We start from the raw sequence: 114,077 nt of genomic DNA, 5'->3' as shown, positions 1-114,077 counted from the left end.
CGACGGTTGCCCGTTGTTGAGGCCACGCTCGGGCACGAGCGCGACCAGATCGTCGGTATAGAGATAGACGGGATCGGCATCGGGCGTCGAAACATAGTTATGGAGCCACCGCCGCACCAGCCACGGCCCGGGGCCCAGAAAATCCTCGCGGGGAATGACCGCAAACGCCTGCGTGACGCGCGCATCCGCCACGTTGGCAGCGGCAAGGACCTGCTTGGCGTAGGCCGCACGGATGATACGGAGCTCGGCTTGCGCGTCCATTTTGCTCTCCATCTCGGGCTATGCTATATTCGATGTGTGATTTGACACACTAACCTGTGTGTTAAATAGCATAATAGTCGTGGGGAGGCCAGATTGAAGAAGCGGCTCTATCCGGCAGTGCTGGAGCGTGGTCGGCGCGGGGCGCTCGGCGCGTGGTTCCCCGATTTTCCGGGCTGCGTGGCTGGCGGGCGATCGCAGGAGGAGGCGATAGAGCGAGCGGAGGATGCGCTGGCGCGAGCGCTGGACGGAATCGCAGAGCAGGGCATGCCGCTGCCGGAGCCGACGCCGATCGAGCAGATCGCGCTGCCCAAGGGCGCCGACGTCGTCGCCTATTTCATTGTCGGGGTCGATCCACCCGATCCGTCCGAACGGGTGAACGTCTATTTGCCGAAGAGCCTGATCGCGAGGATCGACAAGCGCGCCGCGGAGTTCGGCATGAGCCGCTCCAGCTTCTTCGGCTTCGCCGCCACGATTGCGCTGGATTGGAGCCCAGGTTTCCCGCATGCCGGCGCGGATCCTCGCTCGAAGGTCCACAAGACCGGCGCGGTGCGAGCCGAAAGGAGGTCGGACAAGAAGCGGCCGTGAAAGGGCATTTTCGTGCGGCGGATTGACGAAGCGTGATCTGCGGTCCACGCGTGCGGGTGTGTTGCGCTGGTCTGGCTTTCGGTCCAAGAACTTTCGGTCCAAGAAGCATTTCCCGCGACAGGTGCTTGCGCCCCTCGCATGGCGTACGCCCGTTTGCGCCGGTTGATCGCGTCCCCTGGCATCTTCATAGTGCCCCGCAATGAATCAATGAGGCTCCCTGCCCGGGGCCCGCCGGGCGGGAATGCCGATGCTGGATGCGACAGCCACCGTAGAGCTAACCGATGACGCCCGTGCGCGTGGCAATGTGCTGCGGCTCGCCGCGGCGCAGGCGCTGACCGGCGACAATTCGGCTGTCATTTTCGCCACCGGCTCGATCGTCGGCGCGACGCTGGCGCCGAACATCTCGCTCGCCACCGTGCCGCTCTCGATGTATGTGCTCGGGCTTGCCGCCGGCACGCTGCCGACAGGGGCGATCTCGCGCGCCTATGGCCGCCGCGCGGCTTTCATCATCGGTACGTTCTGCGGCGTGCTGACCGGCGCGCTCGCCGCCATCGCCGTCCTGTACGCCTCGTTCTGGCTGTTCTGCGGCGCGACGTTTCTCGGCGGTCTCTACGGCGCGGTGGCGCAGTCCTATCGTTTTGCCGCCGCCGACGGCGCCAGCACAGCATTCCGGCCGAAGGCCGTGTCGTGGGTGATGGCGGGCGGCGTGTTCGCCGGCGTGCTCGGCCCGCAGCTCGTGCAGTGGACGATGGATATCTGGCCGCCTTATTTGTTTTCGTTCAGCTTCGTGGTGCAGGCCTTCGTCGCGCTGGTGGCGATGGCGGTGCTGTGGGGCGTCGATGCGCCAAAGCCCGCACCATCGGATCTGCATGGCGGCCGGCCGCTGTGGACGGTCGCGCGGCAGCCGCGCTTCATCGCCGCCGCGCTGTGCGGGGTGATTGCGTACCCCATGATGAACCTTGTGATGACCTCCGCGCCGCTCGCCATGAAAATGTGCGGGCTGACCGTCAGCGATTCCAATTTCGGCATTCAGTGGCACATCGTGGCGATGTACGGGCCGAGCTTCTTCACGGGATCGCTGATCGCGCGCTTCGGCGCGCCCAGGATCGTGGCGCTCGGCCTGCTGCTGGAGGCCGCGGCGGCGGGGATCGGCCTTTCCGGCATCACCGCGATTCACTTTTGGGCGACGCTGATTGTGCTCGGGGTGGGGTGGAACTTTGCCTTTATCGGCGCGTCCGCGCTGGTGCTGGAGACGCACCGGCCGCAGGAACGAAACAAGGTGCAGGCCTTCAACGATTTCCTGGTGTTCGGGATGATGGCGCTCGGCTCGTTCTCGTCGGGCCAGCTGCTGGCGCATTACGGCTGGTCGATGGTAAATATGGTGGTGTTTCCGCCGGTGCTGCTCGGTCTTGCGGTGCTGTCGTTTGCGTCGTTCGCAAAACGCCGGGCGAAGCTGCAGGCGGTCGACGAGATTCCCGACCCGAGTATCTGATCTTCAATCTGTTTTCCTGGAGGCTCCATGCCGACGCGCGCCCGTCTCGATGAGTTCATTGCTGCCGTCGTCTCCGGCGACCATGCCGGAGCGATCGAGCGTTTCTATACCGAGGACGCCAGCATGCAGGAGAACGCGGCTGCGCCACGGGTCGGCCGCGACGTCCTGGTGGCGCATGAGCGCGCGGTGCTGGAACGCGTGAAGAGCGTGACGTCGACCTGCGTCGCCTCGGTCGTCGAGGGTGATCGCGTCGCGATCAACTGGGTGTTTGAGTTCGTCTACAAATCCGGCAAGACCGACCGGTTCGACGAAGTCGCGCTGCAGGAATGGCGCGGCGACAGGGTGTTTCGCGAGCGGTTCTTTTACGACCCGTCGAAACCGGCTGACTAGAGCTCGGCTCTGATTGAATCAGAGCCGCGCTCTAGCTTCATGTTTGACGCGTTTTCTTTACGCGAACCGGGATCCACTTCGCTCGAAAACGCGATAGCTGCCATCTGCTGACAGTTCGACCCGCGTCGAATTGATGACACTTGTAGCTTTGTTCGCTGTTACCGACATGTGCCGGGCAAGTTCGGCAACGACAACACAGTGACAAAGAGATATCTCTTGGACGCTCTCAACTATACCCCTCTGGACGAAGCTTCGATCCGCTACGACGGCTGGCGCATCGTGGCCGTCTGTTTCCTGCTGGCGACCTTCGGTTGGGCGTTCGGCTTCTATGGCCAGAGCGTCTATGTCGCCGAGTTGCAGCGGTTGCACGGCTGGCCGGCGTCGCTGATCTCTTCGGGCACGACGTTCTTCTACTTGTCGGGCGCGGCGCTGGTCGCCTTTGTCAGCGAGGCGATCAAGGGGTTCGGGCCCCGGAACTGCATGATCGCGGGCGTCTGCACGATGGCTTTGGCCGCGATCTCGATTGGGCAGGTCCGCGAGCCCTGGCAGCTCTATCTCGCCAATGCGATGCTCGCCTTCGGCTGGGCTGGCACCAGTCTCGGCATGATCACCAACACGCTTGGCCTCTGGTTCGACAAAAAGCGCGGCATGGCGATCAGCCTGGCGCTGAACGGCGCGAGCTTTGGCGGCATCGCCGGTGTGCCCTTGATGGTCATGGCGATCGGCTATTTCGGCTTCTCCGGCGCGATGATCGCCTCAGCCGTGGTAATGGTCGCAGTGATGGTTCCGGTGATTCTCCTGTCGGTCGGACGGCCGCCGGTTCATTCGAGCGGAGGCGCCGTCGAAGCCGCGGACGCGCCGTCGCCGACGCAGATCCGGGCACGCGCCTTTCGCGATATCGGGTTCCTCTCGGTGTCGGCGGCGTTCGCGCTGGTGCTGTTCGCGCAGGTCGGCTTCATCGTCCACCTGATCTCGTTTCTGGATTCGGTGATCGGGCGACAGCAGGCGGCGATTGCGGTGGCGCTGTTGACCGCGATGGCGGTGGTCGGCCGCGTGCTGTTTTCATTCGTGATCGACCGGCTCAACCAGCGGCTGGCGTCCTCGCTCTCCTTCGTCAGCCAGGCGATCGCGCTGCTCATCGTCATCAACGTGCATCATGATTACGCGCTGATCGCCGCCTGCGCGTTGTTCGGATTTTCAGTCGGCAATCTGATCACGCTGCCGGCGCTGATCGTGCAGCGCGAGTTCGACCCGCGCTCATTCGGTGTGCTCGTTAGTTTGATAACGGCGATCAACCAGATCACCTACGCATTCGGCCCCGGCGTGGTCGGGTTGCTGCGCGATCTCTCGGGAAGCTACACGCTGCCGTTCTATGGCTGCATCGCGGTGGAGCTGACCGCGGCCGTGCTGGTCATGATCAGGGGACGCGGAAAGAAAGCGTAGCCCGGATGAAGCGAAGCGCAATCCGGGAACCGTCCGTCCGGCGTGCACTGGCCCCGGATTGCGCTTCGCTCCATCCGGGCTACGGGATTACGCTTCCCGCTGCCGCAGCAGATCCTCCAGATCCAGTCGTTTCGTGAACATCGCCAGCGATCCATCCGGCGCGCGCGGCCATTCTTCCTGCGGCCGGTCACGGTAGAGCTCGACGCCGTTCTGGTCGGGATCGCGCAAATAGAGCGCCTCGCTGACGCCGTGGTCGCTGGCGCCATCAAGCTCGATGCCGGCCTCGATCACGCGATACAGCGCATCCGCCAGCGCCGGGCGAGTGGGATAAAGAATGGCGGTGTGAAACAGCCCGGTGGTCCCCGGCGGCGGTGGTTGGCCACCTTTGCTTTCCCAGGTGTTGAGGCCGATGTGATGGTGATAGCCGCCGGCCGAAATGAATGCGGCACCGGAGCCCATCCGCTGCATCACCTCGAAGCCGAGCACGCCGCAATAAAACCCCAGCGCGCGTTCGAGGTCGGCGACCTTGAGATGGACATGCCCGATCCGGGTGCCGGCAATGATGGGTGGGTTCTGGGGCATATTTTCTCCGTTTGCGATGCTTCTTACCTCGCCCCGCTTGCGGGGAGAGGTCGAACTTTACGCGAAGCGGAAAGTTCGGGTGAGGGGGTACAGGTCTATCGTGAGATCACAATTCGCGGAGAGAGCCCCTCACCCCAACCCTCTCCCCGCAAGAGCGGGGCGAGGGAGCTTAGAGGTTCACGCCAAGTCCGACACTTCTCCATCCGGCAGTCCGAATTCAAACGTGTTCAGCGTCATCGACACCATGGTGTAGTAACCGCACAGCCCGATCACCTCGACAATCCCGCGCTCGGTGAGCACCTTCACGGCCTCATCGTACAGCGGCTGCGAGACGCCTTTGCCTTCATGCAGCGATTTGGCGAGATCGTAGATCATCTTGCCCTTGGGGTCATCGAAAGTCGGCGTACGGCGATCCCTTATGTCTTCGATGACCTTGGGATCCATGCCGCCTTTCAGCGCCAGGCGCTTATGCGCGAACCATTCGTAATGCGAGGTCCAGTGCCGCGCGGTGACGAGGATCGCGATCTCGGAGAGCTTTGCGGGAAAGATCGTGTTGAAACGAAGCTGCTCGCCAAGCCGCGTGGCGTGCCGCGCCATGTCCGGGCTGTTGAGCCAGGCCATCATCGGCGCCGGCGGGGCGCCGCGCTTGCCCGATATCGCCTCGACGTAGGTTTCTTTTTGTTCGGCGCTCATTTCGCCAGGCGAAAGCAATTTCAGCCGCATGCCCGTTTCCTCTTGTTTTTCAATCGTTACCGCCTTGCGCATACACCCGATCGGGCACAGTGACCACTGCCGGCGCGGCATGGGCTGACGCTAGACATATGTTGAATTCCGCAATGCGGCGACTAAGGTCATTTCCAAACGTTCCAACATGGAAACGCCGACATGTCCGATCTGGAAACATTCCGCCATGAAACCCGCGCCTGGCTGGAGGCCAATTGCCCGCCTGAGATGCGGCGTCCGATGACCTCGGAGAACGACACCTATTGGGGCGGCCGTAACGCAAAGTTCTCGTCCGAGCCGCAGCGCGTCTGGTTCGAGCGGATGCGCGACAAGGGCTGGACTGTGCCGGATTGGCCGAAGGAATATGGCGGTGGGGGGCTCGATCGCGCCGAGCACAAGGTGCTGCGCGAGGAGATGGCGGCGATGGGCGCGCGGTCGCCGCTGTCGAGTTTTGGCATCTGGATGCTTGGGCCGGCGCTGCTGAAATATGGCAACGAAGCGCAGAAGCAGGAGCATCTGCCAAAGATCGCCGCGGGCCTGATCCGCTGGTGCCAGGGCTATTCCGAGCCGAATGCCGGATCGGACCTCGCCTCGCTGCAGACCCGCGCCGAAAGCGAGGGCGACGACTACATTATCAACGGCCAGAAGATCTGGACGTCGTACGCGAATTACGCCGACTGGATTTTCTGCCTGGTGCGGACCGATCCCGCGGCGAAGAAGCACGACGGCATCAGTTTTATCCTGTTCGACATGGCCTCGAAGGGCGTCTCGACCAAGCCCATTCTCCTGATCTCAGGCTATTCGCCGTTCTGCGAAACCTTCTTCGACAATGTGCGCGTGCCGAAGTCACACGTGGTGGGCACCGTCAACCGCGGCTGGGATGTCGCGAAATACCTGCTGCAGCATGAGCGCGCGATGATCTCAGGCACGGGAGAACGCGGCATCGGCCGTCCGCTCGGGCAGGTCGCCGCCGACTCCATCGGTAGCGACGATTCCGGCCGGCTCGACGATGCCATGATGCGCGGCCAGATCGCAGAGTTCGACATCGACGAGGCGGCGTTTGCCGCCGTGGCCGAACGCGCCGTCGATCTGGCGAAAGCCGGGCAATCGCATCCGGCATTTTCCTCGGCGATGAAATATTACGGCACCGAGCTCAACAAGCGCCGCCACGAGATCCTGATGTCGGCCGGCGGCATCGATGCGCTGGAATGGGAAAGCGATCGTTCGAGAAACGGCGCCCGCCCGCGCGCCTGGCTGCGCACCAAGGCCAACTCGATCGAAGGCGGCACCAGCGAGGTGATGCTCGGCATTGTCGCCAAGCGCATCCTCGATCTGCCGGGGGCGTGAGCACCCAGCCGTTCTCTCTCGTCGTCCCTGCGAAAGCAGGGACCCATAACCACCGCTGTCTGAGTATTGATTGTGATGCTAGCTCCATTCCTACTCGATAGGCCGCGGCGTATGGGTCCCTGCTTTCGCAGGGACGACGAAGCAACTTAGTCCACCTCTGAAGCGGATATCTGTCCAATGCCCCTCGTCCTCACCGAAGAACAATCCATGCTGCGCGACAGCGCGCGCGGCCTTATCAGCGACAAGGCGCCGGTGGCGCACCTGCGCGGCTTGCGCGACAGCAAGAACGCAACGGGATTTTCCCGCGAGCTCTGGAAGACGTTTGCCGAGATGGGATTTTCCGGCCTGCTGGTACCCGAAAATTTCGGCGGCAGCGGGCTCGGCTGTGTCGAGGCCGGCGTGGTGATGGAGGAAATCGGCCGCACTCTGATGCCGTCACCGTTTCTGTCGACCGCGGTGCTGGCGACCTCGGCGCTGTCGCGCGGCGGCAGCGAGGCGCAAAAGTCCGCGCATCTGCCGAAGATTGCGGACGGCTCGCTATTGGCCGCGCTCGCGGTCGACGAAGGCGCAAAGCACCGCCCGCTGCAGACCAAACTGCAAGCGGTGCGTTCCGGCAACGGCTTCAAGCTCAACGGCGCCAAGGCCCTTGTGGTCGACGGCCACACCGCCGATCTCCTGATCGTCGCTGGCCGCACCGGCGGATCGGCCGGTGAGCGCAACGGGCTGACGCTGTTCCTGGTCGATCCCAAGGCCAAGGGCGTCGCCATCGAACGCACCATGATGGTCGATGCGCATAACGCCGCCAGAATCGAATTCGCCAATGTCGAGGTCGACGCGGACCACGTGCTCGGCGAAGTCGATCAGGGCGGGGCGCTGCTGGAGGGCGTGCTCAATATCGGCCGCGGCGCGGTCGCCTCCGAAATGGTGGGCCTGAGTGAGGAAGTGTTCGGCCGCACCGTGACGTATCTGAAGGAGCGCAAGCAGTTCGGAAAATTGATCGGCGAGTTCCAGGCGCTGCAGCACCGCGCCGCCCAGCTCTACATCGATATCGAGATCACCCGCGCCGCCGTCCTGAAGGCGCTGCAGACGCTCGACGGCGATTTCGAGCGGGCAGGAGCGGCGGTCGCGGTCGCCAAGGCACGCGCCGGCACCACGGCGACGCTGGCGGTGCAGGAAGGCGTGCAGATGCACGGCGGCATGGGCATGACCGATCAGTTCGACATCGGCTTCTTCATGAAGCGCGCGCGCGTTTGTCAGGAACTGTTCGGCGATAGCAACTACCATGCTGATCAGTTGGCGCGGACGAAGAGCTATTAGGCGCAAGCGGCGTCCCACACACCGCTGTCATCGCCCGGCTTGACCCTACAAGATTCACACATCGTTTCGGAGTTTCCAGCCACGAAGCATTGCTTTGAGAGCTTGTAGCCCGTGCATCATGGCGATAGGGCCAGGCTTGCCGTAGTAGCCGGTCCAGCCGCCGAGGCGCGCACACACCCAACTGGCATATGCCAGCGATCCTTTGGGATGCGGGTTCTTCTGTTTCTCGGTCTTGCCTTCAAGGGTTTGGCAGATCGCTTCCAGCGCGGGCTTGTCCTCGATGTCGAGCGCATCCTGTAACGGCCGCCCAGCCACGCCATCGCGCTCGCGCACCATCTGCAGCACTTGAATGGCAGCGATCAGCGTCGCAGTAGTCAGGTTCTCGAATGGACCATCCTCGGCGACACGCACCGCTTCGATATCGAAGCCTTTGGTCTTCATCACCCGGAACACCTGCTCGATGGTCCAGCGCTGGCGGTAAAAGCCGGTGATCCGACATGCATCGGCGAGCGTGGCCACCTTATGTGTGGTGAGCAGCCGCCAATGCACCGGCGTTACGCCGTCCGGGGGATCGACCTCACGCGCTTCCACCAAGGTGAGTGTGACAGTCTTCGGCAGTTTTGCCGCCTCGGCGGGATGATTGCGTTTCGGCCGCTTCAGGGTGACCTCACGCGCGCGCAACGCCAATACCACCTGACGGGCAGGCCGGCCCGGATTGGCAGGCAGATCGATTGTCTCGCGGCCCAGTTCGGCTACCTCCTCCATGCAGCCATACAGCGCACCACCATCTTCCAGAACGCGATCATGGTTGGCGCGGATCAGAAGCTCCGTCTCGGCGGGCCGGCAGGCGAACTCTTCGTAAATATCGCTTTCCCGGTCGGCGATGACGGTAACGCAGACCGCTCCGGCTGCGACCAAGCCAGCCGCTGTCTTGGTGGCGTCAAGCCAGCGGCGGCTCTCTTTCTCGGCGAAGGGGCGCTTTTTGCATAGACGCTTCTTGCCGCCGACGTGACTGAGGAATACCGCATCGACAAGACCCAGCAGCCCGCCATCACTGGCGTCCACCGCGATCATTGGATGCAGGTTCAGACTGCGTTGCTTGCCATCGTCGCGTAGAGTCGTCGTGTCCTGGATCGCCAGGATGTGACGCCCCATGACTAACCCGGCGGTGCGCGCGCGGGCAGTTGCGACCATCGCGTCGGGTTTCACCCGCTTGTTACGCAAAAACCGGGTAAAGCGTATCTCGCCCGCGCGATTGCCGCCCACGCGGCGTACGCTGATGCCCGATTGGCCAACACAAACCAGCCGAGCCAGCAAGCAGGCCCCCCTTTTTCCAGGCGCCGGTCGCCGAACCGTCCCAAACTGCCTTCCATGAACGCTCTCCCGTTGTCGTGGGAGCATCATCGATTCAGAGAACGGAACACACTGCAAGGGAAGCGGCCTTGGAGATGTGTGAATATCGTAGGGCTTGACCGGGCGATCCAGTATTCCAGAGACAGCAATGCTTGAGCCGATGGGCCGCGGCGTACTGGATCACCCGCTTTCGCGGGTGATGACAAGCATTTATGCGGTAGCCGCGTTGCGCCCTACCTGATCGGCGGCGCGTACTGGATGCCGCCGTTGCTCCAGAGCGAATTCAGCCCGCGCGGAATCTTCAGCTTCGATCCTTCGCCGACGTTGCGCTCGTAGACCTCGCCGTAATTGCCGACATGGCGGATGATGCGGGCGGCCCAGTCCTTGCTCAGGCCGAGGTCTTCGCCGTAGCTGCCCTCGGTGCCGACCAGCCGCATCACGTCGGGTTTCTTCGACTTCAGCGCCTCGTCGATGTTCTTCGAGGTGATGCCGAGTTCCTCGGCGTTGATCATCGCGTACAGCGTCCACTTCACGAGCATCATCCAGTCGTCGTCGCGCTGACGCACCACGGGTGCGAGCGGCTCCTTGGAGATGACGTCGGGCAGGATGACGTGGTCGCTGGGCTGGATCAGGTTCAAGCGCAGTGCGTAGAGCTGGGAGACGTCGGCGGTGAGGGTGTCGCACTTGCCGGATTCATACGCCTTGAGCACGTCCTCCAGCCTGGAAAACTTGACTTCCGTGTATTTCATGTTGTTGGCGCGGAAATGGTCGGCGACGTTGAGCACCGTCGTCGTCCCCTCCTGCACGCAAACCTTGCTGTTGTTGAGGTCGAGCGCGGAATCGATGTTGCGCGAACGCGGCAGCATGAAGCCCTGGCCGTCATAATAGGCGACGGCCGGGAAATAGAGGTCGTAGTTGGTTTCGCGCGACATGCTCCAGGTCGAGTTGCGCGAGAGGATGTCGACCCTGCGGCTCTGCAATTCCTTGAAGCGTTCGCTGGCGTCGAGCGGCAGGAATTTTGCCTTCTTGGGATCGTCGAAGATCGCCGCAGCCACGGCGCGACAGAAGTCGACGTCGAAGCCGGTCCAGTCACCCTTGTCGTCGGGAATCGAGAAGCCGGGCAGGCCCTTGTTGACGCCGCACAGCACTTCGCCGCGGCGGATGGTCCGCTTCAGGGTCTTGGTGTCGTAACGTTCATAAGTGATTGCAGCGGCCGCGACCGCGATTGCGACCGCCAGCCCGATCAGGAGGCCGCCTCGGAATGTCCGTAGCATTTTTTTCAACTCACAATTTCAGGGAAATGGATCGGCTTTGAGGGACCGCGTCGCAATTACAGTTCCGGCTTTTGCCGGATAATCACCTTGGTACCGACCGGGACACGCTCGTAGAGGTCAGTGACGTCGGCGTTGACCAGGCGGAAGCAGCCGGAAGAGACCGCGGTGCCGATGGTGTCAGGCCGGTTGGTGCCGTGGATGCGGTAGACGGTGGTGCCGAGATACATCGCGCGCGCACCGAGCGGGTTGCCGGGCCCACCGGCCATGAAGCGCGGCAGATAGGGCTGGCGCGCGATCATCTCGGGCGGCGGCGTCCAGTCCGGCCACTCCGCCTTGCGCGTGATGTTCACGAGCCCCTGCCACGTGAATCCTTCACGACCGACGCCGATGCCGTAGCGCAATGCGCGGCCATTGCCCTGAACCAGATAAAGATGGCGCTCGGCCGTGACCACGATGATGGTGCCCGGCGCTTCGTTGGTGCGATAGAGCACCGCGGTTTTCCTGAACTGCGGATCGAGTTCGACGGAATCATCCGCAATCAGCCCCGGTTGGTCGCCGACATCGGGCTGTCGCGTCTGCGCCTGGCTCTGCGGGGTCGAAAGGACCAGACCGCTGGCAGCGATCACCATCCAGATCAGGTGCCGAAATTTCGTCATCGCAAAACTCTCCTCGCGGCGCGTTGGCCAAATGCGCATGATCCGCCAAAGTGTGAGCGGTTTGGCGATAAGATCATGCGCCACTTTTAAGTCGGAGCGCGATCGGACGCAAAACCGGTTCCCACTTTTGCTGATCGCGCTCGGGAACATCAAATCTCAGGGCCAGCTTGATGGCAAGTTTAGGGCGAATGAGGCGAATAGGTGACTGAAATGTCTTCTATTTCCGCCAACCGCCAATTCATGGGATATTCAGGTTTCGGCTATTTCGGCGCGATCCACAGCCGCAGGCAAAACGAAATCAGTGCCACGGTGCCGACGCCGCCGAGCCAGAGCGCGACGAACCACAGCAGACGCTGGGCCAGTGGGGGCTGCGATGGCTTGATCTGGCTCAATGATACCCGCTCTCAGGTTTGACCTTGCCACGAAACACCCAATAGGCCCAGACGGTATAGCCGAGAATGAGGGGTATCAGCACGGCGACGCCGAACAGCATGAAGAGCTGACTGTTTGCGGGCGAGGCCGCCTGCCAGATGGTGATGCTCTGCGGCACGATGTAGGGATACATGCTGATGCCGAGGCCGGCATAGGATAGCGCGAACAGCGCCAGCGTCAGGAAGAATGGCTGGTAGTCGTATTTGTTGGCGAGACCGCGCAGCAACATCACCGTGACCGCGGCCACCGCGACCGGCACCGGTGCGGTCAGGACGATGTTCGGCCAGGCGAACCAGCGCTGCGTGTACTGCACGTGGAGGAACGGCGTCGCGATGCTGACCGCGCCGATGGCGCCGAGCATCGCGATCAACAGGAACCAGCTCAGATGATAGGCGCGATCGCGCAATGCGCCCTCCGTCTTCATGACGAGCCATGTTGCGCCGAGCAGTGCATAGCCGATCACCAGCGACACGCCGGTCAGGATGCTGAACGGCGTCAGCCAGTCCCACCAGCCGCCGGCATATTGCCGGCCTTCGACGTGCACGCCTTGCAGGACGGCGCCGAGCGCGATGCCCTGCGCCAATGTGGCCAGGATCGATCCGCCGGCAAAGGCGATGTCCCAGCGGTTGCGCGCGGCTGTCGTTCGCCAGCGGAATTCGAAGGCGACGCCGCGAAACACCAGGCCGAGCAGCATCGCGATCATGGGCGTGTAAAGCGCCGGCATCAGCACGGCATAGGCCAGCGGAAACGCCGCCATCAGGCCGCCGCCGCCAAGCACCAGCCAGGTTTCGTTACCGTCCCAGACCGGGGCGACGCTGTTCATGATGACGTCGCGATCGTGTTTCTCCGGGAACAGCGGAAACAGGATGCCGAGGCCGAGGTCGAAGCCGTCCATCACGACATAGACGAACACGGCAAAGGCGATGATGAAGGCCCAGATGGTCGGAAGGTCGATCGGGATCATCGGGCGGCTCCCTCGGTTGCCGCACCCGCCGCTGGCGTGATGCCGGCGGAGCGGATCGGAACTTCGTGCGACGGTCCCTGTTCACCCGGATGCGGCGGGGCCGCCATCAGACGCAGCAGATAGATCACGCCGGCCGTGAAGACGGCGAAATAGACGATGATGAAGGCGATCAGCGAGGAGGCGACCGCGGGCGCCGCCAGTGGTGAAGCGGATTCAGCGGTGCGCAATAGTCCGTACACCGTGAACGGCTGTCGTCCGGTCTCGGTGGTGATCCAGCCCGCGAGCACGGCGATGAAGCCCGCAGGCGCCATCGCGACCGCAAACATGTGCAGCAGCCGGGAATCGTACAGCATGCCGCGCACGCGCATCAACAGGCTGAACAGGCCGAGCGCCAGCATGAGCAATCCCATGCCGACCATGATCCGGAACGACCAGAACGTGATCGGCACCGGCGGCCAGTTTTCGCGCGGCACGGTGTCGAGGCCGGCCATCGGCGCGTCGGGCGAGTGCTTCAGGATGAGTGAGCCGAGCTTTGGCACCTCGATCGCGTAGTCGACCCTGCCGGCCGCCTGGTTGGGCAGGCCGAACAGGATCAAGGGGGCGCCGTCCTTGTGGCTCTGGAAATGGCCTTCCATCGCCATGATCTTCACCGGCTGATGCTCCAGCGTGTTGAGCCCGTGCTGATCGCCGGCGAGGATCTGGATCGGCGCCACCAGTGTCGCCATCCACATCGCCATTGAAAACATCACGCGCGGGCCGGCGAGATGGCGGTCGCGCAGCAGGTGATAGGCGCCGACCGCGCCGACCACCAGCGCGGTGGTCAGATACGCCGCCAGCACCATGTGCACGAGGCGGTAGGGGAATGACGGGTTGAAGATCACTTTCAGCCAGCTGGCGGCGATGAACTGCCCGTCGGCGTTGACGGCGTGACCGGTCGGCGTCTGCATCCAGGAATTGGCTGACAGAATCCAGAACGCCGAAATCAGGGTGCCGATCGCGACCATCAGCGTGGCCATGAAATGCAGCCTGTGGCCGACGCGCTGCAGGCCGAACAGCATCACGCCGAGGAAGCCGGCCTCGAGGAAGAACGCGGTCAAGACCTCATAGGCCATCAGCGGCCCGATCACCGGGCCGGTCTTGTCGGAGAATGCCGACCAGTTGGTGCCGAACTGGTAGGACATCACGATGCCCGACACCACGCCCATGCCGAAAGCGACGGCAAAGATTTTCAGCCAGTAGTTGAACAGGTTGATGAAGACTTCGCGCCCGGTCCACAGCCATAGCGCTTCGAGCACCGCCAGATAGCTGGCGAGCCCGATCGAGAAGGCCGGGAATATGATGTGGAACGACATCGTGAATGCGAACTGCGCCCGGGCCAATACGACCGCATCCCAGCCTTCGAACATCGGCATCACCTGTCGCAAGTTTCGCCGGCCGCGATACATTTCAAAAACGGAGCTACAGTTTTCGAAAAATTGCGTCCGAACCAGGCGCGCATCCTACCACGCCCGATGCGACGATCATACCTGCATGCCGCGCGGAACAGGCGTGCAAGCCTGTCCGCCCGATGGATTCAATCCCAACCGCCTGATGATCTCGGCCTGCACGGCGCGGGTTTGATCCTTGCCGGCCAGCGCCGGGCTTCGGATTTTCTTCCCCGTGCGAAGCCGGATTGTGATCACGTAGAGGCTATCCTTGCGACCGCCGCTCTCGACCTCGACGGCCTCGACATCGTCACCGCCGATCGTCTCCACCTCTGCCGTTCCTTTCCACGAAAGCCGTTCAATCCTGATTGCGCCATCGTGGACGATCCAGCATGCACTCATCCGATTGAGGGATCTGAGCAATACGAAGGCTACGATCGCACCGAGCGACCAGACGGCGGTCCCGAAGGGGGACAATGTGTCGTTCCAGAGCGCATGGATAAACGGAATGCTCAGCACGCAGGCGAGCAGTACGATGATAACCTTGCGTCTTTGCACCCGTTTGGGGTTGACCGGCTTGCCCAGTCGTATCCCGGCATTGACGGCGTCGAGCGGGTTCTCGGCCGGTTCAGGATCAGGAAGCCGAAGCAGACGAGAGATTCGCACGGCGGTTTCGTGCACCTGGGTAACGTCCGGCAACGGCGGCGAGGTGATCAAATTTCCCGATTCGGTCTCGAATACGATGCTGAACTCCACTGATTTGCCGATGCTCCTTCGAAGACGCATCCCCGATAGTTCATCATTCCTGATCAGTCTTCGGTGCAACTTCCCGAATGGACGCTGTTCGCCGATCAGGATTTCGCCTGGTGTAATGATCCAGACCACGTTGCGATCAAACAGGGCTGCGCCCAGCAGGAGGCATCCGAACAGCAACGCAAATAGAGCGGCGATGCCGAGCCATTGGTCGTTTGCCAGGTGAGCGAGGCCGGGCAAGGCGATCAAACACAAGATTACGGCAATGCCTGCCAGAACGAGCCGCTCATTGAGCGACGTGCCCTTGCGTAGCCTGACTTCATTCTCGTTTGCCACAGCATCCATCGCCAGCGGCGAGCATCGCGACCGCCGTGGTCACATCAAGCGGCAGTGTGCGGCTGAAATGCGGCAGGCCTGAGTTGCTTGATCTCAACTCGCGGCGTTCAGGAGCCCGGCGACCGTGCGCTCTATCTGTTCATACTTGCCCTCGCCATCGTGCTGGAACACGATCTTTCCGTTCTGGTCGACGATATATTGCGCCGGCCAATAGCGGTTGCGGTAGGCGTTCCAGGTCTGCGAATCATTGTCCTGCGCCACCGGGTAAGTGATGCCGTGCCGCTTCAGTGCGGCCTGCACGTTGGAGGCGGAGCGCTCGAACGGGAATTCCGGCGTGTGGATGCCGACCACGACGAAGCCACGGTCCTTGTATTTGGCGTAAAGGGCCGTGACGTGCGGCAGCGTGTTGACGCAGTTGACGCAGCCATAGGTCCAGAAATTCACAAGCACGACCTTGCCGCGCAGATCGGCCAGTTTGAGCGGCGCTGAGTTGAACCAGTTGCCGAGGCCGGTGAAATCGGGCGCGGTGGCCTGCGTCGCGGCGACCGCGAACGGCGTTTCCGGCGCGCGTGGCGCGTCGCCACTGAAGGCGGGTATCGCTGAGCCTGCGAGAGAAACGGCAACGATGGCGGCGGATGCGGCGAGCGAGCGCAAGTTCATGGCAGTCTCCATTGGGGTCAGAGGCCGATCTGGCCGTTGGGGTAAAATCCGGTGAGCCACGCCACGATCAGCGTGTCGTACTGGAAGTATGAGAGCAGCGCGAAGGCGATGACGACGACGCCGAACCCCTGCTGCAGCCGCTGCGCGATCCGCGCGACGCTGCGAACGCGGGTGGTGACAGCCTGTCCGCCATAGGCGATGGCGAGCATCGGCAGCGCGGCGCCGATCGCGTAGGCGACGAGCAGCAGGCTCGCCCAGGCGGTGTCTTTCGAGGTGGCGATGACAGTCAGGATTGAGCCCAGTACCGGCCCAGCACATGGCGTCCAGACCAGGCCGAGCGTCGTGCCCAGAACGAAGCCACCGGTCAGGCCCCGACGGGAAGCGGTCGAATGGCCGGTGAAAGCGCCGATCCGGATCGAGAGCCACTCGAACGGCGCCGGCCAGATCATCAGCAATCCGAAGCCGATCAGAACGATCGCCGCGGCGTTTCGCAGATGATTGGGATCGAAATCGAACACGCGCGTGATCGCACTCAGCAGCAATGCCACCATCGAGAATGACATCACAAAGCCGAGCGCGATCATCGCCGGCCGCGCCTTGCCGGTCTGGCCGACCGATGCCCCGAGGAGGATCGGCAGCATCGGCAGCGTGCAAGGGGCGGTCACGGTGACGACGCCTGCGAGCAGCGCGAGAACGAGATTGAGCATCGAAAGCGTCCACCGCCGGTCCCGGCGCGACATTGCCGGGTGCCTGATGAAATTCGCGGTGATGGGGCAGGGCGTTACGCGCGGGGCCGCCCGGGAGGCGTCACGTCTCTGTGAGACTTTTTCTCACGATGCACACGAAATCAGGCGCCAAAAGCAGAGCGACCCGGCTGGGGGGCATCCCGGCCGGGTCGTTGGAGGTTACTTGGAGGTCCAGAACTTGGGAGGCCCAGAACTTGAGAGGCTGGAAATTCAGCGGGGGGTCTCGCTGTCGTAGGAGATCACGCAGACCTCCTTGGGATTCCTGGTGCCGCAATCCACCACCTGTTCACGCACAAACGTCGAACCAGAGTCGCGGTGGGCGCGGGGCTGCACGTTCTGGGCCGACAGGGTGGCCAGGGTTGCGACGGCGCCGAGCGGAACGATGAAAAGGCGGAAGGACGGCTTCAGCATGTTCGCTCTCCTGTTCGGCGTTGGCGTTGCGTTGATGGTCGTTATAGGGGGTGAGTTTTTCCGGGGGATGTCATGATTTGTTTCATTTGTTTCATCGGAGGTAATCTTTGTCCGTCGAAATCGACCCGATTTCTTGCTCCCGATATTGATATAACCCATTGAAATAACGTTTATTTATGCGGCGAGGCTGTCCACGCCGGCGCCCTTAAGCAGCTCGGCCAATTGTTTGCGGGCATAGAACATCCGCGTCTTCACCGTGCTCTGGGGAATACCGATGATCGCGCCGGCCTCTTCCACCGACTTCTCGTGGTAGTAGACCAGGTTGATGATCTCGCGATGGGCCGGCGACAGCTTGGCGACGCAGGCGCGCAGGATTGCCTTGGTGTTGCTGCGATCGAGCGAGGCTTCCGGCGTGTCGGCCTCATCGGCGATCTCCAGCACGTCGTCCTGCTCGATGTCCTCATGCTTGCGCTGGCGCAGCGCGGTCAGCGCCTTGAAGCGGGCAATCGACAGCAGCCAGGTCGAAACCTGCGAGCGGCCCTCGAAATGGCTGGCGGTCCGCCACACGTCGAGGAACACCTGGCTGACAAGGTCTTCCGCCATGGTCGTATCGCGCACCATGCGCAGCACGAAGCGGTAAACGCGGACGTTATGACGCGAGTAAAGTACATGCATCGCCGTGCGGTCGCCCTTGGCAATACTCTGCAGCAGCATTTCATCGGATGTCGCGCGGGCGGCGGCAATCGACTTCTTGGCTGCGGCGTTGATGGCGACGACGTTCGACATGACAGGCTCCCAATTCCGACGCCAGACGGCGTTTCGTTGGGAGAATTGTTAGTTAGGCTCGGTTTCGGGATGTCTGCACCAAAAGGGAAAAATGGTTTCGTGCAGGGGAGAATTGTTTCGTCGGGGTGCCTGCGACGAAACATTCGGGGGTAAAAGGCCAGTAATTTCAATATGCGGAAAATTGGAAGGGATAGGAATTCGGGCGTTGGAACGAATCCCGTCGTCCCGGACAAGCGAAGCGCGATCCGGGACCCATAACCACAGCGCGTTGTAGTTTGGAAATAACGTCTACCACGGCGTGTCAATTATTACCGCCGCGGCGTATGGGTCCCCGCGTTCGCAGGGACGACGGAGGTCGCTAACCCTTCTCGCCTGTCGGCGAGAAAAGATAGCCGCCGCCTCTGATCGTGCGAATGACCGCCGGCTTGGTCGGGTCGATCTCGATCTTGCGGCGGATGCGCATGATGCGCAGGTCAACCGCGCGGTCGAACGCTTCGGCGTCGCGCGCATTGGCCAACTCGAGCAGCCGCTCGCGCGACAACACGCGTTTGGGATTGGCCGCGAACACTTTCAAGAGGCCGAATTCGGACGCCGTCAGCGGATGCTCGTTGCCTTCGTCGTCGCGCAGCGCCTGGGCTTCGAGGTCGAGCCATTTGGTGCCGAACCGCACCAGCTGTTCCTTCACCGCCTTCGCCGCCGCAGCCTCAGGCGCCGCAGCCGCCTTGGCCGGCGTACTGCGGCGAAGCACCGAGCGGATGCGCGCCATCAGTTCGCGCAATTCGCAGGGTTTTGCGATGTAGTCGTCGGCGCCGAGTTCGAGGCCGACGACGCGGTCGATCGGGCTCGCCGTCGCCGTCAGCATGATGACGGGAACGTTGATGCGGCTCTTCAGGTCTCTGATGATCGAAAGCCCGTCTTCCTCGGGCATGTTGAGGTCGAGCACGACGAGGTCGGGCACGCTGGTCTCGATCTCCTTGCGCAGGCTTTTTCCGCCATCGCACAGCGTGACGCCGAAACCGTGCATTTTGAGGTAATCGCCGACCATCTCGCGGGCCGGCGCCTCGTCGTCGACAATGAAGATGTGCGGGTTCTGGGTCATGTCGTCTCTGTCGCAGGCAGTCTAACGGTAAACGTCGAGCCCTGTCCGGGGCCGGCGCTCTCTGCGGTCACATGGCCGCCATGCATGTCGATGATACGTTTGACGATCGACAGGCCGAGGCCGGTCGAACTTTCGCCGGCGGTGGGCTTGGCCGAAAGCCGCTGGAAGCGGCCGAACAGCCGGCCGAGATCCTCCGGCGAAAGCCCGGCGCCCTGGTCGGCGATGCGGATCACCGTGTCGCCACCCTCATGGGTGACGGCCACCGTGATCTTGCCGCCGATCGGAGAATATTTGATGGCGTTGCTGAAGAGGTTGTCGATCGCCTCGCGGATCCGGTCGGTATCGCACATGGTGACGATATTCGGCGGCGCCGACACGCTAATGGTCTGCTGCTTGTTGACGGCCGAGGGCAGGTTGGAATCGGCAACCTCGGCGACCAGCGCTGCGACATCGACCGGTTCGCGGCGGATCGTGATGTCGAAGGCATCCGCCATCGCATCCGAAATCAGGTGATCGACCATCGAGGTCAGGCGCTTGGTGGCGTCCCTGATATGCTCGACCTGGGCGGTGACGTTCTCCCTGGGCGAACCGGCGCCGATCAGTTCGGTCAGCATTTCGGTACGGCCGAGGATCACGCCGAGCGGGTTCTTCAAATCATGCGCGACGGTGCCGAGAATTTCGTTCTTGAAGCCGTTGGCGCGCTGCAGCCGCAGCCACTGCGCCGAAAGCCTTCGGTTGGCCTGCATCAGCGCGCGGGTGCGCTGGGCGACGCGGTCCTCGAGCTGGGTATTGGCCTCGTGCAGTTGCCGGTAGAGGATGACGTTGTCGAACGCGATCGACAGTCGGCTGGAGAAAATCTCGACCAGCGCGCGGTCGGTGTCGGAGAGCTGGCGCTCGGCCTGCAGCAGCACCACCACTTCGCGGCCGCTTCCGGTGCGCAGATAAAGCACGCTGCGGTGGTCGGCGAATTCGTTCTTGCGGCGCAGGAAGGCGGCTTCCACCATCTGTCGCAAATCCGGATCGAGCGCCTTGGAACTGGTGGTGCCGATGAAGCGGCTGTAGCAGCCCGAGCCCGCCAGCACCGAGAATTCGCTCCCCGCGGCGCCGTCGTCGCGCAGCACCAGGATGCCGGCGCAGTCGACATTGAGCAGCGAGGCGAGCTGCGTCAGCACGCCTTCCGCAAGGCGCTGCATCGATTTGAAGTCATAGAGCGTCGAGGCGGCGTCGATGATGATTTCAAGCCCGCGCCTGGTCTGCACCATGCGCTCGAGCTGCTGGTAGCTGCGCAGCGCCGCCGTGAGCGAGGTGAACAGCTTGTCGGCCGTGAGCTCGGTCTTGGCCTTGTAGTCGTTGATGTCGTACTGGACGATGACGCGGCGCTCGGGCGCTTGCCCCGGCTGGCCGGTGCGCAGGATGATGCGGACGGTTTCGTTCTTGAGCTCGTTGCGGATGTATTCGACGAGGTCCAGGCCCGCGACGTCGGTTTCCATGATGACGTCGAGCAGCACGGCAGCGACGTCGGGATTGTTGCGCATCAAGGTGCGGCCTTCGGCCGCGGAATAGGCCGACAGGATTTCCAGTGTCGCGCCGTGGAGATTGTAGTCGCTCAGCGCAAAGCGGGTGCCCTCGTGCACCGCGGCATCGTCGTCGATGACGGCGATCTTCCATTTGCGGGCGGACGAGTCCTCCGGAACGGTCCCGGTATCGTCGATCAGGTGGAGGACATCGTCCTGTTCGGCCATTGAGAGGTTCCGTCGGCTGCTGTCTGGTCTGTAATCGTGGGTTCGCCCTTGGCGACTTTAGGCATGATAATGCGGAATGTGGTGCCTTGTCCCAGCCTTGACTCCAGCATCATCCGGCCGCCGAGCTGTTGAGTGACAAGATTATAGACGATATGCAAGCCCAGTCCGGTACCGCCTTCGTTGCGGCGCGTCGTAAAGAAGGGGTCGAATGCCTGCCGCTGCACGTCCGGCGTCATTCCGGCCCCGTTATCGGCAAAAATGATCTCGACATCGTCGCTGCCGCGCGCCCGCGCCGATATCGTGATCGCCCCGGAACGGCCGTCGGCAAAGGCATGGTTGGCGGCGTTGAGGAAGAGATTGGTTAATATCTGGCCGTAAGAGCCGGGATAGCCGTCGATGAAAAGCCCTTCCGGCACGTCCACCGACAGCGTGATCGCCGCCTTCTTCAGCACCGGCTTCAGGCTGGCGACGATCTGGTCGGTGGCCTCGCTGAGGTTGAATTGCCGGCGCTCGGCGTGCGAGCGGTCCACCGCCACCTGCTTGAACGACTGGATCAGCTCGCCGGCGCGGTGCAGATTCGCCACCAGTTGCCCTGCTGCGTCGCGCGAGATCTTGACGAATTCGTCGAGCTTGGAACGGCGCAGCGGCTCGCTGCGCAACTCGGATTCGAACATTTCGGCGCGGCGCGCAAAGCTCGACGCCACCGTCAGGCTGATGCCGATCGGGTTGTTCACTTCATGGGCGACGCCGGCGACCAGCCCGCCGAGCGCGGCCAGCCGTTCGGCGTCGATCAGGTTCTGCTGCGCGGTGTTGAGCTCGAGCAGCGCACTCTCGGCCTTTTCCTTTGACGCGCGCAGTTCGTCCTCGGTCTTGCGCTTGGCGATGGCGTTCTCGCGGAAGACTTCCACCGCGCGCGCCATGGCGCCGACCTCGTCCCTGGCGGTGGTGCCCTGCACGCTGCGATCGTAATTACCCGAGGTGATCGCATGCATCGCCGCCAGGATCTGCTGCAGCGGCAGGCGGATCGAGAGCGCGATCAGGACGCCGGCGGACAGGATGATGCCGAGGAACATCACGGCGATCGACAGCACCCGGCGCGAGATGGCCGACAGGGTCCTGTCGAACGTCTCCTGCGCCTTCTGCTCGCGCTGGCGCATCTTGACCGACAGTTCGTCGATGACGCCGATGGCCTCGGCCTGGCTGGCATCGATGGTGTTGCGCAGCAATTCGGTCCGGATCGCGAGCTGCTCGGTCAATTTGGCCATGCCCTCGCGCAATGCCACTGTCCGCGCCTGCAGCCGCGTCAGCGCCATCCGCTGCAGATCGTTGTCGGCGAGGTCGGTCATGATGGGGATGGTCTTCTCGATCGTCTCGGTATTCCGGCGGGCGTCCTCGGCGGAGGCCGAGCCGGGCGAAAGATAATAGGCGTTGGCGGCGACCAGCATGGCCGTAAACGCTTCGCGGGATCTTCCGAGCGCAGGCCAGATCTGCGCGTCGCGATGCCCGGTGGCGCCCTCGATGATCGAATACAGCCCGGCCATTTCCCGGGCCGGGCCCATCACCTGCTGCTCGTAGGTCTTGGTGATGGTGGCCTGCACCGCGCGCAATTCGCCAAAGCCGTTGAGGAAACGGTCGGTGACGTGCTCGAGCCGCGCGACCGACCCCGACAGCATCGGGTCGTTGGTGGCGCGCGTGGTCAGGGTGCCGAGCACCGCTTCGCGCAGCAGCAGAATCTCGGCGAACAGTTCGGGGCTCGGCTGGTTGATGTAGCGATGGATCAGGTTCTGCAGCCGGCTGGTTTCGCTTTCCAGTAGCGCCAGGATCTTGTCGGACTCCCGCACCTGCCGGACGTCATCCCAGGCCGAACCCAGCACGTTGGAGCCGTTCCAGATCAATACGGCGAGCACCACGACGACGGCGGAATTCAATGCCGCGATCGACAGGATGCGCCAACGGATCGGCACCGCGCGCAGCCACTGGACCACGCGAAACCGGCCGCGCGCGGCGAAGCTCGCCGGCCGTTCCGCTGCGCGGTGCTGTTGCGGTGCGCCGGTCAAATTCACTCCACTCTCCGAAGGCCCGCGATCAATACCGGTGGCATCGTCCCGATCAATGCAACGATGGTACGGTTGAGATCGGCCGCACCGGTCTTGATATGTTCGAGAGGTTCCTTTTCCGCGGCGAAGTGGCGGGAATGGAACGGGCCGATCGGATTCCTCTCCTCTTGGGGATCGGGGACAAGAAGCTCGCGCGCAAAAGCACCCGTTGAGACCGCCGTAAGCAACAGCGCAACAACGAGCACCAAGGTCCGCCAAAGGTCGGCGCGACGATACACGGGCGACAATCCCCTTAGCGAATAAGTCTGTGGCGGGGAGAAAAGGTTCAAGCGTTTTTAGCAGAATTTACCGATGTTTGGCTATTGCCGGCGCGGCTGGCAGGCGGTCTGTGGCTGGTAATCCCGTTAATCTTTGTACAATCTTCAGTTGTGTTGTGCGCTGCGGCGATGCCGGGCGGATTGAAACCGCAGCCGCAGCCATTTATGAGGGCTTGGCGGACAGGTTCATCGCCGGCGCGGCAGAGCAGGGAAATCACCAGTGAAATTGGCCTTGAGGTTCTTGCAACTCGTCGCCGTCGCCGCCATGGCACTTGCGTCTCCGGCGCAGGCCGCCACCGAGATCATGTGGTGGCACGCGATGTCGGGGGAACTCGGCAAGCAGCTCGAAAAGCTGGCGGCCGATTTCAATGCGTCGCAGTCCGACTACCGCGTCGTTCCGACCTACAAGGGCAACTACACCGAGACGGTGACGGCGGCGATCTTCGCATTCCGTTCGCGCAGCCAGCCCGCCATCGTTCAGGTCAACGAGATCGCGACCGCAACCATGATGGCGGCAAAGGGCGCGATCTATCCGGTGTTCGAATTGATGCGCGATCAGTCGGAGCCGTTCTCGCCGGAGGCGTATCTGCCGGCCGTGACCGGCTATTATTCCGATGTCGCCGGCAACATGCTGTCGTTTCCGTTCAATGTCTCGACGCCGATCCTCTACTACAACAAGGATATGTTCCGCGCCGCGGGCCTCGATCCGGAGGTGGCGCCGAAGACCTGGGCCGAGGTCGGCGCTGCGGCGAAGCGCCTGCGCGCTGCGGGCGCTCCTTGCGGGCTCACCACCTCCTGGCCCTCCTGGGTCCATGTCGAGAATTTTTCCGCATTCCACAATCTGCCATTGGCGACCCGGGCCAATGGCTTCAGCGGGCTCGATGCGGAATTGACCTTCAACAATGCGGACGTCGTGCGGCACATCGCGCAACTGGCGGAATGGCAGGCGACGAAGGTTTTCGACTATAGCGGCCGCGGGCAATCGGCCGAGCCGCGCTTTCAGAGGGGCGAATGTGCCATCTTCATCGGCTCGTCCGGGACGCGTGCGGACATCAAGGCCAATTCGAAGTTTGAGGTCGGTTACGGCATGATCCCGTATCACCCCGAGATCGCCGGCGCCCCGCAAAACTCCATCATCGGCGGCGCCACGCTATGGGTGCTGCGCGACCGGCCGCGCGCCGAATACACCGGCGTCGCGCGGTTCTTCGCCTATCTCTCTAAGCCGGAAGTTCAAGCCGCCTGGCACCAGAACACCGGCTATCTGCCGATCACCCGCGCCGCCTTCGACCTCACCCGCGCGCAGGGCTTCTACGACCGCAATCCCGGCGCGGCGATCGGCATCGAGCAGCTGACCCTGAAGCCGCCGACCGAGAATTCGAAGGGAATCCGGCTTGGGTCCTTTGTGCTGATCCGCAGCGTGATCGACGACGAACTGGAGCAGGTGTTCAGCGGCAAGCATTCCGCGCAGGCGGCGCTCGACCTCGCCGTCGAGCGCGGCAACCACCTGTTGCGCCAGTTCGAGCGCGCCAATCCGGACCGGTAACCTCACCCCGTCATTGCGAGCGAAGCGAAGCAATCCATCTCTCCACAGAAGGAATGGATTGCTTCGTCGCTTCGCTCCTCGCAATGACGACAAATGAAGTCTGGCGCTACAATGATCCCATCCCTGCCGGCATTCACTGACTACGAGCCCTTCCGCGCCTGGCGCGCCGATCCTGCGCAATGGCTGCCGATCGCGCTCGATATCGCCCGCAGTCACGGCCTGGCCTGCGCGGCGCCGCACGCCTTCGCCACCGGCACCAACGTCGTCATGGCGCTTGATGAGAAACTCATCCTGAAGATTTTCCCGCCCTTTCTTCGTTCCAAATTCGTCTCGGAACGTGGCTCGCTCGCCCAACTTCGCGGACAGCTTCGGATCGCGATCCCCGAAACCGTCGTCGAAGGCGAGCGTGACGGATGGCCATATCTCATCATCACGCGGTTGCCGGGTGTTCTCGGCAGCGAGGCATGGCCGACACTCTCCGAAAGCGAGAAGGAGCGCGTCCTCGTTGAGATCGGGCAGGTCATCGCGGAGGTCCAGCGTGTCCCGCTTGGAGATCTTGCGAATATCGAGCCGCGTTGGGACCGCTTCCTGTCAGCGCAAATCGCGGGATGCCGCGCCCGGCACGAGCGCCTCGGTCTGCCGCGCAAATTTCTCGATGGGCTGGACGACCTGCTGCGCGATGCGGAAAGGCTTATTCCCCTGGATCGGCCGCCGGTGATCCTCACCGGCGAGTACATCCCGGAGAATTTTCTGCTGAGCCGTGACAGCGCCGGCTGGCGCTTGTCCGGGTTGATCGACTTCGGCGACGTGATGTCCGGATGGTGCGAATACGACCTGCTGGGTCCGAGCGGCTTCATGACCGCCGGGATGCCGCGCCGTGTGCGGAGCCTGTTCGAGGGATACGGATATTCGAGTGCGGATGTCAATCCGGACCTGAAACGGCGGCTGATGGCGCTGACGCTGCTTCATCGGTTTAGCGATCCCGCCAGGCAGATCTGTATTGAGGGTTGGCAGGAGAGGGCCGACAACCTGTTCGAGTTGCAGGATTTGCTTTGGCCGATTTGAATCACGAGGGCGCACAGCAAAGATGCGGGCCAAATATCTGCACCAAAAATAAGCAAATATACTTCTTTGTATGCAATTCGGGCGCCGTGCGGCCGGAGAGGATCTCGCTGAGATCCGTCTATTCCATAGCTTAGTCAGTACCTTAGAACCGAATTAGCTTTCCTTTAACGGTTGGCACAAACCTTGCGATTCCAGCGCCAGATCCGCTTTCCCTCAGGCGTCTGGAGCATAACCCATGAAGCGTCGCGATTTTCTGAAATCCGTCACTGGCGTTGCCGCCGGCGCGATGGTGCCCGCACCGGCCATCTGGTCCGCGGCCAAGGCTGATGTGCGGTCGGAGACGCTGCTGATCGTCTCCGAAAGCGGCCCCAACAATCTCGACATTCACGGCGTCGGCACCAACGTGCCAGGCTATGAGGTGTCGTGGAATTGCTACGACCGCCTGATCAGTCACGAGATGAAGAGCGGTCCCGGCGGGGTGCCGTATTACGACCGCGACAAGTTCAAGCCCGAGCTCGCCGAGGACATGAATGTCGGCGACATGTCGGTCACCTTCAAGCTGAAGAAGAACGCCAAATTCCACGATGGCGCGCCGGTCACGGCCAAGGACGTCAAGTGGTCGCTCGATCGCGCGGTGAGCGTCGGAGGCTTTCCTACGTTCCAGATGGGCGCGGGCTCGCTGACCAAGACCGAGCAGTTCGTCATCGTCGACGACAACACGGTGCGGGTCGATTTCGCCAAGAAAGACCGCCTCACCATCCCGGACCTCGCAGTCATCGTCCCCTGCGTCGTCAACTCGGAGCTGGTGAAGAAGAACGCCACCGAGAAGGATCCCTGGGGTCTCGAATACACCAAGCAGCAGACGGCGGGCTCCGGCGCCTACAAGGTGACGAAGTGGACCGCCGGCACCGAAGTCATCATGGAGCGCAACGACGAGTGGGTCGGTGGTCCAATGCCGAAGGTCAAGCGCGTGATCTGGCGCATGGTGCCGCAGGCCGGCAACCGCCGCGCGCTGCTCGAGCGCGGCGACGCCGACATCTCCTACGATCTGCCGAACAAGGATTTCGTCGAGCTGAAGGACAACGGCAAGCTCAACATCGTCTCGGTGCCGTATTCCAACGGCGTCCAGTACATCGGCATGAACGTCAAGACCCCGCCGTTCGACAACCCCAAGGTTCGCGAGGCCATCGCCTGCGCGATCCCCTACCAGAAGATCATGGATGCGGTGCTGTTCGGCCTGGCCAAGCCGATGTTCGGCGCCGCTGCCGACAAGGCGACCGAGGTGGCGTGGCCGCAGCCGACCAAATACGCCACTGACATCGCCAGGGCCAAGGCGTTGCTGGCCGAGGCCGGCCATCCCAACGGTTTCGAAACCACGCTGTCGTTCGACCTCGGCTTTGCCGGCGTCAACGAACCGCTCTGCGTGCTGGTGCAGGAAAGCCTCGCGCAGATCGGCATCAAGACCACCATCAACAAGATTCCCGGCGCCAACTGGCGCACCGAACTCAACAAGAAGGTGCTGCCACTCTACACCAACGTGTTCTCCGGCTGGCTCGACTATCCCGAGTATTTCTTCATCTGGTGCTACGACGGCAAGAATTCGATCTTCAACACCATGAGCTATCAATCGAAGGCGATGGACGAATTCATCAGCGGCGCTGTCGATGCAGCTGCGACCGGCAACACCGCGAAATATGACACCGACGTTAAGGGCTTTGTCGATCTCGCCTTCAAGGATATTCCGCGCATTCCGCTGTATCAGCCCTACGTCAACGTCGCGATGCAGAAGAACGTGTCGGGCTATCAATACTGGTTCCACCGCCGGCTCGATTATCGCGCGCTCGTGAAAGCATAAGAGGCGAGCGCCATGCTGACCATGATCGGCAAGCGGCTGATGTTTGCGATCCCGTCGCTGATCGGGGTGGTCATTGTTACGTTCCTCCTGACCCGCGCATTACCCGGCGATCCCACCGCCTATTTCGCAGGTCCCGCGGCGAGCAAGGAAGCCATCGAGCAGATCCGCAAGAAGCTCGGCTTCGACAAGCCGCTGATCGAGCAGTTCTTCCGCTACACCAACGATCTCGCGCATGGCGATTTCGGCAACTCGTTGACCACGGGCCAGCCGGTCGCGACCGAAATCCGCAACCGGCTGCCAGCCTCCGCCGAACTCACGCTGCTCGGCCTCGTTGTTTCGGTCATGATCGCGATCCCGCTCGGAGTGCTGGCGGCGACGCGCCCAGGCTCCTGGATCGACCATCTCTGTCGCATCACCACGACGGCCGGCGTATCGCTGCCGGTGTTCTTTACGGGTCTCGTGCTGGTCTATGTCTTCTATTTCCGGCTCGGCTGGTCGCCGGCGCCGCTCGGCCGGCTCGACGTGTTCTACAGCGCGCCGCCGACCGTGACTGGCCTCTATTTGATCGACGCCCTGATCGCGCGCGATTTCGAGACGTTTCGTTCGGCGCTGAGCCAGCTGATCCTGCCGGCGGCGACGCTGGCGATCTTCTCGCTGGCGCCGATCGCGCGCATGACGCGGGCCTCGATGCTGGCGGTGCTGGCGTCCGATTTCGTCCGCACCGCGCGCGCCAGCGGGCTGTCGCCCTCCACCGTGATCGTCACCTACGCGTTTCGCAACGCCATGCTGCCCGTGATCACCACGCTCAGCATGGTGTTCTCGTTCCTGCTGGGGGCGAACGTGCTGGTCGAGAAAGTTTTCGCCTGGCCCGGCATCGGCTCCTACGCGGTGGAAGCGCTGATCTCGTCGGACTTCGCTCCAGTGCAGGGTTTTGTGCTGACCATGGCGGTCATGTACGTGCTGCTCAATCTGGTCATCGACATTCTCTACGGCGTGATCGATCCCCGCGTGCGACTGGAAGGGTGAGGTTGGAAGATGAGTAGCGTTGGGCCTGCCGCTGAACCCGTCGGACCCGCGCGGACCTCGGGACTATCCGCTATCTTCGAACACGTCAGCTATGTGCTCGAGGAGAACCGCGTCACGGCGTTCGCCTTCGGCCTTTTGGTCGTCATCCTGTTCGCGGCGATCTTCGGCCCCTACATCGTGCCCTACGATCCGCTCGCCAGCGATACCGCAGCAGCCCTGAAGCCGCCGTCCGCGGCGCACTGGTTCGGCACCGACCAATTGGGCCGCGATATCTTCAGCCGTGTCGTCGTCGCCACAAGGCTCGACACATTCATCGCGATTGCCTCCGTGGCGCTGGTGTTCCTGATGGGCGGTCTCGCCGGCATCGCCGCCGGCTATTTCGGCGGCTGGACCGATCGCATCGTCGGCCGCATCGCCGACACCATCATGGCGTTTCCGCTGTTCGTGCTGGCGATGGGCATCGTGGCGGCGCTTGGCAATACCGTGCAGAACATCATCATCGCGACCGCGATCGTGAACTTTCCGCTCTATGCCCGCGTGGCGTGGGCCGAGGCGAATGTGCGCCGCAACGCCGGCTTCGTGCAGGCAGCGCGGCTGTCGGGCAATGGCGAGATGCGGATTCTGCTGGTGCACATTCTGCCCAACATCATGCCGATCATGATCGTGCAGATGTCGCTGACCATGGGCTACGCCATTTTGAATGCCGCCGGACTTTCCTTCATCGGGCTCGGCGTGCGGCCGCCGACGGCGGAATGGGGCATCATGGTCGCGGAGGGCGCGGGCTTCATGGTGTCGGGTGAATGGTGGATCGCGCTGTTTCCGGGGCTGGCGCTGATGATCGCGGTGTTCTGCTTCAATCTTCTCGGCGACGGCCTGCGCGACATCGTCGATCCGCAGCGGAGGACGTGATGGCTGCTTCCAGCTTTGCTCGTCTCCGGGCCTGCAGAAATGCATCAGGAGTGCTGACTATTCTACTTTGCATGGGGTTGTTTTCGAGATTTTTGCGGAGGTCCTCGTGACGGCTCAGCCCCTTCTCGACGTCAACGACCTCACGGTCGAATTCACCACGCGGCGCGGCATCGTCAAAGCCGTGCAGCACGTCAATATCTCCGTCGGCAAGGGCGAGACGCTCGGCATTGTCGGCGAGTCCGGCTCCGGTAAATCGGTGACATCGTATGCCGTGATGCGCATCCTGGACCGCGCCGGCAGGATCGCCGAGGGCTCGGTGATGTTTTCCGGTATCGACGTCAGAGTCGCGAGCGAGAACGAGATGCGCGATTTGCGCGGCCGCGAAATCTCGATGATCTTCCAGAATCCGCGCGCGGCGCTGAATCCGATCCGCAAAGTCGGCGACCAGATCGAGGATGTGCTGCGCCAGCATGTGCAGAGCGCGGCCAGCGACCGCGGCGAGAAGGCGATCGAGGCGCTGGAGCAGGTCAAGATCGCCCGTCCGCGCGAGCGTTATCACGCCTATCCGTTCGAGCTCTCCGGCGGCATGTGCCAGCGCGTCGTGATCGCGCTGGCACTGGCCTGCAATCCGCAGCTCCTGATCGCGGACGAGCCGACGACGGGACTCGACGTCACCACGCAGAAGGCGGTGATGGATCTGATCGTCGAGCTCACCAAGCGACGGAATATGTCGACCATCCTGATCACGCACGACCTCGGCCTTGCCGCCGCCTATTGCGACCGCGTGGTGGTCATGGAGAAGGGCCGGGTGGTGGAGACCGCGAAGTCGGCGGATATTTTTGCTAGACCTGAGCACGCCTATACCAAGAAGCTGATGCGCGCGACGCCGCGGCTCGGCGTGTCGTTGCGTGATCTGCTGCCGGAGGACGAGGCTGCGACGCTTTCTTCAGCCTCGCCCCGCTCGCGGGGAGAGGCCGACGCGCAAAGCGCGGCGGGTGAGGGGGACTCTCCGCGCACTGTGCTCGCGGAAGCAGCCCCTCACCCCGACCCTCCAAGAGCGAGCTCCGCTCGTCTCGACCCCGCGAAGGGCGGGGAGAGGGAGCAGAAACCGCTCCTCCTCGTCGAAAAACTCGTCAAGGAATATCCGCGCCAGGGCGCGAGCGCCGTGCTGTCAAAGCTGTTCTCCCGCAAACCACCGGTTGAAGCCGAGATATTCCGCGCCGTCGACGGCATCGGCTTCACCGTCGGTCACGGCGAGAGCGTCGGGCTCGTCGGCGAATCCGGCTGCGGCAAGTCGACGACGTCGATGATGGTGATGCGGCTGCTGGATCAGACCTCCGGCCGCATCCAATTCGATGGCGAGGAGATCGGCGCCATTCTGCCGCAGGCCTTTGCGCGGCTGCCGCAGCGCAAGAGCATCCAAATGGTGTTCCAGGACCCGACCGACAGCCTCAACCCGCGCTTCACCGCCGCACGCGCCATTGCCGATCCGCTTCTGCAGCTCGGCGACATCAAAGGCCGCGACGCGCTACGCGCCCGCTGCGAGGAACTCGCCGGCCTGGTCGGCCTTCCGGTCAACCTGCTCGATCGTTTTCCGCACCAGTTATCCGGCGGCCAGAAGGCCCGCGTCGGCATCGCACGCGCGATGGCGCTGCATCCAAAGCTCGTGATCCTCGACGAGCCGACAGCCGCGCTCGACGTCTCCGTGCAGGCGGTCGTGCTTAATCTGCTGCAGGATCTCAAGCAATCGATGGGCATGAGTTATTTGTTTGTGTCGCATGATCTGAATGTCGTGCGTTTGCTATGCGATCGTGTCATCGTGATGCGTGCGGGACGAATCGTCGAGCAAGGCTCGTCCGAACGTGTGCTCGGCGATCCGCAGGATGCCTATACGAAGGAATTGCTGACGGCGATCCCGCATCCGCCGTTGCCGGTTCATTAAGAAAACTGAGTGGGAGCGAAATGGCCGCCGATCATCTTGATAGTTACATCGATGCCGTCGCAAAGGCGCTGGCGCTGCCGGTCGAGGAAGCCTGGCGGCCTGCCGTGCGGGCGAACCTCGAAGTGTCGCTGAGGCTGGCGCGGCTGGTCGATGAGTTCCCGCTGCCGGATGAAACCGAGCCGGCCAGTGTCTACACCGCGTGATAGTGCCATGATCACAAACACCGACGGATTGTCAGCCCAGCAAATCGCGCAAGCCGTAACGGACCGCAAGCTTTCCGCGCTCGATGCGACCGAGGCCGCCCTGGCGCGGATCGCCAGACACGATCCCGTCCTGAATTCGTTCACCGACATCACCGCCGACCGCGCGCGCGCGAAAGCCCGCGCGGTCGATGCCGCGATCGCCGCCGGCGAGAGGGTCGGGCCACTCGCCGGCGTGCCGTTCGCGGTGAAGAACCTGTTCGACGTCAAGGGCCTTGCCACCCGCGCCGGGTCGAAGATCAATCGCGATCTGGCGCCGTCAGCGCGCGATGCCACGCTGATCGAGCGGATGGAGGCGGCCGGCGCCGTGCTGGTCGGCGCGCTCAACATGGGCGAATACGCCTATGACTTTACCGGCGAGAACGTCCATGACGGCCCGTCGCGCAATCCGCACGATCCGACGCGGATGACCGGCGGCTCGTCGGGTGGCTCGGGCAGTGCGGTCGGCGGCGGTCTGATCCCGATCGCCCTGGGGTCGGACACCAACGGATCGATCCGCGTGCCGTCGTCGTTCTGCGGGGTCTTTGGCCTCAAGCCGACCTACGGCCGGCTGTCGCGCGCGCGCTCGTTTCCGTTTGTCGCAAGCTTCGATCATCTCGGCCCGTTCGCGCGCAGCGTCGGCGACCTCGCGCTGGCCTATGACGCCATGCAGGGGCCGGACGCCGACGACGCGGCCTGCACGACGCGCCCGGTCGAACCGGCCACGCCGCTACTCGTGCAGGGTGTCACGGGCCTGCGGGTCGCGGTGGCCGGCGGCTACTTTCAGAAGAACGTCTTTCCCGAAGCCGTCGAGGCTGTTTCGCGCGTTGCGAAAGCGCTCGACGCCACGACAACGGTCGAAATTCCCGAAGCCGCGCGCGCCCGCGCCGCAGCTTACGTGATCACCACGACCGAAGGCGCTTCGCTACATCTCGATCGCCTGCGCAAGCGCCCGAACGATTTCGATCCGGCGGTGCGCGACCGCCTGATTGCCGGTGCAATGGTCCCGGCACCGCTGGTCGACCGCGCGCAGAAATTTCGCCGCTGGTATCGGGCAAGAGTGCTTGAGCTGTTCAAGTCGGTCGACGTGATCATCGCGCCGGCCACGCCCTGCATCGCGCCGAAGCTCGGGCAGGTAAACTTCGTGCTCGACGGCGTCGAATTGCCGGTGCGCGCCAATATCGGCATTCACACCCAGCCGATTTCGTTCATCGGCCTGCCCGTGGCCGCAGTGCCAATTCCGCTGGTGCCGATGCCGATTGGCGTGCAGATCATCGCCGCTCCCTGGCGGGAAGATATCGCGCTACGCGTTGCGCATGCGTTAGAGCGCGCCGGCGTCGCCACCGCGCCGCTGCCGAGAGGATTATAGTTATGGAGATCGATCTGCCGGACGTGCTCGCCGAAGTCACCGCGCAATTCGCGCGCTACGAGAAGGCGCTGGTGTCGAACGACGTCGCGGTGCTCGACGAATTGTTCCGCAGCGATCCGCGCACGCTGCGCTATGGCATCGGCGAAAATCTCTATGGCTACGATGCGATCATGGCGTTTCGCGCGGCGCGCTCGCCGGTCGGGCTGATGCGGCGGACCGACAAGACCGTAATCACGACCTATGGGCGGGATGCCGCGGTCGCCTCAACGCTGTTCTATCGCGATGGAGTGTCGGGCAGGGTAGGACGGCAGATGCAGACCTGGGTGCGTTTTCCGGAAGGCTGGAGGATTGTCGCGGCCCATGTCAGCATCATCGATGATCCCGACGCTCCCAAGGTGGATTCGAAGTCATGAGTCTCGATGACCTCCCCACCCGAACGCCGCCATCCGGCGCGGACGCCGAGACGCCGGTCCGGCGCGTCGATCGGCCTTCGCCGCTGCGGGACAAGGTCACGCGCGCGGAAGAGCTGCGACTGCAGCTTGCTGACGAGATCGTGCGCGGTGTGCTGCCGCCGGGATCGGCGCTCGACGAGACCGATATCGCGCGGCGCTTTTCCGTGTCGCGCACGCCGGTCCGCGAGGCGCTGCGGCAATTAGTGGCGAGCGGCCTGGTCGAGGCCCGCGCCCATCGCGGGGCCGTGGTCGCGCAGCCGTCGCTCGACCGGCTGACGGAAATGTTCGAGGCGATGGCGGAACTGGAAGCGTTGTGCGCGGGGCTCGCTGCGGAGCGGATGCCGCCGGCTGATCGCCAGAAGCTGGAGGCGATCCATGAGGAATTGCGGGTGCTCAGTCACGCCGGCAATCCCGAACGCTTCCACGAGGTCAACGAGCGCTTTCACAACGCGATCTATGCCGGTTCGCAGAACAGCTACATCGCCGAGATGACGCTGGCGACGCGGGTGCGCGTGCAACCGTTCCGCCGCGCCCAGTTCCGTAACCTCGGGCGGCTGGCGAAATCGCACGCCGAACACGACCGCGTCGTGGTCGCGATCATGCGCGGCGACAAGGCCGGCGCCGCCGCCGCGATGCGCGCCCATATCGAACTGGTGCGCGGAGAATACGAACTCTACGCGGTGTCGGTGTAAGTGGGCGAATGGGGAGTGGCGAATAGCGAATGGGGAATTTTTTTTCGCTACTCGCTATTCGCCACTCCCCATTCGCGCTCATCAAACCCTCGCCTTCTCCGCCACAAACGCGCGCCAGCCGCCGAACGCGGAAATATCGCGCGCGCCTTCGATCGCTACGGGCTCGACCATAAAGCCCTTCACCCCGCGTCCGTCCGCCAGCCGTACCGTGCCGATCCCGAGCGGCGGCGGGATCGCGGCGACGAATTTGCCGAAGGCTGCCGCCGACAGCGCCCATAGCTCCAGCTTGATCGAGCTGCCCGCGCCCGCGTCCACGCGCAGCATGCCGGGTTTTGGTGGCGTGGTGTCGAGCGCATATAGTTTGTAATCCGGCGCGGTCGTGGTCGCCTCGAGCAGGCGCCCGCCGAGCGCCTGCAGTTCGCCATTGAGCGCCATGCCGGAGAGATGCGCGCCGACCACGGCGAGGGTGATGTCGTCGCCGCTCGCCTCGGCCGGCAAAGCCGCGAGCGCGGGCTGTGTCAGGCCCTTGGCTCCCATCTTCAGCCTGGTGTCGGCGTGAAACACGCGCCCGATGCTGGCGAGCGCCCCGTCGTGGCCTGCGGGCGCCAACAGCGTGATGCCGAATGGAATGCCGTCGGTGCGCATGGCAGCCGGCAGCGCCAGCCCGCAGAGGTCGAGCAAATTCACAAAATTGGTGTAGGTGCCGAGCCGGCTGTTGAGCTCGACCGGATTGGCCAGCACCTGCGCGGTCGAATAGGCGGTCGGCGCCGTCGGCAGCACCATCGCTTCGAAATTGGCGAAAGAGCGCTCGGCGACACGGCGCAGCGCCTGCAGCCGATAGAGCGAGGCAAAAGTGTCGGCGGCCGTCAGCCGCGCGCCGGCCGCCGTGATCTCGCGGGTTACCGGATGGATCGAATCCGGCGCCGACGCCAGCAGGTCGCGGATGACAAGGTACCGTTCGGCGACCCACGGGCCCTCATAGAGCAGCCGCGCGGTCTCATAAAACGGCTCCAGATCGAATTCGACCAGCGTGGCGCCGAGCGATGTCCAACGCTCGAGCGCCTCGCCATAGGCTTTCTCCGCGGCGCGGTCGCCGAAGAAGATCAATTGGCCGTTGCGCGGCACACCGAGCCGGAGTTTTTCGGGAAACGCGGACACGGCTCCCAGCGGCCGGTCGCGCGAAAACGGATCGGCGCCGTCGGGTCCTGCCATCGCCGCCAGCGCCGTCATCGCATCGTCGACGGTGAGCGAGAACACCGAAATGCAGTCCAGCGTCCGGCACGCCGGAACGAGTCCGGCGTTGGAGATCAGCCCGAGGCTCGGTTTCAGCCCGACGATGTTGTTGAGCATCGCGGGCACGCGGCCCGAACCCGCCGTGTCGGTGCCGAGTGCGAGCGGCACGAGGCCGGCGGAAACAGCGACCGCCGATCCCGAACTCGATCCGCCCGGAATCAAATCAGCGCGGATCGGATTGATGGGGATGCCATAGGGCGAGCGGACACCGACAAGGCCGGTCGCAAACTGGTCGAGATTGGTCTTGCCGATGATGATGGCGCCGGCCGCCCGCAGCTTTGCCACGGCCGTTGAATCCTGCGCCGGCGAATAGGAGAAGGCCGGGCAGGCCGCCGTGGTCGGCAGGCCCTGCGCGTCGATATTATCCTTCACCGCGACCGGGACGCCGAAAAGCGGAAGCGCCGCCGCGTCTTTCGAGGCCAGCGCTTCGGCCTCCGCCAGCGCATCTTTCTCGTCGCGCAGGCTGATGAACACGGCCGGATCGTTATAGGCGCGGATGCGCTGATAGAAGCGGGCGATGGTTTGCGCCGGGGTCACGGTCGCGGCGCGGTGCGCGGCGACGATGGCGGCAACGGTTTCAGGTGCGTCAGACCCCATGGCGAGCAAAACTCCAGCGAGCAAAGGTTACCGCGAATGAAGCAAGCGATGTGCCATTGTGTACAATCGTTGGGCGGAGCCAGCTCTAAACGATAGATACGTAATATCAGTCATTTAGGATACGAGCACACCCGTGCTGCGAGCCTGGGGCGCTCGAATGGCTGTCTAAAGTTTAGGCGACGAGAACCCAAGACGAGGCGGCGGCCTCGCTCAGGTGAACGCGGACAGGATCTGCAACAGCCGTTCCCGGTTTTCCTTGCCGATCTTATCGGCCACATGGCGCTCATGTTCGGCGGCGAGCCGCCTGAACTGCGTTAGCGCGGTCCGGCCGCGGGCGGTCAGGTGCAAGGCGTGAGAGCGCCGGTCGGTGGCCGATCTGACGCGGCTGACGAGATCGCGCTGTTCGAGACTGTCCAGCAGATGCACCAGCCTGGCGCGTTCGATCCCGAGCCGCTTGGCGACCGCCATCTGGCTCAGGCCGGGATTGGCGCCGATCACCGTCATCACCGAATACTGCGTCGGCCTGATGTCAACGGCGGCCAGCGTGCGGATAAAATCCTGAAAAATCCAGATCTGGAAACGCCGCACCGCATAGCCAGCGTGGCCGGCCAGCGCATCGAGGGCGATCTCGTCATTCATGACGTCGCTGGGCGCGCTGCCGTTTCGATCTTGCGTCCGGCCGGAACGCGGTCGCGCGCCCGCGCGCGATTTGGCCGTTCTGGGCATGTGACTGTTTCCCGCCATCGCCTCTCCTTCTAGCGCTTCGCGGCCTTCAGGGGAAGATTGTTGTTGACGACAACAATTGGTGTGCTCAACATTGGGACCAAGCGGCCCCTTCGAGCTGCACGCCGGCATGATGCGCGGCAATCCCGTAACCAGCCGGGACAGGAGGAAACCATGACCCTCGCCGCCGCAAGCGGTGACAATTCCCGCAGCCTGTTCGCGACGCCAGCGATTGTCGCCGACAGCCGCGCCGACGGCAGCATTGTGGTGAAGTCGACCGCGCCGCTTCGGCCGGCTGCGCGCTGCATCGGCGACTGGCTGGAGCACTGGGCGCGGCAGGCGCCGGATCGGATTTTTCTTGCCGATCGGACGAGCGCCGATGCGCCGTGGTCGACCGTCACCTACAAGGACGCCTTGCAGCAGGTGCGTTCGGCGGCGGCGTGGATCCTCGCGCAAGGGCTGAGCACCGAACGTCCATTAGTCATCCTGTCCGACAACAGCGTCGAGCACGCGCTGTTCGCGCTCGCAGCCCAGCATGTCGGCGTGCCATCAGCGGCGATCTCGCCGGCCTATTCGCTGATGTCCAAGGACTTCGACAAGCTCAAGAGCATGATCACGCTGCTCGGGCCCGGCGCGATTTATGTTTCCGGCACAAAACCGTTTGCCGCGGCGCTGGCGGCGATCCAGCCGTTGCATTCGGCTGCGATCGTCAGCGGCAGCGCCGGCGACACCGGCGCCATCTCGTTCCGCAGCATCGCGGCCACGCCGGAAACGCCTGATGTCGAAAAGGCATTTGCTGCGATCACGCCCGACACGATCGCAAAATTCCTGTTCACGTCAGGTTCGACCGGCACGCCAAAGGCGGTCATCAACACCCAGCGCATGCTGACCGCGAGCCAGCAGGCCAAGGCGCAGACCTGGACGTTCCTCGAAGATACCAGCGAGGATCTCGTGATCCTCGACTGGCTCCCCTGGAGCCACACCTTCGGCGCCAACCACAATTTCAATCTGGTGCTGCGCAACGGCGGCACGCTCTATGTCGACGGCGGCAAGCCGGCGCCCGGACTGTTCGCGACCTCGCTGGCCAATCTGCGCAGCGTGATGCCGACGGTCTATTTCAACGTGCCGCGTGGTTTCGACATGCTGATCGCAGCGCTGCGCAGCGATGAGGAGTTGCGCAAGAAATTCTTCAGCGAAGTGAAATTCGCCTTCTACGCGGGCGCTGCGCTACCGCAGAATCTCTGGGATGCGCTGGAAGAGCTCTCGATCAAAACGATCGGCCGCGCGATGCCGATGGTGTCGGCCTGGGGTTCGACCGAGACCTCGCCGCTGGCGACGGACTGCCATTTCCAGGCCAAACGCTCCGGCAATATCGGCGTGCCGATACCGGGCACCGAACTGAAGCTGGTGCTGTCAGGCGACAAGCTGGAGGTGCGCGTGCGCGGTCCCAACGTCACGCCCGGCTACTGGAAGGCGCCGGAATTGACCGCACAGGCGTTCGACGCGGAAGGCTTCTATTTAATTGGCGACGCCGTGACCTTTGCCGATCCGGAGCGGCCCGAACTTGGATTATTTTTCGACGGCCGCGTCGCGGAAGATTTCAAGCTCAATTCCGGCACCTGGGTCAGCGTCGGAACCTTGCGCGTGGCCGGCATCGCGGCACTGGCGCCTCTGGCACAGGATATTGTCGTGACCGGCCATGGCGGCGACGAGGTCCGTTTCCTGGTGTTCCCGAACATCGCCGCCTGCCGGGCGCATGCCGGGTTGCCCGACAACGCCGATGTGAAAGACGTCATCTCGCACGACAAGGTCCGCGGCTCGATTGCGCAAGGCCTTGCGAAACTGAAGGCGCAAAGCGGCAATTCATCCGGCCACGCCACGCGGGCGCTGCTGCTGGCTGAAATCGCCTCCGTCGACGGCGGCGAGATCACCGACAAGGGCTACATCAACCAGCGCGCGGTGCTGACACGCCGCGCGGGCGCGGTAGCAACGCTCGACGACGATTCCTCGGCCGAATGGATCGGTTGCGCCGGCTGAGACGCAGTCGCCTCAAAATCCGTTCTTGTGCGCTTCGACCAGCCGCACCAGCATCTGGAGAAAGGCTGTTTGCTCGGGCTTGCTGAGCGCGGACAGCGTCTGCGCATTGAACCTCTCGCCGAGCCGGCTGGCCTCGTCGGCGCGCCGCTCGCCCGCCGCGCTGAGGCTGAGCTCGACCGCCCGCTTGTCCCGCGTGGACCGCTTGCGCTTCAAAACGCCGGTCTCCTCCATCCGCGACAGGATCTTCACCAAATTGGGCAGTTGCATTTTCAGCACGGCGGCAAGCTCGCTCTGCGTCACCGTCTTGTTGTCGCGCACCGTGATGAGGATGGCGTATTCGAGCGGCGAGAGTTTTAGCGATTCGAAATACGGATAAAACGCCTCGAAATTCTGCAACTGCAGGATCCGGATCATGAATCCCGGGGTCTGCCGTAGCGCGGTGAGATCGAGTTCCTGGTCGGCATCCGGCCCGGCCGGACTGGCTGCCCCGTTGGCCTTGCGCGTCGAAACTTTGGCGGTTGTTCCCATGGCAACAGCTTGCTTGGCGTTACGTGAATTGACAATCCTCAAAATGCTTATAAGTTATAAGTAATTTCGAAGTGGTCGCGAAGGCCGCCTTTTCCACACAAGGAGGGAATGCATGCGACAGTCGTTTCGCACAGGAATGCTCGTTGCCGCGCTCGGCGGTAGCTTCGTCAGCGCCGCTTTCGGCCAGGATCGCGTCCGGATCGGCGTGCTCAACGATCAGTCGGGCGTGTTTTCGACCTATCAGGGCATAGGTTCGGTCATATCAGCGCAAATGGCCGTGGAGGATTATGGCGGCAAGGCCGCCGGCAAGCCCGTCGAAATCATCACCGCCGATCACCAGAACAAGACCGATGTCGGCGTCGGCATCGCACGGCGCTGGTACGACACCGAAAACATCGACGCCATCTTCGATCTGCCGAACTCGGCGATTGCGCTCGCGGTCGCCAATATGAGCGAGCAGAAGAACAAGGTCTTCATCGGCTCCGGCGCCGGCACCGCGCTGCTCACCGGCGAAAAGTGCACGCCAAATACCGTGCACTGGACCTACGACACCTACGCCTATGGCCGCGGGCTCGGCAAAGCCGTGGTCGCGCAGGGCGGCAAGAAATGGTTCTTCCTGACCGCCGATTACGCCTTCGGCCACGATCTGGAGAAGCAGGCGATGGAAGGCGTCAAGGCGGCGGGCGGAGAAGTGCTCGGCGCCGTACGCCATCCGCTCGGCACCGCCGACTACGCATCCTTCCTGCTGCAGGCGCAGGCCTCGGGCGCTGACATCGTCGGCGTCGCCAATGCGGGCGACGACACCATCACCTCGATCAAGCAGGCGGCGGAATTCGGGCTGACGCAGAAGCAGAAGCTGGTCGGGCTGATCCTCGGCATGAACGGAATTCCCGCGCTCGGCCTGAAGGCGGCGCAGGGCGCGCAGATCATGAATCCGTTCTACTGGGATTTGAACGACGGCACGCGCGCCTTCGCCAGGCGGTTCGCCGAACGCCATCCGCAGAAGAATTATCCGAATGACATGCAGGCCGGCGTCTATGCATCCGTGCTGCATTACCTGAAAGCGGTCGACAAGGTCGGCGGCGCCGCCGACGGCAAGGCCGTGGTCGCGGCGATGAAGGCGATGCCGACAGACGATCCGCTGTTCGGCAAGGGAACTATTCGCAGCGACGGGCGCAAGATTCATCCGTTCTATCTGCTGGAGGTCAAGAAGCCCGACGAGTCCACGTCGAAATGGGACCTGCTGAAGGTCGTCGCAACCATTCCCGGTGATCAGGCGTTTCGCCCCGAAAGCGAGGGCAACTGCCCGCTGGTCAAGAAATAATCTGATCGGCTTGCTGCCGGCAGGAACCGACGGGAGCCGGAAATCGACCATGGGGGTTCGTCGTATATGTTGCTAAGGCAACTAATTTGTGCGAGCCTGTTTTCGACAAGCGGCCGATTGTAGAGCACAGAGATTGCCGGGCCGCGCAGGGAGAAACAGATGCTTGGGCGTGTCGGCTCGTCACGACACAGTGCGGTACTGCGTACGCGATGCGATGGCGGCGGCGTTCAGCGAGGCCCGGCCAATGCGTTCGGCTCAGTCCCGGGTGTCGACTTCGCCCGCGCCTTTCACGGCGTCGAGATTGCCGTGAACCCGCAGCAGCAGCCCGATCAGGGTTTCCCGCTCCGGCTTGTTCAGGCAGGAGAGCAGGCGGCGTTCACGCTCGAGCGCGACCGCGATGACCTGGTCGTGGGTGGTAAATCCCTTTGCGGTCAGCGAGATCGAATGGGTGCGCCCGTCCTGCCGGTCGGCCCGGATGCTGACCAGCCCGCGCTCCTCCATGCCGCCCAGCGTCCGGCTGACCGGCCCCTTGTCGAAGCCGATCACATGGCAGATGCGGGCCGCGGAAATCTCCGGCTCGATCGCCAGCAGCGACAGGATCCGCCATTCCGTGACGTTGACGCCAAAGCGCTTCTGATAGACCACGGTCGCGCTGCGCGACAATTTGTTGGCGATGAAGGTGATGAGCGCCGGAACATAACGGTCGAGGTCGAGCACCTGTTCGGCCCGTCCGCTCCTGCCTGCCGCGCCCGCGCGGGGCACGCGCGCCTGTCTGTTCCTGCTCATGCTCTTCCGAAGCCGCTCCAGCGTTCCAGACATAGAGACAGCGCACACCGCTCTGCAAGCACATTATGCAGGAGACCCACATGAGCGCGACCGATCAAGCAGCGCCGACCGGCGTCCCGAGCCTCGACGTCGACCCGTTCTCGACCGGGTTCTTCGACGATATGCACACGATTCACCAGGTCTTGCGCGAGGCCGGACCAGTGGTGTGGCTCGCCAAGTGGGGCATCTATGGCGTGGCGCGCTATGCCGAGGTGCATGGCGTCCTCCACGATCCCCTGACGTTCTGCTCGGGCCGTGGCGTGGGTTTAAGCGATTTTGCCAAGGAGAAGCCGTGGCGCCCGCAAAGCATCATCCTGGAGGCGGACCCTCCGGCCCACACCCGAACACGCGCGGTGCTGAATCAGGTGCTGTCGGCCACCGCTATGAAGCCGTTGCGCGCTCATTTCACCGCATTGGCCGAAGCCAAGGTCGATAAGCTGCTCTCGCGCGGCAGCTTCGATGCCATCACCGATCTTGCGGAAGCTTATCCCTTGTCGGTCTTCCCCGATGCGCTCGGACTGAAGCAGGAAGGGCGCGAGCATCTGCTGCCCTATGCCAGCCTGGTGTTCAACGCGTTCGGGCCGCCGAACCAGTTGCGCCAGGAGGCGATCGAGCGCTCAGCGCCGCATCAGGCCTATGTCGCCGAACAATGCCAACGCGAGAATCTCGTCCCCGGCGGCTTCGGCGCCTGCATCCATGCCCGCGCCGATGCCGGCGAAATCACCCATGAGGAAGCCCCGCTTCTGGTGCGGTCGCTGCTGTCGGCCGGGCTCGATACCACCGTCTACGGCATCGGTGCCGCCGTCTATTGCCTCGCGCGTTTTCCGGAACAACTGGCAAAGCTGCGCAGCGATCCCACGCTGGCACGCAATGCCTTCGAGGAAGCGGTCCGCTTCGAAAGCCCGGTGCAGACCTTCTTCCGTACCACGACGCGCGAAGTCGAGCTTGGCGGACACGTGATCGGCGAGGGCGAGAAGGTTCTGATGTTCCTTGGGGCCGCCAATCGCGATCCGCGCCGCTGGGAAGATGCCGATCGTTACGACATCACCCGCCGCGCATCGGGCCATGTCGGCTACGGCTCAGGCATTCACATGTGCGTCGGCCAGCTTGTCGCGCGCCTCGAAGGCGAAGTGATGATGGCGGCCATCGCCCGCCGGGTCGGCAGCATCGAGATCACTGGACCCGTGAAGCGCCGCTACAACAACACGCTGCGTGGTCTGGACAGTCTTCCGATCACTATTTCCGCGGCCTGACGGATACCATCCCCGGCATCTGATCGGCAGCTCCAGCGGCGCGTCGCGCCAATCGCAAACCCGGCGAAAGTCCGGGAACGCTCAATCAACATCGGAGGAGAAAACAATGCGGGGTTTAGGATTGGGTCTGGCGCTGGCCTTGTCGTTCGCGACGAACGCGGCGCGTGCGGAGATTTCCGATAACGTCGTCCGCGTCGGCGTGCTCAACGACATCTCCGGCATCTTCCAGGATACCAACGGCATGGGTTCGGTGGAAGCCGCCCGCATGGCGGCGGAAGATTTCAACGGCGGCGGCAAGGGCATCAAGGTCGAAATCGTCTATGCCGATCACCAGAACAAGGCCGATGTCGGACAGGCGATCGCGCGCAAATGGCTCGATGTCGAAGGTGTCGACGCCATCGTCGACGTGCCGAATTCGGCCGTCGGTCTTTCCATCAATTCGCTGCTGCGGGATTCGCGGATGACGTTCCTGGCGTCGTCCACCGCCAGTTCCGATCTCACCGGCAAGGCCTGTTCGCCCAACACCATCCAATGGGTCAACGACGCCTGGGCGACCGGCAACACGACAGCGGCGGCGATGATGGCACGCGGCGGCAAGGACTGGTACTTCGTCACGGTCGACTACGCGCTCGGCAAGGGTATCGAGGCGGAAGCCACCAACTACATCGAGAAGCACGGCGGCAAGGTGCTGGGTTCGAGCAAGCATCCGCTCGGCACCTCGGATTTCGCCTCCTTCCTGCTGCAGGCGCAAAATTCCAAATCCAAGGTGATCGGTCTTGCCAATGCCGGCGGCGACACCATCAACGCGGTCAAGCAGGCCAACGAGTTCGGCATCCAGCAGAGCGGCCAGACCATGGTGGCGTTCCTGCTGTTCGTCAACGACGTCCACGGCATGGGATTGAAGGTCGCGCAGGGCCTGCAGCTTCTCGAAGCCTTCTATTGGGACATGGACGATGATACCCGCGCGTTTGCAAAACGCTTCGCGGCGCGGCCGGGCATGAACGGCAAGATGCCGAGCGGCAACCAGGCTGGCGTCTATGCCTCGACGCTCGCCTATCTCAACGCGGTGGCCGCGACCGGCAGCGATCATGCCAAGGATGCGGTGCCTGAGATGAAGAAGTTCAAGGGCAAGGACAAATTGTTCGGCGACGTCACCATCCGCCAGGACGGCCGCGTCATTCACCCGATGTACCTGTTCGAAGTAAAGAAGCCGGAAGAGTCGAAATATCCGTACGACTATTACAAGCTGGTTTCGACCATTCCGGCCGACCAGGCGTTCCGCCCGCTCGCCGACGGCGGCTGCTCGCTGGTGAAGTGACGCTTCCCCTCCCTCTCCCGCGCTTGCGGGGGAGGCATAGGCGGCCTCTGGCCGCCGTTCTTCAAGATGACGCCGATGCGAAGCATCGGCTATGGGTGGGGGCGCCGCATAACGGATATCAGACGTCGACGCCGCTCGTTCTTATTTCGATTGACGTCCGCATCGCGCGAACCATTGTAGGCATGACGGCCGGCCAAAACGCGGCTGCAAGATGATAGCGGGGGAAACGATGCAACACTTCAAGCTCGATATGCGCGCGTGGACTCAGTTGGCCGCGCTGCTCGCTGCGACCTCGCTCGTTAGTGCGGATGCGATGGCCGCGAAAATGACCGGCGAGCCGGCCGCGACCTGCAGCGATCTTATCCGGCCGACCGATAATGCCGTCCGGGTCGAATCCGCCTCCATGATCGCACCTGCACCGCTTGCAGTCATCGAAAGAGGACCGACGCCAGCGGCACGCGTTACCCCGGCCAATCCGGAATTCTGCAAAGTCCTCGGCCAGATCGCCCCGGCCGATCCGAATGCACCGCCAATCAAATTCCAGGTGAACCTCCCGGTCGAATGGAACGGCCGCTCGCTGCAATATGGCGGTGGCGGCTTCAACGGCGTGCTGATCACCGGCCTCGGTCTGCCGCCGGCCTATCCGTTCGGCGCGCCTTCGCCGCTGGCGCGCGGCTTTGTCACCTACGGCACGGATTCCGGCCACGAAACCAAACAGGGCGAGCCGCCGCAGGTGTTTGCGCTCAACGACGAGGCGTTCGAGAATTTTGCGCATCGATCCTACAAGCGGGTGCGGGATGCCGCCGTTGCGCTGATGGAGCGCGCCTACGGTAACCCGCCTTCAAAACTGTATTTCATGGGATCGTCGGAGGGCGGCCGCGAGGCGCTGACGATGGCGCAGCGTTATCCGGACGACTTTGACGGCATCTTTGCCCGCGTGCCCGTCATCAACTGGGTTGGATTGCAGCATGCCGGGACGCGCTCGGGGCTCGCAACGATGGGGGAGGGCTGGATTCGTCCTGCCCAGGTCGAACTCGTTGCCAAGGCGGTGCTGCAGGCTTGCGACAAGGCCGATGGCGCCGAGGATTTGCTCGTTCTGGATCCGGTTGGCTGCAAGGCGAAATTCCAGCCGGACTCACTGCGCTGCGCCGCGGGCCAGAGCGGCGACGCGTGCCTGACCGATCCGCAGATCGCGGCGATCAAGACGCTTCATTCGACCTACAAGTTCTCCTTTGCGCTGGAGAACGGCCTTGATGATTATCCCGGCTGGGGCGTCTCGGGCGAAAACACGCCTGCCTTCGGTCCGACCGGCGGCTGGATTTCCTGGTGGGTCGGCAAGGCGGCGCCGGCGCAGCCGCCGGTGCCGGCCAACGGCATTGCCTGGATCTACGGCGCGGGCGGCATCCAGTATGTGTTTGCGCGCGATCCGAAGCTCGACGTCACGACATACAAGCCTGAAGAGCACAAGGAGCGCCTGCTTCAAGTGTCGCGATTGATGGATTCGACCAATCCGGATCTGAGCCGCTTTGCCGCGCGTGGCGGCAAGCTCGTCGTCCTCGAGCACATGGCCGACTACGCCCAGAGCCCCTATGCAGGAATCCGCTACTTCGAAAACGTGCAGCGCAAGCTGGGCAAGGAGAAGACGGCGGAATTCGCCCGGCTCTACACGGCGCCCGGCGTCGATCATGTCGGCTCCGGCGCGCCCGCCAATGTCGACATGCTGGCCGTGCTGGTCGACTGGGTCGAGAATGGCAAGGCGCCCGGCGATCTCGAAGTGACCGAGCAGAAAGTCGAAGCGCCGGCGTTTGAAGCGACGCGCGCGCTGCCCTTGTGCCAATGGCCGGCATGGCCGCATTACAAATCGGGAGAAATCAATCGCGCAGCAAGTTTTGCCTGCGCGCCGTAATCTAGCCCGTGACCTTGCTCGAGCCCTGCGTGATCAGCCGCGCGGCGCGCTGGTCGCGGGCGTGGATCCATAGCCAACTCAGCGCGACGCTGAGCCGGTTGCGCAAGCCGATCAGGAAGTAGATGTGGGCGAGGCCCCAGATCCACCAGGCGAGATTGCCGCGCATCTTCATCCAGCCGAAATCGATCACCGCCTTTTTCTTGCCGATCTGCGCGAGGCTGCCGGCATGCTTGTAGCGGAACGGCGGCAGCGTGCCGCCGCCGAGCCGCGCCTTGATCAGCGCCGCCACGTAGCGCCCCTGCTGTTTCGCCGCCGGCGCAATGCCGGGCACGGGATTGCCGTCGGGGCCTGCGATCGTCACGGTATCGCCAACGGCAAAGATGTCGGGATGGCCGGGCACGGTGAGATCGGGCTCGACTTTCAAACGGTAGGCGCGGTCGGCGGGTGCGTTCAGCCATTCCGCCGCGCGCGAGGCGCGCACGCCGGCGGCCCAGACGATGGTTCTGGCCTCCAGCTTGTTGCCGCCATAGACCACGCCATCGATGGCGCATTCGGTGACGGGCTGCCCCAGCACCACCTCGACGCCGATCTCCTCCAGCGAGCGCTGCGCATAGGCGGAGAGATCCTCGGGAAAGCCTGCGAGCACGCGCGGGCCGGCCTCGACCAACACGACGCGGGTCTTGTGGGTGTCGATGTTGCGAAAATCCGGCGGCAGCGTGTCCTTGGCGAGGTCGGCGATGGTTCCGGCCATTTCGACGCCGGTGGGGCCGGCGCCGATGATGACGAAGGTCAACAGCGCCGCGCGCCGCGCCGGATCGGTCTCGCGCTCGGCGCGCTCGAAGGCGACAAGGATGCGGCGTCGGAGCGTCGTGGCGTCCTCCAGCGTTTTCAGGCCCGGCGCGAACGGCTCCCATTCGTCGTGGCCGAAATAGGCATGGCGGGCGCCGGTGGCGAGCACCAGCGTGTCATAGGCCAGCGCATCGCCGTCATCGAGCAGCACGCGCTTGCCCGCAGCATCGACGCCGCTGACATTTGCGAACAGCGTCGTCACCTCCTTGCGTCCGCGCAGCAGGTAGCGGATCGGCCAGGCGATTTCCGACGTCGCCAGCGAAGCGGTCGCGACCTGGTAGAGCAGCGGCTGGAACAGATGATGGTTGCGGCGATCGATCAGCGTGATCTTGACCGGCGCGCCGGCGAGGCCGAAGGCCGCCTCCAGCCCGCCGAAACCGGCGCCGACGATCACCACGTGATGAGGCTGTTTCGGCGCTGTGGTCATGCGGTGCGGCCTCGGTTCAGATGTCTTCTGACGCTGATTATGTAGTCATTCGCAGGCCCGATCCAAGGCGTGTTTACCAATCGGTCGATAGCGAAAGCGTATCGCCGGCGATGTCAGGCGTTCTGCGGCCTCGGCGACGCAGGCACGCGCTGCCGCGCCGGCAGGCAAAGACCTGCCAAAGCGCCGAGCAGCGAGAGCGTGGCCGCGACCGTCATCGCCGCGGCGAAGCCGGTCGAGAAATGCGCTGGTGTATCGATCGCGCCGTTTGAGGAGAAGGTCGCGACCAGCGCTGCGATGCCGAACATGCCGCCGAAAAAACGCCCCATGTTGAAGATACCGGAGGCCTTGCCCATTTCGGTCACGGCTACTGAACCGAGGATCGCGTTCTGTGCCGCCGGCATCGCCATCGAAACGCCGGTGCCGGCCAGCACCAGCGGCGCAACAAGCGCCAGATAGCTGAGATCGGGCGCGACGATGCCGGCGATCCAGCCAAGGCCGATGGCCTGCATCGACAATCCGGCCACCACCAGCCTCCGTTCGCCGAACCGGCTGACGGCGGCCCCCGCTATCGGCGCGGTCACGAACAGCGTTGCGGTCCAGGGCAGCAGCCGCAGCCCGGCATCGAACGGGCCGAAGCCAAGCGTGACTTGCAAAAATTGCGGCAACAGGAACAGCACGCCATACATCGCGGCATAGAACAGGAAGCTGGCGGTAACGCCCGCCGCGAACGCGCGAGATCCAAACAACCGCATCGGCACCATCGGCGCTGATGCCCATAGCTCCCGGGCGACGAAGGCGATCGCAAACAGCAGGCCTGCGGCGAGCGCCGTAATGACCTCGGGACTGCCCCAGCCCGCAACATTGCCGCGCAGCAGCGCCCATACTAGCGCCAGAGCCGCGACCGCGACCAGCAGCAGTCCCGGAATGTCCAGTGGCGCCACGGGACCAAAGCTTTCGCGCAGCCGCGTCGCCACCAGCGCGACCGCGATCAGGCCGATCGGCAGGTTGATCCAGAAGATCCAGCGCCATCCAAAACTCTCGGTGATGAAGCCGCCGATGGCGGGGCCGATGATCAGGGCCAGGCCAGTGATTCCAGAGAAAATGCCGAGCGCCCGCGCGCGCTCCTCGCGCCCGAAGGCGCCGCTGACGATCGCCATCGCGAGCGGCATAACCAGCGCGGCGCCGGCGCCCTGCGTGGCGCGCGCCGCGATCAGCGCAACGGCGGTGTCTGCGAGCGCACACGCGATCGAAGCCAGCGTGAACAGGGCGATGCCGGCTGCGAACATCCGTCGGCGCCCGAACCGGTCGCCGAGCGCGGCTCCGGTCAGGAGCAGAACGGCAAAGGTCAGGTTGAAGGCGTTGACGGTCCATTGCAGCGTCTCGACCGGGCTGCTGAAATCGGCGCGGATGGCGGCAAACGCCGTGGTGATGATCATCGCATCCAGCGCCATCATGAACGATGCCAGCGCCGTGACGCCGAGCACCCAGTATTTTTCGCCTTGGCTGTATGGTTCCTGCATGGCCGTTCTCCGCTTTCCTGCGCCGCCGCGTGAGCGGCGCTTCCAGCCGAGAGACGAACCGGAACGGGCAAAGGATGCGGCCGAAAATATTTTTCGCGGTCCCGCATCCTTTGCCGGTCGCCAAACGTCCTTGGGGTCGAGGTGCGATGACGCGCCAGGGAGACAGCGATGAAACGGACCCTGATCAGATACAAGACGAAGCCGGAACTGGCTGATAAAAACGCCGAACTGGTTGCGGCGGTGTTTGCCGAGTTGAAGGTGGCGCAGCCGGACGACGTGCGCTACATGACGCTGCGGCTGGAAGACGATACGTTCATCCATTTCGTGGAGAGCGCGGATGACGGCTCCAGCCCGCTACCGAAACTGGCGGCGTTCCAGGCGTTCCAGAGCGGCATTCGGGAGCGTTGCGTCGAGCCGCCGATGCCCCGGGGTGCTATCATCGTGGGTAACTACCGCATGTTGGGCGAGCCTTAGGGCTCGCTTGCCGGAGGCAGGATGACTGTGGTCCCCGTGGCGTCAGCCGTCGATATCGCCGCACTTCTGGTCGCGATGCGGCCAAGGCTGCATCGCTATTGCGCGCGCATGGTCGGCTCGGTCATCGACGGCGAGGATGTGCTGCAGGAGGCCTTGATCAAGGCGGTGGAAGCCTATGCCTCCGCCGGCGAGATCGGCAGTCCCATTGAAAATCCCGAAGGCTGGCTGTTCCGGATCGCGCACAACACCGCGCTGGATTTCCTGCGCCGGCGCAACCGTCAGGAGGCGCTCCGTTCGGCTGAGGAGGTGGACATGATCGTGGATCAGCTCGATGTCGTGGAGAGCCGCCAGATCGCCGCCACCTCCTTGCGCACCTTCATGCGCCTGCCGGTCGCGCAGCGCTCCAGCGTGATCCTGATGGACGTGCTCGGCTGCTCGCTCACGGAGATCTGCGAGGTGATGGAGTGCAGCCTGCCTGCGGCCAAGGCCGCGCTGCATCGCGGCCGCGCGCAATTGCGCGTAATCGCCGATGAGCCGGAGGACACGCCGCAACAGCAATTATCGGGTGCCGACCGCGCGCGCCTCGGCGCCTATGTCGCCCATTTCAACGCGCGCGATTTCGACGCGATCCGCGCCATGATCTCTGACGATGTCAGGCTCGATCTCGTCAGCAGAACCCAGATACGCGGCAAGGCAGAAGTGTCGCGCTATTTCGGCAATTATTCCAAGGTGAACGACTGGCATCTGGTCCCGGGCCTGGTGGAGGGACGTCCCGCCATCCTGGTGTTCGATCCGAACGCGCCCGGTGCCGGGCCGAAATACTTCGTGCTGCTGGGCTGGGCGGCTGGCCAGGTCGCGACCATCCGGGATTTCCGTCATGCGGCGTACGCGATCGACGGCGCGGAATATTCGGTCTGAACCGGCCCCCGGTGCGACAATTGTTGCCGGGGCAACCGGAACTATAGTTCTTGCCATCCCCGCCTTTCGCGAATTATGGTGCAGGCCGCTGGGGTATGGGCCGAAGGTTCTAAGCGGGGCCGCCGGTTCATGCTTGCCGCTGACCGGCGATTTCGCGCACAAAATACCTCACTGATAAAGAGGCGCGCGAAACAAGCGCTGCCCGTCACAAGGCGGGTCTGGTTCGATAACGAGGAGGGGAGTGATTATGAAAAAGGCATTCTGGCTGGCGGGCGCGGCGGTTCTGGCGCTGGCGCAGCCCGCGTCGGCTGGCGACACCATCAAAATCGGCTTTGTCTCGACCTTCAGCGGTCCGACCGCTGTGATCGGCAACGACATGCGCAACTCGTTCGAGCTGGCGCTGGACCATCTCGGCCGCAAGATGGGGGGCAAGCCGGTCGAGGTGATCTATGAGGACGACGGCCAGAAGCCCGACGTCGGCAAGCAGAAGACCGAAAAACTGATCCAGTCCGACAAGGTTGATTTCATCGCCGGCTATATCTGGTCGAACGTTCTTTTGGCCTCGCTGAAGACCGCGGTCGATTCAAAAACCTTCCTGATCTCGGCCAATGCCGGTCCCTCGCAGCTCGCCGGCGAACTCTGCTCGCCTTACGTGTTCTCGACCTCCTGGCAGAATGACCAGACCCCGCAGGCGATGGGCCAGTACATGAACCAGAAGGGCGTCAAGTCGGTGTTCCTGATCGGGCCGAATTACGCTGCCGGCAAGGACATGCTGGCGGGCCTGAAGAGCACCTTCAAGGGCGAGGTGGTCGGTGAGGAATATACGGTGTGGCCGAGCCAGCTCGACTTCTCAGCCGAACTCACCAAGGCGAAGAACTCCAAGGCCGAGTCGATCTTCGTGTTCTATCCCGGCGCCGCCGGCGTGCAGTTCCTCAACCAATATGCCCAGGCCGGCCTCAAGTCGCAGATGCCGCTCTATACGGCGTTTACCGTCGACGAATTGTCGCTGCCACTGCAGAAGGACAATGCGATCGGTATTCCCGGCGCCCAGGAATGGGTGAACGACTTGCCGAACGCGGAGAACAAGAAGTTCGTCGAGGATTACCGCAAGAAGTATACCGGCCTGCGTCCGACCTATTACGGCGCGCAGTCCTATGACGCCGCGCAACTCATCAATAGCGCGGTCGTCGCCGCGAAGGGCGACACGGCGAAGAAGGACGAGATGAAGGCCGAAATGGAGAAGGCCAACTTCAAATCGGTGCGCGGTCCGTTCAAATACGGCAAGAACCATATCCCGATCCAGAACTTCTACCTGCAGGACGTGGTCAAGGATGCTGACGGCCAGCTCTCGCTCAAGACGGTGGCCACCATCGTCAAGGACGACCAGGATCGCTTCCACGACAAATGCCCGATGAAGTGATTGTTGGCATGGCCGGTGCATGATCTCGCGAACACGCGGCCTCGGGCTTGACCCCGAGGCGGTTTGCGACAGATCATCCGCCCAATAAGAAAATGGCGGCGGCGCAGATGTGCTGCCGCTGTTTTGTTAGGCCCACGGTTTAAGGATTCATGCTCGTCCTCATCGAACAATCGCTGAACGGCCTGCAGTTCGGCCTGCTGCTGTTCCTGCTGGCAGCCGGCTTGACGCTTGTGTTCGGCATCATGGATTTCGTCAATCTGGCGCACGGCTCGCTCTACATGATGGGCGCCTATTTCGCCGCCACCTTCGTGGCTTGGACGAACAGTTTTGTGCTCGGCATCCTGCTGGCGCTCGGCGCCACGTTGTTATTGGGCATCGCGCTCGAATTCATCGCGCTCCGGCATCTCTACGGCCGCGACCATCTCGATCAGGTGCTGGCGACCTTCGGGCTGATCCTGTTTTTCAACGACGCGGTGCGGCTGATCTGGGGCCCGGCCGGCCTGTCGCTGCCGCTTCCGGCCTGGCTGACCGTGCCGGTGCAGGTCGTTCCTGGCGTATTCTATCCGGCCTATCGGTTGTCGATCATCGTGGTCGCGCTCGCGGTCGCGGCGCTGCTTTATCTCGTCGTCATGCGCACCCGCATCGGCATGCTGATCCGCGCCGGCGCCTCCAACCGCGAAATGATCGGCGCGCTCGGCATCAACATCAAGCTGCTGTTCACGCTGGTGTTCGGACTTGGCGCGGCGCTTGCCGGCCTTGCCGGGCTGATGCAGGCGCCGATCCTTACCGTGCAGATCGGCATGGGCGAGAACATTCTCATCCTCGCCTTCGTGATCATCGTGATCGGCGGCATCGGCTCGATCCGCGGCGCGTTCGTTGCCGCGATCTTCGTCGGCATGATCGATACGCTCGGCCGCGCCTTCCTGCCGGATCTGCTGCGCATGATGTTGAGTTCTTCCGCAGCCTCCACCGCGGCACCCGCATTGTCGTCGATGCTGATCTATCTGCTGATGGCGATTGTGCTCGTCGTGCGGCCGGAGGGGCTGTTTCCGGCCGCCAAGCGATGAAATCTCACATCAACGTCCGCAACGTCGTCGTGGCGCTCGTCGTGCTTGGCCTCACGCTGTTGCCGGCCTATTCCGCGCTGACCGGCAACATCTTCATCCTGACGCTGTTCACCCGCATCGTCATCTTCGCGCTCGCCGCCGCCAGCCTCAACCTCATCATGGGTTATGGCGGCATGATGAGTTTTGGCCATGCTGCCTATCTCGGCATCGGCGGCTATGCGGTGGGCATCCTCGCCTATGAGGGCATCGGCTCCGGCTTCATCCAGTGGCCGGTGGCGCTGGCGGCGTCGGCGCTGTATGCGCTCGTGATCGGCGCGCTGTCGCTGCGCACCCGCGGCGTCTATTTCATCATGATCACGCTCGCCTTCGCGCAGATGGCCTATTACGTCACCTCGGGCCTCTCGCGCTATGGCGGCGACGACGGCCTCACCATCTACAAGCGCAGCACTTTCGGCGGCCTGATCGACCTGTCGAACCGCGTGCAGTTCTATTACCTCTGCCTTGGCTGCCTGTTCGGCGGCATCTATCTGATCTGGCGCATCATCAATTCGCGGTTCGGCATGGTGGTGCAGGGCGTGCGCTCCAACGAGCAGCGCATGCAGGCGATCGGCTATCATGCCAATAGATATCGTCTCGTCTGTTTCGTCATCTCAGGCACCATCTGCGGCCTTGCCGGCGCGCTATTGGCGAACAATACCGATTTCGTCAGCCCGGCCGGAATGTACTGGACCCGCTCCGGCGAACTCATGGTGATGGTGGTGTTCGGCGGCATGGGCTCGCTGTTCGGTCCTGTTATCGGCACCATCGTGTTTCTGCTGCTGGAAGAGCTGCTGTCGCAGTTCACTGAATACTGGGCGCTGATCATGGGCCCGCTGTTGCTGCTGATCGTGCTGTTCGCGCGCGGCGGCATCATGGGTTTGCTGGGGAGGTTGAGCCGTGCCTGATCCCTTGCTCCGCGTCGAAAACCTGGTCCGCAGCTTCGGTGGCATCAAGGCCACCGACAATCTGTCGCTCGACGTAGCCAAGGGCGAACTGCACGCCATCATCGGTCCCAACGGCGCCGGCAAGACCACGCTGATCAGCCAGTTGACCGGGCAGTTGATGCCGAATTCCGGCGCCATTCACTTTGCCGGCCGCGACGTCACGTGGCTGCCGTCCTATCAGCGCAGCCGGCTTGGCCTGGCGCGCTCGTTCCAGATCACCTGCCTGCTGCCGAACTTCACGGCCGCCGACAATGTTGCACTCGCAGCCCAGGCGCATGACGGCCACTCGTTCCGCTTCTGGGGCGCGGCCCGCAAGGAGAAGCATCTGCGCGACGCGGCGCAGGCGGCGCTGACACGGGTAGGGCTCGCCAAGCGTGCGGACGTGCCGGTGTCCGAACTGAGCCATGGCGAACAGCGCGAGCTCGAACTGGCGGTCGCGCTCGCGACAAAGCCGCAATTGCTGCTGCTCGATGAGCCGATGGCCGGCCTCGGCGTCACCGAATCCGCCCGCATGGTGGCGCTCTTGAAGGAGCTGCGGAAGGAAGTCACCATCGTGCTGGTCGAACACGACATGGAAGCGGTGTTCGCGCTCGCCGACCGCATCACCGTGCTGGTCTATGGCCGCGTGATCGCCTCGGGCGATCCCGACGCCATCAGGAACAACGAGGAAGTCAAGCGCGCCTATCTCGGCGAACAGCATGCGGTGACCAGCCATGATTGAATCCAGGATGGCTGAATCAAAAATGGCCGAGACCTTGCTGGAGATCGACGGCATCGAAACCTGTTACGGTCTCAGCCAGGTGCTGTTCGGCCTGTCGCTGCAGGTGCGATCGGGCGAGATGGTCGCCCTGATGGGCCGCAACGGCATGGGCAAGACCACGACCATCCGCTCCATCATGGGCATGACGCCGGCCCGCGCTGGCAAAGTCCGTTTTGCGGGCGAGGAAGTGCGTAGCCTGCCGTCGTACAGAATCGCAAAGCTCGGCATCGGCCTGGTGCCGGAAGGCCGCCAGATCTTCCCGAATCTGACGGTGTACGAAAACCTGGTCGCCGCCTCCGGCAACCGTCTGGGCAGTTCCGATCCCTGGACCATCGACAAAATCCACGCGCTGTTTCCGCGGCTCGCCGAGCGCGGCAACAACATGGGCGTGACGCTGTCGGGCGGCGAGCAGCAGATGCTGGCGATCGGCCGCGCGCTGATGACCAATCCAAAACTTCTGATCCTCGACGAAGCCACCGAAGGCCTCGCGCCCCTGATCCGCGAAGAGATCTGGAACTGCCTGTCGATGCTGAAAGGCCGCGGCCAATCGGTGCTGGTCATCGACAAGAACGTCGCCAACCTCGCCAAGATCGCCGACCGCCACTACATCATCGAGCGCGGGCGGACGGTGTGGACGGGGACGAGCGAGCAGTTGATCGCCGAGCCGGATCTGCAACACCGGTATCTGGGGATTTGAGCTATCTCCGTCGTCGTCCCTGCGAACGCAGGGACCCATACGCCGCGGCCGTCGTTATCTGGGGCGGTGGTCGATGGTCTTCCTCTAATCATTGGCATCGGTGGTTATGGGTCCCTGCGTTCGCAGGGACGACGAGAGACCGTGCCTCAAAACATCTCGAAATACTCGCGGTGCTCCCAGTCCGACACCTCGGCCTGAAACCGTTCGATCTCCGCGTTCTTGATGTGGACGTAATAATCCACGAACTCCGCCCCCAGCGCCTGCCGGAAGAACGGATCGTCGTTCAGCGCGAAAACCGCCTCGCGCAGGCTCTTCGGCAATAGCTCTGCCTTGGTCTCGTACGGCGCATCCGCCGATGGTCCCGGATCGAGCTTGCGGTCGACGCCGTCGAGTCCGGAAAGAATCTGCGAGGCCATGTAGAGATAGGGGTTCGCCGCCGGCTCGCCGATCCGGTTTTCCAGTCGCGTGGCGGCATCGCCCGGTCCGCCGAGCACGCGGATCATGACGCCTCTGTTATCGCGGCCCCAGATCGCGCGGTCGGGCGCCAGCGAGTAAGTGCGGTAGCGCTTGTAGCCGTTGATGGTCGGCGTCGTGAACACGGTGGACGCGCGGGAGTGCTCCAGGAGCCCCGCGAGATAGGCGCGGCCGAAGCCGCTCAGCGCCTCGCCGTCGTCCCTGGTCATGAACGCATTCTCGCCGCTCGCGCGCAACACCAGCGACTGGTGCAGGTGCCAGCCGGACGCAAATACGTTCGGCAATTTCGGCCGACACATGAACGTGGCGTGATAGCCGTGGCGTCGCGCGATCTGTTTTACGGCCGACCGGAACAGCACCATGTTGTCGGCGGGCGTCAGTCCCTTGGCCGGCGCAAAAGTGAATTCGCACTGGCTCGGGCCGAACTCGACCTCGACCGATCGCAAGGGAAGGCCGAGCGCCAGCACGTCGCGGCGGATGATTTCCAGCGCCGGCTCCATCTGGTCGTAGCGCTGCTCGGTCAGGTATTGATAGCCGTGCGACAGCAGGCTGACGGAAGGCGGACGTCCGGGCTGGCCGGCATCCTCCGGCGTCATGTGCGCATCTTCGAGCTTGAAGAGGTGAAATTCGACCTCGAGGCCCGCGACGAAATCGTAACCGCGGCTTCCCAGTTGATCGAGCACCTTGCGATAGAGATGCCGCGTGGCGAACGGCACCGGGCGGCCGTCGCTGAAATAGAGGTCGCACAGCAGCCAGCCTGTAGTGGGCGCCCAGGGCAGCACGCGAAATGTGGTAGGGTCCGCGACCATCAGCACGTCGGCGGCGCCCTCCATCTCCTTCATGCCAAAACCGCCGCCGGCCGTGAACACCGGAAACACCGTTTTGTGCGAGGTGTCCTTGGCGAGCATCGTGGTGGTGATGGAGCAGCCGCCTTCCAGCGAGGCGATCGCTTCGGATGCTACCAGCGTCTTGCCGCGCAAGATGCCGTGCTGGTCAGGAAACGATAGCCGGATGACTTCGAGATTTTTCTCTTCGACGATCTTGCGCAGGCGGCTGGCCGCCTCTTGCTGCTCTTTCGACCAGAGACCGTGACGTTCGACGAAACTCAACGCGCTGCTCTCCCGCTGGCCGTCGTTCCGGGATGGTCCGAAGGACCAGACCCGGAACCTCGAGATTCTCCGATGTGCAATTGCACATCGTAGTTCGATGCTGTCGCATCGCCCCGGAATGACGGTGCCATAAACTTCACTCCGCCGCCGTCAGGTGGGGGACCTTGCCGACGATTTCGCGTGGCACCGGCGCGGCCCACGGCGCGCCGCGGCGACGCTTGACGTCGACTTCCATCCAGTAGATTTCCCAGCCGCGCGTCGGCCCGATACCGTCCATCGTGGCCGGGCCCTGGATGCTGCGCGCATGCGCGGCGTCGAGAAACATGAATGGCTTCTCGCCGCCGCCGACCTTTTCGATCTCCTGCCGCAGCAGGCGACGATACTGTACGATCGCCTTGTCTGATGTGCCGAGGTGTTCGTTGGTGCGGTCCTGGATTGCGCCCATCGATTCCACCGCCCACTGGTCGTGGACGTTGATGTCGGCCCCCATGCCGGTATAAGTCTCGGTCGCCTGTTCGTGCGGATCAAAACCGTAATCGTTGCTCTTGTTCTTGCGCGATTTGTAATCCGGCAGCTCATACAATTCGAGGCGCTGGTCGCGCATCTTCTTCTTGTCGACCGGCGCCGTGTAGCTGGTGAAGATCGCGTACCAGTAGCAGTTCTCGTCATCAACAGGCACATGCCACTGCGTGATCGTCATCTCCTGACTCATCGGAATGACGAAGCCGTGCGGGAAGAGCTGGTTGGTGACGCGCACATGCGTCCGCTCCGCATCTAGCTCGCGCAGCGCGATCAGCCGCAGCCCGTATTCGGTGTGCTCGACATTGATGATCGGGTTGTCGTATTCGCGCAGGATTTTCGTCATCGGCATGTCGCTTCCGGCGGAAGCGCCACGGAACTGCTTGCCGTAGGCAGTTGAGGTATCCTCGTCCTCGAAGAAGCGATGCAGGAAGGAAGCGTGCGCCGGATCGATGCCGACTTCCAGCGCCTGCAGCCAGTTGCAATTGATGTGGCCCTTGAACGCAAAGGTATGGCTGTCGGGCGCAACAAAACAGTCGATCTCCGGAAACGCCGGCGGCTCGCCTTCGCCGAGATAAGCCCAGAGGATGCCGCTCTTCTCGACCACGGGATAGGAGCGCTGACGGATGCCCTGACACAGTTTTGAGTCCTTTGGCTCCGCGGGCGTTTCCAGGCATTGGCCGGATACATCGAACAGCCAGCCATGAAAGTTGCAGCGCAGCCCGCCATTTTCCAGACGGCCGAAGGCGAGGTCGGCGCCGCGATGGGCGCAGTGGCGGTCGATCAGGCCGTAGCGGCCTTCTTCGTTGCGAAACAGAACGAGGCTCTCGCCGAGCAATTTGACCGGGCGAACCGGCCGAGGTCCCTGCAACTCATCCACCAGCGCCGCCGGCTGCCAGTACATCCGCATCAGCTTTCCGCAGGGGTCCTTGCGGCCGGTGCGGGTGATCAGGTCGTTCGCTTCCTGGCTCATCATGGCGAGGGTCTCCGCAGGCAGATTTGTTCGGCTATTGAACTTTTGTGCGATTCTAGCGTAGGCTTGGGATTAGGCAAGCGGATTATGGAGGCAGCGATGCCCAAGCTGAAGCGCCAGAGCGAGGGCGACAACCGCGGCGCGACCGATTTCATCGAAAGCCTCGACCGCGGTCTGCGCGTGCTCGAGGTGTTCGGCGGCAGCCGGCAGCCGATGATGCTGAGCGACCTTGCCAGGGCGGCCGACCTGCCGCGTGCCACCGCGCGGCGAATTCTCTTCACGCTCGAACGCGCCGGCTTCGTCGCCACCGACGGCAAGCTGTTCCGCCTGATGCCGCGCGTGCTGGTGCTGGCCTCCAGCTATCTCGCCTCCAACCATGTCGTCTCGGTACTGCAGCCTGCGCTCGACCGGCTGTCGGGCGAGGCGCAGGAAATCTCGTCGATGGCGGTCCTCGATGGCAACGACGTCGTCTTCATCGCCCGCGCCAGCCCGACGCGGATATTTTCCTCAGGAATCGATATCGGCTACCGGCTGCCGGCCTTTTGCACCTCGGTTGGCCGCGTGCTGCTGTCGCAGCAGCCCGACGACGAACTGGCAGCAGTACTCGACAAGATGGACCTTGCGCCGCTGACGCCGTTCACCGTCACCGACAAAAAGCTGCTGCAAAAGACGATCATCGCCGATCGCGCGAAAGGTTATTCGCTGGTCGATCGCGAGGCCGAACCGGGTTTCCGTTCGATCTCGGTGCCGATCCGCCGTTACGACGGCGCAATCGTCGCCGCCATCAACATGGGCGCGCATGTCGACCGCGTCTCGTCAGCCGAAATGGTCGAACGCTTCTTGCCGCGCCTGCGCGAGGCTGCGGCCTCGGTGAAATCGATGCTGGTCTGACGAATGATTGTCCGACCTGAAACGCCCGGCGACATTGCGGCGATCCGCGTCGTTGAAGAAGCCGCGTTCGGTCAGTCGGCCGAAGCCCGATTGGTCGATGATCTGCGCACTGCCGGGGATTCAATTTTCTCGCTGGTTGCCGTTGATACCGGGACGGTCGTCGGCCATGCGCTGTTCTCAAGGATGAAAGCGCCGTTTCCCGCGCTGGCACTCGCACCGGTCGCGGTGCTGCCTGAACGCCAGCGGATGGGCGTTGGCTCCCGCCTTATCAGCGAAGGGATCGCCCGCGGCGAGGCCGCCGGGTGGCTCGGAATTTTCGTCCTCGGCGATCCCGCCTTCTATCGGCGTTTCGGATTCGATGCCGGCAAGGCGAGCGGCTTTATCTCACCTTATGCAGAGCCGCATCTGATGGCTCTTTTGCTTGGAAAAAGCGATCTTCCGACAGATACGGGGATCATCGAGCATGCCTCCGCCTTTGCGAAGCTCGGATAGGCAAGGCGAACCATGCGGCTGAAGGTTGGTGAAGCATCATTGTCTCCGCCGTCATTGCGAGCGAAGCGAAGCAATCCATTTTTACCGCTTGCGGCGCTATGGATTGCTTCGCGGAGCCTGTCTCCGGGCGCTATGGCGCGGGCCAGCGCTTCAGCGCGGCTTCGATCGCCTCGAATTTGGCGACGATCTGCGGGGTCACCAGATAGCGAAGGATGCCTGCGACCGTCACGCCGACGGCGAGCGCCACGAGCGTGTACTGCGCCGTGAGCACGGCCACAAACGCCGCGCGCAGCCGGCGCGGCCGCGGTTTCGGCGCGCCAGCTGCGGTAAGGATGGCTGCGTCTTCGCTTTCAGTTGCGCTCATGCGACCCTAGAGTTCGGATAGAAACTGATCGAGGCGCGCCTGGAGCTGCCGGTTTGCCCGTTCGGTCGCGCGCAGCTTGCGCGCCAGGTCCAGCGGAATGACGTCGCTGGTCTCCTGCACATTTGAAAACGCCAGGCCGGCCGCGTTTCGATCGCGCCAGACGAGGTGGGCCCGGCAGGACAGACCCCTGCGCTCGATCTCGAAATCAATCCGGTCGGGCAACATGGTCGAATTGTCGAATTCGATCCTGGCGCCGTGCCTGCTGAAATTGCGCACGGTGCAGGCAAGCGTCGAATTGCGCGCGTTGAACGCGACCATTCCGCCGTAATAGACGCGGTTTCTGGGATGCTGACGCCGCTCCAGCATGATTTGTCCTCCATGCAATTAACGATTTGGTAACACACTTTGAGGGTGTGTTGCAGCGGGCGTTCGCATGGAACTTGCGCGGTGGTTAACGACAGTTGTTGTCCCCGACCACAGCCGCTGGCGCACGGGCTCGGCCCAGGCTCGCTGCAGGTTGCCCGTTCCGCCGAAATATTCAGGATACCGCGCGGCGCAGTCCGAAAGCGTGCTCGCCGTGCAGCGGAAGACGAGTTCGTCGTCGGATTGTGGATATCTAATCAGGGGAAGTGCAATCTCAGATGGGCTTGCAGCCTGTGGTCAATGTGCCCCGTTCTCGCTAAGATTGCGTTTTATTGCGATCAATTGGATTGGTTGGATCGATGGCCGATCTTCATTGTTTATCGAATAGTCGTGGAGCCCTCAAAGCGAACGTGATTTTCTTTCACGGTCTTGGGGGGCATCCACTTCTGACATGGCAGGCGGCTAAGCTTGACGAGGGCACGCTTTGGCCCCGGTGGCTTGCCGAGGATATCGACGGCCACGCTATTTGGTCTGTCGGATACGAAGCGCCAATCTCGCGCTGGGAGGGGACCGCGATGGGCCTCCTCGATCGTGCCGAGAACATTCTCGGACGCCTTATCAAGGAACCAAGATTACGGGATGGGCGCGTCATTCTGATCGGCCATAGCCTTGGTGGGCTCGTGATCAAACAACTCCTCGAGCTACTGGGACAGGAAGCAAACACCAGCGTCGCGGCCGCCAGTTTGCTCGACCGGATAGACAAGGTCGCATTTCTCGCGACGCCTCATACCGGCGCCGACATGGCGATTTGGGGTGACCGGCTGCGCATCCTTGTTCGACCGTCGGCCGCGACGATGTGCCTGGTCCGCAACGATGAGAATCTACGCCGGCTCAATAACTGGTACCGAGTGTGGGCGACAGACATCGGAATTTCGCACCTTGTCTTGAGAGAGACAAAGCCGATCCGCATCCTCGGTACAATCGTGAAGCCCGATACGGCCGACCCCGCGTTGTACCGCGTGCGCGCGTGGCCGACTGACCATGAACATTGGTCCATCGCAAAACCCAAAAGTCGATCTGATGAAGTATATGTGCATGTGAAGGAGTTTGTCCTCGATCAATTCGAGCGGCCGAAACCGCGCATTGAGAAACTGGCCGAGGAACTCCTCAGTGGGCAGCAGGCAACAAATTCGGACACCCAGAATATTCTCAGCTTGTTGAAGCGTTCGGAGCAAAGCGCCGACATTTCGATTGCGGTGGGCAATGACACTTTCGAGATCGTGTTTCCCAATTCGGATGAATTGTCGCCTTCGTCCGATCTGGAACTTCCCTGGCGATCACTGGCAAGCGCCGTGCAACCAGGTGATTACAACCTGTTGGATGCTCTGCGCTGGAACTACGGGCTTGTCGAGCAACTGTACGGCCGCAACGAAGAGTTGACCAAGATTATCGGGTGGGCCGAACGCGACCTTGGGCCGCCATCGGCCCGTTTGGTGACAGGAGAAGGCGGTTCGGGAAAAACGCGCCTTGCGGCGGCGGTTGCCAACGCTTTGCGTGAACGCGGCTGGAGCGCCGGCTTTGTAAGGTCTGCCTCGTCGTTGCGCGTCACAACCGGCAGCGCCAAGGGGCTCTTCCTCATTCTCGACTACCCCGAGGAAAATCTCGACCTGATGCGCGCGTTGATCAAGATGCTTGCTGTTACCAAGAGCGCGTCCTACCCGATCCGGCTGTTGCTTCTATCGCGGCGGGATTTTAGACATTGGGAGGCCGAAACCATCGATCTGGAAGGCCGCTTCGGCAATCACCCGATCGCCGATCCGGGCGATCTGAGCCGAGCGAATGTTCTGGAACTGATCGAGACGGCGGCTACCAACTTCGCGGCTGCCGCCGGGTTGCCCAAGCCGCGCCTTGATCGGGCCGATGCTTGGGTGATGGAAGCGCCGCTGCATCGCTTGCCCCTCTTTGCAGCGGCCGCGGCGGTTCACGCTGTTTTGGCGCCGGAGAATGCCTTCGGCATTGATGGCAATGCGATCGTTCGTGATCTCGCAATACGCGAACGGGCTCGAGTTCGAAGAACATCCGAGCGGCTTGGCATCGGTCCGAACACGTTGGGGAGGCTTCTCGCGCTAAGTGTTCTCGGGAATGGCTTGAATGTCGATGTTGTCGCGAAGCTAGTTGATGCCGGTTTATGTGAGGGTGTGGCGAGAGACCAGGTTATTCGGAAGATCGCGGATACGCCGTGGTGGCGACTCGGTCAGTTGACTCCCGTGAAGCCTGATAGGATGGCGGCTGAATTTCTAGGGGCTGAACTATTCGATGCCAAGTTTCCGGATGGAGACCAAAGGCTATCCCACTGGCTGTCGATAGCGTTTACAGGTGCTGAAGAGGGGTTGGGCAATCGGCTAGGCCGCGTCTTGTTTGATATGGACGCTCTGGATGTCACGGGAAGGAGAGCCCAATCGCTCGAAAGCCGGCTCGCCGAGATCATCGAGCGAGATCCGAAGCAGGCTGTGCGATTCGTCGCCGTCGCAACCGAAGATGTGCCCTACGCGGCGGTAGGATTCGCCGCGTTGATTGCTCTTACGATCGCCCGTTTGCTGGAAGATGAACCTGCGAGACGAGCCGTTTTCTTGAACAATGCTTCCGCCTTTCTTTCGCGGCTAGGCCAGCGAGAGGAGGCGCTCGCCGCGGCGCGGGAGGCCGTCGCGATCTATCGCGATCTTGTGCGGGCGCTGCCCGAGGCGTTCACGCCAAATCTGGCCGGCTCGCTCAACAACCTGGCCAACAGGCTCTCCGAACTTGGCCAGCGCGAGGAGGCGCTCGCCGCGGCGCGGGAAGCCACCGGGTTCTATCGCGATCTTGCACGGGCGCGGCCCGAGGCGTTCACGCCTGATCTGGGCATGTCGCTCAACAACCTGGCCAACAGGCTCTCCGAACTTGGCCAGCGCGAGGAGGCGCTCGCCGCGGCGCGGGAGGCCGTCGCGATCCGTCGCGATCTTGCGCGGGCGCGGCCCGAGGCGTTCACGCCTGAGCTGGCCGGGTCGCTTAACAACCTGGCTGGCAGGCTCTCCGAACTTGGCCAGCGAGAGGAGGCGCTCGCCGCGGCGCGGGAGGCCGTCGCGATCTATCGCGATCTTGCGCGGGCGCGGCCCGAGGCGTTCACGCCTGATCTGGCCATGTCGCTCAACAACCTGGCCAACGTGCTCTCCGAACTTGGCCAGCGCGAGAAGGCGCTCGCCGCGGCGCGGGAGGCTGTCGCGATCTATCGCGATCTTGCGCGGGCGCGGCCCGAGGCGTTCACGCCTGATCTGGCCGGGTCGCTTAACAACCTGGCTGCCATGCTCTCCGAACTTGGCCAGCGCGAGGAGGCGTTCGCCGTGGCGCGGGAGGCTGTCGCGATCTATCGCGATCTTGCGCGGGTACGGTCCGAGGCGTTCACGCCTGATCTGGCCGGGTCGCTCAACAACCTGGCTGCCATGCTCTCCGAACTTGGCCAGCGCGAGGAGGCGCTGGCCGTGGCGCGGGAGGCTGTCGCGATCTATCGCGATCTTGCGCGGGCGCGGCCCGAGGCGTTCACGCCTGATCTGGCCATGTCGCTCAACAACCTGGCCAACATGTTTTCCGAGCTTGGCCAGCGCGAGGAGGCGCTCGCCGCGGCGCGGGAGGCCGTCGCGATCCGTCGCGATCTTGCGCGGGCGCGGCCCGAGGCGTTCACGCCTAATCTGGCCGGGTCGCTCAACAACCTGGCCAACATGTTTTCCGAGCTTGACCAGCGCGAGGAGGCGCTCGCCTTGGCGCGGGAGGCCGTCGCGATCCGTCGCGATCTTGCGCGGGCGAGGCCCGAGGCGTTCACGCCTGCTCTGGCCATGTCGCTCAACAATCTGGTTGCCATGCTCTCCGAACTTGGCCAGCGCGAGGAAGCGCTCGTCACAGCGGGGGAGGCGACCGGATTCTATCGCGATCTTGCGCGGGCACAGCCCGAGGTGTTCACGCGTTACTTGGCGATATCGCTCAACAATCTAGCGGTCATCCTTTCTGAATTAGGTCAATACGAGGAAGCGGCGACCGCGGAGCAAGAAGCAAAGACCCTAACGGCAACGTGAGCGGACATTGCCAGATCAACGGGCTCGGCCGTTCGCGTCAGGACGCCGCGCTGCGCAGCCCGAACGCGTGCTTGTCGTGCAGCACCGGCGCCACCGCATCGCTGAGCCGCGCGGCGGCGGCATCGACCGAAAGCCCGGCGGTGTCGACCACGGCCGACGCGCGGGCATAAAGCGGTTCGCGGCTGACCAAAATGTTGCGCAACTCCGCCATCGCCGAGCGGTCGTCGGCCATCGGGCGCAGGTCGCCCTGGCGGCGGACGCGGGCCATGTGCTCTTCCGGCTCGGCCTTGAGCCAGATGGTGTAGAACGACGACAGGATCAGGTCGAACGTCAACGGTTCGGAGACGATGCCGCCGCCGGTCGCCAGCACCATCAGCTCTTTCCGCGCCAGCAATTGCCGCAGCGCCGCCTGCTCCATGCGGCGAAAGCCTTCCTGGCCGTAGAGCGCGATGATCTCGGCAACCGACAGCCCGTTCTCTGTCTCGACTTGCTTGTTGAGCTCGACAAAACTCCAGCCGATCTGTTTTGCCAGCATTCTGCCGAGCGTGGATTTGCCGGCGCCGCGCAGGCCGATCAGGGCGATGCCGGAGAACGAGATCCGCCGCTGCGCCGAAGGGCCGCTGCCGGCGAGCGCGTCCTTGGCCTGCGCGATCTGGGCGGGCGTCGCCTTGCGCAACAGATCGCGGATAACGGCCCAGTCGGGCGCCGGTTCGGTTGCGGGAATGAGGTCTTCCAGATGCGCGCCCATCGCGTTCGACACGCGCCGCAGCAGCACGATCGAGACATTGCCTTTGCCGCTCTCAAGCTGCGCGATATAGCGCTCGGAAATGCCCGACACCTTGGCGAGCACCTTGCGCGACATGCCGCGAAGGGCGCGCATGGTGCGCACACGCTGGCCAAGCTGCTCGAGAAAGCCGGTTTCGGGGTCGCTGGCCTCGGTCAATTTGCCTCGTTCGGCTTTGCCTGTGTGGGACGGTTTTCGGAAACATAGTGCCGATGAGGATTGACAGCAAGCGCTGCTGGTGTCTTTGTATGAATTATAATTCTTAAAACTGGGGAGAAGCGCGTGGGCGGCATGTCCGGTTCGTACAATGCGGTGACCTGGCTGCTCGATCGCAATATCGACGAGGGCCGGGGGGCCAAGCTCGCCTTCACCGATACCGTCTCCGAGCTCACCTATGGCGACCTGCAGAAGCAGAGCTGCCGTGCAGCCAACATGCTGCGCCGGCTCGGCGTCCGCCGCGAAGAGCGGGTCGCAATGATCATGCTCGACACCGTGGATTTCCCTCCCGTGTTCCTCGGCGCGATCCGCGCCGGCATCGTGCCGGTGCCGCTCAACACGCTTTTGACCTCGGATCAATACGCTTATGTGCTGGCCGACAGCCGTGCGCGCGTGCTGTTCGTATCCGAGGCGCTGTTTCCCGTCGTGAAGGACATTGTCGGACGCATGCCGGACCTCGAACATGTCGTGGTGTCCGGCAATGATGCGTTCGGCCACAAGAAACTTTCCGATGAGCTTGCAAAGGAAGCCGATTCCTTCGCGACCGTGCCGACCCACGCCGAAGAGCCGGCATTCTGGCTCTATTCCTCCGGCTCCACCGGCATGCCCAAGGGCGTGCGGCACCTGCACTCCAATCTGCAGGCGACTGCCGAGACCTATGGCAAGCAAGTGCTCGGCATCAAGGAGAGCGACGTCTGCCTCTCCGCGGCCAAACTGTTTTTCGCCTACGGGCTCGGCAACGCCTTGACCTTCCCGATGTCGGTTGGCGCCAGCACGGTGCTGAATGCGGAGCGGCCGACACCGGCCCGGATGTACGACCTCTTGAACAAGTACAACCCCACCATCTTCTTTGGCGCGCCGACGCTGTTCGCCTCCATGTTGAATGACGAGGCGGCGAAGCACGAGCGTGCCGGCACGCGGCTGCGCGTCTGTACCTCCGCGGGCGAAGCCTTGCCGGAATCGGTCGGCAATGCCTGGAAGGCACGCTTCGGTGTCGATATCCTCGACGGCGTCGGCTCGACGGAGCTGTTGCACATCTTCCTGTCGAACGCGCCCGGCGACATCAAGTACGGCTGCTCCGGCCGTCCGGTGCCTGGCTACAAGGTGCGGCTCGTGAACGAAGCGGGCGAAGAAGTGCCGGACGGCGAGGTCGGCGAGCTCCTGGTCGAAGCCCCCTCGGCGGCCGAAGGCTACTGGAATCAGCGCAGCAAAACCCGGCAGACGTTCCAGGGCCACTGGACCTACACCGGCGACAAATACACCCGCGACGCCGACGGCCGCTACACTTTCTGCGGCCGTGCCGACGACATGTTCAAGGTCTCCGGCATCTGGGTCTCGCCGTTCGAGGTCGAGAGCGCGTTGATCGCCCACCCCGCGGTGCTGCAGGCCGCCGTCGTGCCGGAAGCCGATTCCGATGGGTTGTTGAAACCGAAGGCCTTTGTGGTGTTGCGCCCGGATTGCAACACCGACGGTCTGTTTGAATCGCTGAAGGAGCATGTCAAGCAGAAGATCGGCCCGTGGAAATATCCGCGCTGGATCGACGTCGTGGAATCATTGCCGATGACCGCGACGGGGAAGATTCAACGGTTCAAGTTGCGGGACCAATAGTCGTCGTCATTCCGGGGCGTGCGATAGCGCGAACCCGGAATCTCGAGATTCCGGATCAGCTCGCTTCGCGATCTGTCCGGAATGACGGAGTGAGATGATCGAAATGACCACCCTTACCCCCTCGGGCTTCCTGACCGTCGGTGCTTCGCATCTCGAATACCGCATGATCGGCCCGTCGCCCGAGAGCGCGCCGACCATTGTGATGCTGCATGAAGGCCTCGGATCGGCCGGACTGTGGGGCGACTTTCCCGAAAAACTTCAGGCCGCGACCGGCGTCGGCGTGTTCGTCTATTCGCGCGCGGGTTACGGCAATTCGACGCCGGTGAAACTGCCGCGGCCGCTCGACTACATGCATGTCGAGGCGCTTGATGTATTGCCGAAACTGCTCGACAAGATCGGCTTTCGCCGCGGCCTCCTGCTCGGACATTCCGACGGCGCCTCGATCGCGGCGATCTATGCGGGCTCCCATCAGGACCACCGCGTGCAGGGCCTCGCGTTGATCGCCCCGCATTTCATCGTCGAGGATATTGGGGTGGCCTCGATTGCGCAGATCCGCGACGCCTACGCGACCACGAACCTGAAGGAGAAGCTGGCGCGCTGGCACAAGGATGTCGACAACGCCTTCCATGGCTGGAATGACGCCTGGCTCGATCCGAAATTCCGCAACTGGGATATTTCCGAATACCTCGCCTACATCCGCGTACCGGTGGCGATCCTGCAGGGTGAGGACGACCAGTATGGAACCATGCGCCAGGTCGAGATCGCACAGGAAGAGTGCTACTGTCCGGTCGATGTGACTGTGATCCCGGGCGCGGGACATCAGCCGCATCGCGAAGCACCTGGGCCGACGCTCGATGCGATTTCGGAATTCGCAAACGCGGTGTTGCACGTCAATGACAGCTCGCAGGGACGGGCCGCGTAACGCTTTTCTTTTTTTGGGGCGGCGTCCCGGCTGAGCATGCAGAAGCCGCATGTCGCGTCACGCCTGTTCGGCGAAGCGATCGGTGAGTTCGAGGCGCTCGGCGGGCGCGGTGTCGGCGGCGACGGGTTTGCCGACAGCTTTCCGGTCGGGGCGCTGGCGGCGGTCATCAAGGCCAAATTGGCCCAGCCGCAGCTCGGAAAGGCCGATGGGATGGCATTCGCCACTGCCATCGGAACATGAAACAAAATGCATGTTCCGACGTTTTAGCCTAGACTTGTTAAAAAACATGCATTATTGTGCATCTAACGAACCAGGCAAAGCTTGGGAAAACGACCAAGCTTGAGAAAACGACAGAGGGTGGCTTCATGGCCGGCGAAGATCGCGTCCTTGCGGGGGGAGCGAAATACATCGATTTTCAAACCGATCCGTCGCGCTACCGGCACTGGAAGCTGGGCGTCGAAGGCGACGTCGCGACGCTCACCATGGACGTCGACGAGAATGCGGGCCTGTTCGAGGGCTATCAGCTCAAGCTGAACTCCTACGATCTTGGCGTCGACATCGAACTCGCCGACGCCGTGCAGCGGCTGCGCTTCGAGCATCCCGAAGTGAAGGCGGTGGTGATGCGTTCGGGTAAGAACCGCGTGTTCTGCGCCGGCGCCAATATCCGCATGCTGGCGGGCGCCACCCACGCCCACAAGGTCAATTTCTGCAAATTCACCAACGAGACCCGTAACGGCCTGGAAGATTCATCGGAGAATTCCGGCCAGCGCTTCATCACCGTCGTCAACGGCACCGCGGCCGGCGGCGGCTATGAACTGGCACTGGCGACCGATCACATCATGCTGGCCGATGACGGCGCTGCCGCTGTGTCGTTGCCGGAAGTGCCGCTGCTCGCGGTGCTGCCGGGCACCGGCGGCCTGACGCGCGTCGTCGACAAGCGCAAGGTGCGCCGCGACCATGCCGACTTCTTCTGCACCATCGAGGAAGGCATCAAGGGCAAGCGCGCCGTCGCCTGGCGGCTGGTCGACGAGATCGTGCCCAACAGCAAGCTGGAAGGCAAAGTCGCCGACCGCGCAAAGGAATTTGCCGCCGCCTCGAAGCGCAACGGCACCGGCAAGGGCATCACGCTTGCGCCGCTCAACCGCACCATCGACGACAGCGGCATCCGCTACGGTTTTGTCAATGTCGACATCGACCGCGCGCAACGGATCGCGACCATCTCGATCAAGGCGCCGGAGGCCGCCCCGCCGGCCGATATCGATGGTCTGATCGCGCAGGGCGCGTCGTTCTGGCCGCTGCAGGTCGCGCGCGAACTCGATGATGCGATCCTTCACTTGCGCATCAACGAACTCGAAATCGCGATGCTGCTGTTCAAGTCGCATGGCGATGCCGCCAATGTGGTGGCCTGCGATGCTTTCCTCGAAGCCAACAAGGCGCACTGGCTGGTCAACGAGATCAGGCATTACTGGAAGCGGGTGTTGAAGCGCATCGACGTCACCTCGCGCACGCTGGTGACGCTGGTCGAGCCCGGCTCCTGCTTCGCCGGCACGCTCGCCGAACTCGTGTTCGCCGCCGACCGCTCCTACATGCTGATCGGCTCGCGCCAGGGCGACAACCGCGCGCCTCCCGCGATCCAGCTCACCGCCATGAATTTCGGCCCCTATCCGATGAGCCACGGCCTGACCCGGCTGCAATCGCGTTTCCAGGCCGATCCGTCCGATCTGGAGCGCGCGGAAGCCACCATCGGCACGTCGCTCGATGCGGAGGAGGCCGAAGAACTCGGCCTCGTCACCTTCGCGCTCGACGATATCGACTGGGACGACGAGGTGCGGGTGTTCCTGGAGGAACGCACCTCCTTCTCGCCCGACGGCCTCACCGGCATGGAAGCCAATTTGCGCTTCGTTGGGCCAGAGACCATGGAATCGAAAATCTTCTCGCGCCTCACGGCGTGGCAGAACTGGATCTTCCAGCGCCCCAACGCGGTCGGCGAAGACGGCGCGCTGCGCCGCTACGGCACCGGCCAGAAGGCGCAATTCGATATGACGCGGGTTTAGCCCGAATTTCCGCCGTCATCCTGAGGTGCGAGCGCAAGCGAGCCTCGAAGGATGATTTGAGCCCGGCCAGCATCCTTCGAGACGCGGCGAGCCGCCGCTGCTCAGGATGACGGTCGAGCAAGACGCCAGAACGAATCCAAGGAGTGCACGCCATGAATTTCATGAATGTCGACTACAGCACCAAAATTCCAAACAACGTCAATCTCAGCGAAGACCGCCAGGTGCTGAAAGCGCTGGAGGGCTGGCATCCCGGTTATATGGACTGGTGGGGCGACATGGGGCCGGAAGGTTTCCAGCAGTCGCTGGTGTATCTGCGCACCGCCTATTCGGTCGATCCGCGCGGCTGGGCCAAGTTCGACTACGTCAAGATGCCGGAATATCGCTGGGGCATTTTGCTGGCGCCGCAGGAAGAGAACCGCGTCATTCCGTTCGGCGAAAATTACGGCAAGCCGGCTTGGCAGGAAGTCCCCGGCGAACACCGTGCCACGTTGCGCCGCCTGATCGTGATCCAGGGCGACACCGAGCCCGCTTCCGTCGAGCAGCAGCGCCATCTCGGCAAGACCGCGCCCTCGCTCTACGACCTGCGCAATTTGTTCCAGGTCAATGTCGAGGAAGGCCGTCATCTCTGGGCGATGGTCTATCTCTTGCAGAAATATTTCGGCCGCGACGGCCGCGAGGAGGCGGATGATTTGTTGCGCCGCCGCTCCGGTGATGCGGATAGCCCACGCATGCTCGGCGCCTTCAACGAGGCGACGCCGGACTGGCTGTCGTTCTTCATGTTCACCTACTTCACCGACCGCGACGGCAAGATGCAGCTGCATTCGCTGGCGCAGTCCGGCTTCGATCCGCTGTCGCGCACCTGCCGCTTCATGCTGACCGAAGAGGCGCATCACATGTTCGTCGGCGAGACCGGCATCAGCCGCGTCGTGCAGCGCACGTGCGAGGCGATGAAGGAAGCCGGCATCACCGACCCCACGGATGTTGCCAAGGTCCGCGCGCTCGGCGTCATCGACCTGCCGACCATCCAGAAGAAGCTGCACCTGCATTACTCGCTGTCGCTTGATCTGTTCGGTTCGGAAGTCTCGACCAACGCGGCGAATGCCTTCAATGCCGGCATCAAGGGCCGCTACAAGGAAACCCAGATCGACGACGACCATCAGCTCAAGAACGCCACCTATCCGGTGCTCAAGCTGGTCGACGGCGTGATCAAGCGCGTCGACGAGCCGGCGCTGACCGCGCTCAACATGCGGCTGCGCGACGACTACACGCAGGATTGCGTCAAGGGCATGCTGCGCTGGAACAAGATCATTTCGCTCGCCGGCTATCAGTACAAGCTGACGCTGCCGAATGTCGCGTTCCACCGCCACATCGGCGAGTTCAAGGACATCAACGCCACACCGGAAGGCCTCCTGATCGACGACGCCACCTGGAACCAACGCAAGAGCGAATGGTTGCCTTCGACGCAGGACGGCGACTTCATCGCCTCGCTGATGAAGCCGGTGACCGAAACCGGCGTCTACGCCAACTGGATCTCGCCGCCGAAGGTCGGCATCGACAACAAGCCCGGCGATTTCGAGTACGTGAAAATCGAGACGTGAGGCAAGGCGAAACTCGCGCCTTCACCGCAAGCTGTCGTCACCCGCGAAAGCGGGTGATCCAGTAATCGCCGGCGTCAATTGCAGAAACGCCGCGACCAACCAATCAGGGGCCGCGGCGTACTGGATACCCCGCATTCGCGGGGTATGACGACCGATAGTATCGTGCGTAGACCTACCCCGCGATCTCAAGCCCCGCATTCGCGTAGACCACGCCGCCATCGACGGCGATGGTGTTGCCGACCACGTAATCGCCCGCGCGCGAGGCGAGATAGATCGCTACCCCCGCCATATCCTCGTCGGTGCCGATACGCTGCGCCGGAATGCGTTTTGCGACTTCGTCCGAGTGGTCGCGCGCGGCGCGGTTCATGTCCGACTTGAATGCGCCCGGCGCGATCGCGGTGACGTTGATATTGTCCTTGACCAGTTTCGTCGCCATGCGCCGCGTCAGATGAATCACGGCGGCCTTGCTCGCGGCGTAGGAATAGGTCTCGCTGGGGTTGACGAAGATGCCGTCGACGGATGCGATGTTGATGACCTTGGCCGGCCGTTCATGCGAGGCCGCCGCACGCAGCGGTTTTGCCAGCGCCTTGGTCAGGAAGAACAGCGACTTGACATTGAGGTCCATCACCTTGTCCCAGCCGCTTTCCGGGAATTCGTCGAACTCCGCGCCCCAGGCAGCGCCCGCATTGTTGACGAGGACGTCGAGCTTCGGCTCCAGCCTGATGATCTCAGCCGCGAGCTTGTCGCAGCCTTCGACGGTCGAGATGTCGATCGGCAGCGCGATGCATTCGCCGTCATAGGCGGCGGAGAGTTCCTTCGCGGTTGCTTCGCAGGGCCCGGCCTTGCGCGCGGTGATGTATACCTTCGCCGCGCCCTGCGCGAGAAACCCGGCCGCGATCATCTTGCCGATGCCGCGCGAGCCGCCCGTCACCAGCGCGACGCGGCCCTGAAGCGAGAACAGATCCTTGAACATGCGTTCCTCCATTGCTTTGCCGCTGGTTTTGGGCGGAGGAGGGGTTCGAGTCAAGGAAGCTTGTTTTCGTCGTCCCTGCGAACGCAGGGACACATAACCACCGGCTTTAGTTGTTTTGGCAGGTGACTACTCCATCGCCCAACGGATGAGCTGCGGCGTATGGGTCCCTGCGTTCGCAGGGACGACGGCTCCACTGCGCTAACCCTACGCCGCGTCGATACGCCTAAAGCCGTTCCACATGGCGGTGGCGGCGCCGGAGGTCAGGACCGGGAGGATGCGCGCATCCTGGTAATTGCCGTTGAGCGAAACCCGCTGCAGCGCCGTCAAGTGCTCGGCGCTTTCCGGAAAAATCATGCCCGGCCGCGTCGTGACCGCGGTCTTGAATCCGGCGGCTTTCGCCAGGGCGAATTCGCGCCGGCCCGCCGCGATCCGGTCGCCATAGGGATAGGCGAGATGAAGCACCGGTCGCTGCAGCGCCGCTTCGATCCGCGCGCGGCTGGTGGCCAGTTCGAACGAAGCGGTCTCCTCGCTCTGCCGCGCCAGATTGCAATGGGTGATCGTATGCGCGCCGATCGTCACCAGCGGATCATCAGCGAATGCCTTCAATTCCTCCCAGGACATGCAGAGCTCGCGGGCGATCGGAGTCTCGTCCACGTCATGTCGCCTGCATAGCGCGGAGATTTCGCGCTGCAAGTCGTGTTCGGTCGGCAGTGCGCGCAGCCAGTCGTGCATGCGGTCGAAGGCGTCCTGCTTGGCCGCCGGCGTCGAGGTGTCGAGGCGGGTGGCTGTGCCGCCGATCGGGACTTCGATCGTGGACGCCTTGGCGATCGCCCTCTCGAGCGCGACCCACCACAACCGGCCAGTGCCTTCGGCGAAATCGCTCGTCACGTAGACGGTGAGGGGCGCGTCATATTCACGCATCACCGGCAGGGCGTAGTCGCGATTGTCGCGATAGCCGTCATCAAGGGTGAAGCAGGCGAAGCGTCGGGCGAAATTACGCGCCTGGAGCCGCTGATGCACCTCGTCCATGGTGACGATATCGACGTCGAGCGCGCGAAGATGCGCCAGCATCGCCCGCAGGAACTCCGGCTCGACCTCGAGATGGTGATTGGGCTGAAACGCGCCGTCGCGCCGCGGGCGGACATGGTGCAGCATGAAAATGATGCCGACACCTGCGAAGATTGGTCGCAGCAGGTAATGCGCCCCGGAGAAGTACAGCGCTTCCAGTCCGGCGCGAATGACGGTGTTGCGAAGCAGTTTCATCGAGATGCAGGGCTGCCCGGTTATTTGCCGGCAGAAATTAGCGAAAGACCGCTGAAGAAACAGTTAGCCGGACCTATTTCAGAGCCCTTCGGGGCCTGCGACATTTCGGGTTTGACAGCCTCGCAAGGGTTTGTTTTCTCTCCGTTCCGGACCCCGGCGGGAACTCGAATGCACGGACTTTTCAGGTGGAGTGGCAAATGGTGGCTGGGCGTCATTCCTTTGGTCATCTTTTGGGCTATCGCGGCCTGGACGAGCACCGAACCGCTGGAAGCCGACCTGGCGCAGCGTTCGGCCGCAGCCCTCAAGGACACCGTCCTCGATAAACGGCGGATCTCGGTTGCAGGCCGCGACGTGACCCTCGCGGCGGACGCATTCTCGGAAGACGGCCGGCAGAGCGCGGTGACTTCGGTGGAAGCGGTGCCGGGCGTGCGGCTGGTTAACGACGAAACCCGGCTCGTTCCCGAAGCCAAGCCGTTTGTCTGGTCGGCGGAACGCGACGTCCTTCGGGTGACGCTGTCGGGCAGTTCGCCCCTGCCGGCGAGCAGGGGCCGGCTGATGGAAGCGGCCCGCGCCGGCCTCGGTGGCGTCGAAGTGGTCGACCGGATGAATCTGTCGCGCGGGGCGCCGCCGCGTTTCGACAATGCCGCGCTGCTGCTGCTCGACCAGGTCGGCAAGCTGAAGGACGGCAAGATCACGCTGTCGGACACTCAGGTCAGCCTGTCCGGCATGGCGCGCGAACTCGGCGGCCGCGAAGCCATCGCCGCCGCGCTGAAAAATCTGCCCGAGGGCTTTTCGGTCGCGGTCAACGAGGTCAAGGCGCCGCCTTACATCTTCCAGGCCTACAAGGATCCGGTCGCGGTGACGCTGACGCTGACCGGCAACGCGCCGGACAACAATGTCCACGCCGCGCTGGTGGCGGCGGCGGGACGCAAATTCTTCAGCGAAAAGGTCGTCGACAATCTCAAGGAGAGCGTCGGCGCGCCCGCAGGCTTTGCCAACGCGGTGGTGCCCGCCCTCGGCGCGCTGTCGCGGCTGTCGACCGGCACGCTCGTCGTCTCCGACCGGCAGGTCAAGCTGTCGGGTGATGCGCTTTATGAAAACGCCGCCGCCCAGATCCGCGCCGGCCTCGGCAAGGACTTCCCGCAGGGCTGGCAGTTCAAGCCGGAAATCTCGGTCAAGCCGGCTGCGGCGCCGGTGGACGCCACCGTCTGCCAGCAATTATTCGCCGAACTGCTCGGCAAGGCCCGGATCCGCTTTGAATCCGGCAAGGCCGACATTGTCGCGGATTCCGCCGGCCTGCTCGACCGCCTGATCGAAACCGCGCTGCGCTGTCCGACCGCCAATATCGAGATCGCAGGCCATACCGATACCGACGGCGACGAGGCGGCCAACCAGGCGCTGTCCGAGAAGCGTGCCCAGGCCGTCGCCGACTATCTGGTCAAGGCGGGATTGCCGGCCGACCGGTTCAGCGCGGTCGGCTATGGCCCGACGCAGCCGATCGCGGGTAACGATACCGACCAGGGCAAGGCGCAGAACCGCCGCATCGATTTCGTGGTGAAGTGAGCATGGCCTATCTGACCACATTCTTCTGGGGCTGGTTGCTGGCATCGGCGCTGCTCGGCTTCGCCATGGGCTGGATATCCGTGGTTCAGCACGGCGAAGGCGTCGCGGGGAAGCTGCGCTGGGCGCTTTCGGCCCTGGTCGCGGCGCTGATCGGCGCAGCCCTCGCACGCGTCGTGCCTGGCCGCTTCGGCTACTGGCTCGACCTCGGGCTGATCATGTTCGCGCTTTATCTTTGTGGCTGTGCGGTCGGATCGTGGTTGCGCGACTGGGTGGTCTCGCGCAGCGCGCCGTCGGCCTGACCGCAGCATGGGCCGGATAGCTTTACCGCCATCCTTGTCACGGGTTATTGACCAGACCGTTCTACGGTCCGGAACTGCCTTGGAGCGGCGGGAATGCTGCAAAACTGTGCTGTCGTCGTCATCAACTGCGCCTAATATGTTGAAGAAGCGTGTTTTATTTGTCGTCAGGCGAATTCCACTCCGGCTCAAAACGCGCTACCAGAGGGGCAAGGGAGCAGCGTAGCGCCGGCGGGGTTCACGCCATTGCCGTCGTCGCATAAGCGCAATTTCGAGGTGTAGATGCTGGAAGCAATACGCAGGGCGATCTCGTTTCTGCGCCAGAAGCAGGTCCTGCACAAGCTCGGGGTCTTGATCAGCATCACGGTGATCGCCGTTGCGTGCTACGTGCTCTATCACATGCTTCGCGGCATCGACACCGATGAGGTGATCGACGCCATCAAGGGCACCGAGCCGCGCCAGATCGCGCTGGCGGCCCTGTTCGTGGCGGCGGGCTATTTCACGCTGACGTTCTATGACTGGTTCGCGGTTCGCGCGATCGGCCAGGGCCACATTCCCTACCGCGTCAACGCGCTTGCCGCCTTCACCTCCTATTCCATCGGCCACAATGTCGGCGCCAGCGTCTTCACCGGCGGCGCGGTGCGCTACCGGATCTATTCGGCCTGGGGGCTGAACGCGATCGATGTCGCCAAGATCTGTTTCCTCGCCGGGCTGACCTTCTGGCTCGGCAATGCCGCGGTGCTGGGACTTGGCATCGCCTATCACCCGGAAGCCGCCGCCTCGATCGATCAGCTGCCGGTCTGGTTCAACCGCGTGGCGGCGTTCGGCATCCTTCTCGGACTGGTCGGCTATGTCGCCTGGGTCTGGGCTCAGCCGCGCAGCGTCGGCCGCGGGCCGTGGACGGTCACGCTGCCGGGCGGGCCGCTGACGCTGCTGCAGATCGCCATCGGCATCGTCGATCTCGGCTTCTGCGCGCTGGCGATGTATGTGCTGGTGCCGGACGAGCCCAATCTGGGTTTTGTCGTCGTCGCTGTCATCTTCGTCTCGGCCACGCTGCTGGGGTTTGCCAGCCACTCGCCGGGCGGGCTTGGCGTTTTCGATGCCGCCATGCTGGTCGGGCTCTGGCAGATGGACCGGGAGGAACTGCTCGCCGGCATGCTGCTGTTCCGCGTCCTCTACTATATTGGTCCTTTTGTCATATCTGTAATCTTGCTGACGCTTCGGGAGATTATTCTCGGCGCGCGATCAAAGCGGCTGCGCCAATTGACGCCCGGCGCCGACGCCGAGCCGACGAGGCATGAGGCCGCCGTCTATGTGCGCAAGCATGGCGACACCGGCACCTGATGACGCGGCGGGGGCTTCGCGATTAGAGGAAGAAAGCGCGCGCCATGGCGATCGACGATTCCAGCTCTTCCTCCTTCTTTGCGCCGTGGCCGGACCGGTTGCGGCATTCGGCCATCATCTTGCTCGCCGCCGGCCTCGCGCTTTGCGCCCTCGTGGTGTTGGCCGATCTCTCGCTGGCGCGCGCGATGGCCGTTTTCATCTGTATCGCTGCCGCAGCGCTGGTGCCGTGGCGGCTGCATCATGTGGCGGCCTCGCGTGACGATGTCCGTGCCGTCAGTCCGGTCGAGTCGGCCGCCGTCAGCGCCGTCGTTGCCGGCATGCCGGATCCGGCCGTGCTGCTCGACCGCGCCGGCCGCGTCCTGCATCTCAACGCGGCGGCCGCCCAGCTTGCGCCCGCTTTGCGCAAGAACGAGCTCGCCCAGTTTGCGCTGCGCTCGCCGGAGATCATCACCGCGTTGCGCGAGGCCATCGCGACCAGCGAACCGCGCCGGGCGAGCTATCTGGACCAGGTGCCGGTCGATCGCTGGATGGAACTGATCGTCACGCCGGTACCGGTGCCGACGCTGTTCGGCGGCACCGAGAAATGCATGCTGATGACCTTCCACGACCAGACGCCGCTGCGGCGGGTCGAGGAAATGCGCGCCGATTTCGTCGCCAATGCCAGCCACGAGCTGCGGACGCCGCTCGCGGCGTTGTCCGGCTTCATCGATACGCTGCAGGGTCCGGCCAAGGAGGACGCCAAGGCACGCGAACGCTTTCTTGGCATCATGCATACGCAGGCGACGCGGATGGCGCGGCTGATCGACGATTTGCTGTCCTTGTCGCGGGTTGAATTGTCGGCCCATGTCCGGCCCGACGCCTCGGTCGACATCGTGCCGATCATTCGCCAGGTCGCCGACGGGCTGGAGCCGCTGGCCCGCGAACGCCAGGTCGAAATCGAGATTGATCTGCCGACCGTGCCGGTGACGATCGCGGGCGATCGCGAGGAACTGCTGCGGCTGTTCGAAAACCTGATCGAGAACGCGCTCAAATATGGCGCGTCCGGCGGGCGGGTGATCGTCTCCCTGACGCAGGCCACTTCCGGCGAGGGCGCGCCGGAAGTCCGTATCATGGTCCGGGATTTCGGCCCCGGCATCGCACCGGAACACCTGCCTCGGCTGACCGAACGCTTCTACCGGGTCGATGTCGGCGACAGCCGCGCGCAAGGTGGAACCGGGCTCGGTTTATCCTTGGTGAAACATATTCTTAACCGCCATCGCGGCCGGCTTTTGATCGAAAGCGTGCCGAAAAACGGTGCCGTCTTTACCGCCTGTTTTCCCCAGGCCAAAACCCCGCCATCGGCATAAACACAAGCAATTTCAGTCGCTTGATTGTGTCATCCAACTGTCATCGAACCTTCGTAAAAGCTCTATCGACCGCTCCTAGATGAGCGACAGGTGAGCGCGATCGGGCGCAACAGGCGCTTCGCTCACCAGATGGAGACCAACCATGAATTTCCTCAGGACAATCGTCGCTGCCGGCCTGGTCGCCGCTTCGGCGTCGGCCTTCGCTGCCGATATCACCGGCGCGGGCGCCACCTTCCCCTTCCCGATCTATTCGAAGTGGGCCGACGCCTACAAGAAGGAGACCGGCAACGGCCTGAACTACCAGTCGATCGGCTCAGGCGCCGGCATCAAGCAGATCCAGGCCAAGACCGTGACCTTCGGTGCCACCGACGCGCCGCTCAAGCATGAGACGCTGGAGAAGGACGGCCTGGTGCAGTGGCCGATGGTGATGGGCGCGATCGTGCCGGTCGTGAACCTCGAAGGCATCAAGCCGGGCGAGCTGGTGCTGTCGGGCGAAGTGCTCGGCGATATCTATCTCGGCAAGATCAAGAAGTGGGACGATGCCGCGATTGCAAAGCTCAATCCGAAGCTGAAGCTGCCGGCCGACGCGATCACCGTGGTCCGCCGCTCCGACGGTTCGGGCACCACCTTCAACTTCACCGACTATCTGTCAAAGTCGAACGCCGAATGGAAAGCCAAGGCCGGTTCCGGCACCGCGGTCGAATGGCCGACCGGCGTCGGCGCCAAGGGCAATGAAGGCGTTGCCGGCAATGTCGGCCAGACCAAGAACGCGATCGGTTACGTCGAATACGCCTACGCCAAGCAGAACAAGCTGACCTATGCGGCGATGATCAACAAGGCCGGCAAGACCGTGCAGCCGACCATCGAAGCGTTCCAGGCGGCCGCCTCCAACGCCGACTGGGCCAAGGCCCCCGGCTATTACGTGATCCTCACCGACCAGCCCGGCGAAGCCTCGTGGCCGATCACGGCGGCGACCTTCATCCTGATGCACAAGGATGCGACCGACAAGGCGGCGTCCCAGGAAGCCATCAAGTTCTTCAAATGGTCGTTCGAGAAGGGCGCCAAGATGGCCGAAGAGCTCGACTACATCCCGATGCCGGAATCGGTCGTCAAGCTGATCGAAAAGACCTGGACGGCTGAGATCAAGAGCTGATCGGGCGGGCTTCGCGCGCCCGGTCATTCCGGGGCGCGAGTGAAACGAGCGAACCCGGAATCTCGAGATTCCGGGTCTGGTCCTCCGGACCATCCCGGAATGACGCGGGGTAAATCGTCAACAGAATCGCTCAGAGCAGAAGCGACATTTTTTCGGACTTGCTATAAGTACAGGGGATCAGCGTGGCAGAGATGACGGTCGAAAGCGACGCAATGGACGCTGCCGGACCCTATGATCGCGCAAGGGCTCTCAGCGCGTTCAAGCTCGGCGACGTCACCTTCTATTGGATCACGCGCGCCTGCGCGATCTCGGTTCTCCTCATCCTCGGCGGCATCATCCTTTCGCTGATCGTCGGCGCTCTTCCCGCGATGCGTGAATACGGCGTGGCCTTCCTGTGGACGCAGCGCTGGGCGCCGTCGGCCGATCCGCCGGTGCTGGGTGCGCTCGGCCCGATCTACGGCACGCTGATCACCTCCGTGATCGCGATGATGATCGCCATTCCCGTCGGCCTCGGCATCGCGGTGTTCCTCACCGAAATCTGCCCGATCTGGCTGCGCCGCCCGATCGGACTTGCCGTCGAGCTGCTCGCCGGCATCCCCTCGATCATCTACGGCATGTGGGGCTTCTTCGTGCTCGGCCCGTTCCTGGCCAACACGTTCCAGCCGTTCATGATCAGCCTGTTTGACGGCGTCCCGGTGCTTGGCGCGATCTTCGCTGGTCCCCCGTCCTATCTCAGCCTGTTCAACGCGTCATTGATTTTGGCGATCATGGTGCTGCCGTTCATCACTGCGATCTCGGTCGACGTCTTCAAGACGGTGCCGCCAGTGCTGAAGGAGGCGGCCTATGGCGTCGGCTGCACCACCTGGGAAGTCGTCCGCAACGTCGTCATTCCCTACACGCGTGTCGGCGTGATCGGCGGCATCATGCTGGCACTCGGCCGCGCGCTCGGCGAGACCATGGCGGTGACCTTCATCATCGGCAACTCGTTCAAGATCCAGTCCTCGATCTTCGCGCCGGGCACCACGATCTCGGCGGCGATCGCCTCTGAATTCGCCGAGAGCGACGGCTTGCACCAGTCGGGCCTGATCCTGCTCGGCTTGCTGCTGTTCGTGCTGACGTTCTTCGTTCTCGCCGCCGCGAGGCTGATGCTGATGCGGCTGGAAAAGAAGGCGGGGAACTGAGATCATGAACCCGATTTACGTAGCCCGCCGCCGCAACAACATCATCATCAAGTTCCTCTGCCTGGGCGCCGCTTTGTTCGGCGTGACCTGGCTGGCGCTGATCCTGTTCACGCTGTTTTACAACGGCCTCTCCGGGCTCAACCTGGCCGTCTTCACCCAGGATACGCCGCCGCCGGGCTCGACCGATGGCGGCCTGCGCAACGCCATCATCGGCTCGATCATGATGACCGTGATCGGCGTCGGCATCGGCGCGCCGCTCGGCCTGTTCGCCGGCACGTATCTCGCCGAATACGGCAAGCACGACAAGCTCACCTCGGTGATCCGCTTCATCAACGACATCCTGCTGAGCGCGCCGTCGATCATCATCGGCCTGTTCATCTACGGCGCCATCGTGGTGCCGATGGGCGGCTTCTCGGCCTTCGCCGGCTGCCTGGCGCTCGCCGTGATCGTGATCCCCGTGGTGGTTCGCACCACCGAGGACATGCTGGGACTGGTGCCCAATCCGCTGCGCGAGGCGGCCTCCGCGCTCGGCCTGCCGCGTTCGCTGGTGATCCGGCGGATCGCCTATCGCGCCGCGCGGTCGGGCCTGATCACCGGCGTGCTGCTCGCGACCGCCCGCGTCGCCGGCGAGACCGCGCCGCTCTTGTTCACCGCGCTGTCGAACCAGTTCTTCAGCCTGAACCTGACCAAGACGATGGCGAACCTGCCGGTCACCATCAACAACTTCGTGCAGAGCCCCTATGTCTACTGGAAGCAGCTCGCCTGGAGCGGAGCCCTGCTGATCACGCTCACCGTATTGGCCTTGAACATTGGCGCGCGCATTCTTGGCGCCGAGAGGACATCCAAATGACCGATCTCTCCGTATCCGTGAGTAACGCGACCGGGCCCGTTCCGCAGGTGGCGCTGCCCGAGGCCGCGCCCAAGGTCACCGCCCGCGGCCTGAACTTTTACTATGGCGAGCACCATGCGCTGAAGAACATCAACCTGACGCTCGGCACCAACCGCGTCACCGCCTTCATCGGCCCGTCCGGCTGCGGCAAGTCCACGCTGCTGCGGATCTTCAACCGGATGTACGACCTCTACCCCGGCCAGAAGGCGACCGGCCAGTTGATGCTCGACCAGACCAACATCCTCGATTCCAAGCTCGATCTCAATTTGCTGCGGGCCCGCGTCGGCATGGTGTTCCAGAAGCCGACGCCGTTTCCGATGACGATCTACGAAAACATCGCCTTCGGCATCCGCCTCTATGAGAAGATCTCCAAGTCGGAGATGGATGGCCGGGTCGAGAAGGCGCTGCGCGGCGGCGCGCTGTGGAACGAGGTCAAGGACAAGCTGAATGCAAGCGGCCTGTCGCTGTCCGGCGGCCAGCAGCAGCGGCTCTGCATCGCGCGCACGGTCGCGGTGCGGCCCGAGGTGATCCTGTTCGACGAGCCTTGTTCCGCGCTGGACCCGATCTCGACCGCCAAGATCGAGGAGCTGATCCAGGAACTGGCGGAGGATTACACCATCGCCATCGTCACCCATAACATGCAGCAGGCGGCGCGCGTCTCGGACAAGACCGCCTTCATGTATCTCGGTGAGCTGATCGAGTTCGACGATACCAACAAGATTTTTACCTCGCCGAGCGATCGACGCACCCAGGACTACATCACCGGTCGGTTCGGCTAGAGCATGATCCGGAAAAGTGGAAACCGGTTTTCCGAAGAGATCATGCTCAAACAGCGAAATAAAATCATGATCCGGTTCAAACCGGATCCTGATTTGAGGAGATAGCACATGGCTTCTGAACACACCGCCAAGGCATTCGACAGCGACCTTCAGGAACTGACTCGCCTGGTTGCCGAGATGGGCGGCATGGTCGAGCGGATGATCACCGAATCCGTCGACGCGCTGGTCCGTCGCGACGTCGCGCTCGGCAAGCGTGTCGTCGCCACCGACGTCGAGATCGACCGTCTGCAGCATCTGATCGAGGAGCGCGCGGTGCTGACCATCGCGCGCCGCCAGCCGATGGCGATCGATCTGCGCGAGATCGTCGGCGCGATGCGGGTGGCCACCGATCTGGAGCGGATCGGCGACCTCGCCAAGAATATGGGCAAGCGCGTCGCGGCGCTGGAGAACGATTTCCAGCCCTTGAAGCTGATGCGCGGCCTTGAACACATGACCGACCTGGTGCTGTCGCAGGTCAAGTCGGTGCTGGACGCCTATGCGGCGCACGACCTGCCGGCGGCGATGGCGGTCTGGAAGGGCGACGAGGAAGTCGACGCCATCTGCACCTCGCTGTTCCGCGAACTGCTCACCTACATGATGGAAGACCCGCGCAACATCTCGTTCTGCATCCATTTGATGTTCTGTGCCAAGAACATCGAGCGGATCGGCGACCATGCCACCAACATCGCTGAAACCGTGTTCTACATGATCGAGGGACAGCAGATGCTCGACAAGCGCCCGAAGGGCGACATGACGAATTTTGCCACGACCGTACCGAACACTTGACACAGCGTTTTCAAGCGAAGTGGAGACCGGTTCGCATAGCAATCAAGTTTACGCAGATTGCGTAGACTTATCTGCGTGAAAACGCGTCAAACAGAAGAGGCGATAGCAGAATGAGCGCGCGCATTATGGTGGTCGAGGACGAGGAAGCGCTGACCACGCTGTTGCGCTACAACCTCGACGCCGAAGGCTATGATGTCGAAACCGTCGCCCGTGGCGATGACGCCGATACGCGGTTGAAGGAACGCATTCCCGATCTCGTCGTGCTCGACTGGATGCTGCCCGGGCTGTCGGGCATCGAGCTGTGCCGCCGCCTGCGGGCGCGGCCGGAGACCAAGCAGTTGCCGATCATCATGCTGACGGCGCGCGGCGAGGAGAGCGAGCGGGTGCGGGGCCTGGCGACCGGCGCCGACGATTACATCGTCAAGCCGTTCTCGGTGCCGGAGCTGCTGGCGCGGGTGAAGGGACTGCTGCGGCGGGCAAGCCCCGAGCGGCTCGCCACCGTGCTCACCTATGGCGACATCGAACTGGATCGTGAGAAAAGACGCGTCGCGCGTTCCGGCCGCCAGATCGATCTCGGCCCGACCGAGTATCGCTTGCTGGAATTTTTCCTGGAGCATCCCGGCCGCGTCTTCAGCCGCGAGCAATTGCTCGACAGCGTCTGGGGCCGCGACATCTATATCGACGAGCGCACCGTCGACGTCCACATCGGCCGCCTGCGCAAATTGCTCAACCCGGGCCGCGAGCAGGACCCGATCCGCACCGTGCGCGGCGCGGGATATGCGCTGGATGATCGGTTCGCGAAGGTGGAGTCGTAATAGCTCTATCGTTGTCCGCACATTGCATCGTCGTCCCCGCGAACGCGGAGACCCATAACCACCGATGTAATTTGTTGAAGAGAGCTGGAGCTCCAGCGTGACATAACCACGAACGCCGGTGGTTATGGGTCCCCGCTTTCGCAGGGACGACAACGTTGAGTTCGTAGTCCGGGTGAAGCGAAGCGCAACCCGGGAATCTAACCCATAGCGACATAGTCCCGGATTTCGCTTCGCTCCATCCGGGCTACGATAACCGCCTCTTACCGCGTCGGCTTCGGCTGATGCCTCCGCCGGTCGGCTGCCGGCTGATACGCGACGCGCGAGTGATGCGCGCAATAAGGCAGGCCCGAAAGCGCCTTGCCGCCGCAGAAGAAGAATTCCGGGCTCGAGGGATCACCGACCGGCCAGTGGCAGGTGGCTTCGTTCAGTTCGAGCAGCGACAGCCGCTGGCTCATCGGCACCACGTTATCGAAGGCGATCGGATCAGGCTCCATCTCGACCTCGAAGGCGTGCGCCAGCGCGGTGTTGCCGCGCGAGACCGGGCGTGAGACCCGCATCATCTGTTGCGCCGGGCGTGCCTTGCGCTGCCGTGGGGCTGCCGAGGAGGGGCTCTTGGCGCGGCCGGACAGGCCCAGCCGGTGCACTTTGCCGATCACTGCGTTTCGCGTCACATTTCCGAGTTCCGCGGCGATCTGGCTGGCCGATAATCCGGCTTCCCAGAGCTTCTTCAGCTGCTCGACGCGATCGTCGGACCAGGTCAATACCGTCATCGTATTCTTCCCTTCGCGTCGCGCCGGCCAACCCAGGGCAGCGCTGGCGATGTCATTCGTCTCAAAAATCCCTGCGGTCAGAATCCCTTAGCCCTCGCCGGGCGCAAAAATCGCGCCCGAACGTGTACGCTTACACAAAATGGACTCTAGGGATCAGAACTGCCGCACGAGATGTCGTACCCGACAACCCAGACGCTACAATATGGCGTGACTCTGGCGCAAGAGTCCGGGCCCGCGCGTCCACATGTTCCGGACATCTAGGCATTGCACTGCGTGTTTTCCACCACACCGCAATCCTACGGATTTCCTGCCTTGCAGTGCATGAAAGGCGGCCTCGTGGCATGTTGACAGCGCTCCCCGCCCACATAGAATACCTCTTACGTGCCGCCCTTAAGAGGCGGCACGTTTCGTTTTCGCAAGACCGGCCGTTGCCGCGTTCGCGCCCATGCACGCGTGTGCTCCGCGGCAGGTCTTGAAACCAGGTCTCAAACCTTCAGTGATTGCCATGACCCATAGCGCCACGTCGCATCTGCTCCCCGTCTTTGCCAGGGTCGATCTCGGCTTCGAGCGCGGCGAGGGCTGTTGGCTGACCGCCACCAATGGCGATCGCTATCTCGACTTCACCTCGGGTGTTGCGGTGAATGCGCTGGGTCACTGCCATCCGCACCTGATCGCGGCGCTGCAGGAGCAGGCGACAAAACTCTGGCACATGTCGAACCTGTTCAAGAGTCCGGACGGCGAGAAGCTTGCCGCGCGGCTGTGCGGGCAGAGCTTTGCCGACCTCGTGTTCTTCTGCAATTCCGGCGCGGAAGCGATGGAAGGCGTGATCAAGGTCGTGCGCCGCTATCAATTCTCCAAGGGCCATCCCGAACGCTATCGCATCATCACCTTCGAGGGCGCCTTCCACGGCCGCACCCTCGGCACGCTCGCCGCCACCGGCTCCGCCAAATATCTCGAAGGTTTTGGCCCGCCGATGGACGGTTTTGACCAGGTGCCGCACGGCGATCTCGAAGCAGTGAAAAAGGCGATCGGTCCGCACACCGCGGGCATCCTGATCGAGCCGGTGCAGGGCGAGGGCGGCGTGCGCTCCGCGCCGCAATCTTTCTTCAAGGCGCTGCGCCAGCTCTGCGACGAGCACGGCCTGCTGCTGGCGTTCGACGAGGTGCAGACCGGCATGGGCCGCACCGGCGATCTCTTTGCCTACAAGCGCGTCGGCGTGACCCCTGATGTGATGTCGCTGGCCAAAGCGCTCGGCGGCGGCTTTCCGATCGGCGCGGTGCTGGCGACCGCGGAAGCGGCAAGCGGCATGATGCCCGGCTCGCACGGCTCGACCTTCGGCGGCAATCCGCTGGCGATCGCGGCGGCCAATGCCGTGCTCGACGTGATGCTAAAGCCCGGCTTCTTCGACCATGTGCAGAAGATGTCGCTGCTGCTCAAACAGAAACTGGCCTCCGTGGTCGATCGTTATCCCGCCGTGCTCTCGGAAGTGCGCGGCGAGGGGCTTTTGGTCGGCGTCAAGGCCGTGGTGCCGTCGGGCGATCTCGTCAACGCGTTGCGCGGCGAGAAATTGCTCACCGTCGGCGCCGGCGACAATGTGGTGCGGTTCCTGGCGCCGCTGATCGTGACCGAGGCCGAGATCGACGAGTCCGTTCAGATGCTGGAGCGCGCCTGCGCCGCACTGTCGGGTAATCAGTTGAAGAAGGCGGCGGGATGATGAGCAAATCCGTCCGTCACTTTCTAGACATCAGCGAACTGCCGCCAATGGAGTTGCGCAACATGCTGGCGCTGAGCGCCGACATGAAGGCGAAGCTCAAGGCACATGACAAGGGCAACAAGCCGCTCGAAGGCAAGACGCTGGCGATGATCTTCGAACGTCCGTCGACCCGCACGCGGGTGTCGTTCGACGTCGGCATGCGCCAGCTCGGCGGCGAGGCGATCATGCTGACCGGCGCGGAGATGCAGCTCGGCCGCGGCGAGACCATCGCCGACACCGCGCGCGTGCTGTCGCGCTATGTCGATGCGATCATGATCCGCATCCTCAATCACGACGCGCTGCTGGAATTGGCCGCGCACGCGACCGTGCCCGTGATCAACGGGCTGACGCGGCGCTCGCATCCCTGCCAGGTGATGGCCGATCTGATGACCTTTGAGGAGCATCGCGGGCCGATCGAGGGCAAGACCGTGGCCTGGACCGGCGACGACAACAACGTGCTGGCGTCATGGGCGCATGCGGCGGAGCGTTTCAAGTTCCAGCTCAATGTCGCGACCCCGCCGCAGCTCGCGCCGAACAAGGCGATGAAGGACTGGATCAAGGCGACCCAGGCGCCCATCGTGCTCGGCAATGATCCCGAAGCCGCCGTTCGCGGCGCCGATTGCGTCGTCACCGATACGTGGGTGTCGATGGGCGACAAGGACGGCGAACATCGCCACAACGTGCTCAAGCCCTATCAGGTCAATGCGAAGCTGATGTCGCTGGCCAAGCCGGACGCGATCTTCATGCACTGCCTGCCCGCGCATCGCGGCGAGGAGGTCACGGATGAAGTGATCGACGGCCCGCAATCGGTGGTGTTCGACGAGGCCGAAAACCGCCTGCACGCGCAAAAAGGCATTCTGGCCTGGTGTTTTAACGAAGTGGCGTAGCCTTCTCCGTCGTCCCTGCGAACGCAGGGACCCATACGCCGCGGCCCTAATGATTGAAGGCAGTGGCTGACGCCTTGCCTAACTCACAACGCCCTGTGGTTATGGGTCCCTGCGCCTTGTGCGCAATTGCGCACTAGGCAGGGACGACTCGTGGAGATATTTCACGCCTCTCAACCCCCTTTCACTTTGCCCTCTCCGACCCCAGATAAAGCGCCATGGATTCACAATCAGAAATCAAAATCACGACCGAGGCGCCCGTTCGCGCGCCCTCGTCCATTCCCGTCGATGACGCGGTGCTGCCGTTCGAGGTCGCCGAGCTCGACCTGCGCGGACGGCTGACCCGGCTCGGCCCCGCGCTCGACGACATCCTGACCAAGCACGATTATCCGCCCGCTGTCGGCAAGCTGCTCGGCGAGGCGATCGTGCTGGCGACGTTGCTCGGCTCCGCCCTGAAATTCGAGGGCCGCTTCATCATGCAGACGCAGACCGACGGTCCGGTGTCGTTTCTGATCGTGGATTTTCAGGCACCCGACCGCCTGCGCGCCTATGCGCGCTATGACGTGAGGCGGCTGAAGGACGGCCAGGATTCAGGCCAACTGCTCGGCAAGGGTCATCTCGCGATGACCATCGACCAGGGACAGGACATGAGCCGCTATCAGGGTCTGGTGGCGCTCGACGGCGGCAGCCTGGAGGACGCGGCGCATGAATATTTCCTGCGCTCCGAGCAGATCCCGACCCGCGTGCGGCTCGCGGTCGGCGAGGAATGGCGCGGCGGTGATGGCAGCGGTCCGAAGCACCGCTGGCGCGCCGGCGGCATGCTGCTGCAATTCCTGCCGAAGGCGCCGGAACGGGCGCGGCAGGCCGACCTGCATCCGGGCGATGCGCCTGACGGTGCGGTGACGCATTCGGTTGCCGAGGATGATGCCTGGGTCGAGGGCCAGTCGCTGATCGGCACTGTCGAGGATGTCGAGCTGATCGATCCTGATCTGTCGGGCGAGCGCCTGCTGTACCGGCTGTTTCACGAACGCGGCGTGCGCGTGTTCACGCCGCTGCCGTTGCGCGCGCAATGCTCCTGCTCGCGCGAGGCGGTGTCGTCGATGCTGAAAAGTTTTGCTGCAAAAGACCGCGCGGAGATGGTGAAGGACGGCAAGGTGGTCGTGACCTGCGAGTTCTGCTCCTCGGTCTACCAGTTCACGCCGCAGGAAGCGGGCGTGGAGGAGTAGGGCGACCTATTGTGCACGCTGTCGCTGCGCGCTCGATGCGCTCCCTCCCCCGCAAGGGGAGAGGGAACGCACCTCGCGAATGGCGACTGGGTTTCGTAGGGTGTCGTCCGTGAAGAACCATCCAAGCGGTTGATCAAGAATCGATTTTCCGGGCGAGATTGGCTTTGAGATTGCAAGCTTTGGGGCTTTGACTGCCCAAAAGCTTGCAATTTCATTTTTGAGGATTCCGTCGAATCGCGAGCCGTGATTCCGTCATCGCATCGGAGGGAGCGATGCGACCAAGGGAACGACGAGAGACGGGACAAGCCGATCTTCTGCGCTCGCGGCTGGACGCGATCATCGACATGGGCCACCCGCTGGTGAAGCTGGCACAGACGATCGACTGGTCGTTCCTGGAGCAGCGGTTCGGGGCGGTCTATGAGGACAAGCCGGGCCGGCCGCCATTGCCGACCCGCCTGATGGCGGGACTCGCGATCCTCAAGCACACCTACGACCTCTCTGATGAGGTGTTGTGCGAGCGCTGGGTGGAGAACCCCTATTACCAGTTCTTCTGCGGCGAGGAGTTCTTCCAGCACCGGTTGGTGTTCGATCGCTCTTCGCTGACGCGCTGGCGACAGCGGATGGGCGAGGAGAAGTTGCAGGCCTTGCTGCAGGAGAGCCTTGCGGTGGCCAGCAAGACCGAGGCGATCAAACCGGCCGATCTTAATCGGGTCATCATTGATACGACGGTGCAGCCCAAGAACGTGATGTTCCCGACCGATGCCAGGCTGCTGAACCGCGCCCGCGAGATCCTGGTCCGGCTGGCGAAGCGATATGGTGTCAAGCTGCGCCAGTCCTATGCCAGGGTGGGCAAGTTCGCGCTGATCAAGCACCAGCGTTATGCCCACGCCAAGCAGTTCAAGCGCGCCAACAGAGCCTTGAAGAAGCTCAAAATCTATCTCGGCCGCATCATCCGCGACATAGGCCGCAAACTCGGCGGCAACGCCGACTTGCTCGGGGGGGTCGTGTTGGAGCGCATGCTGGCGCGGGCGCGACAAGTGCTCGAGCAGAAGCAGCGCCAGCGTGGCCCGAAGCTCTACTCGCTGCACGCGCCGGAGGTGGAATGCATCGGCAAGGGCAAGGCGCACCGGCCTTACGAGTTCGGCGTCAAGGTCTCGGTCGCCACTACGCTGGCGCACGCCAAGGGCGGGCAGTTCGTGAGCCATGTGAAGGCGCTGCCCGGCAACCCCTATGACGGCCACACACTTGCAACCGTCATCCCCGAGATGGAGGCGCTGATCGGCAACACCATCGAGCGCGCGCTCCTCGACAAGGGCTATCGCGGCCACAACGCTCCGCCCGATTACAAGTTCAGGGTGTTCATCTCAGGACAGAAGCGGCGGGTGACGCCACAGATCAAGCGCCAGCTGCGACGGCGTTCCGCCGTCGAGCCGGTCATCGGCCACCTCAAATCCGAGCACCGCATGGGCCGCAACTACCTCTGGCATCGTGAAGGCGACGCCATCAACGCCGTCCTCGCCGCCGTCGGCTATAACTTCCGCCGCCTGATCTGCTGGCTCAGGCTCTTGTTGTGGCAAATCATCGCCACCTTCCCCGGGTCAATCCAGCCTGAAAATCCAGGATTCTTCACGGCCGACTAGGGTGGGAAAAGCGGAGCGTGCCCACCATTCAGGACGAATTTGTTGAAAGATGGTGGGCACGGCGCAACGCGCCTTTGCTCACCTTACTATTTCGCCGGGTATGACGGTCTAGCTCAACAATGTGCGGACCATGTTGGCCGCATCATAGATTTCGATCTGGAGCATCGGGTAAGCCGACTTCAATTTCCGCGCCGCCGTTTCGGCTGCCTCGGCAGTGTCAAACTCCGACTTGAAGTGGCCGTCGACAACCGTCACGAAGCCCTCGGTCGGAGGCCGGTCGGCTCGTATCGCTTTTTTCGGCTCGGGTTCGTCAATTGTGAGGACAGGTTTTTTCATCATGGGGTCATTCGGATTTGCTGTGATAACGACTCAACCCAGCCTGAGAAACTCCGGCGGCAAGGGCATGCGTACGAGGCCGCCGAGATCCAGGGCCTCGCCGCTTTCCGTGATATCCGAGAACAGCACCTCGACATAGGGATGCTGGCGGTTGAGTGCGGCGCCGCGCTGGTATTTCGCGTTCACGATCCGCTCGATCGCAGCAAGATTGCGCTTGCCCAACGCGTTGTACTGATCGCGGAACAGACTCCGTCGTGCTCCCCGGTGCTCGATGGATTCGACCCAGACGTCCATCACCTTGCGGCCGATGAACGCTTCGACCCGTTCAGCTCCGTCCCGCGCGAGAACCCGCAGCCCGTCCATGTTGTGCGGGCCGTCATCGATGCCGAATTTTGTCAGTGACATGTTTTTACGTGACATATTTTTAGGCGACATGGGGAATCCTCCTGTTGCCGACGTTGGTTCATCTCGGCAGTCCGTCGGGGACTGCGCCTCCCTCATCGTCCCATCGCGACAACGCCGCAGCGCCTGATTTTGCGTCGTGATGCGCATCCGCCGCGGGTACATTTTTGCGGCCGGCATCGTTTTTGTGCTTGTGCAGAAATCGGGCGATCTGCCCGCGGAGCGCCGCCGTCTCCAATAATTTTCCGACCGATCCGGCGGTGTCGAAGATCTCGCGTTGCAGCGTCTTCGGAAGCGCGTTCCATTGCATGATGACGGCCGCGCCGAGACATCGCAAGACGTGCTCCTCTTCGGCCGCAAGGGCCAGGCCGCGAGCGCGATTCTGTTCCGCAGCGTTCACGGCGCTGTCGTAGTCATCAGCCAGTCCCTGCTCGTTATCGGCGAGCGCTGAGTGGCGATCCCTTAGTTTCTGAAGTTCGTCGTTTTCGCCCTGATCGCTCGAATGCTTGATCAGTTCGCCGTATGCGGCGGCCTTTTCGCGGTGCTGCTGAGGTCTAAACATGCCGCGTCCTTTCGTTGGAAGTCTCCGCGCAATCCGACCGATTCCGGTTGACGAGGATGGAGCTGTATATGGGGATCAAGGGGTCGAATAACGAGCTCCGGTGACAAATCACCACGTCATCAATCGCGGGGCAAAAGTCGTTCCTGACAGATCGTAGCGGTCCGAACGAATGCGGTTGCGATTTGGCTTCCGCAATGCCCGAATACGGGCTTATGCCGACACCGAAGTCAAAGAAGCCATCGGCACGTCGAATGTGTAGACGAATCCGGTTCGCTCATAGGTCAGCCGCACGTCGCCCCGGAGTTGCCTGCCAAGCGTCTCGATCAGCCGTGTCCCGAAGCTGCGCTGTTTGGGCGGACGGACGGCCGCACCATTCCTCTCGGTCCATGTAAGGCGCAGGCGCTGCGCCTGTTGATCCAGCGTCCAGTTGATGTCGACCCGCCCTTGCGGGACCGACAGGGCGCCAAACTTCGTGGTGTTGGTGCAGAGCTCGTTGAGCGTCATCGCAATGGCGATAACGGCGCCCGACGTCATCCGGATATCGGGTCCCGAAATCGAGAATTTCGGCTCGTCGGGATTGTCGAAGGCTTCGGTAGCGCTGCGGACGATCGTGCCAAGGTTCGCGCTGCTCCATCTTGCCTGCAAAAGCAAATCGTGCGCACGTCCGAGCGCGAGCAGCCGGCCCTCGATGGCGTGCTGTGCGTGTTTGGCTTCGGGCAGGTCGCGCAGGCTTTGCGAGACGATGGCGCCGACGGTTGCGAGCGTATTCTTGATGCGGTGGTGCAGCTCCTCGAGGATCAGCCTCTGCAGCTTGTCGGCCGCTTCGCGCTCTCTGGCGTCGATGCCGGCCGTGGCCAGCAGACTCTGCGCATTGATCTCGGCCTGCGCGAGCAGAAGCCTCAGGCTGACGTTTTCGGCCGCCAGTTCGTCCTGATATGGGGCTGCCTTGCTTGCGGGGCGCGGGTCCGTCCGGAGATCGCTTTCAGACATCGTTGATCGTATCACCATGGGTTAGGTACCGCACTGATCTTCGGTGGCTCGGTTTTGTACGCAATCACGCGATTGGATCGTATTAGGCGTCAAACTGCTGGCGTCTCAGGCGTAGCCGATCATGTCACGCATTTCGGCTATCACTTCCCCGGCATTGAGCGGCTTGCCGAGAAACCTGCTGCGGGGAGGAAGATCGAGGTGCGGCAGGTTCAATTGCCCCGATACCACGATGATCCTGATCGTCGGCCAACGCTCATGGACGGCATGCGCAAGTCCGATGCCGTCCATTGGGCCGGGCATCTGAATATCCGTGCACATCAGCGCGACGTCCGATCGGGATTCCAGGATGGCAACGGCTTCCGCCGCGTCCAGCGCCTCGAGTGGTGTGTATCCGGCGTCTTCCACCATGTCGACCGCGCGCATGCGGAGCACCATCTCGTCCTCGACAATGAGAACGACGGCGGGAACGCATGAATGATCAAGTACCATCGTAACGGCGCTCGCGGGGAACGGGGAACGGCGATCGATCTGGATAGGTGTTCATCTGGGACAAGCATCTCGTTGTCCAAATGATCCCCGCCGGCTCAACAATGACGCAATAAAACCGCCGCCAACAGACTAAGCCCGCGGCCAGCGGAATGCGCTCACCGGATGCGAGCGCTAGATTGCTTGCTCCTGCGTGTCACTCGCTTGGCGGTTCTCCCGCCAGCGCACTCATCACAGGTCTGGCGCGCCGCGCTTGCGGCCGAGAAATTGGTTGATCTCCGCGGCATTTCGAAAGGCCATTGCTTTGTGAATCGCCTCGGTGCGCTCATCCCCCGGCGGCATCTCGCGAGCCTCGTCCAGGGCGGCGACCGCCCCGGCGTTCAGATCGCGAGCCAGCGTCGATGGGGTTTCTTTCTGCCGTGAAACTGCGCGACGCCGGGTCACCATTGAATAACCATCGCAGCGGCGACCAGCAGCACAAGAAAGATCGGCATCAATACCGGGGGTACCAACCACTCACGAAGATCGAATCTGGAATTCGGCATATGACCGCCTTTGGGTTTAGGCGGGAGCGCAAAGCTCTCAGTCACCGATAACAGCCAAGGGGCGCGCGATGATATCGACCATATAGTGATCATCGGCCGAATAGCGAGAACAATCGTAGTTTGTTTTCGGCGCAGGACCTGACAAGCCTTGTAATGCGACACCAAGTAGCCACTTGAGAGACAGCGCGATCGTATTGCTTCAGCATCGCCTTTGCGGCAGCGCGAAGCCTAGCCACGCCAAATCTTGTCAACGACATTGACCAACCGCACGTCGCAACGGTGTGCGTGTCACCGGTCAGGACAGCCAATGGCCATCGAACACACCGCGGTGCAGGTCGTGCAAAGGCCGACGCGGCGGGTGGTTCGCCGGCGCGCGTTTGATCGGTCCCAACCTCATGATTGAGTTTCCAAATCATAGCCGCTCATATGACCAGACCCGGCGAGCCGTGCGGTTCTGGGGGCACGACAGCGCGCTGGAAGCGACATTCTTCATCGACGAAGGCGCATTGAGGCGAATTCAGCCAGATGCTCGTCAAGACGAGTCCGGTTTCCTGAACGTGTTCGATCGCAACCGTGATGCGATATGCGCGGCCGCTGCCAAGGTTTACGTCCGTGGAGGCCGGGGATCTTACGATCTGGTCGCTGCAAATTTTTGAAACGAACACTTTTGATGTGGTCAGCCGGGACGACGTGACAGACCGGGCAGGTGCTCGTTCGTCGCGAACAGAAACTGCAAGCGATCAAGCCCTGGAGGATGTCATGGATACCAGTACAGTGCCGACTTTCCTGGCCTGCGGAGCATTTTTCGTTCTCTCGTTCGTTATGATCTGGGCCTTCTGGTACGTGGAACGGCTGCGGGGAGCAAACGCCCCTCACCTGTGAAGAACGGCGCAAGTTGCGCGCCGCATGTCGGAGTGCCGGGTTGATGCCGGCTGACTACCCGCTCCGGGCGTATTCGAGTTTGCAGTCGAAAAAGCCGCGGATTTCTCCGCGGCTTTGCTCGTATTCGGACTGTTGTCGGCGTTCTCAGTAACGATCGGTGCCGATTCCGACGCTGACGCCGGGGGCGCGGATGCCGATGCCGCCACCGTTCCCATAACCACCGCGCTCGATATAACGCTTTCCGCGTGGAGCATATCCGTATGAATCACCGGGCTCACGGACAATGACGCGGCGTTCACCACCTGCGCGCCAGCATTGGCCTGCCTCATTGCAAACCATGCGGACGTTTTGAATGTTGCTCTCCGGAGCGGCTGATACATTCGGGGAAAGCGGCGCGGCTGAAGCGGCCGTCATGAGAAGCGCACTTGCGCCCGCTGCCAGATAGATCGCGAGATTTTTCATAATGTCTCTTTTCAAAAGGAGTTGTGTCGGGAAGCCAATAGGATCGTAGGGCAATGGTTCCTGCCGCCGGCGATTAATTGTCACTCATCGCGCGTGGTGAGGTCTCGTCGATGCTGAAGAGCTTCTTGCCGAAGGACCCTGCCGAGATGGTCAGGGACGACAAAGGTGGAAATGACCTGCGAGTTCTGCTCGGTTCGTAGATTCTGCAACGCAATAACACGACGGGGCAAATCACTTCTGATTTTCCGAAATCGTGTCAAGCCCGAGAAACAAAAATATTCCGCTTAACTTGTCGGGCAAATCAGTCGCATATCTCCGCCCGTCTCACGGCGGATGAGGGGCGTTGGCCATCGTCACGAACGCGCGGTGAGATGCGATGGACGTGAATGGCGCGAGACGTACGTGCCTTAAGCGTACGGTGAAGTCGTGTGGTTCGGGCGCCGCGGTGCTGGCGTTAAGTTGGCGGGATCTGTCTCGCCGGCGACGGAGGCAAAAAAGCCGTTCTCCGGGAAGAGCACGAAGTAAGTCGTAAAGCCATTGCGCAGGGAAGGCCGGAATGCTCCCGCTGCCCTGTATGCTCGTGTGCAGTTTTGTTTGCGCAAATCGCACGCGAGACCGCGGGTGCAGCAAGCACCCGGTCTTCCCTGCGCCCTCTGTTTCGAAGAGGGACAAACGAAGATGCAAACCTCGGGCGAGATCTGCCGCGAGATCGCGAAATCGTGTCAGGAGCCGTAGCCCGGATGAGCGAAGCGACATCCGGGGGACCACTCTAACACCGCCCCGGATATCGCTTCGCTCATCCGGGCTACAAGCGAGAAGATGGATTGCTTCGCTGCGCTCGCAATGACGGGGAAAGAGCGGCGCCGCTCGTCAGTTCAACACCCGGCCCTTATCGGGGCTGTCCAGCGAGAACGTCGGCACGTCGATCTCGAACCGCTCGCCGCTTGCGTTGACCATCTGGTAGCGCCCGGTCATGAAGCCCGACGCGGTCGGCAGCGGCACGCCGCTGGTGTATTCGAAGCGCTCGCCCGGCGCGAGCACAGGCTGCTCGCCGACCACGCCTTCGCCGCGGACTTCCTGCTTGTGGCCGGTGGCGTCGGTGATGATCCAGTGGCGGGTGCGGAGCTGCACGGTCTCGGCGCCGGTATTGGTGATGACGATGGTGTAGGACCAGAAATACTGGCCGCGATCGACCGACGAGCGCTCGGGGAGGAAGTTCGGCTCGACGGTGACTTCGATCTGGCGGGTGACGGCGCGGTACATGCGGGCGGCTTTCGGAAATCCTGTTCCGTATCATAGCCAAGAATGCCGGGGGAACAATCTCCGGCCCGCCGGGTTTGCCGGGTGTTTGATCGCGGTTTCAACATAGTTCCATTCTAGAGCGCACCCGCGCGCGTCCGGCCCCGTATCTGTTTGCGTATCTTGTCTGCAAGTTGCGGCCCGATATTATCTTTCCCCGGACCGTGCACGCGTAAAAGCTAAACTAACGGTGCCAGATGTCGTCCATTGCCGATCCAGTTGCCGGAACGCCTCTCAGCGATAGCAAGGCCGCGGCGCCCGCCGCGCCGGCGATTGCGCTGCCGGTAGCCGGCGAGCGCGAATTGCGGCTCGACCTGTTTCGCGGAATGGCGCTGTGGCTGATCTTCGTCGATCATCTGCCGACCAATTTCCTGACCTGGTTCACCATCCGCAATTACGGATTCTCCGACGCTACCGAAATCTTCATCTTCATCTCCGGCTACACCGCCGCCTTCGTCTACGGCCGCGCGATGCTGCAGGCCGGCTTCGTGGTGGCGACCGCGCGGATCATGCGCCGGGTCTGGCAGATCTACGTCGCGCATGTGTTCCTGTTCACGATCTTCCTCGCCGAAATTTCCTATGTCGCGACCCGTTTCGAGAACCCGCTCTACAGCGAGGAAATGGGCATCATGGATTTTCTCAAGCAGCCGGACGTCACCATCGTCCAGGCGCTGCTGTTGCGCTTCCGCCCCGTCAACATGGACGTGCTGCCGCTCTACATCGTGCTGATGCTGTTTCTGCCGATCATCCTGTGGCTGATGAAGTGGCGGCCCGACGTGTCGCTCGGCCTCTCGGTGCTGTTGTACGCGCTGACCTGGCAGTTCGACTGGTACCTGACGGCCTATCCCGGCGGCTTCTGGATCTTCAACCCGTTCGCCTGGCAGTTGCTGTTCGTGTTCGGCGCCTGGTGCGCGCTGGGTGGCGCCGCACGGATGTCGCGGATCCTGTCGTCGCCGGTGACGATGTGGATCTGTATCGCCTATCTGACGTTTGCATTCTTCGTCACGTTGACCTGGCACATCCCGCAGCTCAGCTTTCTGATGCCGAAGCGGCTCGAACAGTGGATGTACCCGATCACCAAGACCGATCTGGACGTGCTGCGGTTTGCCCATTTTCTGGCCCTGGCGGCGCTCACCGTGCGCTTCCTGCCCAGGGATTGGTCGGGCCTGAAATCGCCCTGGCTGCGACCATTGATCCTGTGTGGCCAGCATTCACTTGAGATATTCTGTCTCGGCGTCTTCCTGGCCTTCGCAGGGCATTTCGTGCTGGCCGAAGTTTCCGGCGGTGCCTTCTTGCACGCCCTGGTCAGCCTTTCCGGAATCCTCATCATGTGGGGCGTGGCGTGGGTGATTTCGTGGTACAAGCATTCGGCCGACAAAGATGCGTCCAAGACCAAGCGCACGGGCGGCAATGCCGATATGGCGGGAGGGAGCGTATGAGGCCCGGTTCTGGAGCCGTACTGGCCCTGTCCCTGCTCGCCGGCCTTGCGGCCACCGGTTTGGCGCGTGCCGAGGATGCCCCCCAGACCTGTGAGGTGCCGCCCTATCTCCTGAGCACCGAAAGCCTGCTGCCGAAGGTCGCCGACGCCGTCAAGAATGGCCGGCCGCTGACCATCCTCGTGGTGGGCAGCCGTTCCTCGACCATCGCCGCTTCAGCCGACAGCGCCTATCCCGCCCAATTGCAGGCCGCGCTGAAGGAGAAGCTGCCCTCGATCCCGATCAATCTATCCGTAGAACTACAGCCCGGGAAAAGCGCGGAGGAAACCGACACCACCCTCGTTAAGCTGGTGGAAGCAAAAAGGCCTACTTTGGTCATCTGGCAGACCGGAACCGTCGATGCTATGCGATCCGTCGATCCCGACGATTTTCGCGGCGCCGTCGGCGACGGGATTGCTGCGCTGCAAAACGCGGGGACCGATGTGGTTCTGATCAATCTGCAATACAGCCCGCGCACGGAGACGATGATTTCTGTGCCGCCATACCTAGATAATATGCGCGTGGCGGCGCAGCAGCACGATGTTCCGCTGTTCGACCGCTTCGCCATTATGCGTCACTGGAACGACGCCGGAAATTTTGACCTGTTCAGTGCCGTTCATGGCACCGACATGGCCAAACGTGTTCATGCCTGTCTCGGCCGCGCGCTGTCGAAATTTGTGCTCGATGCGGCCCGCCTCGGTCAGGCGCAGCAGAATTAGGGAACTAGCGTTAATGAGCCGTCACTACCCTTTTTGTTTGTCGACATTGCCGACCGTCTTTTTTGCCGCGAGCCTGGCGCTGTTGATGCCTGCCTCGGTGTCGCCCTTGCACGCCGAGACGGCCCCGCAACAAACCGCCCAGCAGGCGGCGCTGTCCGACCACGCCAAGACCGAAAACAAGACTGAAAAGAAGCCCTCCGCTGAAAGCGCCCCGCCGCAGGCCGCGCAGACGGTTGCCGTCAATCCGGCCGCGCAGAAGGGTATCACCGGCAAGGCGATCGACAAGGTGAAGGAGGTCGCTAAATCCGCCGGCGACATCTTCAGCCGCGTTCCGTGCCTGCCGCCAAAGGGCGGCTCCAAATCGATGGGGTCGCTGCCGCATGTCGCCAGCAAGCTCGTCGCGGGTCAGCCGGTGGTGATCATCGCCTTCGGTTCGTCATCGACCGCCGGCTATGGCGCGACGTCGCCGGATTTCAACTATCCCAACCGGCTCGCGGCGCAATTGCGCCGGCAATATCCGACGGCCGACATCTCTGTCGTTAACGCCGGCAAGGGCGGCGAGGACGCGCCGGAGATGATGAAACGGCTGCAGACCGCCGTCATCGACATGCATCCGGACATGGTGATCTGGCAGGTCGGCACCAACGCCGTGCTGCGCAACCTCGATCCGGGCGAGACGGCAAAACTCGTCGAGGAAGGCATCACGCGCATTCAGGCAGCGGGCGCCGACGTCGTGCTGATCGATCCGCAATATTCGCCGCGGATCAACGAGCACGCCGAGAGCGCCGGCAAGATGATGACGCTGCTCAACAAGACCGCCGAGCTTCGCAAGGTCGGCATTTTCCCGCGCTTTGCGGTGATGAAAGACTGGCACGAGAAGCAGTCGATCCCGATCGAGAATTTCGTGATCGCCGACGGCCTGCACATGAGCGACTGGGGCTACGCCTGCTTCGCGCAACTGCTCGGCGACGACATCATCAAGTCGGTCGGCCAGATCAAGCTCGGCGTCAACGTGCCCGCCGACGTGCGGGCGTACCGGCCGATGTGAACCGTCGTCCCTGCGAAAGCAGGGACCCATACGCCGCGGCCCTAGTAATTAGAGGCAGTGGTCGACGCCTTGCCTAACTCACAACGCCCTGTGGTTATGGGTCCCTGCGTTCGCAGGGACGACGATAGTGTTGCGGTTACCTGCTCACGCCTTCTCCAGCGCCGCCGCAAAATCCTCGATCAGATCATCCACATGCTCGAGCCCGGCGGAGAAGCGGATAAAGCCTTCGCTGATGCCGAGCTCGGCGCGCGCCTCCGGCGTCAGCCTTTGATGCGTCGTGGTCGCGGGATGGGTGACGAGGCTCTTGGCGTCGCCGAGATTGTTGGAGATGCGCGCGATCCGCAGCGCGTTGAGGCAGCGGAACGCGGCCTGCTTGCCGCCCTTGACCTCGAAGCCGATCAGCGTCGAGCCCGCGCGCATCTGCTTCTTCACCAGCTCGGCCTGCGGGTGATCGGCGCGGCCGGGATAGATCAGCCGCGAAATCTTCGGGTGCGACGCGAGCGCGTCGGCGACCTTGCCCGCCGTTTCGGTCTGCGCGCGCACGCGCACGCCAAGCGTCTCCAGGCCCTTGAGCAGGGCCCAGGCATTGAACGGCGAGAGCGACGGCCCGGTCTGGCGCATGAAGTTGTGGATGTGCTCGGTGATGAAAGCTTCCGACGACAGGATGATGCCGCCCAGGCAGCGGCCCTGGCCGTCGATATGCTTGGTCGCGGAGTAGACCACGACGTCGGCGCCAAGCGAAAGCGGGCTCTGCCAGATCGGCGTGGCGAAGACGTTATCGACGATCAGCCGTGCGCCGCCACTGTGCGCGATCTCGGCAATCGCCGGGATGTCGAGCACGTCGAGCGTCGGATTGGTCGGGCTCTCCAGGAAGAAGGACTTGGTGTTCGGCCGCAACGCGCGCCGCCACTGGTCGAGATCAAGACCGTCGACCAGCGTTGTCTCGATGCCGTAGCGCGGCAACAGATCCTGCACCACGTAAAGGCACGAGCCGAACAGGGCTTTCGAAGCGACCACGTGGTCGCCGGCCCGGAGCGGTGCGAGGATAGCGGTCGTCACCGCGGCCATGCCGGTCGCGGTCGAGCGCGCGGCTTCCGCGCCTTCGAGCTCGATCATGCGGCGCTCGAACATCTCAATCGTCGGATTGGAATAGCGCGAGTAGATAAAGCCGGGATCCTGGCCCTTGAACCGGGCCTCGCACTGCTCCGCGCTGTCGTAGACATAGCCTTGGGTGAGGAACAGCGCCTCCGACGTCTCGCCGAATTGCGAGCGCAGCGTGCCGCCATGGACAAGCCGGGTTTCGGGACGATAACGCTTGGTAGAAGTAGTCTCAGACATGTGACCTCCGCCGTGACCATCTTGGAAAATGGTCACAAAAAACCGGCCTGGAAAAATTTCCACAGGCCGGGATCACACGTGTCCCCGGCCTGTTTAGCGACTTATTTAACGTGGCTGCAAGCCGGCCGGCTCAAATCACCACGGGATAAGTCATGCTGATATTACCTCCCGCCCTTCCCGTCAAGGCGGCCATCGGATAACCCCTAAAAGCCCATATATAAGAGGTTTGGATGAGTTTTGGGCCGTATTGAGGATCGCGCCGTGCCGTTCACGCTTCCGCCCGACGCCAACGGGATTCTGCCGGACCGCATGATCGCGGCGATGGCGGATGCGGGCCTGATCCTGCCGGAATATCCCTTTGTCGAAAGCCAGATCCAGCCGGCGAGCCTCGATTTGCGGCTGGGCAACATCGCCTACCGGGTGCGCGCGAGTTTCCTGCCCGGTCCCGGCGCCACCGTTGCCGAGCGCATTGACGAGTTGAAGCTCCACGAGATCGACCTCTCGGACGGCGCGGTGCTGGAGACCAACTGCGTCTACATCGTGCCGTTGCTGGAGAGTCTCGCGCTGCCGTCGTCGATCGTGGCGGCCGCCAATCCGAAGAGCTCCACCGGGCGGCTTGACGTCTTCACCCGCGTGATCGCCGACGGCACCCGCCGCTTCGACATGATTGGCGCCGGCTATCACGGCCCGCTCTATGCCGAGATCAGTCCGAAGACGTTTCCTGTGTTGCTGCGCGAGGGCTCCCGGCTCTCTCAGGTGCGATTCCGCACCGGCGATGCCATCCTCGACGCCGACGAGCTCGACGCGCTGCACGGTGCTGAGCGGCTGGTCGATATCGACGACGCAGATTTGGCCAATGGCGTGGCGCTATCCGTCGATCTCTCCGGCGCGAACACATCAGGCTTCGTCGGTTACCGCGCCAAGCGCCACACCGGCGTGGTCGATATCGACCGCCGTGGCGGTTACGCCGTCGGCGAATTCTGGGAGCCGATTCCGGCTCGATCAGACGGCAGCCTTATCCTCGATCCCGGCGAATTCTACATCCTTGCCTCGAAGGAAGCCGTGCAGGTGCCGCCGGATTACGCCGCCGAAATGGTGCCGTTCGATCCGCTGGTTGGCGAATTTCGCGTGCATTACGCGGGATTTTTCGATCCCGGCTTCGGCTATGCCGGCGCCGGCGGGAAGGGCGCGCGCGCCGTACTCGAAGTGCGCTCGCGCGAGGTGCCGTTCATCCTCGAGCACGGCCAGATCGTCGGCCGGCTGGTGTACGAGAAAATGCTGTCGCGGCCCGCCGCCATGTATGGCCAGCGCATCGGCTCGAACTACCAGGCACAGGGCTTGAAGCTCAGCAAGCATTTCCGGGTGTAGTCGGTTTCCCCGTCATTGCGAGCCAACGGGTCGCGCGAATGCGCGCCGGATGACAGGCTCCGCGAAGCAATCCATCCGTCCGCGCGTTTCACCGCGATGCCGATTTCGCTGCCGGCGTCACGCGCCACACCGTGTTGCCGACGTCGTCGGCGACCAGCAGCGCGCCCTGCCTGTCGAGCCGCACGCCGACGGGGCGGCCCTGCGCCTCGCCCTTGTCGTTGAGGAAGCCGGTCAGCACGTCCTGCGGCGCACCCGAAGGCTTGCCGTCCCTGAAGGGAACGAAGATCACCTTGTAGCCGGCGCGCGGCTTGCGATTCCACGAGCCGTGCTGGCCGATGAAGGCGCCATCTTTCATCTCGGGCGGAAACAGATTGCCGGTGTTGAAGGTAAGGCCAAGCGAAGCCGTATGCGCGCCGAGCGCATAATCCGGGGCCATCGCCTTCTGCACCAGGTCGGGCCGTCGCGGCTCGACGCGCGTGTCGACGTGATCGCCGTAATAGCTGTACGGCCAGCCATAGAACGCGCCTGATTTCACCGAGGTCATGTAATCGGGAACGAGATCGTTGCCGAGTTCGTCGCGCTCGTTGACGACGACCCAGAGCTCGCCGGTCTTCGGATTCCATGATGGACCGTTCGGGTTGCGCAGGCCCGAGGCGAACACGCGCCATTGGCCGCTGGCACGGTCGACTTCCAGAACCGCCGCGCGATCCTTCTCGGCCTCCACCCCGTTTTCGCCGACATTGCTGTTGGAGCCGACCGTTGCATAGAGCTTGGTGCCGTCCGGGCTTGCGGTGAGGTCCTTGGTCCAATGGTGATTGAGCGTGCCGGCGGGGAGATCCGCAAGCTTGACGCCCGGCACGCTGATTTTGGTGTCGCCCTCGTGATAGGGGAATTTCATGATCGCATCGGTATCGGCGACATAGAAATCTTCACCGACCAGCACCATGCCGAACGGTGAATTCAGGTTGCTGAGAAACACGCTGCGGGTTTCAGCTACCCCGTCGCCGTCAGCGTCGCGCAGCAGCGTGATGCGGTTGGCGCTCGGAACCCCGGCCCCCGCCCATTTCTGCGCCTGCCTGTAGACAAAACCCTTGATGCCCTTGCCGTCGTCCGGCTTGGGCGGCGCGTTGCTCTCGGCGACCAGCACGTCGCCGTTCGGCAGCACATAGACCGTGCGCGGATGCGCGAGCCCGGTCGCGAAGGCACTGACCGTCATGCCATTGGCGGCGATCGGCTTGGCGCCATCCGGCCAGCGGCTGACCGAAGCGATATCGACCGTCGGGATCCATGAATGTTCCGGCGGCGGCAGATTGGGCGAAGGACCGTAGCTCTGCGCCACGGTCGCGGTGTTGGTCGAAGTTTCCTTGGGGTCGTTACAGGCGGCAAGCGGCAGCGCCAGTGCGGCGACGCATATTGCCAGGAGGATGTTCTTGCGCATGACGGGGTTCCCTGGGGGTGTCGTCTTACCAATGCGATGCCGGCCCAAACGTTCGTAACGGGCCGCATGAATTCCGCGTGAAATGGCTGCCGGGGCACGCCTCGCGCTCAGGTGGAGGGGCGGAGCGCGACCCTGCTGCACAATCCCGCAGGCCCCCATTGCACCCTGCGCACGTGGAATCACCCACCGCCATGCTAGGAACGGGCGCGCCGTGGAACCAAATCCACGTGCGGGGAGCAGAAATGTCCGACCTCGGCGTTGCCGAAATTCCCGTAGACGAGAAGGAGCGCCCGCTTCCACCGCCGGAAGCGCCGTTGAAGAACGCATTGGTCGACGGCCCGATCCTGCGCACGCTCTTGTGGTTGGCCTGGCCCAACGTGATCGCGCTGACCGCAGGCACCTGCGTCGTGATCGCGGAGACCTCCTATATCGGCCGGCTGGGCGTGGAATCGCTGGCCGCGATGGCGCTGGTGTTTCCAACCGTGATCCTGACCATGACCATGTCAGGCGGCGCGATGGGTGGTGGCGTGGCGTCGGCGATCGCGCGCGCGCTCGGTGCCGGCGACATTGACCGCGCCTCGATGCTGGCGGCGCATGCGCTCCTGATCGGCCTATGCTTTGGCCTGACCTTCATGCTGGGCATGCTGATCTTCGGCCCCGCTTTGCTCGAACTGCTCGGCGGGCGCGGCAATGTGCTGACGCAGGCGGTGGCCTATACGCAGATTTTCTTCGGCGGCGCGGTGGTGCCGTGGCTGATGAACACGATGTCCGGCATTTTGCGCGGTACCGGCAACATGAAGCTGCCGTCGCTCATGATGCTCTCGTCGGCGATTTGCCAGATCATTCTCGGCGGCACGCTGGGCCTGGGCCTCGGCCCGATTCCGCAATTCGGCATGCGTGGTGTCGCCGCCGGTTCGTTGACCGCCTACCTGATCAGCATCTCCGTGATGTCCTGGTATCTGTTCTCCGGACGCGCGCGCGTCGTTCCCAAGATCCGCGGCCTTCGCATTCGCATGCCGATGTTCATCGACATCCTGAAGGTCGGCGCCATCGCCTGTTTCTCGCCGCTGCAATCGGTTTTGACCATCAGCATCTTCACCCACATGCTGGCGAGTTTCGGCACCGAAATTCTCGCCGGCTACGGCATCGGCGCGCGGCTCGAATTCATGCTGACCTCGATCGCCTTCGCGGTCGGCATCGCCTCGGTGCCGATGGTCGGCATGGCCATCGGTGCGGAGCGCATCGCGCGCGCCCGCAGGATCTGCTGGATCGCGGGGCTTGTCGCATTCGTCTCGGTCGGGGCCGTCGCGAGCTTCATCGCGATATTCCCCGACATCTGGGTGAATCTTTTCACCGACGATGCGAGCGTGCGCGCCGCCAGCCGGCAATATCTGTCTACGGCGGCGCCGATGTATGCTTTCCTCGGCCTTTCCACGACGTGCTATTTTTCATCGCAAGGCGCGGCCAAGGTGATCGGCCCGGTGCTGGCGCAGACTGCGCGGCTGTTGTTCATCGGCACCGGTGGCTGGTGGCTGTCGACGCACGGCGCCACCGCGCAAAACTCCTTCACGCTGGCGGCGTCGTCGATGGTGCTGCTCGGCGTGCTGTCATGCGTCAGCGTGATGTTGACCCGATGGGGGCCGAAGTTACGGCCGATCGCGGCGGTGCGGCCGGCGCTGTTGTGATGCTCGTCATTGCGAGCCAACGGGTCGGGCGCGCATGCGCGACGATTACCGCCGCCGGTGACGCCGGCCATGACGGCCGCCGCCGACATTGGCCATGCGCATCAGTTGCGGGACCATGCTCATCAGTTCGCCGCCGCCAGCGCCGCCGAGCATGCCCATGACGTCGCCGCCTCCGATGCTGCCGAAATTCGCGCCGCCGGTGGTTACGCCGTAGCCCTCGGGCACATAACCGCCGCCGAAGCCGCCGGGAATTCCGCCGCCGCCCATCATGCCACCAAGACCACCGCCGCCGCCTTCCATCATACGGCTCATCATCGGGCCCATGGTCTGCATCATCATGGCGAAGCGGCGCTTGCCCATCTTCGCCTTCATCATTTCCAGCATCGGCGCCATCTGCGTCATCATGTCTTGGCCGCCGCCGGCGAACTGCGCCTTTGCCGGCGTCGCGGTCAGGGTGAACAGCAAAAGCAGCGTGGCCGCTGCCTGACAGACTACCTTGTCAGCTCCAGTCATGGTTCGACTCCTCATGCGCGGGCGGCCGCGGGCGCGGCGCCATTCGGACGCACGCGCCGAGGCTAGGAGTGGGCAGGGAACCGATCTGTGCGAAAGATCACGCTAGAGCATGATCCGGAAAAGTGGGCACCGGTTTTCCGAAGAGATCATGCTCAAACAAATCAAGGCTTTCGGCGGGCGGTGAACTCGGTGACGACGCGCCATGTTGCGCCGTTGTCGGCTGAGACTTCGCCGCGCCAGAGGAATGAATCCGCGGTGATGTCTGCAAAACTCCAGCGGGCCAGTTGGCCGTCCGGCCGCGTGCCCAGCTGCACGATATCGCGGCCCTCCGCGCGGCCGATCATCTGCAGAAAACTCCGCGTCACCGGATCGGTCCACTGAATCCGCCAGGCGTCGATATCGGGATCGTAGACCCGCAGTGTCGTGCCGTAGGAATTGAACCTGGCGGCGGCATCGCCGTGCCGCAGTTCGCCCCGTGGCGGCACGATCCAGACATCCTGGATCGCGCGGCCTTCCAACGCCCAGCCGAAATGCCATTCGCCGGCGCGGCAACGCTCCCTGCCATCCTCGGAAAATTGCCTGACATCGAGATCCCAGGAGCCGACGAAGCGGCCGTAGAGATCCATCCTGCCGGCGCGGTCGGGCGAGGGGCCGTCCGCGCCGAGGGCGTCGAGAAACGCGCAAGTCATGCCGCGCTGCGTCCCAAGGCCTTCTGCATGGCGAGCAGGCCGAGATCCATCTGTGCGTCCATGTAGGGCGCGATTTCGTTCGGCAGCACGTCGGCGATCCACGCGAAGCGGGTGCGCCCGTCGTTTTCGGCGAAGACCTGAGCGGAAGCGCTGTGCTGCTTGATACGTTCGCTGACGATGGCATAGACCAGCCGCCGCTTCTTGTCGTCGCAATCGACCAGGATTTCGCGCGCCACCGTGCCGTTGCCGAATGTGACGATGCGCGCGTCGCCGTCGAGCCTGGTGTCGGTCACGAAGCCGGGCACCAGCCGCGTATGCAGCGCGCCGAAATCGCGCAGGGCGTCCCAGACGTGATCGGGGGACGCGTCGATGATAATTTCCTTGTGAATGGAGGCCATGTGTTTTCCTTTCAAGTGTTCGTCATCCTGAGGTGCGAGCTCTTGCGAGCCTCGAAGGATGAGGGTTCGGTGCTCGCGGCCATCCTTCGAGACGCGCGCAGCGCGCTCCTCAGGATGACGGCCGTGTGCGCGGAGAGAGCGACGTCCTACGTGCAAACCGCCTCGACATTGTTGCCGTCGGGATCGATCAGGAACGCCGCAAAGTAGGTCGGGCTGTAGTCCGCCCGCGGCCCGGCGCCGCCATTGTCTCGGCCCCCGGCTTTCAGGCCCTCGGCATGGAATTGCTTGATCGCCGCATGATCCGTGGCGCGGAACGCGACATGCGCGGCTGATCCCGCCGATCCCTTGTGCAGATGCAGCCAGAGCGCTGGTGCGCCCTTGGGGCCGAAGCCTGCGCCGGAATCGTCGCGCGAGCACAGCACGAAGCCGAGCGGCGCGAGCGCTGCCGTATAGAAGCGCACGCTGGCGTCGAGATTGCCGACGCGTAATCCGATGTGGTCGTACATGAGTTTCTCCAGTTCAAAGCGCGCGAAGTCGCGCGGCCTGGAGAAAGCCTAGCTAGTGGAGGGCCAGCCGTTCTTGGAAAATCTTGCGGTCACCCCGCGAGGCCTGACGGAATTTTAGCGGCGAAGCGCCGGCGGCGCGGCCAAACGTGCGCACGAAATTCGAGAGGTCCGCAAAGCCGACGTCATAGGCGATATCGGTAACCGGGCTGTCGTCGTCGGCGAGCCGCCGCGCCGCATGGCGCAGCCGCGAGCGCAGCAGATATTGGTGGGGCGTCACGCCGAGCACATCCGAGAACAGCCGCAGGAAATGGAATGGGCTGATCCCGGCCTGATCGGCGGCGTCTTCCAGAGTGATTGGCCGGTGCGAGTTTGCATCGATCCACAGCGCGGTCTCCACCGCGCGGCGGCGGTCGCGCGCAGCATCAAAGCCGGATTTGCGCGGCTTGCCGGAAACCACCTCGACAAAGCGGCTCGCCAGCACCTGACCTATCTCGTCGAGACCGATGTCGCTGCTGCCATCTGCTGCCGATTGCGCCAGTTCCCCGAGCACCACGAGTTCCGGTAGTGGCGGTACGGAGCCGATCTGCCAGGGCGTCTGGCTGTCGCCGATCGCTTCCACCAGCTCTGCGTCTAAGAAGAACGACAGGCACTCGTCGCCGCAGACGTGCTCGTGGGTGCAGGTATATTCATCGCCGGGATGGCCGATCAGCACAGATCCCGCCACCAGTTCGCTGAACTTGCCGCGGCAATGCAGGCCGAAACTGCCCTTGCGCACATAGGAAATCGAATAACGGCGATGCTGCTCCGCAAACGGCTTGTCGCCGGGCCCCGCGGTGCAGCGAAAGTCGGAAACGGAAATGGATTTGCGTTCGAGAAGCGTGGTCGCCGTCATCCCGCAGATTTAAGGATGCGGGCGGGGCGGTGCAACCGGCATCAGCACGTCGAACAGCGTCTTGCTGGCAGTGGGGTGAGCGCCCTCGATCGAGAGCAGCCGGCGCTTGGAGACCGCCCCGCCGTGCGGCGAAATCTTGTCGGCATAATTGCCGGCTTCGAGCACGCGGTGGCAGGGCACGATGATCATGAAGGGGTTGCGGCCGATCGCCTGCGCCACCGAATAGACCGCGCCGGATGCGCGCAAGGCCGAGGCAATTTCCGCATCGGGTCTCCCAGCAAGACGGCGAACGGAACGCTTGGCGGATGGCGCGAGGTCGGCTACCCGACGGCCGTAACCTCGCCCTGGAGGATGGACCAATGTGCACCCTGTTCCTGCAGCTTATGGAAACGGCGGGTGCGTCACCACTCCTGCTCACGAAGATGCAGGCGCCGGCACGTGCGGCGCAGCCCGTGACGACCGCAGAGCCGACCGTTTAGGAGGCCAATCCTGCTGATTGTTCAATTGCGACAACTATCGCATCCATCTTCGCTCGACTATCGCGCGGATCTTTGGCGCCCCCAGGTATCCAATTGGGGTCGCGCAAGTTGCCCCGCAATTCTGAAAGCAAGGCAGATGCCTGGTCGGGTGCATCAGCCATGAACATATTTTTATAGCGTCGTGCAACTTGGAATGTCTGAAAGAGCGCAACCCATTTAGCCCACGCATCGTCGTACGCACCCCATATTTGCACATCGGTAATTTTATCGATCTTGTTGGCTTTAAGTTCGATTGTTTTGTACACCGCGGCTTTTAACGCGGCGGCAGCGGAGACACATGCGTCAATAGTCGTGTTTTTTAGCTGCCGGCGAAATGTGTTGGCATTATACCAATTTGCCGCAGCCGAGACTGCCGAAAAAAAGGCCGACACGGCGGCCGCAATCCAAGCAATAGTTTGCAAACTCACGATGACCTCCTATCCCCATTGACAGCTGCGGATTGTACGCGCGCCACGTTACACTTCAAGCATGCCGCTCGTCGCGATTGATCGAGCTGAAACTGCCAGTTACCTTGTTGTCATTCACATCGATAAGCGTGAGAGATTCCGATTTATATGTTTTTCCCGCGTCTCTCGTGAACGTCGTGTTTCCTCCAGCATGAAGCACCGGTTAAGTCGCACGTTGTAATGATTCTCGAATACTTCGAGACCTTTGCGCTCGTCCTTCGGAAAGTCTTTCTCGAACAACTGCTCGGCTCGTTTGCCGCAGCGTTCTTGCAGTTCGTAAACCTCTTTGCGGGATTGAGGGCTCTGAGCGGAAGCGGTAACGCCTTAGAAACAGACCCAGACGACCAGTAATGCTGTATGCCTCATACATTTTCCCCGCCCTTGCCGGACGAAACTTACCCTGCCACGCAAAACTGGGCAGGGACCGGCTGATTACTTGCACTGGATTTACCCGTTCCGGTCCGGTAAGAATTGCCGAATTGCGGCTTTCGGTGCCTAGGCGGTGTCTAAGAGACCAACAAGCCTTCTGCGGGCGTAGTTCAATGGTAGAACGGCAGCTTCCCAAGCTGCATACGAGGGTTCGATTCCCTTCGCCCGCTCCACTCCATGGTGCATCCCTATCCCTGCATCGGGTTCATCGCCTCGACCGTTGTCTGTTGCAGAACCGCGCCGCATCACCCGCCTGAATACGGATGCCGGCAACGGGGGTCGCGCATCTGCTGTTGCCGCGCCTCATACTGTACCTGTGTTTCAAGGCGCACTTTGCCGGCGGCCTCTGCAGATCCGCCCGATGGGAACCGGTCGGCCCTCGTTTGCGCCTGTGCGCCAATCGCAAAATGTAGGCGTGATTGCTACGACGAGTGCCGTCCGCATTTCATCTTCTCCCGTGTTACTACGGGAGGGTAGTCGCTTGGTGGTAAACCGGTGCGCTGACGAAGAGCGCCGAGAGCTTCTTCGCTGCGCTGGCAGGACCTTCGACTTCGTTCCGCATGAACAGGAGAGCAACAGTCTCGTCTAAAAAGCTGGTCGCTCAGAAAAGGGGCTCCCATTTTCTCTGGAATCTGGCCTCCTTAGTTGCCGGAGAGTTCGTGTGATTCGCGAATTGATGACAGTCCACAATGGAGGCTGCCATGAAAGCGTTCGGTCGCGTACTAGCGATGTTCGGTATTCTTCTTCTGGTGTCGTTTCGTGCTGCCGCTCACGATCCGTCGATGCCGCACCACGAGTGGTTCAACGCGCAGGAAATGAACCCGGCCGCACGGAAGCGGCTCGGTGTCCCCTGGAAGTCATGCTGCGACAACGGCGACGTATTCAAAACCCGCTTCAGGGTGGCTGAAGATCGCTCGGATCAGTGGCAATACCTGAAGGATGGAGAGTGGAGAACTGTCCCGCCTGACATCATCAAGGAAGGGGATACGCCGGACCAACTGCCCGTGCTGTTCATCAACAGGCACACGGGAATGGAGCTCTGCTTCTTCGTGCCGAAGGGTGGATTGTGACGCTTTAGGCCTGTCGCCAGCTCCACCCGTCGACTATGGGCAACACCGGCCTATCTTTCGCGAGCGATCACGCGTAGGGTCGCTTCGTCGCAAGACGATGGCGCTGAACCTTAGAGTGGACTGCGGGCAGACCCGGGGGCAGTACCCGGCGCCTCCACCTTAGCAGCTTGAGCTTAAAGGTCTCATCTCGGTGAGATCGATTCTGCCGAAAGGTCGAATCCCAGGGCTGCTAGGGCGGGGGCGAACCAGGATCGATGGTCGCAAAGAAGCTCTGAATTGTGCTCGGCATGATACCGCCGTTATCGGGTCAAAAACCTAAATGCAAACGATAACGTTGCATTGAACGAAGTGCGCCTCGCGGCGTAACCGTTCGGGGTTGGTCCACCTAGCAACAGAACGGCCATCGCCGCGTCAGCCTTCGGGTTGGCGCGGCTTTTATTTGCGGCCCGGCTCACGCCTCGCGCGTTGCTTCAATTTCCGTGTCTGCCGTGCTAGGCATGAGGCATGTCCAGCAAGGGAGTGAGCGTTGACCCAGGCGATCACGTCCAGCGACACCTCCCGCAATAATCTCCTGATGGTCGCCGCCGGCGGCATCATCTCCGGCATCCTCACGCCGTTGTTGCCGGGGCTGATCGACATGATCGCGGGCGGTTCCGGGCAGCTTCGCATTTCGCTGATCGCGGTGCCATTTGCCGTGCTCGTCTTCATTCTGGTGCGGCGCTTCAGTGCCAATCCGATTTGGGCGGCGGGGCTTGCGGCGATCATCACCATGGTCGCTTTTGTCTGCGCAGTGAACGCGGCCATCTTTATCGAGGGACAGACCGCGGGCGCTGCCACGGTCATGCGCTATCTGCTCGCCGGATTGACCGGCGGCCTTGTCGGCGCCGCCGTGATGGCGCTGGGGATCGGGCTGTTGCCTTCGGGGCCGCGTGCCGCGGCCGCATGGTGGCCGATGCTGACCACGGGCGCGCTTGCCGGCACGCTGCTGGCGCTCGACAATGCGCTTGGCCTCGACCGGATCTCGTTGCTCTATCCGGTCTGGCAGGCGGCGGTCGCGTTGCGGCTGGTGATGGCGTTGCGGTCCTGACTGCCCAGGGCCGCGTGCAGCCCCGTAGTTCTACCGTCGTGCATTAAAGCCTGCATTAAGGCTGCCTTAGCCGAGTTCCGCCTACGTTGCTCGCTCCTCACGCAGCGGAATCACAATATGCAGATCGGTCGACTCTTTGCGGTATCGATGCTTTCGGTGACGGTCCTGGCGGTCATTCTTGGTGCCGGGGTTCTTGTCCCGCAATACCGGACCTTTGCCAGCAAGAGCGAGGCGATCAAGGCGGTGGAGGCCTACGGCACGGTGCTGGCGGTCGGCCAGCAGGTTGCCGGCTACCGCGCGCCTTATGTCGGTCCGTTGTTTCAGGAAGGCGCCGCGACGCAGGCCCAGCTCGATGTGGCGGCGAAGGCCGTGCAGACCGCAGATGCAGCGTTCGCAAAGGCGCGCACCGCCGTTGGCGCGCTCAGCGATGGCGTAGCGATCGTCCAGGGCCTCAACCAGGCGGCAGCCAAACTGGCTGAGGTTCGCGCGGCGAGCGATCGTGCGATGGCGCTGCCGATGAGCGCGCGCGATCAGGCGGCGATCAAGGGCTTCCTGCCAGGCATTGCCGCGGTGGTCGGGATTCTCGAACCGCTGTTGAATCGCCTTGAAAATCAGGTCGCGATGGCGGACGCGTCGTTGACGGCGCTGTTGAATGTCGCTCGCACGTCGCAGGATCTGCGGATCTCGGCCGGCGGCCGGGCTGCTACAGTATCGCTTGCGATCAGCACGCGCCGCCCCGTGACGGCGGCTGAAATATCCAGCATGGACCGCGCCCAGGGCCGCGTCGACCTCGACCGCGAACGGATCGAGGCCGGCGTGGATCAGATCGGCAGTCCGCCGCGCCTCGCTAAAGCGATGAACGACGCGATCGAGGCCTATTTCGGAAAGGCCGCGCCATGGCTTGAAAAAGAAATGGCGGCCGGGCGCGCCGAGGGCAAATACGCGATCAACTCAGATCAACTCGCCGGCACGATCGTGCCGGCGGTGCAGGCCTTCTTCGCCGTGCGCGATGCCGCGCTGGCGGAGGCGGGAGAACGCGCGGGTGCCGCGCGCGACGCGGCGCTGACCATGCTGGCGCTGGCCGGCCTTGCCGTTGTGGCGCTGCTCGCCGTGCTCGCCGGCGTCACCGTGATGCTGCGGCGGCGCGTGATCACGCCGCTCGCGACGCTGACCGGCGCGATCGGCGATCTCGCCGCCGGCAAGCATGACGTCACGATCCCGACGGCCGAGCGTGCCGATGAAATCGGCGCCATGGCGGGCTCGCTGCAGGTTTTCAAGGACGCCCTGATCGCCAAGAAGGCTGCCGACGAGGTCGCTGCCGTGGAAGCAGATGCCAAGATCCAGCGCGGCCAGCGCGTCGACCGGATCACCGGCGATTTCGAAGCGATGATCGGCGAAATCGTCGAGATCGTGTCGTCAGCCTCGGCCGAGCTGGAAGCCTCCGCCGGGACGTTGACGGCGACGGCGGAGCGTTCGGAGGAACTTGCCACCGCGGTTGCGGCGGCTTCCGAGGAAGCCTCCACCAATGTGCAGTCAGTCGCATCCGCCACCGAAGAGATGGCATCGTCCGTCAACGAGATCAGCCGTCAGGTCCAGGGCTCGGCGCGGATCGCCGGTGAGGCGGTGGAGCAGGCGCAGAAGACCAATGACCGCGTTGCCGAACTCGCCAAAGCCGCCGCCCGGATCGGCGACGTGGTGGAGTTGATCAACACCATCGCAGGCCAGACCAACCTGTTGGCGCTCAATGCCACCATCGAGGCGGCGCGCGCCGGCGAGGCGGGGCGCGGCTTTGCCGTGGTGGCTTCCGAAGTGAAAGCGCTGGCCGAACAGACGGCCAAAGCGACCGGCGAGATCAGCCAGCAGATATCGGGCATCCAGACGGCGACACAGGAATCGGTCTCAGCCATCAAGGAGATCGGCGATACCATCGGACGGATGTCGGAGATCGCTTCCACCATCGCGGCCGCCGTCGAGGAGCAGGGCGCGGCGACCCAGGAAATTTCCCGCAACGTGCAGCAGGCCGCGCACGGCACGCAACAGGTTTCTTCCAATATCACTGACGTGCAGCGCGGCGCCAGCGAGACCGGATCCGCCTCGGCCCAGGTGCTCGGCGCGGCAAAGTCATTGTCCGGCGAGAGCGAC

At 63.1% G+C, this 114,077-nt stretch carries 106 protein-coding genes, 1 tRNA gene, 1 other RNA gene, 2 pseudogenes and 1 riboswitch (2 of these 111 only partly in view); of the genes and pseudogenes, 61 read left to right on the top strand and 49 right to left on the bottom strand.

Annotated features, from left to right (window positions below):
* On the bottom strand, positions 1-261 hold the 5' end (the start) of the coding sequence (locus V1283_RS35445; protein WP_334391237.1) for a protein-L-isoaspartate O-methyltransferase family protein. It extends 609 nt beyond the left edge of the window; the window shows 261 of its 870 coding nt (coding positions 1-261); its start codon is at positions 259-261; the stop codon falls past the left edge of the window.
* Positions 262-354: 93 nt separating this feature from the next.
* On the opposite strand from V1283_RS35445, the gene V1283_RS35440 reads away from it, so the two are divergent.
* The 4 genes from V1283_RS35440 to V1283_RS35425 all read left to right on the top strand — a co-directional run bounded on the left by V1283_RS35440 (position 355) and on the right by V1283_RS35425 (position 4,171).
* Entirely contained in the window at positions 355-846 is a 492-nt protein-coding gene (locus V1283_RS35440; protein ID WP_334391236.1) for a type II toxin-antitoxin system HicB family antitoxin, read from the top strand.
* 247 nt (positions 847-1,093) lie between these two features.
* Positions 1,094-2,338 (top strand): MFS transporter, encoded by a 1,245-nt coding sequence (locus V1283_RS35435; protein ID WP_334391235.1) that lies wholly within the window; start codon positions 1,094-1,096, stop codon positions 2,336-2,338.
* 27 nt (positions 2,339-2,365) lie between these two features.
* Entirely contained in the window at positions 2,366-2,728 is a 363-nt protein-coding gene (locus V1283_RS35430) for a nuclear transport factor 2 family protein (RefSeq protein WP_334391234.1), read from the top strand.
* Positions 2,729-2,944: 216 nt separating this feature from the next.
* A complete protein-coding gene (locus V1283_RS35425; protein WP_334391233.1) occupies positions 2,945-4,171 on the top strand; it encodes an MFS transporter in 1,227 nt (408 codons plus the stop codon).
* An 87-nt stretch (positions 4,172-4,258) separates the two neighbouring features.
* Here the strand turns inward: V1283_RS35425 and V1283_RS35420 are convergent, their stop codons facing one another.
* Positions 4,259-4,753: a VOC family protein gene (locus V1283_RS35420; RefSeq protein ID WP_334391232.1), complete on the bottom strand. Its 495-nt coding sequence runs from the start codon at positions 4,751-4,753 to the stop codon at positions 4,259-4,261.
* A gap of 177 nt (positions 4,754-4,930) precedes the next feature.
* Positions 4,931-5,476 (bottom strand): carboxymuconolactone decarboxylase family protein, encoded by a 546-nt coding sequence (locus V1283_RS35415; protein ID WP_334391231.1) that lies wholly within the window; start codon positions 5,474-5,476, stop codon positions 4,931-4,933.
* Positions 5,477-5,638: 162 nt separating this feature from the next.
* On the opposite strand from V1283_RS35415, the gene V1283_RS35410 reads away from it, so the two are divergent.
* Both V1283_RS35410 and V1283_RS35405 read left to right on the top strand, forming a co-directional pair.
* Positions 5,639-6,823: an acyl-CoA dehydrogenase family protein gene (locus V1283_RS35410; RefSeq protein ID WP_334391230.1), complete on the top strand. Its 1,185-nt coding sequence runs from the start codon at positions 5,639-5,641 to the stop codon at positions 6,821-6,823.
* A 177-nt stretch (positions 6,824-7,000) separates the two neighbouring features.
* Positions 7,001-8,140 carry an acyl-CoA dehydrogenase family protein gene (locus V1283_RS35405; protein ID WP_334391229.1) on the top strand — a complete coding sequence of 380 codons (1,140 nt, stop codon included), beginning with the start codon at positions 7,001-7,003 and terminating at the stop codon, positions 8,138-8,140.
* A 54-nt stretch (positions 8,141-8,194) separates the two neighbouring features.
* Here V1283_RS35405 and V1283_RS35400 read toward each other — a convergent pair whose 3' ends face one another.
* From V1283_RS35400 to V1283_RS35330, 15 genes are all read right to left on the bottom strand, one after another.
* Complete coding sequence (locus V1283_RS35400; RefSeq protein WP_334387494.1) at positions 8,195-9,457, bottom strand: IS4 family transposase; 1,263 nt, start codon at positions 9,455-9,457, stop codon at positions 8,195-8,197.
* 269 nt (positions 9,458-9,726) lie between these two features.
* The gene (locus V1283_RS35395; RefSeq protein ID WP_334391228.1) at positions 9,727-10,767 is read right to left on the bottom strand and encodes an amino acid ABC transporter substrate-binding protein; all 1,041 of its coding nucleotides are present in this window, start codon (positions 10,765-10,767) and stop codon (positions 9,727-9,729) included.
* A gap of 56 nt (positions 10,768-10,823) precedes the next feature.
* Positions 10,824-11,423, bottom strand: coding sequence for a L,D-transpeptidase (locus tag V1283_RS35390; RefSeq protein WP_334391227.1), 600 nt, complete (start codon positions 11,421-11,423; stop codon positions 10,824-10,826).
* A 260-nt stretch (positions 11,424-11,683) separates the two neighbouring features.
* On the bottom strand, positions 11,684-11,815 hold the full coding sequence (locus tag V1283_RS35385) for a DUF2474 domain-containing protein (protein WP_334391226.1): 132 nt from the start codon (positions 11,813-11,815) through the stop codon (positions 11,684-11,686).
* Positions 11,812-12,819: a cytochrome d ubiquinol oxidase subunit II gene (cydB, locus tag V1283_RS35380; RefSeq protein WP_334391225.1), complete on the bottom strand. Its 1,008-nt coding sequence runs from the start codon at positions 12,817-12,819 to the stop codon at positions 11,812-11,814. The genes V1283_RS35385 and cydB overlap by 4 nt, the downstream gene beginning before the upstream one ends.
* On the bottom strand, positions 12,816-14,225 hold the full coding sequence (locus V1283_RS35375) for a cytochrome ubiquinol oxidase subunit I (protein ID WP_334391224.1): 1,410 nt from the start codon (positions 14,223-14,225) through the stop codon (positions 12,816-12,818). The genes cydB and V1283_RS35375 overlap by 4 nt, the downstream gene beginning before the upstream one ends.
* A gap of 114 nt (positions 14,226-14,339) precedes the next feature.
* Positions 14,340-15,332, bottom strand: coding sequence for a hypothetical protein (locus V1283_RS35370; protein ID WP_334391223.1), 993 nt, complete (start codon positions 15,330-15,332; stop codon positions 14,340-14,342).
* A 93-nt stretch (positions 15,333-15,425) separates the two neighbouring features.
* Positions 15,426-15,992 carry a thioredoxin family protein gene (locus V1283_RS35365; RefSeq protein ID WP_334391222.1) on the bottom strand — a complete coding sequence of 189 codons (567 nt, stop codon included), beginning with the start codon at positions 15,990-15,992 and terminating at the stop codon, positions 15,426-15,428.
* Between the two features lie 17 nt (positions 15,993-16,009).
* The gene (locus tag V1283_RS35360) at positions 16,010-16,699 is read right to left on the bottom strand and encodes a cytochrome c biogenesis CcdA family protein (RefSeq protein WP_334391221.1); all 690 of its coding nucleotides are present in this window, start codon (positions 16,697-16,699) and stop codon (positions 16,010-16,012) included.
* Positions 16,700-16,948: 249 nt separating this feature from the next.
* Complete coding sequence (locus tag V1283_RS35355; protein ID WP_334391220.1) at positions 16,949-17,149, bottom strand: hypothetical protein; 201 nt, start codon at positions 17,147-17,149, stop codon at positions 16,949-16,951.
* A gap of 174 nt (positions 17,150-17,323) precedes the next feature.
* A complete protein-coding gene (locus V1283_RS35350) occupies positions 17,324-17,935 on the bottom strand; it encodes a sigma-70 family RNA polymerase sigma factor (RefSeq protein WP_334391219.1) in 612 nt (203 codons plus the stop codon).
* A 358-nt stretch (positions 17,936-18,293) separates the two neighbouring features.
* Positions 18,294-19,034: a response regulator gene (locus V1283_RS35345; protein WP_334391218.1), complete on the bottom strand. Its 741-nt coding sequence runs from the start codon at positions 19,032-19,034 to the stop codon at positions 18,294-18,296.
* Complete coding sequence (locus V1283_RS35340) at positions 19,031-20,776, bottom strand: ATP-binding response regulator (protein ID WP_334391217.1); 1,746 nt, start codon at positions 20,774-20,776, stop codon at positions 19,031-19,033. The genes V1283_RS35345 and V1283_RS35340 overlap by 4 nt, the downstream gene beginning before the upstream one ends.
* The gene (locus V1283_RS35335; RefSeq protein ID WP_442895909.1) at positions 20,746-22,740 is read right to left on the bottom strand and encodes an ATP-binding protein; all 1,995 of its coding nucleotides are present in this window, start codon (positions 22,738-22,740) and stop codon (positions 20,746-20,748) included. Before V1283_RS35335 ends, V1283_RS35340 begins: the two co-directional genes overlap by 31 nt.
* A gap of 95 nt (positions 22,741-22,835) precedes the next feature.
* The gene (locus tag V1283_RS35330; protein WP_334391215.1) at positions 22,836-23,111 is read right to left on the bottom strand and encodes a hypothetical protein; all 276 of its coding nucleotides are present in this window, start codon (positions 23,109-23,111) and stop codon (positions 22,836-22,838) included.
* Positions 23,112-23,376: 265 nt separating this feature from the next.
* On the opposite strand from V1283_RS35330, the gene ugpB reads away from it, so the two are divergent.
* From ugpB to V1283_RS35280, 10 genes are all read left to right on the top strand, one after another.
* Complete coding sequence (ugpB, locus tag V1283_RS35325; RefSeq protein ID WP_442895908.1) at positions 23,377-24,693, top strand: sn-glycerol-3-phosphate ABC transporter substrate-binding protein UgpB; 1,317 nt, start codon at positions 23,377-23,379, stop codon at positions 24,691-24,693.
* Positions 24,694-24,804: 111 nt separating this feature from the next.
* Entirely contained in the window at positions 24,805-25,758 is a 954-nt protein-coding gene (locus tag V1283_RS35320; protein WP_334391213.1) for an aminoglycoside phosphotransferase family protein, read from the top strand.
* Positions 25,759-25,993: 235 nt separating this feature from the next.
* The gene (locus V1283_RS35315) at positions 25,994-27,613 is read left to right on the top strand and encodes an ABC transporter substrate-binding protein (protein WP_334391212.1); all 1,620 of its coding nucleotides are present in this window, start codon (positions 25,994-25,996) and stop codon (positions 27,611-27,613) included.
* Positions 27,614-27,625: 12 nt separating this feature from the next.
* Positions 27,626-28,639: an ABC transporter permease gene (locus tag V1283_RS35310; RefSeq protein ID WP_334391211.1), complete on the top strand. Its 1,014-nt coding sequence runs from the start codon at positions 27,626-27,628 to the stop codon at positions 28,637-28,639.
* A gap of 9 nt (positions 28,640-28,648) precedes the next feature.
* Positions 28,649-29,548: an ABC transporter permease gene (locus tag V1283_RS35305; RefSeq protein WP_334391210.1), complete on the top strand. Its 900-nt coding sequence runs from the start codon at positions 28,649-28,651 to the stop codon at positions 29,546-29,548.
* A gap of 106 nt (positions 29,549-29,654) precedes the next feature.
* Positions 29,655-31,490, top strand: coding sequence for an ABC transporter ATP-binding protein (locus V1283_RS35300; RefSeq protein ID WP_334391209.1), 1,836 nt, complete (start codon positions 29,655-29,657; stop codon positions 31,488-31,490).
* Positions 31,491-31,510: 20 nt separating this feature from the next.
* A complete protein-coding gene (locus tag V1283_RS35295; protein WP_334391208.1) occupies positions 31,511-31,693 on the top strand; it encodes a DUF4089 domain-containing protein in 183 nt (60 codons plus the stop codon).
* A gap of 7 nt (positions 31,694-31,700) precedes the next feature.
* A complete protein-coding gene (locus V1283_RS35290) occupies positions 31,701-33,098 on the top strand; it encodes an AtzE family amidohydrolase (protein WP_334391207.1) in 1,398 nt (465 codons plus the stop codon).
* Between the two features lie 2 nt (positions 33,099-33,100).
* A complete protein-coding gene (gene hpxZ / locus V1283_RS35285; protein ID WP_334391206.1) occupies positions 33,101-33,511 on the top strand; it encodes an oxalurate catabolism protein HpxZ in 411 nt (136 codons plus the stop codon).
* On the top strand, positions 33,508-34,242 hold the full coding sequence (locus V1283_RS35280) for a GntR family transcriptional regulator (protein ID WP_334391205.1): 735 nt from the start codon (positions 33,508-33,510) through the stop codon (positions 34,240-34,242). The genes hpxZ and V1283_RS35280 overlap by 4 nt, the downstream gene beginning before the upstream one ends.
* 81 nt (positions 34,243-34,323) lie before the next feature.
* Here the strand turns inward: V1283_RS35280 and atzF are convergent, their stop codons facing one another.
* Positions 34,324-36,132, bottom strand: a complete 1,809-nt coding sequence (gene atzF, locus V1283_RS35275) for an allophanate hydrolase (RefSeq protein WP_334391204.1) — start codon at positions 36,130-36,132, stop codon at positions 34,324-34,326.
* Positions 36,133-36,342: 210 nt separating this feature from the next.
* Positions 36,343-36,771, bottom strand: a complete 429-nt coding sequence (locus V1283_RS35270; protein WP_442895907.1) for a MarR family winged helix-turn-helix transcriptional regulator — start codon at positions 36,769-36,771, stop codon at positions 36,343-36,345.
* A gap of 258 nt (positions 36,772-37,029) precedes the next feature.
* Between V1283_RS35270 and V1283_RS35265 the strand changes: the two genes are divergently transcribed.
* On the top strand, positions 37,030-38,892 hold the full coding sequence (locus V1283_RS35265; RefSeq protein ID WP_334391202.1) for a feruloyl-CoA synthase: 1,863 nt from the start codon (positions 37,030-37,032) through the stop codon (positions 38,890-38,892).
* Positions 38,893-38,904: 12 nt separating this feature from the next.
* Here V1283_RS35265 and V1283_RS35260 read toward each other — a convergent pair whose 3' ends face one another.
* A complete protein-coding gene (locus tag V1283_RS35260; protein ID WP_334391201.1) occupies positions 38,905-39,420 on the bottom strand; it encodes a MarR family winged helix-turn-helix transcriptional regulator in 516 nt (171 codons plus the stop codon).
* A 112-nt stretch (positions 39,421-39,532) separates the two neighbouring features.
* Between V1283_RS35260 and V1283_RS35255 the strand changes: the two genes are divergently transcribed.
* Positions 39,533-40,744, top strand: coding sequence for an ABC transporter substrate-binding protein (locus tag V1283_RS35255; RefSeq protein ID WP_334391200.1), 1,212 nt, complete (start codon positions 39,533-39,535; stop codon positions 40,742-40,744).
* A gap of 255 nt (positions 40,745-40,999) precedes the next feature.
* Here the strand turns inward: V1283_RS35255 and V1283_RS35250 are convergent, their stop codons facing one another.
* Complete coding sequence (locus V1283_RS35250; protein ID WP_334391199.1) at positions 41,000-41,530, bottom strand: MarR family winged helix-turn-helix transcriptional regulator; 531 nt, start codon at positions 41,528-41,530, stop codon at positions 41,000-41,002.
* An 80-nt stretch (positions 41,531-41,610) separates the two neighbouring features.
* Here V1283_RS35250 and V1283_RS35245 point away from each other — a divergent pair, with 80 nt between their 5' ends.
* From V1283_RS35245 to V1283_RS35235, 3 genes are all read left to right on the top strand, one after another.
* A complete protein-coding gene (locus V1283_RS35245; protein WP_334391198.1) occupies positions 41,611-42,822 on the top strand; it encodes a cytochrome P450 in 1,212 nt (403 codons plus the stop codon).
* Positions 42,823-42,928: 106 nt separating this feature from the next.
* The gene (locus tag V1283_RS35240; protein WP_334391197.1) at positions 42,929-44,140 is read left to right on the top strand and encodes an ABC transporter substrate-binding protein; all 1,212 of its coding nucleotides are present in this window, start codon (positions 42,929-42,931) and stop codon (positions 44,138-44,140) included.
* A 325-nt stretch (positions 44,141-44,465) separates the two neighbouring features.
* Complete coding sequence (locus V1283_RS35235) at positions 44,466-46,046, top strand: tannase/feruloyl esterase family alpha/beta hydrolase (protein WP_442895906.1); 1,581 nt, start codon at positions 44,466-44,468, stop codon at positions 46,044-46,046.
* Position 46,047: 1 nt separating this feature from the next.
* On the opposite strand, the gene V1283_RS35230 is transcribed toward V1283_RS35235, so the two are convergent.
* Both V1283_RS35230 and V1283_RS35225 read right to left on the bottom strand, forming a co-directional pair.
* Positions 46,048-47,322 carry an NAD(P)/FAD-dependent oxidoreductase gene (locus tag V1283_RS35230; protein ID WP_334391195.1) on the bottom strand — a complete coding sequence of 425 codons (1,275 nt, stop codon included), beginning with the start codon at positions 47,320-47,322 and terminating at the stop codon, positions 46,048-46,050.
* A gap of 113 nt (positions 47,323-47,435) precedes the next feature.
* A complete protein-coding gene (locus tag V1283_RS35225) occupies positions 47,436-48,842 on the bottom strand; it encodes an MFS transporter (protein WP_334391194.1) in 1,407 nt (468 codons plus the stop codon).
* 168 nt (positions 48,843-49,010) lie between these two features.
* On the opposite strand from V1283_RS35225, the gene V1283_RS35220 reads away from it, so the two are divergent.
* The 7 genes from V1283_RS35220 to V1283_RS35190 all read left to right on the top strand — a co-directional run bounded on the left by V1283_RS35220 (position 49,011) and on the right by V1283_RS35190 (position 55,161).
* On the top strand, positions 49,011-49,316 hold the full coding sequence (locus V1283_RS35220; RefSeq protein ID WP_334391193.1) for a hypothetical protein: 306 nt from the start codon (positions 49,011-49,013) through the stop codon (positions 49,314-49,316).
* Between the two features lie 21 nt (positions 49,317-49,337).
* The gene (locus V1283_RS35215) at positions 49,338-50,234 is read left to right on the top strand and encodes a sigma-70 family RNA polymerase sigma factor (protein ID WP_334391192.1); all 897 of its coding nucleotides are present in this window, start codon (positions 49,338-49,340) and stop codon (positions 50,232-50,234) included.
* Positions 50,235-50,481: 247 nt separating this feature from the next.
* The gene (locus V1283_RS35210) at positions 50,482-51,654 is read left to right on the top strand and encodes an ABC transporter substrate-binding protein (protein ID WP_334391191.1); all 1,173 of its coding nucleotides are present in this window, start codon (positions 50,482-50,484) and stop codon (positions 51,652-51,654) included.
* A gap of 149 nt (positions 51,655-51,803) precedes the next feature.
* Complete coding sequence (locus tag V1283_RS35205) at positions 51,804-52,721, top strand: branched-chain amino acid ABC transporter permease (protein WP_334391190.1); 918 nt, start codon at positions 51,804-51,806, stop codon at positions 52,719-52,721.
* Positions 52,718-53,665 (top strand): branched-chain amino acid ABC transporter permease, encoded by a 948-nt coding sequence (locus tag V1283_RS35200; protein WP_334391189.1) that lies wholly within the window; start codon positions 52,718-52,720, stop codon positions 53,663-53,665. Before V1283_RS35205 ends, V1283_RS35200 begins: the two co-directional genes overlap by 4 nt.
* Positions 53,658-54,425 carry an ABC transporter ATP-binding protein gene (locus V1283_RS35195; RefSeq protein WP_334391188.1) on the top strand — a complete coding sequence of 256 codons (768 nt, stop codon included), beginning with the start codon at positions 53,658-53,660 and terminating at the stop codon, positions 54,423-54,425. Before V1283_RS35200 ends, V1283_RS35195 begins: the two co-directional genes overlap by 8 nt.
* Before the next feature lie 7 nt (positions 54,426-54,432).
* Positions 54,433-55,161: an ABC transporter ATP-binding protein gene (locus V1283_RS35190; protein WP_334391187.1), complete on the top strand. Its 729-nt coding sequence runs from the start codon at positions 54,433-54,435 to the stop codon at positions 55,159-55,161.
* 146 nt (positions 55,162-55,307) lie between these two features.
* Here the strand turns inward: V1283_RS35190 and V1283_RS35185 are convergent, their stop codons facing one another.
* The gene (locus tag V1283_RS35185) at positions 55,308-56,744 is read right to left on the bottom strand and encodes a glutamine synthetase family protein (protein WP_334391186.1); all 1,437 of its coding nucleotides are present in this window, start codon (positions 56,742-56,744) and stop codon (positions 55,308-55,310) included.
* 136 nt (positions 56,745-56,880) lie between these two features.
* Positions 56,881-58,239 carry an aromatic ring-hydroxylating dioxygenase subunit alpha gene (locus V1283_RS35180; RefSeq protein WP_334391185.1) on the bottom strand — a complete coding sequence of 453 codons (1,359 nt, stop codon included), beginning with the start codon at positions 58,237-58,239 and terminating at the stop codon, positions 56,881-56,883.
* Between the two features lie 96 nt (positions 58,240-58,335).
* On the opposite strand from V1283_RS35180, the gene V1283_RS35175 reads away from it, so the two are divergent.
* Positions 58,336-59,127 (top strand): IclR family transcriptional regulator domain-containing protein, encoded by a 792-nt coding sequence (locus V1283_RS35175; RefSeq protein WP_334391184.1) that lies wholly within the window; start codon positions 58,336-58,338, stop codon positions 59,125-59,127.
* 3 nt (positions 59,128-59,130) lie between these two features.
* Positions 59,131-59,619 carry a GNAT family N-acetyltransferase gene (locus V1283_RS35170; protein ID WP_334391183.1) on the top strand — a complete coding sequence of 163 codons (489 nt, stop codon included), beginning with the start codon at positions 59,131-59,133 and terminating at the stop codon, positions 59,617-59,619.
* 130 nt (positions 59,620-59,749) lie between these two features.
* On the opposite strand, the gene V1283_RS35165 is transcribed toward V1283_RS35170, so the two are convergent.
* Both V1283_RS35165 and V1283_RS35160 read right to left on the bottom strand, forming a co-directional pair.
* Positions 59,750-59,983, bottom strand: a complete 234-nt coding sequence (locus V1283_RS35165) for a hypothetical protein (protein WP_334391182.1) — start codon at positions 59,981-59,983, stop codon at positions 59,750-59,752.
* A 6-nt stretch (positions 59,984-59,989) separates the two neighbouring features.
* A complete protein-coding gene (locus tag V1283_RS35160; RefSeq protein ID WP_334391181.1) occupies positions 59,990-60,349 on the bottom strand; it encodes a PilZ domain-containing protein in 360 nt (119 codons plus the stop codon).
* Between the two features lie 356 nt (positions 60,350-60,705).
* Between V1283_RS35160 and V1283_RS35155 the strand changes: the two genes are divergently transcribed.
* Entirely contained in the window at positions 60,706-64,449 is a 3,744-nt protein-coding gene (locus V1283_RS35155) for a tetratricopeptide repeat protein (RefSeq protein WP_334391180.1), read from the top strand.
* 37 nt (positions 64,450-64,486) lie between these two features.
* On the opposite strand, the pseudogene V1283_RS35150 reads toward V1283_RS35155, so the two are convergent.
* Positions 64,487-65,455, bottom strand: a pseudogene (locus V1283_RS35150) (helix-turn-helix transcriptional regulator); the annotation flags it as partial.
* A 69-nt stretch (positions 65,456-65,524) separates the two neighbouring features.
* Between V1283_RS35150 and V1283_RS35145 the strand changes: the two are divergent.
* The 5 genes from V1283_RS35145 (at position 65,525) to boxB (ending at position 71,631) form a co-directional block, all read left to right on the top strand.
* Positions 65,525-67,057 (top strand): benzoate-CoA ligase family protein, encoded by a 1,533-nt coding sequence (locus tag V1283_RS35145; RefSeq protein ID WP_334391179.1) that lies wholly within the window; start codon positions 65,525-65,527, stop codon positions 67,055-67,057.
* Between the two features lie 103 nt (positions 67,058-67,160).
* The gene (locus V1283_RS35140; RefSeq protein WP_334391178.1) at positions 67,161-67,979 is read left to right on the top strand and encodes an alpha/beta fold hydrolase; all 819 of its coding nucleotides are present in this window, start codon (positions 67,161-67,163) and stop codon (positions 67,977-67,979) included.
* 36 nt (positions 67,980-68,015) lie between these two features.
* Positions 68,016-68,219 carry a hypothetical protein gene (locus V1283_RS35135; protein ID WP_334391177.1) on the top strand — a complete coding sequence of 68 codons (204 nt, stop codon included), beginning with the start codon at positions 68,016-68,018 and terminating at the stop codon, positions 68,217-68,219.
* A gap of 125 nt (positions 68,220-68,344) precedes the next feature.
* On the top strand, positions 68,345-70,033 hold the full coding sequence (boxC, locus tag V1283_RS35130) for a 2,3-epoxybenzoyl-CoA dihydrolase (protein ID WP_334391176.1): 1,689 nt from the start codon (positions 68,345-68,347) through the stop codon (positions 70,031-70,033).
* 161 nt (positions 70,034-70,194) lie between these two features.
* Positions 70,195-71,631, top strand: coding sequence for a benzoyl-CoA 2,3-epoxidase subunit BoxB (gene boxB, locus V1283_RS35125; protein ID WP_334393290.1), 1,437 nt, complete (start codon positions 70,195-70,197; stop codon positions 71,629-71,631).
* A gap of 172 nt (positions 71,632-71,803) precedes the next feature.
* Here boxB and V1283_RS35120 read toward each other — a convergent pair whose 3' ends face one another.
* Together V1283_RS35120 and V1283_RS35115 are read right to left on the bottom strand one after the other, a co-directional pair.
* Entirely contained in the window at positions 71,804-72,604 is an 801-nt protein-coding gene (locus tag V1283_RS35120; protein WP_334391175.1) for an SDR family oxidoreductase, read from the bottom strand.
* A gap of 204 nt (positions 72,605-72,808) precedes the next feature.
* A complete protein-coding gene (locus V1283_RS35115) occupies positions 72,809-73,867 on the bottom strand; it encodes a polysaccharide deacetylase family protein (RefSeq protein WP_334391174.1) in 1,059 nt (352 codons plus the stop codon).
* Between the two features lie 168 nt (positions 73,868-74,035).
* Here V1283_RS35115 and V1283_RS35110 point away from each other — a divergent pair, with 168 nt between their 5' ends.
* The 10 genes from V1283_RS35110 to phoB all read left to right on the top strand — a co-directional run bounded on the left by V1283_RS35110 (position 74,036) and on the right by phoB (position 84,058).
* Positions 74,036-75,430, top strand: coding sequence for an OmpA family protein (locus tag V1283_RS35110; protein ID WP_334391173.1), 1,395 nt, complete (start codon positions 74,036-74,038; stop codon positions 75,428-75,430).
* Between the two features lie 2 nt (positions 75,431-75,432).
* A complete protein-coding gene (locus V1283_RS35105; protein ID WP_334391172.1) occupies positions 75,433-75,729 on the top strand; it encodes a hypothetical protein in 297 nt (98 codons plus the stop codon).
* A gap of 279 nt (positions 75,730-76,008) precedes the next feature.
* Entirely contained in the window at positions 76,009-77,070 is a 1,062-nt protein-coding gene (locus tag V1283_RS35100) for a lysylphosphatidylglycerol synthase domain-containing protein (protein ID WP_334391171.1), read from the top strand.
* Positions 77,071-77,114: 44 nt separating this feature from the next.
* Positions 77,115-78,416, top strand: a complete 1,302-nt coding sequence (locus tag V1283_RS35095) for an ATP-binding protein (protein ID WP_334391170.1) — start codon at positions 77,115-77,117, stop codon at positions 78,414-78,416.
* A 142-nt stretch (positions 78,417-78,558) separates the two neighbouring features.
* Positions 78,559-79,569 carry a phosphate ABC transporter substrate-binding protein PstS gene (gene pstS, locus V1283_RS35090; protein ID WP_334391169.1) on the top strand — a complete coding sequence of 337 codons (1,011 nt, stop codon included), beginning with the start codon at positions 78,559-78,561 and terminating at the stop codon, positions 79,567-79,569.
* Between the two features lie 191 nt (positions 79,570-79,760).
* Entirely contained in the window at positions 79,761-80,750 is a 990-nt protein-coding gene (pstC, locus tag V1283_RS35085; protein WP_334393289.1) for a phosphate ABC transporter permease subunit PstC, read from the top strand.
* Between the two features lie 4 nt (positions 80,751-80,754).
* Positions 80,755-81,600 carry a phosphate ABC transporter permease PstA gene (pstA, locus tag V1283_RS35080; protein WP_334391168.1) on the top strand — a complete coding sequence of 282 codons (846 nt, stop codon included), beginning with the start codon at positions 80,755-80,757 and terminating at the stop codon, positions 81,598-81,600.
* Entirely contained in the window at positions 81,597-82,418 is an 822-nt protein-coding gene (gene pstB, locus V1283_RS35075) for a phosphate ABC transporter ATP-binding protein PstB (protein ID WP_334391167.1), read from the top strand. The genes pstA and pstB overlap by 4 nt, the downstream gene beginning before the upstream one ends.
* A 108-nt stretch (positions 82,419-82,526) precedes the next feature.
* Entirely contained in the window at positions 82,527-83,243 is a 717-nt protein-coding gene (phoU, locus tag V1283_RS35070; protein WP_334391166.1) for a phosphate signaling complex protein PhoU, read from the top strand.
* A gap of 110 nt (positions 83,244-83,353) precedes the next feature.
* Positions 83,354-84,058: a phosphate regulon transcriptional regulator PhoB gene (gene phoB / locus V1283_RS35065; protein WP_334391165.1), complete on the top strand. Its 705-nt coding sequence runs from the start codon at positions 83,354-83,356 to the stop codon at positions 84,056-84,058.
* A 260-nt stretch (positions 84,059-84,318) separates the two neighbouring features.
* Here phoB and V1283_RS35060 read toward each other — a convergent pair whose 3' ends face one another.
* Positions 84,319-84,828 carry a GcrA family cell cycle regulator gene (locus V1283_RS35060; protein ID WP_334391164.1) on the bottom strand — a complete coding sequence of 170 codons (510 nt, stop codon included), beginning with the start codon at positions 84,826-84,828 and terminating at the stop codon, positions 84,319-84,321.
* Positions 84,829-85,333: 505 nt separating this feature from the next.
* Between V1283_RS35060 and V1283_RS35055 the strand changes: the two genes are divergently transcribed.
* From V1283_RS35055 to V1283_RS35040, 4 genes are all read left to right on the top strand, one after another.
* Positions 85,334-86,542, top strand: a complete 1,209-nt coding sequence (locus V1283_RS35055; RefSeq protein ID WP_334391163.1) for an aspartate aminotransferase family protein — start codon at positions 85,334-85,336, stop codon at positions 86,540-86,542.
* Complete coding sequence (gene argF, locus V1283_RS35050) at positions 86,542-87,468, top strand: ornithine carbamoyltransferase (protein WP_334391162.1); 927 nt, start codon at positions 86,542-86,544, stop codon at positions 87,466-87,468. The genes V1283_RS35055 and argF overlap by 1 nt, the downstream gene beginning before the upstream one ends.
* A 215-nt stretch (positions 87,469-87,683) precedes the next feature.
* Positions 87,684-88,691, top strand: coding sequence for an Hsp33 family molecular chaperone (locus tag V1283_RS35045; protein WP_334391160.1), 1,008 nt, complete (start codon positions 87,684-87,686; stop codon positions 88,689-88,691).
* 272 nt (positions 88,692-88,963) lie between these two features.
* The gene (locus V1283_RS35040) at positions 88,964-90,331 is read left to right on the top strand and encodes an IS5 family transposase (RefSeq protein WP_334385573.1); all 1,368 of its coding nucleotides are present in this window, start codon (positions 88,964-88,966) and stop codon (positions 90,329-90,331) included.
* 108 nt (positions 90,332-90,439) lie between these two features.
* Here V1283_RS35040 and V1283_RS35035 read toward each other — a convergent pair whose 3' ends face one another.
* The 6 genes from V1283_RS35035 to V1283_RS35010 form a co-directional block, all read right to left on the bottom strand.
* Positions 90,440-90,667, bottom strand: coding sequence for a hypothetical protein (locus V1283_RS35035; RefSeq protein WP_334391159.1), 228 nt, complete (start codon positions 90,665-90,667; stop codon positions 90,440-90,442).
* Between the two features lie 33 nt (positions 90,668-90,700).
* Positions 90,701-91,072 carry a signal transduction histidine kinase gene (locus V1283_RS35030; RefSeq protein ID WP_334393288.1) on the bottom strand — a complete coding sequence of 124 codons (372 nt, stop codon included), beginning with the start codon at positions 91,070-91,072 and terminating at the stop codon, positions 90,701-90,703.
* Positions 91,073-91,130: 58 nt separating this feature from the next.
* The gene (locus V1283_RS35025) at positions 91,131-91,631 is read right to left on the bottom strand and encodes a hypothetical protein (protein ID WP_334391158.1); all 501 of its coding nucleotides are present in this window, start codon (positions 91,629-91,631) and stop codon (positions 91,131-91,133) included.
* 210 nt (positions 91,632-91,841) lie between these two features.
* Positions 91,842-92,621 (bottom strand): sensor histidine kinase, encoded by a 780-nt coding sequence (locus V1283_RS35020; RefSeq protein WP_334391157.1) that lies wholly within the window; start codon positions 92,619-92,621, stop codon positions 91,842-91,844.
* 105 nt (positions 92,622-92,726) lie between these two features.
* On the bottom strand, positions 92,727-93,110 hold the full coding sequence (locus V1283_RS35015; RefSeq protein WP_334391156.1) for a response regulator: 384 nt from the start codon (positions 93,108-93,110) through the stop codon (positions 92,727-92,729).
* A 228-nt stretch (positions 93,111-93,338) separates the two neighbouring features.
* Positions 93,339-93,623 (bottom strand): hypothetical protein, encoded by a 285-nt coding sequence (locus V1283_RS35010; RefSeq protein WP_334391155.1) that lies wholly within the window; start codon positions 93,621-93,623, stop codon positions 93,339-93,341.
* A gap of 406 nt (positions 93,624-94,029) precedes the next feature.
* Here V1283_RS35010 and V1283_RS35005 point away from each other — a divergent pair, with 406 nt between their 5' ends.
* Positions 94,030-94,308, top strand: a complete 279-nt coding sequence (locus V1283_RS35005; RefSeq protein WP_334391154.1) for a DUF1488 domain-containing protein — start codon at positions 94,030-94,032, stop codon at positions 94,306-94,308.
* 370 nt (positions 94,309-94,678) lie between these two features.
* Here V1283_RS35005 and V1283_RS35000 read toward each other — a convergent pair whose 3' ends face one another.
* Entirely contained in the window at positions 94,679-94,996 is a 318-nt protein-coding gene (locus tag V1283_RS35000; protein ID WP_334391153.1) for a hypothetical protein, read from the bottom strand.
* 870 nt (positions 94,997-95,866) lie between these two features.
* Entirely contained in the window at positions 95,867-96,259 is a 393-nt protein-coding gene (gene apaG, locus V1283_RS34995) for a Co2+/Mg2+ efflux protein ApaG (RefSeq protein WP_334391152.1), read from the bottom strand.
* 233 nt (positions 96,260-96,492) lie between these two features.
* Between apaG and V1283_RS34990 the strand changes: the two genes are divergently transcribed.
* The 3 genes from V1283_RS34990 to V1283_RS34980 are packed head-to-tail and all read left to right on the top strand — an operon-like array spanning position 96,493 to position 99,537.
* Positions 96,493-97,734: an OpgC domain-containing protein gene (locus V1283_RS34990; RefSeq protein WP_334391151.1), complete on the top strand. Its 1,242-nt coding sequence runs from the start codon at positions 96,493-96,495 to the stop codon at positions 97,732-97,734.
* Positions 97,731-98,489: an SGNH/GDSL hydrolase family protein gene (locus V1283_RS34985; RefSeq protein WP_334391150.1), complete on the top strand. Its 759-nt coding sequence runs from the start codon at positions 97,731-97,733 to the stop codon at positions 98,487-98,489. Before V1283_RS34990 ends, V1283_RS34985 begins: the two co-directional genes overlap by 4 nt.
* Before the next feature lie 13 nt (positions 98,490-98,502).
* Complete coding sequence (locus V1283_RS34980) at positions 98,503-99,537, top strand: SGNH/GDSL hydrolase family protein (RefSeq protein WP_334391149.1); 1,035 nt, start codon at positions 98,503-98,505, stop codon at positions 99,535-99,537.
* Between the two features lie 144 nt (positions 99,538-99,681).
* Here the strand turns inward: V1283_RS34980 and V1283_RS34975 are convergent, their stop codons facing one another.
* Positions 99,682-100,875, bottom strand: coding sequence for an O-succinylhomoserine sulfhydrylase (locus V1283_RS34975; protein ID WP_334391148.1), 1,194 nt, complete (start codon positions 100,873-100,875; stop codon positions 99,682-99,684).
* Between the two features lie 72 nt (positions 100,876-100,947).
* A riboswitch (SAM riboswitch) is annotated at positions 100,948-101,027 on the bottom strand.
* Between the two features lie 109 nt (positions 101,028-101,136).
* On the opposite strand from V1283_RS34975, the gene V1283_RS34970 reads away from it, so the two are divergent.
* Entirely contained in the window at positions 101,137-102,243 is a 1,107-nt protein-coding gene (locus V1283_RS34970; protein WP_334391147.1) for a 2'-deoxycytidine 5'-triphosphate deaminase, read from the top strand.
* Positions 102,244-102,331: 88 nt separating this feature from the next.
* On the opposite strand, the gene V1283_RS34965 is transcribed toward V1283_RS34970, so the two are convergent.
* Positions 102,332-103,681 carry a PQQ-dependent sugar dehydrogenase gene (locus V1283_RS34965; protein ID WP_334391146.1) on the bottom strand — a complete coding sequence of 450 codons (1,350 nt, stop codon included), beginning with the start codon at positions 103,679-103,681 and terminating at the stop codon, positions 102,332-102,334.
* Between the two features lie 242 nt (positions 103,682-103,923).
* On the opposite strand from V1283_RS34965, the gene V1283_RS34960 reads away from it, so the two are divergent.
* Complete coding sequence (locus V1283_RS34960) at positions 103,924-105,366, top strand: MATE family efflux transporter (protein WP_334391145.1); 1,443 nt, start codon at positions 103,924-103,926, stop codon at positions 105,364-105,366.
* Positions 105,367-105,411: 45 nt separating this feature from the next.
* Here V1283_RS34960 and V1283_RS34955 read toward each other — a convergent pair whose 3' ends face one another.
* The 7 genes and pseudogenes from V1283_RS34955 to V1283_RS34925 all read right to left on the bottom strand — a co-directional run bounded on the left by V1283_RS34955 (position 105,412) and on the right by V1283_RS34925 (position 109,310).
* Positions 105,412-105,879, bottom strand: coding sequence for a hypothetical protein (locus tag V1283_RS34955; protein WP_334391144.1), 468 nt, complete (start codon positions 105,877-105,879; stop codon positions 105,412-105,414).
* Positions 105,880-106,040: 161 nt separating this feature from the next.
* The gene (locus tag V1283_RS34950; protein ID WP_334391143.1) at positions 106,041-106,568 is read right to left on the bottom strand and encodes a hypothetical protein; all 528 of its coding nucleotides are present in this window, start codon (positions 106,566-106,568) and stop codon (positions 106,041-106,043) included.
* Positions 106,565-106,966, bottom strand: coding sequence for an SRPBCC family protein (locus V1283_RS34945; protein WP_334391142.1), 402 nt, complete (start codon positions 106,964-106,966; stop codon positions 106,565-106,567). Before V1283_RS34945 ends, V1283_RS34950 begins: the two co-directional genes overlap by 4 nt.
* Positions 106,967-107,112: 146 nt before the next feature.
* Complete coding sequence (locus V1283_RS34940; protein WP_334391141.1) at positions 107,113-107,472, bottom strand: VOC family protein; 360 nt, start codon at positions 107,470-107,472, stop codon at positions 107,113-107,115.
* A gap of 52 nt (positions 107,473-107,524) precedes the next feature.
* Entirely contained in the window at positions 107,525-108,364 is an 840-nt protein-coding gene (locus V1283_RS34935; protein WP_334391140.1) for a helix-turn-helix transcriptional regulator, read from the bottom strand.
* Positions 108,365-108,373: 9 nt separating this feature from the next.
* Positions 108,374-108,703: pseudogene (locus tag V1283_RS34930) on the bottom strand (MGMT family protein); the annotation flags it as partial.
* A gap of 136 nt (positions 108,704-108,839) precedes the next feature.
* The gene (locus V1283_RS34925; RefSeq protein WP_334391139.1) at positions 108,840-109,310 is read right to left on the bottom strand and encodes a hypothetical protein; all 471 of its coding nucleotides are present in this window, start codon (positions 109,308-109,310) and stop codon (positions 108,840-108,842) included.
* A 567-nt stretch (positions 109,311-109,877) separates the two neighbouring features.
* Here V1283_RS34925 and V1283_RS34920 point away from each other — a divergent pair.
* The 5 genes from V1283_RS34920 to V1283_RS34900 all read left to right on the top strand — a co-directional run.
* Positions 109,878-109,951, top strand: a tRNA-Gly gene (locus tag V1283_RS34920).
* A 528-nt stretch (positions 109,952-110,479) separates the two neighbouring features.
* Positions 110,480-110,848: a hypothetical protein gene (locus V1283_RS34915; RefSeq protein ID WP_334391138.1), complete on the top strand. Its 369-nt coding sequence runs from the start codon at positions 110,480-110,482 to the stop codon at positions 110,846-110,848.
* A gap of 47 nt (positions 110,849-110,895) precedes the next feature.
* Positions 110,896-111,256: a transfer-messenger RNA gene (gene ssrA / locus V1283_RS34910) on the top strand.
* A gap of 118 nt (positions 111,257-111,374) precedes the next feature.
* On the top strand, positions 111,375-111,935 hold the full coding sequence (locus V1283_RS34905; RefSeq protein WP_334391137.1) for a hypothetical protein: 561 nt from the start codon (positions 111,375-111,377) through the stop codon (positions 111,933-111,935).
* A gap of 117 nt (positions 111,936-112,052) precedes the next feature.
* A protein-coding gene (locus V1283_RS34900) for a methyl-accepting chemotaxis protein (protein ID WP_334391136.1) crosses the window boundary here: on the top strand, positions 112,053-114,077 show its 5' portion. It continues 51 nt past the right edge of the window; only the first 2,025 of its 2,076 coding nucleotides appear in the window; it begins with the start codon at positions 112,053-112,055; the stop codon falls past the right edge of the window.

It is taken from the genome of Bradyrhizobium sp. AZCC 2262 (assembly GCF_036924535.1).
In the GTDB taxonomy this organism is placed as follows: domain Bacteria; phylum Pseudomonadota; class Alphaproteobacteria; order Rhizobiales; family Xanthobacteraceae; genus Bradyrhizobium.
The sequence above is the reverse complement of the archived record's forward strand: the minus strand, read 5'-3'. Positions and strand labels throughout refer to the sequence as shown.

Excerpts from the sequence above, each read along its gene's own strand:
- V1283_RS35435 (WP_334391235.1), top strand. The coding sequence starts at position 1,094 with ATGCTGGATGCGACAGCCACCGTAGAGCTAACCGATGACGCCCGTGCG.
- V1283_RS35430 (WP_334391234.1), top strand. The coding sequence starts at position 2,366 with ATGCCGACGCGCGCCCGTCTCGATGAGTTCATTGCTGCCGTCGTCTCC.
- V1283_RS34955 (WP_334391144.1), bottom strand. The coding sequence starts at position 105,879 with ATGACTGGAGCTGACAAGGTAGTCTGTCAGGCAGCGGCCACGCTGCTT.
- V1283_RS35025 (WP_334391158.1), bottom strand. The coding sequence starts at position 91,631 with ATGTTTAGACCTCAGCAGCACCGCGAAAAGGCCGCCGCATACGGCGAA.
- V1283_RS34990 (WP_334391151.1), top strand. The coding sequence starts at position 96,493 with ATGTCGTCCATTGCCGATCCAGTTGCCGGAACGCCTCTCAGCGATAGC.
- V1283_RS35060 (WP_334391164.1), bottom strand. The coding sequence starts at position 84,828 with ATGACGGTATTGACCTGGTCCGACGATCGCGTCGAGCAGCTGAAGAAG.
- V1283_RS34945 (WP_334391142.1), bottom strand. The coding sequence starts at position 106,966 with ATGGCCTCCATTCACAAGGAAATTATCATCGACGCGTCCCCCGATCAC.
- atzF (WP_334391204.1), bottom strand. The coding sequence starts at position 36,132 with ATGGGGTCTGACGCACCTGAAACCGTTGCCGCCATCGTCGCCGCGCAC.
- V1283_RS35210 (WP_334391191.1), top strand. The coding sequence starts at position 50,482 with ATGAAAAAGGCATTCTGGCTGGCGGGCGCGGCGGTTCTGGCGCTGGCG.
- pstS (WP_334391169.1), top strand. The coding sequence starts at position 78,559 with ATGAATTTCCTCAGGACAATCGTCGCTGCCGGCCTGGTCGCCGCTTCG.
- V1283_RS35420 (WP_334391232.1), bottom strand. The coding sequence starts at position 4,753 with ATGCCCCAGAACCCACCCATCATTGCCGGCACCCGGATCGGGCATGTC.
- V1283_RS35255 (WP_334391200.1), top strand. The coding sequence starts at position 39,533 with ATGCGACAGTCGTTTCGCACAGGAATGCTCGTTGCCGCGCTCGGCGGT.
- phoU (WP_334391166.1), top strand. The coding sequence starts at position 82,527 with ATGGCTTCTGAACACACCGCCAAGGCATTCGACAGCGACCTTCAGGAA.
- V1283_RS35290 (WP_334391207.1), top strand. The coding sequence starts at position 31,701 with ATGATCACAAACACCGACGGATTGTCAGCCCAGCAAATCGCGCAAGCC.
- V1283_RS35035 (WP_334391159.1), bottom strand. The coding sequence starts at position 90,667 with ATGAAAAAACCTGTCCTCACAATTGACGAACCCGAGCCGAAAAAAGCG.
- V1283_RS35415 (WP_334391231.1), bottom strand. The coding sequence starts at position 5,476 with ATGCGGCTGAAATTGCTTTCGCCTGGCGAAATGAGCGCCGAACAAAAA.
- cydB (WP_334391225.1), bottom strand. The coding sequence starts at position 12,819 with ATGATCCCGATCGACCTTCCGACCATCTGGGCCTTCATCATCGCCTTT.
- V1283_RS35390 (WP_334391227.1), bottom strand. The coding sequence starts at position 11,423 with ATGACGAAATTTCGGCACCTGATCTGGATGGTGATCGCTGCCAGCGGT.
- argF (WP_334391162.1), top strand. The coding sequence starts at position 86,542 with ATGAGCAAATCCGTCCGTCACTTTCTAGACATCAGCGAACTGCCGCCA.
- V1283_RS35030 (WP_334393288.1), bottom strand. The coding sequence starts at position 91,072 with ATGTCACTGACAAAATTCGGCATCGATGACGGCCCGCACAACATGGAC.
- V1283_RS35170 (WP_334391183.1), top strand. The coding sequence starts at position 59,131 with ATGATTGTCCGACCTGAAACGCCCGGCGACATTGCGGCGATCCGCGTC.
- V1283_RS35250 (WP_334391199.1), bottom strand. The coding sequence starts at position 41,530 with ATGAGCAGGAACAGACAGGCGCGCGTGCCCCGCGCGGGCGCGGCAGGC.
- phoB (WP_334391165.1), top strand. The coding sequence starts at position 83,354 with ATGAGCGCGCGCATTATGGTGGTCGAGGACGAGGAAGCGCTGACCACG.
- pstB (WP_334391167.1), top strand. The coding sequence starts at position 81,597 with ATGACCGATCTCTCCGTATCCGTGAGTAACGCGACCGGGCCCGTTCCG.
- V1283_RS35190 (WP_334391187.1), top strand. The coding sequence starts at position 54,433 with ATGGCTGAATCAAAAATGGCCGAGACCTTGCTGGAGATCGACGGCATC.
- V1283_RS35165 (WP_334391182.1), bottom strand. The coding sequence starts at position 59,983 with ATGAGCGCAACTGAAAGCGAAGACGCAGCCATCCTTACCGCAGCTGGC.
- V1283_RS35305 (WP_334391210.1), top strand. The coding sequence starts at position 28,649 with ATGAGTAGCGTTGGGCCTGCCGCTGAACCCGTCGGACCCGCGCGGACC.
- pstA (WP_334391168.1), top strand. The coding sequence starts at position 80,755 with ATGAACCCGATTTACGTAGCCCGCCGCCGCAACAACATCATCATCAAG.
- V1283_RS35120 (WP_334391175.1), bottom strand. The coding sequence starts at position 72,604 with ATGTTCAAGGATCTGTTCTCGCTTCAGGGCCGCGTCGCGCTGGTGACG.
- V1283_RS35340 (WP_334391217.1), bottom strand. The coding sequence starts at position 20,776 with ATGGCCGAACAGGACGATGTCCTCCACCTGATCGACGATACCGGGACC.
- V1283_RS35225 (WP_334391194.1), bottom strand. The coding sequence starts at position 48,842 with ATGCAGGAACCATACAGCCAAGGCGAAAAATACTGGGTGCTCGGCGTC.
- V1283_RS35295 (WP_334391208.1), top strand. The coding sequence starts at position 31,511 with ATGGCCGCCGATCATCTTGATAGTTACATCGATGCCGTCGCAAAGGCG.
- V1283_RS35155 (WP_334391180.1), top strand. The coding sequence starts at position 60,706 with ATGGCCGATCTTCATTGTTTATCGAATAGTCGTGGAGCCCTCAAAGCG.
- V1283_RS35200 (WP_334391189.1), top strand. The coding sequence starts at position 52,718 with ATGAAATCTCACATCAACGTCCGCAACGTCGTCGTGGCGCTCGTCGTG.
- hpxZ (WP_334391206.1), top strand. The coding sequence starts at position 33,101 with ATGGAGATCGATCTGCCGGACGTGCTCGCCGAAGTCACCGCGCAATTC.
- V1283_RS35135 (WP_334391177.1), top strand. The coding sequence starts at position 68,016 with ATGCAGAAGCCGCATGTCGCGTCACGCCTGTTCGGCGAAGCGATCGGT.
- V1283_RS35020 (WP_334391157.1), bottom strand. The coding sequence starts at position 92,621 with ATGTCTGAAAGCGATCTCCGGACGGACCCGCGCCCCGCAAGCAAGGCA.
- V1283_RS35000 (WP_334391153.1), bottom strand. The coding sequence starts at position 94,996 with ATGAAAAATCTCGCGATCTATCTGGCAGCGGGCGCAAGTGCGCTTCTC.
- V1283_RS34915 (WP_334391138.1), top strand. The coding sequence starts at position 110,480 with ATGAAAGCGTTCGGTCGCGTACTAGCGATGTTCGGTATTCTTCTTCTG.
- V1283_RS34980 (WP_334391149.1), top strand. The coding sequence starts at position 98,503 with ATGAGCCGTCACTACCCTTTTTGTTTGTCGACATTGCCGACCGTCTTT.
- V1283_RS34965 (WP_334391146.1), bottom strand. The coding sequence starts at position 103,681 with ATGCGCAAGAACATCCTCCTGGCAATATGCGTCGCCGCACTGGCGCTG.
- V1283_RS35350 (WP_334391219.1), bottom strand. The coding sequence starts at position 17,935 with ATGTCGAACGTCGTCGCCATCAACGCCGCAGCCAAGAAGTCGATTGCC.
- V1283_RS35015 (WP_334391156.1), bottom strand. The coding sequence starts at position 93,110 with ATGGTACTTGATCATTCATGCGTTCCCGCCGTCGTTCTCATTGTCGAG.
- V1283_RS35220 (WP_334391193.1), top strand. The coding sequence starts at position 49,011 with ATGAAACGGACCCTGATCAGATACAAGACGAAGCCGGAACTGGCTGAT.
- V1283_RS35110 (WP_334391173.1), top strand. The coding sequence starts at position 74,036 with ATGCACGGACTTTTCAGGTGGAGTGGCAAATGGTGGCTGGGCGTCATT.
- boxC (WP_334391176.1), top strand. The coding sequence starts at position 68,345 with ATGGCCGGCGAAGATCGCGTCCTTGCGGGGGGAGCGAAATACATCGAT.
- V1283_RS35270 (WP_442895907.1), bottom strand. The coding sequence starts at position 36,771 with ATGAATGACGAGATCGCCCTCGATGCGCTGGCCGGCCACGCTGGCTAT.
- V1283_RS35205 (WP_334391190.1), top strand. The coding sequence starts at position 51,804 with ATGCTCGTCCTCATCGAACAATCGCTGAACGGCCTGCAGTTCGGCCTG.
- V1283_RS34950 (WP_334391143.1), bottom strand. The coding sequence starts at position 106,568 with ATGACTTGCGCGTTTCTCGACGCCCTCGGCGCGGACGGCCCCTCGCCC.
- V1283_RS35265 (WP_334391202.1), top strand. The coding sequence starts at position 37,030 with ATGACCCTCGCCGCCGCAAGCGGTGACAATTCCCGCAGCCTGTTCGCG.
- V1283_RS35360 (WP_334391221.1), bottom strand. The coding sequence starts at position 16,699 with ATGCTCAATCTCGTTCTCGCGCTGCTCGCAGGCGTCGTCACCGTGACC.
- V1283_RS34985 (WP_334391150.1), top strand. The coding sequence starts at position 97,731 with ATGAGGCCCGGTTCTGGAGCCGTACTGGCCCTGTCCCTGCTCGCCGGC.
- boxB (WP_334393290.1), top strand. The coding sequence starts at position 70,195 with ATGAATGTCGACTACAGCACCAAAATTCCAAACAACGTCAATCTCAGC.
- V1283_RS35320 (WP_334391213.1), top strand. The coding sequence starts at position 24,805 with ATGATCCCATCCCTGCCGGCATTCACTGACTACGAGCCCTTCCGCGCC.
- V1283_RS35055 (WP_334391163.1), top strand. The coding sequence starts at position 85,334 with ATGACCCATAGCGCCACGTCGCATCTGCTCCCCGTCTTTGCCAGGGTC.
- V1283_RS35145 (WP_334391179.1), top strand. The coding sequence starts at position 65,525 with ATGTCCGGTTCGTACAATGCGGTGACCTGGCTGCTCGATCGCAATATC.
- V1283_RS35235 (WP_442895906.1), top strand. The coding sequence starts at position 44,466 with ATGACCGGCGAGCCGGCCGCGACCTGCAGCGATCTTATCCGGCCGACC.
- V1283_RS35215 (WP_334391192.1), top strand. The coding sequence starts at position 49,338 with ATGACTGTGGTCCCCGTGGCGTCAGCCGTCGATATCGCCGCACTTCTG.
- V1283_RS35240 (WP_334391197.1), top strand. The coding sequence starts at position 42,929 with ATGCGGGGTTTAGGATTGGGTCTGGCGCTGGCCTTGTCGTTCGCGACG.
- V1283_RS35105 (WP_334391172.1), top strand. The coding sequence starts at position 75,433 with ATGGCCTATCTGACCACATTCTTCTGGGGCTGGTTGCTGGCATCGGCG.
- V1283_RS35180 (WP_334391185.1), bottom strand. The coding sequence starts at position 58,239 with ATGATGAGCCAGGAAGCGAACGACCTGATCACCCGCACCGGCCGCAAG.
- V1283_RS34935 (WP_334391140.1), bottom strand. The coding sequence starts at position 108,364 with ATGACGGCGACCACGCTTCTCGAACGCAAATCCATTTCCGTTTCCGAC.
- V1283_RS35395 (WP_334391228.1), bottom strand. The coding sequence starts at position 10,767 with ATGCTACGGACATTCCGAGGCGGCCTCCTGATCGGGCTGGCGGTCGCA.
- V1283_RS35045 (WP_334391160.1), top strand. The coding sequence starts at position 87,684 with ATGGATTCACAATCAGAAATCAAAATCACGACCGAGGCGCCCGTTCGC.
- V1283_RS34940 (WP_334391141.1), bottom strand. The coding sequence starts at position 107,472 with ATGTACGACCACATCGGATTACGCGTCGGCAATCTCGACGCCAGCGTG.
- V1283_RS35355 (WP_334391220.1), bottom strand. The coding sequence starts at position 17,149 with ATGCTGAAGCCGTCCTTCCGCCTTTTCATCGTTCCGCTCGGCGCCGTC.
- V1283_RS35245 (WP_334391198.1), top strand. The coding sequence starts at position 41,611 with ATGAGCGCGACCGATCAAGCAGCGCCGACCGGCGTCCCGAGCCTCGAC.
- V1283_RS35345 (WP_334391218.1), bottom strand. The coding sequence starts at position 19,034 with ATGACCCAGAACCCGCACATCTTCATTGTCGACGACGAGGCGCCGGCC.
- V1283_RS34960 (WP_334391145.1), top strand. The coding sequence starts at position 103,924 with ATGTCCGACCTCGGCGTTGCCGAAATTCCCGTAGACGAGAAGGAGCGC.
- V1283_RS35175 (WP_334391184.1), top strand. The coding sequence starts at position 58,336 with ATGCCCAAGCTGAAGCGCCAGAGCGAGGGCGACAACCGCGGCGCGACC.
- V1283_RS35310 (WP_334391211.1), top strand. The coding sequence starts at position 27,626 with ATGCTGACCATGATCGGCAAGCGGCTGATGTTTGCGATCCCGTCGCTG.
- V1283_RS35365 (WP_334391222.1), bottom strand. The coding sequence starts at position 15,992 with ATGAACTTGCGCTCGCTCGCCGCATCCGCCGCCATCGTTGCCGTTTCT.
- pstC (WP_334393289.1), top strand. The coding sequence starts at position 79,761 with ATGACGGTCGAAAGCGACGCAATGGACGCTGCCGGACCCTATGATCGC.
- V1283_RS34975 (WP_334391148.1), bottom strand. The coding sequence starts at position 100,875 with ATGTCTGAGACTACTTCTACCAAGCGTTATCGTCCCGAAACCCGGCTT.
- V1283_RS35140 (WP_334391178.1), top strand. The coding sequence starts at position 67,161 with ATGACCACCCTTACCCCCTCGGGCTTCCTGACCGTCGGTGCTTCGCAT.
- V1283_RS35230 (WP_334391195.1), bottom strand. The coding sequence starts at position 47,322 with ATGACCACAGCGCCGAAACAGCCTCATCACGTGGTGATCGTCGGCGCC.
- V1283_RS35100 (WP_334391171.1), top strand. The coding sequence starts at position 76,009 with ATGCTGGAAGCAATACGCAGGGCGATCTCGTTTCTGCGCCAGAAGCAG.
- V1283_RS35160 (WP_334391181.1), bottom strand. The coding sequence starts at position 60,349 with ATGCTGGAGCGGCGTCAGCATCCCAGAAACCGCGTCTATTACGGCGGA.
- V1283_RS35115 (WP_334391174.1), bottom strand. The coding sequence starts at position 73,867 with ATGAAACTGCTTCGCAACACCGTCATTCGCGCCGGACTGGAAGCGCTG.
- V1283_RS35375 (WP_334391224.1), bottom strand. The coding sequence starts at position 14,225 with ATGTTCGAAGGCTGGGATGCGGTCGTATTGGCCCGGGCGCAGTTCGCA.
- V1283_RS35315 (WP_334391212.1), top strand. The coding sequence starts at position 25,994 with ATGAAGCGTCGCGATTTTCTGAAATCCGTCACTGGCGTTGCCGCCGGC.
- V1283_RS35405 (WP_334391229.1), top strand. The coding sequence starts at position 7,001 with ATGCCCCTCGTCCTCACCGAAGAACAATCCATGCTGCGCGACAGCGCG.
- V1283_RS35095 (WP_334391170.1), top strand. The coding sequence starts at position 77,115 with ATGGCGATCGACGATTCCAGCTCTTCCTCCTTCTTTGCGCCGTGGCCG.
- apaG (WP_334391152.1), bottom strand. The coding sequence starts at position 96,259 with ATGTACCGCGCCGTCACCCGCCAGATCGAAGTCACCGTCGAGCCGAAC.
- V1283_RS35260 (WP_334391201.1), bottom strand. The coding sequence starts at position 39,420 with ATGGGAACAACCGCCAAAGTTTCGACGCGCAAGGCCAACGGGGCAGCC.
- V1283_RS35410 (WP_334391230.1), top strand. The coding sequence starts at position 5,639 with ATGTCCGATCTGGAAACATTCCGCCATGAAACCCGCGCCTGGCTGGAG.
- V1283_RS35280 (WP_334391205.1), top strand. The coding sequence starts at position 33,508 with ATGAGTCTCGATGACCTCCCCACCCGAACGCCGCCATCCGGCGCGGAC.
- V1283_RS35040 (WP_334385573.1), top strand. The coding sequence starts at position 88,964 with ATGCGACCAAGGGAACGACGAGAGACGGGACAAGCCGATCTTCTGCGC.